This is a genomic window from Bacillus sp. FCW2, from assembly GCF_021228595.1.
In the GTDB taxonomy this organism is placed as follows: domain Bacteria; phylum Bacillota; class Bacilli; order Bacillales; family Bacillaceae; genus Bacillus; species Bacillus velezensis.
This window is the reverse complement of sequence record NZ_CP089436.1, coordinates 2,969,807-3,085,149: the sequence shown is the minus strand read 5'-3', so window position 1 is coordinate 3,085,149 and position 115,343 is coordinate 2,969,807. Positions and strand designations below refer to the sequence as shown.

The following is a 115,343-nucleotide window of genomic DNA, read 5'->3' as shown; positions in this document are numbered from 1 at the left end:
CCTTCTCACTGAGTCTGAACACCGCCGCTTTAAAGAGAATATCCTTCGCCAGATGAAAGCCCTGCTGCTGCACGCTGCGTTTATAACGTTCAATATATTCGGTTTGGCGCGCTTCATCTAATTGACTGATATCTTCATAGTGCACCTTCGTCTTCCGCTCCGCCAATACGACTTGGCGCGGTTTTTGAAGCTGCTGGTGCACGAATACCGTACGCAGGATGTCATATGTCCGGATCAGCTCATTGACGCTTTTTTCAAAAAGCTCCAGCTGAAAGCTTCCGTGGATCCTAAGCTCTAATTGTGTGAAGTAGGAGGAAGAATGCGGATCAAGCAGCGCATGATACAGCATTCCCTCCTGCATCGGTGTGAGTGCATACACCTTTTGAATCGATTTTTTGCTCATATGTCACCTCTGTCTTTTCTGTTAGAGAATTTCCATTAATTTATCAAGTTCATCAAGCGTCAGATCATCATCGCCAAGATCACTAGGCGTAAGCTCAGGTCCGTCTTGGGCCAGGCAGTGATCTATGATTTTCAAGAGGTGCCCTTTAAAGCTGTCACTGAACGATTGAATGGTTTTTTCATGAAATTCGAGAGAATGATAGGCAAACGTCATCGTCATCTGCCCGTTTTCTATAAATCCGACAATATCAAGCGCATTCGGCTTCTCTGTGTCAGGGCTCAGCGATTGTCCTGACGGCATCCCGGATCTTGTAAATAAGCCGGAATCCGACATCTCATTAAACTGGCCTAAGTAGTTAAAGCTGATATCCGGATCAATCTCAAATGAAAGATTCTCTTTATGCTCAGGCGCCGTTACATAACGCAGAATGCCGTAGCCGACTCCTTTGTTCGGGATGTGTCTGATGTCTTCTTTCATTTGTTTCAGCTGATATGAAAGATCGTCGGCGTGCTTCATCTCAAGGATCATCGGATACATGCTCGTAAACCATCCGACCGTCCGGGTGATATTCAGGCCGTCAAGAATATCTTCGCGCCCGTGGCCTTCCAAATGAACGCCGATCGTGTCTTCACCCGTCCACTCTTTCAGCGCCAATCCGAGCGCCGTGAGCAGGATGTCGTTCATTTCGGTGTGATAGGCTTCATGTACGTTTGTCGTCAGCTGTTCAGTTTGTTCAGGCGTCAGAGAGAAGCTGACCGTTCTCGTATGTTTCATGCGCTGATCACCAGACTGCCTGTCTTTCGGAAGCTGAGTGCACACCTCTTTTTCCTCAAGCTCTCTCCAGTAATCCGCTTCTTTCAGAAACGCCTTCGTATTTGCGTATTCTTTGATTCTTTCAGCAAATTCGGCGAATGAATGTGTTTTCGGCGGCAGCGCCGGTTCATTGCCTTGCTTCAGCTGCGTATAAACGGACGTAAAGTCCTCCAGTAAAATCCGCCAAGATACACCATCCACGACTAAGTGATGGATTGCGAGAAGAAGGTGGTCTCCATCTTCAGCCTGGAAGAGCCCGGCCTTCAGCAGATGTCCTATTTCCAGTGAAATACTGCTTTGAAGACGGTCTGCTTCCCTTTCGATACGGTCCTCATGGTCTTCAGCAGGTCCGTTCAGCTCAAAGACGTTCAGTTCAACAGACACATCCTCAAGCCCTCTGTAATACGGTTTTTGTTCACGATAAATCATCCGGAGCGCATCATGGTGCACCGTCAGGACATGTAATGTTTTTTCTGTTATCTCCGGATCAAAGCCGTCTTTCGCGTGAAGCATGACGGATTGATTCCAGTGGTGTTTGTCGGTGAAGTTTTTCTCAAAGAACCAGCGCTGGATCGGCGTTAACTCCGCTTCGCCTTCGACAGGTCCCTGGTCGGCCTGCTTGCCTTCCGTTCGCTCCACATAGGAGACGAGCTCTTCAATGGTCGGGTGCTGGAAGAGGTCTTTCATCTCCAGCTTGTAGCCGTGCTGGTTCAGACGGCTTGCCATTTGGATGCCTTTGATCGAGTCCCCGCCGAGCGTGAAGAAATTATCGCTTACGCCGATCTGGTCAAGACCGAGCACTTCCTGCCAAATGTCGGAAAGCAGCGTCTCCATCTCCGTTTCCGGCGCTTTGTACGCGGCACTTCCCGCTTCAATGTCAGGCGCCGGCAAGGCTTTTTTGTCAATCTTTCCGTTTGCGGTGACCGGAAGCTCGTCCATCTCCACCCAGAACGCCGGCACCATGTAGTCAGGCAGCGTGTCTTTCAGCGCGGCTTTGAGCGTTTCGATATCGTCCTGCTGAGGCGCGACATAGGCGCAAAGCGCGGTATTGCCCGCTTTGTCTTCCACTGTCGTCACCGCTGCGTCATGAACGTCCGCAAGCTGGGCGAGGCGGACTTCGATTTCTGATAGCTCGATCCGGTAGCCCCGCACTTTGACCTGCTGGTCGATACGCCCGATGTATTCGATGCCGCACTGCGCGTTCCATTTGACGAGGTCGCCGGTCCGGTACATGCGCTCGCCGGGCACGAACGGATCTGCGGTAAACCGCTTCGCCGTTTCTTCTTCACGGTTCAGGTATCCGCGCGCAAGTCCGCGGCCGGCCACGCACAATTCACCGGCAATGCCTTCCGGCTGCACCTGATCGCCGTCGCCGAGAATATAAACTCTCGTATTGGCAATCGCCCGTCCGATCGAAAGCGACCCTTCCTCCGGATTGATGACGCCGCTTGTCGCGACGACGGTGTTTTCCGTCGGGCCGTAGTTGTTGACGATCGTGTACGGCTGTTTCACCGCCCGCTTCAGCTTATCGCCGCCGACGAGAAGCATGCGGAGAGAAGTATTTTCCAGCTCCATAAATTGTTCGGCGAGCTGCGTAGGCAGGAAGGTGATGGTCACGCCGTGCTCTTCGAAATAGTGATTTAAGCGGGTGATATCCAGCCGGATCGCTTCGTCAATGACGTGAAGTTCCGCGCCGATGGTCCATGTCGGGAACATCTCCCAGATGGAGGCGTCAAAACCGAAGCCCGCGTATTTGGCGCTTTTATCATCCGCCGTCATGGCGAATGCGTCGTGATGCCAGAAGCACAGGTTCACCAGCGCATGGTGTTCGACCATGACACCTTTCGGCTGTCCGGTCGTTCCTGATGTGTAAATCATATAAGCGAGATGATCCGCCGTTGTTTCCGTCTGCGGGTTCGCTTCATCGTTTTCATCAAGCGGCAGGCTCAGAATGGAGCGGCTGCCGTCAAGCAGAATCGTTTCTCCGTTGTAGCTGTCCGGCACGTCCAGCGCTTCCTGTGTGAGAAGAAGCTTGGCGCCGCTGTCCTGCAGAATGTAGCTGATCCGCTCTTCCGGATAGTCCGGATCAATCGGCACAAATGCCGCGCCCGCTTTCAGGACGCCGAGTACGCCCGCGGCCATTTCCAAGGACGGTTTCGTCAGGATGCCGACACGCTCGTCAGCCGTGACGCCGCAGTCCATGAGAATGCGCGCGATCCGGTTCGCCCTTGCGTTCAGCTCGCCGTACGTCCATTTCGCGCCGTTATATGCCGCGGCCGGCCGGTTCGCGTGGCGAGCGGCTGTTTCTTCAAAGAGACGGTGAACCGTTTTGTCCCGCGGCACAGAGAGTGTTTTTCCTTTCCATGCATTAAGGAGGGCTTGTTTTTCTGTTTTATTCACCAATGAAAGCTCAGAAAGTTTCGCGGCCGGATTTTCCGCTGCGGCTTCTAACAGATGAAGCCAGTAATGCTTCCATGTCTCTGCCGTTTCCGGTTTAAACAGCGCGGTGTTATATTCAAGCACAAACGTTAAGCCTTCGTCTGTGTCCTCAGCCGTCATTGTCAGGTCAAACTTGGCTGTTTTTCTGTCAAACGGATGGTGCTTCAGCTCAATTCCTTCCATGACCAGATCTTCCGCATTTGCATTTTGCATTGAAAATACCGCATCAAACAGCGGATTTCTGCTCGTATCACGCTGCACCTCAACCTTTTGCAGAAGGTCTTCAAGCGGATAATCCTGCGCGTCAAATGCATGTAAAGCGGTTTGTTTCACTTCTTTAAGATAGTCCGTGAACGTTTTGTCCGCTTCCGGATACGTACGAAGCGCGAGTGTATTCACAAAAACACCGATGACGTTTGCGAGATCCGCATGTGACCGTCCCGCAACCGGCGAGCCGACAATGATGTCATGCTGTCCGCTCAGTTTTGAGAGAAAGGCGCTGTATGACGCCAGCAGCACCATGTACATGGTAGAATCCGTTTGTTTCGCAAGACTGCGAAGAGCCGACGTCTGTTCCTCAGTCAGAGAAAAGACCAGCTTGTCTCCTTCAAAGGTTTGCACGGCCGGACGGCTGTAATCAGCCGGCAGCGTCAATACCGGAAGCTCGCCGTCAAGCTCCCGAAGCCAATGCTCCTCCTGCTTGCGGTACTGCTCTGATTGAATAAATTTCTGCTGCCATACCGCATAGTCTTTATAATGAATCCGCAGCGGCTCAAGCGTTTCGCCGCCATATAAGCGGGACAGTTCATCTATCAGCACGCCGACTGAAGCGCCGTCCGAAATGATATGGTGCATATCAAACAGCAGCAGGTGGTCATGTTCAGCCAACTTGACCAGTCCCGTTCTGACGAGGGGAAGCTGATCCAGGCGGAACGGCCGGATAAAGCTCTGAATAATCCGTTCAGCATCTTCTTCAGAGGCTTCATAATATTCCAAGTCGATATCAGCTTCCGCCCATATGCGCTGAACCGTTTCTCCATCCTTTATGTCAAATGTCGTTCTGAAGGCTTCATGGCGTTCTGTCAGCTGTTTCATGACGGATTTCAGCTTTTCTGCATCAAGCTTTCCTTTTAAGCGGAGCACAGACGGCATGTTATAGCTTGTTTCAGCGCCCTCCAGCTGCTGAAGCACGAACATCCGCTTCTGCGGTGAAGAAACCGGATACGTTTCCTGCTCGGCCGCCGGTGTGATGCTCTCAGCCGCCTTCCGCTCAGCCCCTTCAATCAGATGCGCCAGCCCCGCAGCCGTCGGAGAAGTGAACAGATCCTTTAAGGTAAGCTGCACGCCGAATGTCTTCTGGATAAGGGCCAGCAGTTTCATCCCCGCTAACGAGTGGCCCCCGATCTCAAAGAACTGATCATGGACGCCGACACGTTCCATTTGCAGCACCTCAGCCCAAATATCCGCCAGTTTTTGTTCTGTTTCATTGCGCGGCGCCGTATATGCCACGGCATTCGCTGCGGTCACATCCGGCATCGGCAGCGCCCGTCTGTCGATTTTTCCGTTCCCTGTAAGAGGCAGTTCATCCAATTGAATAAAGACGGACGGAATCATATAAGCCGGAAGATCCTTCGCCGTATGCTCCCTCAGCTCCCGGGAAGAGATTTCTCGGAGGCCGACAACATACGCGCAAAGAAGTTTGTCACCCGCGCCCTGATCCACAGCGAGCACAATGCATTCCTGAATCTGGTCATGGCTTTGGAGCTGATGCTCAATTTCGCCAAGCTCAATCCGCTGACCGCGGATTTTCACCTGATGGTCGATACGTCCGATAAACTCGATATCGCCATTCGGCAGCCATCTGGCCAAGTCGCCCGTTTTATACATCCGTTCACCTTCCTTAAACGGATGCTTTACAAATTTTTCTTCCGTCAGTTCAGGACGGTTGTAGTACCCTTCGACGAGACCTTCCCCGCTGACGCACAGCTCTCCCGCGATACCCGCCGGCTGAATGCGTCCGGCTGAGTTCATGATAAAGACTTCCGTATTGCTGACCGGTTTCCCGATCGGAACGGAGAGCGTATCCTCTTCAATGACATCCACCGGATGGTATGTCGCAAACACCGTGCTTTCCGACGGGCCGTACATATGAAGCAGTCTTCCTTTTCCGACTGCCGCCAGCGCCTTTTTGACATGTTCTACAGACGCTCTTTCGCCCCCGAACATGATTTTCCGAAGCGTCGTCAGACAGGACGGCTCCATATCAACAAGCAGGTGGAACAGGGCCGTCGTAATCATCAAAATGCTTACATTCTCCCGTTTGATCACACGGGACAGACGTGACATATCCAGCACCGTATCTTTCGGGACGATCACAAGCTTTGCACCGTTTAACAGCGAACCGAACATATCAAACATAAAAGCGTCAAAGACGTAGTTTGACAGACCGAGCACTGTGTCCTCTTCAGAAACGGTCAAATAGTTCGTGTTCTTTACCGTCCGCAAAATGTTGGCATGTGTGACGATGTTTCCTTTCGGCGTTCCCGTCGTGCCTGATGTATAAGTGAGATTGGCAATCGTTTTGGAATCAAACGGCAATGCGGGATTGCGAGAGTCCTTTTCATAGCTCGCCTCATCATCAGCAAGCACAATGACGCCTTGAAAACCGGCCTTTTCCGCAAGCGGCTTGAGGCTTTGCTGAGTCAGGAGCACATTCGCCCCGCTGTCGCGGAAGAAATGCTGAATCCGCTGAACCGGATGCTCAGGATCAATCGGCACATAGGCGGACCCCGCTTTTAACACAGCCATAATGGAAACAATCATATCCATTGACCGTTCACACAGAACAGCCGCGGTCTTTCCGCCTCCTCCGACCGAAAGAATATGCCGCGCAAGTCTGTTGGCGCGTTCATTCAGATGCTGATACGACAGGGTTTCCCCTTCGAACTGAAGAGCCGTCCGGTCAGGGTTCTTTCGGGCTTGTTCTTCAAAGATCTGCACGATCGTTTGCTCTTTCGGGTATACCGTGCGTTCCGGGTTGAATTGCTGTAATTGAGTCAAAGCCTCCCGTTCAGAAAGCAGATCATATTCGCTGATTTTCGCATCCGGCTGAGCTGCCGCGCTCTCCAGCAGACGGACATAGTGCGCAAGCATGCGATCCGCAGTTGAGCGCTTAAACAGCTTCGTGCAATAATCCAAATCAAGCGCAATGCCTTCCGCTGTTTCCCGGGCCTGCATGGTCAGGTCGAATTTGGCGATGTTGAAGTTTGTTTCATGAAGAGACAGCGTCAGATTACCGATCTCCGGAATTCCGTCCGAAGCATTTTGCAGACTGAACATCGTGTCAAATATCGGATGCCTGCTCATGTCCCGGGGCACGTTCAGCTCCTCGGTCAGCCACTCAAACGGATAATCCTGGTGGGAAAACGCATCCAGCACCTGCTTGCGCACATGACCTAACAAGCCGGCAAATGTCTGATCCTGCTTCACGGAGCTTCGCAGCGCGAGCGTGTTGACAAACATCCCGATAAGCCCCTCGGTATCAGAGTGATTTCTTCCCGCTGACGGTGTTCCCACGATGATGTCTTCCTGTCCTGAATACTTAGAAAGCAGCGTATAGTATGCCGATAACAGCACCATGTAAAGGGTGGCTCCGTTTTTCTCGGCAAGCTTCTGCAGCCGTTCCCGCAGCATTTTCGGCAGCTTGGCGGACACGCGGTCACCTTCAAAGCTTTGCACCTGCGGCCGCGGATAATCAGGGAGCAGCTGAAGCACCGGCAGTTCGCCGCTGAAGACTTCTTTCCAGTACGCCCGCTCCTTCTTGTAGCCTTCTTTCGCCCGTTCCGCCTGCCATACGGCATAATCTTTATATTGAATGCGCAATTCAGGCAGCTGATTTCCGCCGTAGATGTCAGCCAGTTCCTTCAGCATGATGGAAATAGACACCCCGTCAGAAATCAGGTGATGCATATCAAACAGCAGCAGATGGCGATTGTGACCGAGCGTTTGCAGGCCGATTCTGAACAGCGGCGCCTCAGATAAATCAAAACGGCGCACAAAGTCCTTCATGACCTGTTCATTCGTTCTTCCGCGCGCTTCGATCATTTCAATATGAAACGGAACATGCTCGCCAATCACTTGTCTCGGCGTGCCGTCCTCTGATTGAAACGATGTTCTGAGCGCTTCATGCCTGCTGATTAAGGCAGAAAATGCACGCTCAAGCTTTTCACGGTCTAAAGCGCCCTCAATCATGGCCGCAGCCGGCATGTTATATCCGACTCCCGCGTCTTCAAATTGGCTTGCGATATAAGTCCGCTGCTGAGCGAGCGAAAGCGGATAGCTCGCCTGCTTCTCAGCCGGCTCAATTGCATTGAATGCCGGTCCTTCGTTTCGGTTTTCCGCATAATCGGCAAGCGCCGCAATCGTCGGATGCTCAAACAAGTATTGCAGCGGAATTTCAACGCCCATTTGCTTATGAATTTTCGTCAGAAGCGTCATTGCCTTTAATGAATGACCGCCTGACTCGAAGAAATGATCATAAATGCCCGCCTTGTCCATTCCGAGGACTTCCTGCCAGATGACGGTGAGCATTTCCTCCGTTTCATTTCTCGGCGCGGCATATTCGGATGAGCTGACAGCCTGCACATCAAGCGCAAACAGCTTTTTGCGGTCCGCCTTCCCGCTCGGCGTGAGCGGAATTTCGTCCGTTTTTGTAAAGTAAGCGGGCACCATGTAATCAGGAAGGTGCTTGGACACATACTCCCTGTACTCGGCAGGGTGAAACTCGGTTCCTTTTTCCTGAACGATATATGCGCAGACATCTAAGCTGCCCTGCTGATCCGGCCGTGCCAGCACGACGGCCTGCGCCGCGCCCGGAGCTTTTCTGAGCACCGTTTCAATTTCTCCCAGCTCAATACGGTAGCCGCGGACTTTCACCTGATCATCTTCACGGCCGATATATTCGATCGTCCCGTCCGGCAGCCAGCGCGCCATATCACCCGTGCGGTACATGCGGCCGCTTCCGTTAAACGGGTCCTGCAAAAACTTCTCTGCGGTCAAATCCGGAAGATTTAAATAGCCGCGGCCTACACCATCACCCGCGATATACAGCTCACCGGCCGTGCCGTCGGGCTGAAGCCGCTGGTGCTTATCCAATATATACAGACGGGCGTTGCCGAGCGGTTTTCCGATCGGAACGTACGCCGCCTGTTGATTCATTCCGTTATCGGCTGACATCTGATGCACGGACGCATCTACGCACGTTTCTGTCGGCCCGTAGACATTCGTCAGACGCGGCGTCCTGCCCGATTGATGAAAGAGCGTCATCAGCTGTTCAGCAACAGCCGCGGACAGGCCCTCTCCCCCAATGAGCATGTGGCTGAGTTCAATTCCGCTGACATCTCCCGCCGCAACCATCATCTGCAGATGCGCAGGCGTTCCGTCAGTGGCTTCAATCCGGTTTTGACGATAATAGTCCAGCAGTGCCGAGCCATTCGTCACAGTCGTTTTCGGCACGATATAAAGCGTCTGTCCCAAAAGAAGCGAAGCGAAAATCTGTTTGACGGACGCATCAAAATGAAACGGAGCCAAAAGCGCCATTCTTAACGTCTGCTCACCGCATTGATAAATCTCCTGCTGCAGTGATTGCACCAGATGATGAACTTGCCGGTGCTCAATCATCACGCCTTTCGGCCGCCCCGTTGTACCTGACGTGTAGATGATGTAAGCCAGCCGGTCTGATTGAATGCCGACACCGTCCGCAGCCGTCTCATACTGAACAGCCTCGTCAAAATCAATCCGTTCGGCATCCGCTGCAGGCGCCTGTATTCCGGCTTCCGTCAGAACAGCCTTCGCTCCGCTGTCCTCCAAAATGTACTGAATCCGATCCGCCGGAAAGTCAGGATCTATCGGCACATAGGCGCCGCCCGCTTTCAAAATTCCCAATATTGCCGCAATGAGACGCTCAGAACGGCCAAGCAGCACCGCGACAGGAGAATCGGCTGATATCCCGGCTTGAAGAAGGCGTCCGGCAATACGTCCTGACTGTTCATGCAATGTGCGATAGGACAATGTTCGGCCTTCATACACAGCCGCGGGTTTGTCAGACAGTGACTTCACTTTCTCTTCAAACAGCCCTGGAATCGTCATCTCCTTGCGGTAATTCACCGGATTGCCGGATGCCCGTTTCAGCAGCCGCTCTTTCTCGGATTCAGAAAGAAGAGTAAGTTCATCAATTATGCGATCAGGAGATGAAATCGCATCTTCAATCAGCGTGATCAAACGTTCAGAAACAGATTCAATCTCTTCCCCCTTGAAAATGTCGCTGCGATAGTCAAAATCAATTGTCAATTTCCCGGTGTCCCATCGTTCCTTCACATGAATTGAAATATCATTTGTACCGCTTCCGCTGAAAATAGGCTCTGTCAGGAAGGACAGATTCTCTTTTTTCTGCCACTGCATCACCTGGTACTCCAGAGCCACCGTAAACAATCTGCTCAGCGAACTTTTCGAAGCGCGCAAATCATTGACAAGCAGGTTATACGGATACTTTTGGTGGCGGAGAATTTTCATCAGATCCTTCATCCGGCCTTTAACGAATTCCAAGAACGACTGTCCTCCGTCAACGCTTGTCCGCACAGGCACCGTAGATACGAACATCCCGAGCATCTGCTTTTCTTTCGCATTCGTCCGGTTTCCCATAAACGTACCCGTGACAACGTCATCACGGCCGGTCACTTTGTAGAGATAAGTGATCAGAGCTGACTGGAACAGAGACAGTACGCTGACTTTATGCTCCTCGCAGAATGAATGAATGCGGCCATATAAGTCGTGAGGAATTTCTTGAGAAAACCGTTTCGCATTAAGACCCGCATCTGCCTGGCTCCGTTTCAGGGACACAAGCTCCGGCACGGTCTCAAACTGCCCGTTCCAAAAATCCCGATCCTTTTTAAACCGCTTCGACTGCACATATTCCTGCTCTGTCAGCACGTGCTCAATAAAAGAAGGAATCTCCGTCTGTTCCTCACTTGTCCCGCCTGAAAGCTCCAAATAAATATCAGTAATCGCATTGCCCAGAATCGTCATGGAAATCCCGTCTGAAATAATGTGATGCACATTAGCGTAAAACCAGACCTCATTTTCACTGATCGTGTGCACGGAAAAACGGAATAAATCCTGATCATATAACGCCAGAGGCTTGCCGGCTTCTTCACGCCCCCATTTGGACAGCTCGTCCGCAGAGCAGCCGGCTTGCCTGATATCCGTGTGCCCGATAGAGAGCGGACGGTATTCGCTCACATATTGAACGGGCTCCCCCTCATCATCAAGCCGCAGACGGATTCTCATCGACTCATACCGCCGGACGAATTCCTGTATCGCTTTCTCAACGTAATGAGCCTGTACGCCGTCTTCAGAAATGAGTTTCCCGAAGCCTGCTAGATTTGAAATGCTTGTGTTCGGATAGAATTTTTCTGTATACCAGATACGTTTTTGAGCATTTGTTAAAGGATAAAAAGTTATTTCCATATGTGTGCGCCTCCCCTTTTTAAGATAAAGTTGTCAATTCTCCCTTAGAAACAGCCTCCCTCTATGTCCCTAACTCATTCTCAAGCCAAAAGAACCACTTACCTCCAAAAACGATCCCGATTCAATCACCGCCGAAATCCGTCATCCGTTCACCCGCGCAGTCCGAAATGCGGCATCAAATTTATGAGAAATCAAGACAAAAAGCCATTGATTGTAAGCACGAAAGGTTTACCTATTTCTGCATGTATTTCTATATATCTACTTACGTTCACTTTATATGAAAATATTGTTTTTATCACCGAAAAATGGGTGAAAAGTTTCATGCGGCACACCGAAAAAAAATCCGACGAATCCAGAGGGTATTTTGCGGCATCCCGCAATTTATTTTCAAAAATATTATTTACGTAAAATTAAAAATCTTTAAACTATAATGAAAATCTGTCGAATATCCAGTTATGGCAGAATGAAAAAAATTTACGTACGTAAGCTGACCCGGAAAAAACAGCGCAAGAACCGAAACAGACGGCCCGAATGTTCGCAATATGATTTCATTAAACCGCAAAAAAAGCACTCTATTTTACATAGAGCACTTCAAAAAGATTCCTTTATTGCAGTTTTATCAATGTTGATTAATTCCATATAATCTTTTCCCCACTTATACATGGCGTCCAGAATCGGCATAAGGCTTTCTCCTTGCGCCGTTAAAGAATACTCCACTTTCGGAGGGACGACAGGGTAAACTTCCCTGTGAACGATCAGATCCTGCTCCAGCTCCCTGAGCTGATTCACAAGAATTTTGTGCGTAATATCCGGAATTAAAGCTTTCAGCTCATTAAACCGCTTCGTCCCTTCTTTTCCCAAGTGCCACATAATCAGCATTTTCCACTTCCCGCCTATCACGGCAAGCGTCAATTCCTTTTCGCAATTAAACGTTTTCTCATCCATTCGGCTCACGGACAATTCTCCTTCCTCTTACTTTTTGTACGGTCATCATCTATTCATACACGCTTACTTTTTCACACAACTTTCGTCAGTTTATACTACCACGCAGTTTTGCTGAAACAAAGCGCATTGCCTGCGGGGACAGTATCCTCAAAGTAACTATTAGACTTCAAAGTGCGTACTTCTCAACATGCGGGGCACTCTATAGAATGGAAATACATGAAAAAGAGGAGTGGATATAAAGTGGAATTACAGCTGGCATTAGACTTAGTAAATATCCCGGAAGCAATTGAACTTGTGAAAGAGGTCGAACCATATATAGATGTTGTAGAAATCGGCACTCCCGTTGTCATTAATGAAGGACTGAAAGCCGTGCAGGAAATGAAAACAGCCTTTCCTCACTTGAAAGTGCTTGCCGATCTTAAAATCATGGATGCAGGCGGTTACGAGATTATGAAAGCGGCAGAAGCGGGAGCCGACATCATCACCGTTTTAGGGGCGACAGACGACTCAACGATCAAAGGGGCGGTTGCCGAAGCAAAAAAACAGCAGAAAAAAATCCTCGTCGACATGATTAACGTAAAAAACCTTGAAACACGGGCAAAAGAAATTGACCAACTCGGTGTTGATTATATTTGTGTTCACACAGGTTATGATCTTCAAGCAGAAGGAAAAAATTCATTCGAGGAACTGACGGCGATTAAAAAAGCGGTCAAGAGCGCTAAAACCGCAATTGCCGGAGGCATTAAACTTGATACGCTTCCTGAAGCCATCAAACAAAACCCAGATTTAATCATTGTCGGCGGAGGCATTACGGGAGCTGACAATAAAGCGGATGCTGCTGCTAAAATGAAACAGCTGATCACACAAGGATCATGAAAACGACTGAATACTTACATGAAATACTAAATGAAATATCCCGCACCGCAGCATTAATAGCCGACAGTGAAGCTGACAAGCTTGCGGATCTGATTTTATCGGCAGATCAAATCTTCACGTCCGGAGCGGGCCGTTCCGGCTTTATGGCTAAAGCGTTCGCCATGAGGATGATGCACATCGGCCTGAACGCTTACATCGTCGGTGAGACGCTTACCCCTCCCCTCCAAGAAGGCGGTCTCGTCATCATCGGCTCAGGCTCAGGCGAAACAAAAAGTCTGCTTCATACGGCTGAAAAAGCCAAAAACCTTAACGGCATCATCACTGCATTAACGATTAACCCCGCTTCAAGTCTCGGCAAACTTGCGGATCTTACAATAACGATTCCCGGCTCTCCTAAGGAAGAGACCGGCGGAGACAGAAAGACGATTCAGCCGATGGGTTCTTTATTCGAACAAACTCTTCTGCTGTTCTACGATGCGGTTATTCTAAAAATCATGGAGAAAAAAGAATTGAATTCAGCAGACATGTTTACAAAGCATGCGAATCTGGAATGATTTGCTGACGGCCTTCTTATCAGATGGCCGTCTTTTTATCGTCCTGTTTCGCACGACACTCGCAGACGAAGATACCTCGCCGGTGAGCTTATCGCTATAATAAGTCAATTGACGATACACCCGCAACCATTCATTTCTGAATAGGGAAACGGCAAAAAACACTTTCTGATCGAATTTTTAATGAATAAAGTTGATTTGTGCGGATGGTTTTACAGATATTCAGCTGAATTGCGGCTGAGAAATATATTTTAACAGCTTTACAGCCGGCCGATTCTGCTTTATTCTTGGACCAGCTTAACAGCAATTTATAACTGGAGGTGATTGATACTCTTGAAAACATTAAAAGCACTGCTGCTTGTTCTTATCATCATTGCCGGAGCAGTCGCGGCCCTGATCAAGGGTGATCTTTTCTCCGATAACGAGCAGACCGTTCAGAAGAGTGATTACGACAAAGTAATCCTATTTCCGTCCGATCGATATCCGGAAACAGCAAAGCATATTAAGGACGCGATAAAAGAAGGGCATTCCAGCATATGCACCATTGACAGAGACGGAGTACATAAGCGGCGTGAGCAATCTCTTAAACATGTGCCTGTCAAAACGGGTTACGATAGGGATGAATGGCCGATGGCGGTTTGTAAACAGGGCGGAAATAACGCCTCCGTAGAATATATTTCTCCGGCAGACAACCGCGGAGCCGGCTCTTGGGTCGGACACCAGCTTACCAATGATCCCGACGGAACGAGAGTATTATTTAAAATTAAGTAAAAAACAGGAGGAACAGCGCATTGATTAAATCATGGAAACCGCAAGAACTGGCCATTTCTTATCATCAATTTACACTCTTTCAAAAAGATTCAGAACCGCCTGTTATCGATTGGACCGATGAAGCCATTGAAAAAGGATATGCGGAAGCTGACGGAGCTGTTTCATTTGAGGCAAGGAGAAATACGAGGGCATTTATCGTTCTCAGGCTTAACACAAGTGAACCGGTACCATCCTATGAGAAAAAAGCGACTGTTCCCTTTGAGGCTGTAAAAGATGGAATTGAGATTGAAAGCGTGATGTCAAAGCGGCTTTTCTTTCATATTCCGAAAGGCCGATACAGCCTTACCTGTTATTCAGTGCCTGCCGAAATATCCGATCTTCATGCGGATACGTATATTATTGATGCAGCCGCAATGTAAAAGAAAGCCCTGAGAGAATCATATTTCTCTCAGGGAACTTTTATAAACTTTTACCGTTTGTTTCAATTACATTCTGATACCAATAAAAACTTTTTTTCCTGATCCGTTTCAAATCTTTTTCATCTTCTTCATCTCGATTGATATAGACAAAACCGTAGCGTTTTTGATAGCCGTTCAGCCAGCTTAACAGATCCGTGAATGACCAGCTGCAGTAGCCGATGAGATGAACTCCATCACTAATGGCCTCTCTGCACTGTTCAAGATGGGAGCGTAAATAGTCAATTCTGTAGTCATCCTGAATTGAGCCGTCTTCTTCTATTTTATCGAATTCCCCCAGCCCGTTTTCTGTTATAAAAACCGGCAGCTCATAGCGGCTCGTTATACGCCGAAGGCCGATGCGCAGACCTATCGGGTCAATCGTCCAATCCCAATTACTCGTCACGAGGTTAGGATTCTTTTTCGTTTTAAACAGCCCCGGTATACCGGTATCCTGGTTTGTCCCTTTCTGACCAGTCGTGTTCATTTTCCCCTCCGATACACCATCAAGAGGATTTCTTTCGTACGTAATCGTCTGATAATAATTAACACCGATAAAATCCGGCTTGCCTTTCGCAAGCAATTCCATATCCCCGGCTTCAATGGCGGGCGCCCAGCCCTTTTCCTTTAAATAATTGAAAGGAATTTGCGGATAAGTCCCCCGGCAATACATATCAAGCCACCAATGGTTCATAAATTCCTCTGCGTTTTCAAATGCAGTTATGTCTTCAGGGTGACTTGTAAGCGGATAAGCCGGTGAATAAGCGAAGCTCGGGCCGATCAAACCGTCAGGAACATATTGTCTGAAGGATTCAATCGCTTTGGCATTAGCTAAAAATGCGATATGATTCGCTGCATAAAATCGTTTTCTGTCCTTTACGCCGGGCGGATGTGCAGCTGTTATAAACCCGTTATGAAAATTATAATTCTGCTCATTTAACGTGACCCAGTATTTCACCTTGCCGGCAAATCTTTTGTATAACGCAATGCAGTAATCATTGAAATCATCAATAATTTTTCTTGATTCAAAGCCGCCGTATTCATCCATCAGCGCCTGAGGCAAGTCCCAATGATAAAGAGTCAGCACCGGCTCAATATCGTTAGAAATCAATTCATCGATCAGGTCTTCGTAAAATGCGATCCCTGATTCGTTAATTTCCCCTCTGCCATTCGGAAAAATTCTCGGCCAGCTGACAGAAAATCGGTAAGCTTTCAAACCCATTTCTGCCATCAAGGCGATATCTTCTTTATAGCGCTCATAATGGCCGACTGCTGTATCGCCATTTGAGCCTTTAAACGTTTTACCCGGTATTTTCGTGAATAAGTCCCATACTGAAGGTCCTTTACCGTCTTTATTCCAGGCTCCTTCAACCTGATAGGCAGCCGAGGCTGACCCCCATAGAAATGTATCAGGGAACAGGCCCTGTTTTTTATGTATCATGTGTTTCATCCTCCTGATGCGTATGATATTGATATCATACGTTATGAAACGCGTTTCAGAGCAATCCCGATAAAAACAAAAAAGCATCCGGCTTGCCGGATGCTTAAGAATGATGATGCCGCTTTTCCAATTTATGAGGCGGAGGCTTCGGGACAAACCCATTTTGTTTCATCATGTTAAAGCGCCTGTCCATATGCTGTTTAATATGTTCTGCTTTTTCTTTCGGCAGGACCCCGTACTCAACATATTTGGATATGACATGTTTTCGTTTTTCGAGCACTTCTTTTTCAAGTGATTCAATTTCTTTTTTCTGCTGTTCCGTGAGTGACATTGTTGAAGGCATTTTTGTTCCGGCGGCGTGTGCCGGCATTGTGAAAACCATTGCTGTAATGAAAAACGCAGCTAAAGACAATGCAGCTTTTTTCATGACTCTTTCCTCCTTTAACGTTTGTTATATGTTGCTCCCCCATCCATTTTTTATGCAAAAAAAGAGCGAAATTATTCGCTCTTTTCAATCGATTCGTCCGGCAGCGCGTATGTGACATACGTTCCCGCTACAAAATCGTGGATTGACCGTCTGTCTTCTCTCATTCCGACCATGAATGCGCTCACGATCACACCGATTCCAAATGTCACGCCATATATCAGGCCGCCCACAAGCACTCTCAAAATCATAGTGAGAAAGCCTACCTGAGTTCCGTCTTTTTTGACGATGCGGATACCGCAGATCTTTTTGCCGATAACATAACCGTTCCAGTATACAGGGAGCAAAATACCATAAAGAGTCAAAATAATGCTGATCATTGCGCTCTCATTCGGATCTTTTCCTGTTGCCAGCATAAAAATAATCGCCAAAGGCACTGAAGTAATTAAATAGTCGAGTACCACGGCTCCCAATCTGATCCAAAATCCCGCCGGTCTGTAAATATTCATCGTGTTTCTCCTCGCTATGGCTTCAAAATCACTTTAATGTTGCCATCTTCTTTTTTGTCAAATATATCATATGCAGCAGGAGCTTCCGCAAGACTCATTTTGTGTGTAATGATATCCGTCGGATCAATTTCATTTTGTTCAATCATTTGATACAGCATCGGCATCAGATGAATAACGGGTGCCTGGCCCATTTTTAAAGAAACGTTGCGTGTAAAAAAATCGCCGAGCGGAAAGCCGTCCGCTTCAGAAATGTATGCGCCCGTGAGCTGCACGGTTCCGAACTTCTTAACGGCTTCTGATGCTGTAAGAATCGGACTGATCGTTCCGAACTGATTCGGTTTTTGCTCTGCTTTTTCTTTTGAAAGCGGCGTGCCGTCCATTCCGACACAATCAATCACTACATCCGCGCCCCCTGACGTTTGTTCATGCAGCAGTTTCCCGATCTCATCATGTTCTGAAAAATTGAAGGTCTCTGCTCCGTTTATGCGTCTCGCATGTTCAAGGCGGTGCGGGACTTGATCAACTGCGATAACCCGTTTAGCTCCTTTTTTCCACGCGAATTTTTGCGCCATTAAGCCGATCGGACCTGATCCCAGAATCACGACTGTATCTCCTTTTTTCACTCCGCTGTGCTGGACGCTCCAAAAGGCGGTCGGCATGACATCTGACAGAAGCAGCACCTGCTCATCTTCAAGCTCACTGTCTGCCGGAACCAGAAAAGAAGAGAAATCAGCATAAGGAACACGTAAATATTCAGCCTGCCCGCCGGGATAATTACCGTTAAACTCCGAAAAACCGAATAAGCCGCCGGCATCTGTATGAGGATTTGGATTAGATTCATCACACTGGCTTTCCATCTGGTGCTTGCAATAATGACATTCTCCGCAGCCTATATTAAAAGGAATCACGACCCGGTCGCCTTTTTTCAGCTTTTTGACTTGACTGCCCGTTTCTTCAACGATTCCCATCGGCTCATGCCCGACGATATAACCCGGATCGGCGGGTATTCCGTTTTTATATAAATGAAGGTCTGAACCGCATATCCCGGTTGCGGTGATTCGAACGATGACATCTCTCTCATCTTGAATGGCGGGTGCCGGGACTTCTTTCACTTCCATATGTTCTTTTCCTTGGTATGTCAGTGCTTTCACACTTGGTCAGCTCCTTTTTCATCACTCCTTCCCTTTTCACCTGCTTCTAAACTTGGCCGGTATGTTATTCGGCCCGCTGAATATCCCATTGAAAAGGATCTTCAAGCTGCGACCAATCGGAATCGAACTCAGACGGCGTGAGCAGGCACTGATCCAATTCCTTTGTAATGGCTGCTTCATCTAAATCTGTTCCGATAAACACCAGGTTCGTATGACGATCTCCGAATTGGTCGTCCCAATCTTCCAGAATCTCCGGTTCCTGCTGTTTGATCTGCTCCTGCTCAAGTTTCGGCATTGCCGCCACCCAATAAGAAACAGGCTCAATCGAAACCGCCGGACCCGCCTGAGACATCAGCAGCGCAAGGCTGTTGCGGGTTGCGCACCAAGCAATTCCTTTTGCGCGCACAATGTTGTCAGGGATTGATTGATGTAGCCAGCTGTCAAAACGAGCGGTATGAAACGGCAGACGCCGCGAGTACACAAACGAAGTGATGCCGTACTCTTCCGTTTCCGGAGTGTGCGCTTCATGACCTGCCGTCAGTTCCTTTATCCATCCTGCTGATGAACTCGCTTCCTCAAACTCAAATAAACCGGTATTCAATATGTATTCGGCGGGCACTTCTCCGCGGACGGACCGGATCAGTCTGGCACGGGGCTGTAATGCGCGAAGGACCGTTTCCAGCTGTTCAAGCTCTTTTTCGCCCACCATGTCGCATTTATTTAAAATGAGCACATCACAAAACTCGATTTGGTCAATTAATAAATCGGCAATCTCCCGTTCATCCTCTTCTCCCGCCGCTTCCTTCCGGTCAAGAAGGCTGTCACCGGACTGGAAATCATGCCAGAAGCGGTTTGCATCCACCACGGTCACCATTGTGTCCAGCCTGCAGAATGTTGTCAGATCAATACCCATTTCTTCATCTATATAAGAAAATGTCTGGGCAACGGGAATCGGTTCGCTGATCCCTGTTGATTCAATCACAATATAATCAAATCTGCCGTCTTTCGCGAGTTTCTCAACTTCGACTAATAGATCCTCACGCAGCGTGCAGCAGATACAGCCGTTGGATAATTCTACGAGTTTCTCATCCGTCCTTGACAAGCCGCCTCCCTGCTTCACCAATCCCGCGTCTATATTTACTTCGCTCATGTCATTGACGATGACGGCAATTTTTAAACCGTTGCGGTTTTGTAAAATATGATTCAAAACGGTCGTCTTTCCGGCACCAAGATAGCCGCTCAATACTGTAACCGGAGTTTTTTTCATATAAATAGCCTCCTGACAAAATAGAATGATTACGATTTATATCCCGCACCTGCCCCTTTTTCATCATGATGTACATTGTTACAAATCGTAACCGTTACTATTTATTCTGATATATTCTCCGTTTAAAATCAAGTGAAAAATAATCAATCATAAAAAAGACACGCTGTCATACGTGTCTTCCGCCCAAACTTAAACATCCGCAGGACTGTTTTCAGTGCCATAGCTTTTTCTCCAAAAATAGCCTGCGGCCAGAACAAGCACAAATGCGAGCAATGCGATACATGAAAAAGAGATAAAACCGATCGCATAAGTTCCCGTCATCTGCTTCAATGATCCTAAAATATTGGGAAGGAAAAAACCTCCTATGCCGCCGGCCGCTCCGACGATTCCCGTCACCATTCCGATTTCTTTTGCAAAGTGCTGAGGGACAAGCTGAAATACTGCTCCGTTGCCCATACCGAGCGCCATCATTCCGATAAACAACAGAACGATCACCGTTGAAAGCGGAGGCAGGCTGCTGACTCCCGCCATACACAGAGCCGCGATGACAAACAGTACAGCGAGAACTTTCGCACCTCCCGCACGGTCTGAAATCCAGCCTCCTGCAGGGCGAAAGAAACTGCCCGCTGCAACACATATTGTGACGAAATCACCGGCATGGATTTTTGACAATTGATATTGATCAACGAAAAAAATCGCCAAAAAACTTGATAATCCCACAAAACCTCCGAAAGTGACGCCGTACAAAAGACAGAAACACCATGTCTCCTTCTGCCTGAAAACGTGAAGATAGTTTTTAAGCGGCTGCGGTGCGGGCTGTGCAGGAGAGTCCTTCGCCATGACGATAAACAGTATAAAAACGATCATCAACGGAAGAAGCGCAATTCCCATTACACTGTGCCACCCAAACTGTTCTGCGAGGCGGGGACCGAACAATGTCGCAAACAAAGTGCCGCTGTTGCCGGCACCTGCTATCCCCATCGCAAGCCCCTGCAAGTGAGGCGGATACCACCGGCTCGCCATCGGAAGCGCGACAGCAAAACTTGCGCCCGCCACGCCCAGCAGAATGCCGATCGCATACAGCTCAGTCAAAGAACGGCCGCCGAATGCCCCCCAAAGCAGCGGGATCATTGTAATCAGCATCCCGATCACGGCTGTTTTCTTCGGACCGATCCTGTCCGTTAACACGCCTAAAATGATCCGAAACACAGATCCTGATAAGATCGGCAGAGCCACGACAAACCCTTTTTCAAAAGAAGATAACCCGAAATCCTGAGAAATATAAACGCCGAGCGCCCCCAGCATGACCCAAATCATAAAACTCACATCAAAATATAAGAAGGAACAGAGCAGAGTGAGCGGATGGCCGCTTGTTTTTAATTCCGACAGCTTCATAACATTCTCCTTTCTGGTCTTCTATCATTTCAAATTGCTGAATCAAGAATATATGACCGGCATTCACTGGAAAAGACATGTGTAAGATAATGCGACACATTTAATGCGTTAATCAGGCAATGTGCCATAATTTCTCATAGAGAAGCAAAACTTACAGGCAGCTGCAAAGGAGGTTTGGCGAATGAAGAAACAACGATTAATTGTTGCAGGGAACGGAATGGCCGGAATCCGCTGTATTGAACACATTTTAAAGATGAACCGTGACATGTTTGAGATTGTTATTTTCGGAACCGAACCTCATCCCAATTACAATCGCATTCTCTTATCCTCCGTTTTACAAGGTGAGGTTTCGCTTGATGACATTACGCTGAATAGCCGCGAATGGTACGAAAAAAACGGAATTACGCTTTACACGGGAGAAACGGTTGTACACATAGATACAGAACGGCAGGTTGTCACAACGGATCGGAAGCGCAGCATGACTTACGATCATTTCATCGCGGCAACTGGCTCCTCTCCTTATATTCTCCCCATACCCGGAGCAGAGAAAGAAGGCGTCTGCGGCTTTCGGACAATAGAAGACTGCCAATCCCTTATCAATGCGGCCGGCCGGCATCAAAAGGCGGCGGTCATCGGCGCCGGTTTATTAGGTCTTGAAGCGGCCGTCGGCTTACGGCAGCTCGGCATGGACGTCAGCGTCATTCACCACTCTTCCGCCATTATGCAAAAACAGCTTGATCAAACGGCATCCCATCTGCTGCAGAAAGAACTGGAGCGAAAAGGCTTAGTCTTTCTTTTAGAGAAAGACACGGCATCCATTACAGGAAACTCACGGGCGGAAGGCATCCGTTTCAAAGACGGTTCTTCCATAGAAGCAGACCTGATTGTCATGGCCGCCGGTGTGAGGCCCAATATCCGATTGGCTGCATCTGCCGGACTTTCAGTGAACCGAGGAATCATCGTCAATCAATTCATGCAGACGAACAAACCGAATGTGTATGCCGTCGGTGAATGCGCGGAGCATGACGGGATTGTACACGGATTGGCTGCACCGCTTTATGAACAGGGAAAAGTGCTCGCACAGCATCTATGCGGCGTTCCGTGTGAAGGGTTTCAAGGCTTTGCACAATCTGCGGCCTTAAAAATAGCCGGTATTGATGTATGGTCGGCAGGAAAGGTGCACGAGGATGAGCACACAGCCGGCATATTGTTCCATGATGAGCATGGAGGCATCTACAAAAAAGCGCTCTTTGAGGACGATAAACCGGCCGGCTTTATTTTATTCGGGGACACGCGCGGTAAACAGCGGCTTCTCGACAGTCTTGTGAAGCAAAGGGACATTTCCATCGTGAAAAAACAGCTCATGGAACCCGATCAAGGCGGTATATCCTTTGAATCCATGCCACCCCATGAAACCATTTGCCAATGCAGCTCAGTGACCAAGGGCTCCATTGAAGAAGCGGTGAACAAATATGGCTTAAAAACCGCGGAGGAAGTGAAGCACATGACAAAAGCGTCCGGGTCTTGCGGGGGATGCAGGCCGCTCGTCGAAGACTTGCTGAAGTATATGGTAAGCGATGATTACACAAAACCTTCCCGCCAGCCTTCGTTTTGCGGCTGCACCGATTTGACGGAAGAAGAAGTCATCGCCGAACTTCGGCGCCGTCCATTCACTGATACCGCCGAGGTGATGGAAGTGATCGGCTGGAAAACAGAAAACGGCTGCCGCATTTGTATTCCGGCGCTTCACTACTACCTGGAAAGGATGCGGCCTGATTTTATGCAGTTCAATGAAATATCGGCAGAAGAGACATGCACCCTGATTCCGCAAATGTACGGCGGACTGACAAGTGCGGGAGAGCTCAAAAACATCGCAAACGTCATTGAAACATACGGCATCCCCGGCGTTTCAATTACTGACAGTCACCGGCTGAAGCTTTCCGGAATCAGGCCAAATGACCTTGCAAGCATCAGAAAAGCACTGAACATGCCGGTTTTCTCCCCCCGGCACCGCTGGACGATTCAAATCAAAGCATGTACGTGCGGACAGCATCGCTCCTTTCAAGAGCTGGCAAGCAGGATTGAACGAGATACCGACACACTTGCCGTCCCCGCTTATGTATCCGTCAGCTTGTCATGTGAAAACAATTGCAGCGATGCTTACATTCAGGATATCGGCGTGCTTCAGACACAAACTTGCTGGGAAATTTATATCGGGGGCGTCCGCGGAAAACAAGCCCGCGCCGGCATCCTTTTTTGTGTGACGAATAACGAAGACAGTACCGCCGCTATGATGAAAGGCCTTATTCAATATTATCGCGAAACGGCTCACTACAACGAAGCGATTTATCAATGGGTTGACAGACTCGGCCTCGTCCATATCAGAGAAATGCTGTTTGAAGAAGATATGCGGACACAGCTTCTGAAAAATCTCCGTTCAGACATATCCCTGCTGCAAAACCTGTCTGCCGGGAAAACGCCATACGAAAGGATGAAGCTTTTTGACTGAACCGATGCTCCGTTATTTCCGTGACAAACTGCAAGATGTCCAATCGGAAAAAACATATGAGACGCAATGCCCGTTCTGCAGCATGCAATGCAAAATGCAGCTTACGGAACAAACCTTCGCGGCACGGAAGAAATACACTGCAATCGGCATTGATAATCCGACGACACATGGCCGTTTATGTACAAAAGGCATGAATGCCCATCAGCATGCCGTGCACTCTTCCCGCATTACACGCCCCCTGCTTAAAAAAAACGGTGAATTTGTGCCTGTCTCTTGGGCTGAAGCACTGAATCGCATAAAGGAACAAATCAATCTGATCCAAACCGAACACGGCAATGATGCGATGGCCGTCTATGGGAGCGCCTCAATTACAAATGAAGAAGCCTATCTGCTTGGAAAGTTCGCACGGGTCGGCTTACAGACGAAATACATCGATTACAACGGGCGGCTCTGTATGTCTGCCGCAGCAACGGCGGCCGGCCAGACATTCGGCGCGGACAGGGGCCTGACGAATCCATTATCGGACATTCCGCATACACGTGTCATCATCCTGGCAGGCACCAATATCGCGGAATGCCAGCCGACGATCATGCCGTATTTTGATAAAGCGAAAGAAAACGGGGCTTACATTATCGCCATTGATCCCCGGGAAACGGCGACGACCAAAATAGCCGATCTTCACCTGAAAATCAAGCCCGGCACAGACGCCGCCCTGGCAAACGGACTCGTCAAAATCTGCATTGACGAACAGCTTACAGACAAAGACTTTATCCGCACACGCACAAACGGATTCAATAAGCTCAAACGGCATACCGACGCTTTGGATCTGAAAGAGATTTCCGAGCAGACAAGTGTGCCTTTGGAGCATATGCGAAAGGCCGCCGTGAAGTTTGCCAAGGAAACATCCGGCATGCTGTTTACAGCGCGGGGGATCGAACAGCAGACTGACGGTACCGCGGCGGTGAAAGCTTTCTTAAATATGGTGCTGATCACCGGAAAAATCGGCAAGCCCTTCTCAGGTTACGGGGCGATTACCGGTCAAGGCAACGGACAAGGCGCGAGAGAACACGGCCAAAAAGCGGATCAGCTTCCGGGCTACCGTTCTATCGAAATTGAAGAACACCGGGCGCATATTGCGAAGGTGTGGGGGATTCATCAGGATGAGCTGCCGCGAAAAGGTGTCTCAGCCTATGAAATGATAGAAAAAATAGATAACGGCGACATCAAAGGACTGTTTCTCATGTGTTCCAATCCGGCTGTTTCCGGCCCAAATGCGAATTTCGTCAAGCAGGCAATCAAGAAACTGAGATTTTTTGTCGCAGTTGACTTATTTATTTCTGAGACCGCGGCATTCGCAGATGTGATTTTACCCGCCTCCTCTTATTTGGAAGACGAAGGCACGATGACAAATGCAGAAGGCCGCGTGACATTAAGAGAAGCGAGCCGGTCATGTCCCGGCGAAGCGAAGCATGATTGGCAGATCATTTGTGATCTCGCATCCGCTCTCGGCAAGGGCCGCTACTTTTCTTATACGTCAGCGGAGGATATTTTTAATGAATTGAGAGAAGCGAGCCGAGGCGGGATTGCCGATTATTCAGGCATCTCATACGACAGGCTCAGACGTGAAGGCGGCATTCATTGGCCGTGTCCGGAATCTGATCATCCCGGAACTGGGCGCTTGTTTACAGAATCATTTGCTCATCCGGATCAAAAAGCGGCATTAAGTGTGATTCCAAACGAACCACCTGTTCCAAAAGAGAAGCCGACAGCCGATTATCCGCTTTATTTAACGACGGGAAGGGTGATGTCTCACTACTTAACAGGCGTCCAAACAAGAAAAAGCGCCGCTCTTGCCGCGAGACATTTTGAATCGTTTATGGAAATCCACCCAAAAACGGCGGCCAACTATCATATCGAAGACCGTGTTCTCGTGAAGATAGAATCCCCCCGGGGCAGCATCACGGTCCGGAGCAGATGGTCGGAGAACGTACGAAAAGACACGTTGTTTGTCCCCATCCATTGGTCTGACACGCAAAACGTCAACGATTTAATTGGTGAAGCCTTGGACCCGGACTGTAAAATGCCCGGTTTTAAGATGTGCGCGGTACGAATCAGCCCTATATAATTTTTCATAAAATTTTTAGATTTTTTAGTATTTTTTGTTACATTTCATAACATGCATCTTAAATATTTGTTTTTGCTGTGCTACGCTAAAAAAAAACAAAGATAAGGAGCGGATCATCTGATGGGAAAAAAACAGCTAGTCCTTGTTGGAAATGGAATGGCCGGGGTAAGAGCGATTGAAGAAATACTGCGTGTTTCAAAAGACGAATTTGAGATTACAATATTCGGGGCCGAACCTCATCCCAACTATAACCGAATCCTTCTGTCAAAAGTGCTGCAAGGCGATACCGACATTCAAGACATTACGTTAAACGATTGGAACTGGTACAAAGAAAACAACATTCAGCTGTATACCGGTGAAACAGTCATCAAAGTCGACACGGAAAACAAAACCCTCATCACCGATGCAGACAGAATCCAGCCTTACGATGAACTCATCCTGGCGACAGGCTCTGTCCCTTTTATCCTTCCGATTCCGGGCGCAGACAAACAAGGCGTCACGGCATTCCGGGACATAAAAGATACAGACACGATGCTCGCCGCGTCAAAACAATATAAAAAAGCAGCCGTCATCGGCGGAGGACTGCTGGGTTTGGAAGCCGCACGCGGACTGCTGAATCTCGGAATGGACGTGTCTGTCATCCACCTCGCCCCATTCCTGATGGAGCGCCAGCTTGACGCAGCGGCGGGACGCCTGCTGCAAAACGAATTAGAAAAACAAGGCATGACCTTTTTCCTTGAAAAGCAAACCGAAGAAATTCTCGGTACTGACCGTGTCGAAGGGATACGCTTCAAAGACGGCACAAGCATCGAAGCTGATCTGGTCGTCATGGCGGTCGGCATCCGCCCGAATACACAGCTTGGCACAGAAAGCGGCATTCCGGTAAACCGCGGAATCATTGTCAACGACTATATGCAGACTGACATTCCGCACATTTACGCGGTCGGTGAATGTGCCGAGCACCGCGGAATCGCATACGGTCTTGTGGCGCCGCTCTATGAACAGGCAAAAGTGCTCGCAAAGCATATTTGCGGCATTGAAACAAAACCGTATGAAGGCTCCGTTCTCTCCACTCAATTAAAGGTATCAGGCGTCGAAGTCTTCTCTGCCGGTGACTTTAACGAATCAGAGGACAAAAAAGCGATTAAAGTGTTCGATGAGCAGGACGGCATTTATAAAAAAATCGTCCTGAGGGGCAATCAAATTGTCGGCGCTGTTTTGTTCGGAGACAGCAGCGAGGGCGGCCGCCTGTTTTCAATGATTCAAAAAGAAGCCGATATCTCTGAAACCTCCAAAATATCAATCTTACAGCCTCTTGATCAGGAAGCAGGCGCAAGCATGACCGCGGCGATGAGCGACGATGAAATCATCTGCGGATGCAACGGCGTTTCAAAAGGCGCGATTATTCAAGCCATTCAGGAAAAAGGTTGCACATCAACGGACGAAATCAAAGCATGCACCGGGGCATCCCGTTCCTGCGGAGGCTGTAAACCGCTCGTGGAAGACATTCTTCAATATACACTGGGCTCAGAATTTGACGCGTCCGCGCAAAAAGAAGCGATTTGCGGCTGCACCTCACTGTCGAGAGATGAAGTCGTAGAAGAAATCAGAGCCAAAGGGCTGTCCCATACAAGAGAAATCATGAACGTGCTCGGCTGGAAAACGCCGGAGGGCTGCTCCAAATGCCGTCCTGCCCTCAACTACTACTTAGGCATGATTAATCCGGCTACATACGAGGATGACAGAACATCCCGTTTTGTGAACGAACGGATGCACGCCAATATTCAAAAAGACGGAACATACTCAGTCGTTCCCCGGATGTACGGCGGCGTGACCAACTCTCAGGATCTCCGCAAGATCGCCGATGTCGTCGACAAATATGAGATCCCGCTCGTTAAAATGACCGGCGGCCAGCGAATTGATCTCATCGGCGTCAAAAAAGAAGACCTGCCGAAAGTATGGGCCGAGCTTGATATGCCGTCAGGCTACGCGTACGGAAAAACACTCCGCACGGTAAAAACGTGCGTAGGCGAACAATTCTGCCGCTTCGGCACGCAAGACTCCATGGCACTGGGCATTGCGCTTGAGAAAACATTCGAAGGGCTCAATACGCCTCATAAGGTTAAAATGGCCGTGTCCGCCTGCCCTCGGAACTGTGCGGAATCAGGCATTAAGGACCTTGGCGTTGTCGGCATCGACGGAGGCTGGGAGCTTTATGTCGGCGGAAACGGCGGAACCCATTTGCGCGCCGGTGATTTGCTGATGAAAGTAAAAACGAATGAAGAAGTCTTAGAATATGCGGGTGCTTACCTTCAGTACTACAGAGAAACGGCAAACTATCTGGAGCGGACATCCGCATGGCTTGAGCGCGTCGGTTTATCTCATGTCCAATCCGTATTAAACGATCCGGAAAAACGGCAGGAGCTCAACGACAGAATGAATGAAACACTCTCTGTCCACAAAGATCCGTGGCAATACTTCCTTAAAGATAAAAAAGCATCTAAAGATCTATTCGAAAATGTCGTCACGACTTCATAAAACAGTAAGGGGGAACGGACATGGTTAATAAAGATATGACAAAGGTTTGCATAGGCAAAGTAAACGAATTACCGGAGGAGTTAGGAAAAACCGTATATATAGAAGATAAAGAGCTTGCCGTATTTAAGCTTTCTGACGGGAGCGTCCGCGCCGTCGAAAACCGCTGTCCCCATAAAGGGGGCGTCCTGGCTGAAGGCATCGTCAGCGGAGAATACGTCTTCTGCCCGATGCATGACTGGAAAATCTCCTTAGAAGACGGAAAAGTCCAAGAGCCGGATCATGGCTGTGTCAAAACATACGAAACACTGATTGAAGGAGAGAATGTATACCTCCTGTATTGAGCAAAGACCGGATCACTTTTTCAAGTGGTCCTTCATTTTTTAAATTGCTGAAGGGATGACGCCATCATGAAAAACGGAATCGTATATTTTGTCGGTGCCGGCCCAGGAGACCCGGGGCTGATCACCGTAAAAGGAAAACAGGCTCTGGAGAAAGCGGATATTATTTTGTATGACCGGCTCGCAAACCCAAAGTTTCTTGAATATGCCTCACCGGACTGCCGGTTCATTTATTGCGGAAAGCTGCCCGACCGCCATTTTATGAAACAGTCTGAGATAAATGCCCTGCTGATTGAAAAAGCGGCGGAGGGCTGCACCGTCGTCCGCTTGAAAGGCGGAGACCCAAGTGTGTTCGGCAGAGTCGGCGAAGAAGCAGAGGCGCTTCATCAGCACGGCATCCGCTACGAAATGGTGCCCGGCATCACCTCGGGAATCGCAGCGCCGCTGTATGCGGGAGTCCCCGTCACCCATCGTGATTTCGCTTCGTCCTTCGCGATGATCACCGCTCATGATACATCATTGCAAGGCAGGCCGAATCTCGACTGGGAAGGGCTTGCCCGAAGCGTTCAAACGCTTGTGTTTTACATGGGCGTTAAAAATCTGTCATTTATATGCCGGCAGCTTACGGAGTACGGAAAATCCCCTTCCGTTCCCGTACTCGTCATTCAATGGGGGACGTGGGGGCGGCAGCGGAGCGTTAAAGGAACGCTTCAGGATATCCATGAAAAAGTTCAAAGCCAAAACATCACCAACCCTGCCATTATCGTCATCGGTGATATTGTCAATTTTCAAACACACAGCTGGTTTGAAAGCAAACCGTTCATCGGGCGGCATATCATGGTTGTCACTCATGGCGATGAAGAACATACATTGACAGACAAGCTGCGCGAGTATGGCGCCGATGTTATTGAATGGCCGAAGCGGATCGTTAAAAAAATGCCCGCAAACGAAAACATCCTGAAACAGATCAGCGCCTTTGAACAACTATTTTTCACATCGCGCCTTGCGGTATGCGAATTCTTTGACACACTGGCTTTCAAGCAGATCGACATCCGCCGGGTGACCGCAAGCCTGAATGCAGCAACTGAGGCCGCAAAGACGGAACTGACAAAACGGGGCTTTCTCCTATCCGAATGTCAAATTGATTCTCCGCATTCGCTCATTGTAGGAAGCCGTCAAGCAGCAGAAAACTTGTCAGACTCAAAATCATGCCCGCTTTATATCACCCATGAACATATCGCAGATGAGCGGTTCACTTCCATGATCGAACGCACGATCAGTGAGTCTCCTCTGCAAATGATTATCTGTACGGGCAAAGAATCCGCTCAGCATTTGATCAGCGCCGGAAAACAAATCGGCATATCACCGGATCCGTCGGCAAACCGCCCTCCCGTCATCTGCATGGGCGAAGACGTCCCCGCCGGCTGCGGGTTTACCGCTGTGAAAAACCAGGAGCAGTTATTTGCGTTTATACGAAATGAAATGAAAGACATGCTCGTTCACAGCTGATACGCCGGAATGCTTTTCTGACCCCCCAGACTCAACATCGGGGGTCAGCCCTTTTTTATTGTGTCACCAATTTTTTATGATGAGTCGAATACATCGCCATCTGATCCGCCTGCGGGTCCAAATAGGCTTTGGCGCTGTTCACGGCGGTCGGCCCCTCCGTGAAACCGCCTGCAATCAATCTGAGCTTGCTTTCATAATGGGCGGCGTCACCGGCGACAAACACGCCCGAAAGATTCGTCCGCATATGTCTATCAGCTTTAATCCTGCCTTCTTCTATCTCAAGCCCCCAGTCCTTCATCGGACCGAGATCAATTTTAAACCCGTGGTTGATAATGAGCTCATCAAGCTTGATGACTTCAGAAAGTCCGGACTCAGTTTGGCAAACGGTGACGCTCTCGATCAGTTCTCCGGTGCCGTTGAGATGCTTCAGACGATACGGCGCAAGCACCCGCACGGAAGACCGCTTCATTTTCGCCACGCTGCTTTCCAAACCGCCGAACTCCTCCCTGCGGTGCAAGACGGTAACAGACGCCGCAATCGGTTCCAGCTCATTCGCCCAGTCAACCGCGGTATCTCCTCCTCCGGAAATCACGACATGCTTCCCCTGAAACGCATCCAGCTTCTCCACCTTATAATGAAGGTTCTTTCCCGAATAACGGCTCGCATCCGCGCTGTCAAGTTCATTGACCTCAAGCGTCCCCATGCCGACGGCCAAAATCACCGTGCGTGTATAGTGCTTTTCCCCTTCGGAACTTTCCAGCACAATGGTTCCGTCCTCCAGCCGTTCAAATCCGGTCACCCGCTGATTCAACACGATATCCGGCTCAAATGTCGCCGCCTGCTCCTTCAGCTGCTTAATCAGCTGTTCTCCGGCAATCCCGGGTATTCCGCCGATATCACGGATGATTTTTTCAGGGAAAAACATAGACACTTTCCCTCCGAGCCGCGGCAAAAACTCGATCACTTTCGTTTTCAGCTCGCGCATCCCGCAATAAAAAGCCGCAAACAGGCCGATCGGGCCTCCGCCTATAATCGTGACGTCGTACACCTCATGATTTTCCGCCATCGTTGTGCCTCCCGTTTATATCTATACTTCATAAATTTTTAATTGAGAATCAATATCAATGAAAGTATAACACATATTGAGGATCAGTGTTTATTCATTTCTCATCTTGCGGGAAAGGAGTGATTCAGAAGTGAGGTTCTGAGATTGATAAGCGGGAAGGTATTAAAACTGAAACCAGTACGGCGACTGGTTTCTTTTTTATCTCTTTTTCATCAGCATGATATCGAGATACAGCTGGCACCTTGTCCTGAAGTCGTTTAAATTAATTGATGTCATGTCAAGAATCTGTTTGATACGGTAGTTCAATGTGTTTTGATGAATAAAAAGCTGTTCTGCGGCTGGTTTTGTTTTGCAGTTATTGAGGAGATAGATTTCTAACGTTTTCAGCAGTTCTGTACTGCTTTCTCTGTCTTTGGCTTTTAATAACGCTAAATCATTGTTTACATATTCCAGTGAGGCGTTTTTTTCTTCGATGCTTTCAAGATAGCGGTAAATCCCGAGCTTACTGTATTCGTACGGGATATTTTCCTGGTTTCCGGTAATTTCGGCGGCCTTTATGACTTCAAGGGCCTCTATATAACTTTTGCCGAGCTTCAGGATGCTGCTGTATTCATTGCCGATTCCGATATAGATGGGAGTGGGGATCTTCTGAAAGTGAAAATGAGTCAGCAGTTTGTGGATGAATTCAGATGCTGCCGAAGTGCCGGAGCTTTTTTGCGAGAAGCTTGCGACGACGATGACAATATTGGAATCAATGGTTAAGACGTGACTGACTTTATCCCGCAAATTCAAGTACGATTTGATATTTTCCTTCACATCTTCGACTGCCTCCCCATCCCCATTTGCGGCGTGCAGGACGACTACCGAAAAAACCGACGGCAGCACGGCGTTCATCTTTTCCGCTTCCCGCCTGAACTCCTTTTCAGAGGAGAATTGCTGAAAGATCGCCCGTTTCACCAGGTCTTCCGCTCTCTCTTCTTTTTCCTGTTTCAGCCGGTTCGTTTTATAGATGATTTTTCCGACATGGAATGAAGTTTCATATAAAAAATCGAGCTCCTCGTCCGTCAAGTTTCGGTCAAGCTCCTGAATCCAGATGTAGCCCATCACTTCCCCTTTATGTTTTGCGCTTACAACCACTCTCTGATTCAGTCCGATACTGTCTATTTTTTCGACACGGAACGGTTCAGGAACGGTTTTCAGCTTTTCGATCACCCCGTCTTTCAGAAACCTTTCAAAAATCTGCACGGGGCATTTTTTTGAAAATATCGTCTGCTGGTTGGCGGAGTCGAAGTGATTAATGTAATAAGAATTATAGGCAAGCAAAAAGAAATCCGCGCTTTCCAGAATAACGGGCTTCTGCAATTCATAACTGATGAAATCAATTAATTTATCAATGTCCGTAAATGAAAAAACTCTCTCTAAAAGCTCTTCCATACCTATTTCTCCTATGCTCTTTTTATCTTTATCATACTCTGCGGGGTGACTTTTTGTATAGAAAAAAATTCACATATTCCCAAAACGGCACGATCCGAAAGCCTGTATCGTGAAAAGAGGAAAAAGGGCGGTCCCTTCTTCCTCTCGTTCCTTGCTTTTATTGAGAAAGTGTATCACGGTACTCATGAAACTGATCTGTGACATCTTTTGACGGAGCCTGTGTCAATAAGCTGACGACAAATACAGCGGCAAGGCTTACAGCAAAGCCCGGAATGATTTCGTACAAAAAGTCTGAAAGACCGGCATTCGCCCAAATGATTACGGTAATCGCTCCCGCAATCATGCCGGCGAGTGCCCCCCATTTCGTCATCCGTTTCCAAAATAAACTGAGCAGTACGACCGGCCCGAATGAAGCGCCGAATCCCGCCCATGCATAGCTGACAAGACCAAGTATCGTGTTGTTTTTCTCCCAAGCGAGCACCAAAGCGATGATTGACACCGCAAGCACTGCCATTCTCCCCAGAAATACGAGTTCCTTATCAGAAGCCGAACGCCTGAACATGGACTTATACAAATCCTCTACTAAAGAACTGGACGTAACGAGCAGCTGAGACGAAATCGTACTCATAATGGCCGCTAAAATCGCAGAAATGAGAAATCCCGTAATAATCGGGTGGAACAGAATGTTGCCGAGCTGAATAAAAATGGTTTCCGGATCAGCCAGCTTCAGTCCGTGCTGATGGTAATACGCGATTCCCGCAAGACCCGTAAACAGCGCGCCTAGTGCAGACAAAATCATCCATCCCATTCCGATCCGTCTGGCGCGTTTGATTTCTTTCACAGATGTGATCGCCATAAAGCGCACAATAATATGCGGCTGCCCGAAATAGCCGAGCCCCCACGCAAATAAAGAAATAATGCCGAGGACGGTCGTCCCTTTGAACATGTTAAACAGTTCCGGGTTGACGGAACGGATATCGGCAACGGTTTCCCCCGGTCCGCCCGTATGAAAAATCGTCACAATCGGCACGAGAATAAGCGCCGCAAACATAATGATCCCTTGGACAAAGTCCGTCCAGCTTACCGCCAAAAAGCCCCCGAACAAGGTGTAGGCGACAACGACGCCTGTCACGACCCACAGTCCCGTGTGGTAATTCAACCCTAAAATGCTGTTGAATAAGACGCCTCCGGATACCATGCCGGATGATACGTAAAATGTGAAAAAGACGAGAATGACAAGACCCGAAAACAGTCTGAGAAGCTTCGTATGATCACCGAAACGGTTTTCAAGGAAACCCGGAATGGTGATGGAATTCCCCGCTTTTTCGGTATACGTTCTCAGTCTCGGCGCCACGAAAAGCCAGTTCGCCCACGCCCCGAGCACAAGCCCGAGCACAATCCAAGCGCCGCTTAATCCTGTCGAGAACATAGCGCCCGGAAGCCCCATCAAGAGCCATCCGCTCATATCCGCCGCTCCCGCGCTGAGCGCTGTGACGGCAGGGCCTAAAGAACGCCCCCCGAGCATGTAATCCGTCAGATTTGACGTCCGTCTGTAGGCGAAATAACCGATAAACAGCATGCCCGCCATATAAATACAAATGGAAATAATCAACTGAATGTTTGCTATGGCATTTCCTCCTCCGCTTTATATGTTTATGGTGAAATGGACACCCCCCGCGAGGAGGATGCCCATTCAGTCCCTCTTAAAACGTTTCACTGATTGTTTTCGCCTGCATGTGGAGGGCCAAATAATCCGGGCCGCCCGCTTTTGAATCAGTGCCGGACATTTTGAAGCCTCCGAACGGATGGTAGCCGACAATCGCTCCCGTACAATTGCGGTTGAAGTACAGGTTGCCGACATGGAATTCCTGTTTCGCCCGTTCAATATGTTTGCGGTTGTTTGTAATGACCGCGCCTGTCAGACCATATTCAGTATTATTTGCCACTTCTAAAGCTTCATCAAAGTTTGACACTTTAGAAAATGCCACGACAGGCCCGAAAATTTCTTCCTGCATGAGTCTGGCTTTCGGATCAAGGTCAGCGAAGATCGTCGGCTTAATAAAGTAGCCTTTTGAATCATCTCCGGTGCCGCCGCTTACTAAACGGCCTTCTTCTTTTCCGATTTCAATGTAGCTCATGATCTTGTCGTAAGAACCTTGGTCGATGACAGGTCCCATATACACGTCAGCGCTGTCAGGGCTTGCCGTCACTTTTGATTCAGTGATTTCGATGACGCGCTCTAATACTTGATCATACACTTTTTCATGGACAACTGCACGTGAACCTGCAGAACATTTTTGTCCCGCGAAGCCGAATGCTGATGTAAAGATGGATTGAGCCGCCAATTCAATGTCCGCATCTTCGTCAACGACAACCGTATCTTTACCGCCCATTTCTGCAATGACGCGTTTCAAATGCTGCTGTCCCGGCTGCACTTTCGCCGCGCGTTCGAAAATTCTCGTACCGACTTCACGTGATCCCGTAAACGTAATGATGCTTGTTTTCGGGTGATCGACGAGGTAGTCTCCCACTTCCGCTCCGCTTCCCGGCACAAAGTTGACAACGCCCTTCGGAAGACCTGATTCCTCAAGCACTTCTACGAATTTCGCCGCGATGACCGGTGTCGCGCTTGCCGGTTTAAGAACGACCGTGTTGCCCGTTACGATCGGTGCCACCGTCGTTCCCGCCATAATCGCAAAGAGGAAGTTCCATGGCGGAATGACGACCGTTACGCCGGTCGGTGTGTAGACATATTGGTTTTTCTCGCCTTCGCGGCTGTTGACCGGCTTGCCTTTTGCCAATTCAACCATTTGGCGCGCGTAGTATTCCATAAAGTCGATGGCTTCCGCCGTATCCGCATCAGCTTCGTTCCAAGGTTTTCCCGCTTCCTTGACGAGCAGGGCGGAGAATTCGTGCTTTCTGCGGCGGACTTTGGCAGCTGCGCGGAACAAAACGGCCGCTCTTTCTTCAGGGGAGGTGTATCTCCACTCTTCGAACGCTTTCGCAGCTGCTTCAATCGCTTGCTCAGCGTGCTCCTGGGACGCCTTTGACACTTTTCCGACGACTTCTTCTTTATCAGCCGGATTGATTGAAACGATTTTCGCTTCCGTCTCTACCTTTTCACCGTTGATGACAAGCGGATAATCTTTTCCCAGATACTCATTTACCGTCGCAAGCGCTTTCTTAAATTCTTCAACGTTCGATTGATCTTGGAAATTTGTGAATGGTTCGTGTTTATAAGGTGTAGTCATTGTCATCTCTCCCTTTTTTACTTCTTAGTCATCCCTTTAAAGGCGAATGCGATGTTTGAGGGGCGTTCGGCGAGCCGTCTCATGAAATAGCCGTACCAGTCATCCCCGTAAGGCAGGTAGACTCTCATGCGGTATCCTTCTTCCACCAAGCTGAGCTGGGTTTGCGAGCGCATGCCGTACAGCATCTGAAACTCAAAACGGTCGTTTGGAATGCCGTGCTCTTTGGCAAGCTGTTTTGTAAACTCGATCATTTTGTCATCATGCGTGGCAACTGCCGTATAATGTCCTTTTAAAAGCTGTTTGCGGATGAGTCTTTTATAATTTTCATCGACGTCGCTTTTTTCAGGATAGGCCACCTTTTCCGATTCTTTATAGGCCCCTTTGACAAGCCGCAGAAACGGATTCAGCGGGCTGAGGTCATCAAGATCCTTCTCCGTTCTGTACAGATAAGCCTGCACCACGGTGCTAACATATTCATACCGGCTCCGGAAGTCTTTAAAGATATCCAGCGTCTTCTGGCATCTCGTTTCATCTTCCATGTCAATCGTCACCATGACTTTATGTTTTTCAGCCGTCTGGAGGATTTTCGTCATATTTTCATAGACGAGATCGAGATCTATATCAAGACCTAAAGACGTCATTTTTAATGACACTTGGGAATTCAGCTGTTCATCAGCGATTAAGGCGATGGTCTGCATGCACTCCTCGGTGCGTTCTTTCGCGACATCACCGCTGTTGACAAATTCCCCCAAATGATCGACAGTAACTGACAGCCCCTGGCTGTTCAAATGTCGGATTGTCGGGATAGAACTGCGGAAATCCATTCCTCCGATGATTTTGCCGGCTGCCACACGGCTTCCCCAGCTTCGCGCCATCTTATTGAGAAAGCTGCTCTTGGATAAAAATAAGAAAAAATCTCTTGTAATCACTTCCAACCTTAACACCCCGCAATCTAAGAAGTATTTGTATGAGTCTATTGTAAATGGACAAAACATCCTCTCACAATATTCTAAAAATACAAAGATTCTGATAAATTTTTGTGGTTTTACCACAATCAGCTTCTTAGATAGCAGGCGGATTATGCCGAAAAAAGGCGGACGGAAATGACGGCAATCGTCAATTTCCGCCTTTTTCCTCCCACGCCTCTTCGACGGTCTGAATCAATAGCCGATTCAGTTCCTCCGTTATGTCAGGTTTCGGCGTTTTGATCGTTTTGACATAGTGCCCGATGCGTTCTATTTCTTCTTCTATAAATGCATGAATGATCGTATTTCTCGGTTCCGGAGCCAGCTCCTGACCGCTTTTTTTCCTTGTAAGCAGTGTATTGATTTCAGAAATGAGCGCTTCATCCGTCAATAAGGCATCGGCCAGTTCGGGAAATGACATCGGCGGTACGGAGCCGAATGTTTCAATCCATCTGCAGGCAAGGAGAGGACGCAGAACGTAAAAATACTTTTTAATCTTCACTTCACTGCCCCGCAGTTCCGTTTTTTCATTCCGTTTTGCCATATTGAGATAATGATAGATGCCGGCTTCAGGCGAAAAGGCGCGGATTTTCAGTTTTCGAAGCTTTTCAGCCGCTGAGAAAGCTTCATAATAGATCATCTCCGAAGAGAGCCATTCCAAAAGAGGCGGATTTGATTTTTTAAAAAGCCTAAGCGCTTTTCTCAGTTCCCAGCCGCTGATGTCAAGCATGTCATGAATCGGCTCTTCTATGACATCCCTATGCGGTTCGATCGAAAAGTACCATTCTTTTTTCGGCACATAGAGAAACCGTACATCGTAGTCGCTGTCGCTTGACGGAAATCCCCATGCGCGGCTCCCTGATTCTACGGCGTAAAGCACCTTGACGCCGTGCTGTTCTTCAATTCGTTTTAATTCTTCGATGATCCTTTGTTCCATCTGTATCCGTCCTTTTCCGTGATCATTCCTGAAAAAAGCCCAAGTACTTGGGCTTTTCGCTGTCGTCAGCCTTTCAGATGCGCTTTCAGAAAGGCCAGCTTTTCCGTATGGAAAGAAGGTATGTATTCATGTCCGAAATACCGGTAAACCTTCAATTCTTTTTCCGTTTCCAGATGATTGTAAGCGGCAAACACCGTCGACGGCGGAGTCACGCGGTCAATCAGCCCGATGGACATGAGCACCGGAACTTTTACGCGGTCCGCCAGATTCATGATATCAAAATAGGCCAGTGTATTCATCGCGGTCTTCTCCGTTTCAGGGCTGCCGTTCTTTCTGAAAAAGGAGTTAATCTCAAGATACGGCTCATCAAGAGCGACATCAATGGCCCGCTCAAAATTGCTTAAATAAGGATAATCGGCCGCAACCGCTCTCGGAATATCAGATAGTGCCGCCGCGGCGATTGAAAGGCCGCCTCCCTGGCTCCCGCCGATGACGGCGATCCTCGTTTCATCCACTTCATCAAAGCCGCTGATGACTTCCAAAGCCCGGACGGCGTCTAAGTACACGCCTCGGTAATAATATGTATCTTTATCTAAAATCCCTTTCGTCATCCAGCCGGGAACGTGTCCGTGCGGTGAGACGCTTGTATCTGTGCTGCTGTGCTGACCGCGGACAAGCATGCCGAACGCGGCATATCCGTGAAGCGCCCAATTTACGATGTCATGTATATCCCCGTCATAGCTCGCGTTATAGCCGTGATATTTCACGATGGCCGGATGCGGTCCTTGCCGGTCGGGAACGGCGTACCATCCCTCAATTTCCGCCTTGCCGAAGCTTCGGTATGTCAGCCGGAATACTTTCACGCCGTCAGCCGGGTAGCTTTCAGCCTTCAATTCAGGCTTTGCCTCTTCCTTTGCAAGCTCATGTAATGATGATGCCCAAAAATCCGAAAAGTCATGAGGAGCGGTTTTATTTGGTTTATAGGTTTGCAGTTGGTCGAGCGGCAAGTCGTATAATTGCATATCCGATTATTCTCCTTTGTTTTATAAGATTTAATTTTCTGACTCTATCTTAACACGATTTTACACTCATTTTCTAAACATTTTTGTGAATTTATCGGCGGACGCATTCACTTTTTAGCAAACGTTTGTTTAAGACTTTCCCGGCTCAGTTCCATAAAGGCCTGGGCTGTCAGACTGACATAGCGGTTCTTTAAAAAGACAAAGACGAGGGTTCGTGATGGCGCGGATTGAATCGATAAATAGATCACACCCGGATCTTTATCCCTTCTGACCATATTCGGCGCCATTGTCACACCTAATCCGTTAGCCACAAGGGATTGGGCGGTTTCAATATGGCTCGTCTTAAAGGCAGCATTCGGCTTAAAGCCGCTTTCCGCACAGAGGTCGAGAACTGTTCTGCGAAAGCCGAAGCCCTCTTTTAACAGAATAAATGGAACCTGCCTGACCATGTCAAGCGGCACGCACGGCTGGCGGCCCTCCTTGCCTTCCAGCGCTTTCTCAATCAGCGCGATCATTTCCGGCGGCATCCATCTTTGCTTTTCCTTCGGCACTGCGAGAACAATCGGTTCCGTGAGCAAGGGTGTAATGGAGAGCCGTTCATCTTCTATCGGCAAGGATAAAACAGAAAGGTCAACCTCTCCCTTTGCCGTCATTTCCTCTAATGAAACAGGATCTTTTTCAACAAGCTGAACCTTCACATGGGGATAGCGCGCCAAAAACTGCTTCAGCAGCGGGGGAAAGAGGTATCTCCCTGTTACAGCAGGAATCCCAATCGAAAGCTTTTGCTCCAGTCCTTGCGAGCGCTCCTGCATCTCCCGGAGCAAGTCATTTCTGGAACGAATGATGTCCTCGGCTTTTTCAATGAAACGCCTGCCGTGAGGTGTCAGTGTAACAGAGCCGCGGGATCTGTGAAAAAGAGTAAGCCCCAGCTCAGCCTCAAGCTTTTTGATTTGCTGGCTGAGAGACGGCTGAGCGATATGAAGATGCTCCGCCGCTTTTGTAAAGCTTTGGTGCCGGGCGATTTCCGCTGCGTATTCCATCACTTTAATATCCATTTCAGCCTCCATAGGTTGAACCTATTGTTTTTATCATTTTTATATCTTGGACGAATCATAACAGAGATTGCTAACATAATCCATATCATCATTTACAAAAAAAGGAGCTGGTTCACATGACAAATGAAACACCATTTTCTAAAAACGCCGAGATGTATCGAGATGAAAAGGTATTTGCCGAGGGGGGAGATTTGGGGTTGATGATCAAAACGGCGGAATGCCGGGCAGAGCATCGGGTGCTGGATATCGGAGCGGGTGCCGGCCATACGGCGCTGGCATTTTCTCCTTATGTACAGGAGTGCATCGGTATTGATGCGACGAAAGAGATGGTAGAGGTTGCGTCCTCCTTCGCGCAAGAAAAAGGAGCTGAAAACGTACGCTTTCAGCAAGGAACGGCAGAGTCACTTCCCTTCCCCGACGATTCATTTGATATCATCACCTGCCGATACGCAGCCCACCATTTTTCAGATGTCCGCAAAGCCGTCAGCGAGGCTGCACGCGTACTGAAACAGGACGGACAATTTCTTTTAGTTGATCATTACGCGCCTGAAGATCCCGTTCTTGATGAGTTTGTCAATCAGTTGAACCGGCTTCGAGACCCTTCCCATGTTCGAGAATGCTCATTATCAGAATGGCAGGCGATGTTCAGCGCCAACCAACTGGCCTATCAAGGCATCCAAAAGTGGAATTTACCGATTCAATATGACAGCTGGATCAAACGGGGCGGAACCTCCGCTGACCGGGAAAAACAAATCATTACCCATTTGAATCACGCATCAGACGAAGCACAAGACACATTCTGTATTACATTGAACCAAAACGGACAGCCCAACTCCTTTTGCTTAAAAGCCATATTGATACAAGGGATAAAACGATAATAAAAGCCGTGCGCTCACAGCGTCACGGCTTTTTTTACATCGGCTGATACAGGTCCCAGCCGATTTTTAACGTTTCTACGATATAATCGGCTATTTCTTCTGGTTCCAGATTATCCGTCGCCACTTTTGAATTATGTTTATCATAGATGCTTTGGCGCTCGTTAAAGAGCTGCTGCATTTCATCCATGGAACGGTTATGCAGAACGGGACGGCTTTCAATCAGCAGGTCAGCCCGCTGCTTCCAATTCTCCCATGATAAATCAAGATGGAGCACGAGACAGTTTTCAAGGCAGCACTGTCTGATTTCCTCTTGTTTAAACGAACCGCCCCCAAGCGACACGATTTTGAATTTCGTATTGCGGCAGATATCTAATATATAATCCTTTTCGGTCTGACGGAAAAAGGCTTCACCTTTTTTCTCAAACATTTCAGGGATGGACATATTGAAATCTTTCTCAATCTGCAGATCAATATCAATGAAGTCTCTGTATAATTTCTTAGCGACCAGCTGGCCGATTGTTGTCTTTCCGACACCCATGAATCCGATCAGTACGATATTTCTTTCTCTTACGGGAATGGCACGTTTTGCGTTCATCTTCGGCGAAATCCTCCTAAGAAATGAAAAAGTTATGTTTATTATATGATAACTCAATATTGAAATATAGAGATAATGCAATGAAAGAAAACCCATCCTTTATAAGAAGAGATGAGTTTTTCTTTCTATCGGAGCCTAATGCGTTCCACCTTTCCGACAATGAAAATATAAGAAAATGCCCCGATAAATGCGACAGCGCCGACAAACAGAATCGCTCCGTTATATGAACCGGTCGCAGAAACGATAAACCCGATGATAAGCGGGGTGATAATACCGGCCATATTGGCGAAAAAGTTAAACACGCCTCCTGCCAATCCGATTGTTTCGCTTGGCGCCACCTCACTCAGCATCGTCCAGGAAATATTGGACATGCCCTGCGCAAAAGAAGCAATGGATAAGATCGTCAAAACCGCAGGAGCAGAATCCGTAACATTCGCGAGCACGATGGAGCCTGTCAGCAGAAGACCGAGGATGACGGGCGTTTTCCGGGCAACGTTCACCGAGACGCCCCGTTTCATCATTCCGTCAGACCAATATCCGCCGAACAATACGCCGAAAAAGGCGGCGATATACGGAATTGATGCGGCGAAGCCGACTTTTAAGAAAGCCATGTGCTTTGCCTCCGCCAGATAAGTCGGAAACCATGTCAAAAAGAAGAACAGCGTGGAGGCTACGGCGAATTGGCCGATATACAAGCCGACAAGCTTGCGGTATTTAAGAAGCTGGACGAAATCCGGCCACGTGATCCTGCCGGCTGATTCTGACACCTCTGTCAGTCCGCCGCCTTCTCTAATATAATCAAGCTCTTCCCGGTTCACTTTCCGGCACCGATTCGGCTCGTGATACATTTTGAACCAGAAAATGGAGAAAACAAGCCCGAGCACCCCTGAGGAAATAAAGACGGCGCGCCAGTCAAATGCCGTTAACACCCAGAATAAAACCGGTGTGGCGAACGCCAGCCCCACATATTCTCCCGCCGTATAAGCACCCGTCGCAAAGGCGCGTTCCCGCCTTGGAAACCATGTCGTGACAATCCGGTTGTTTGCCGGAAACGCAGGCGATTCAGCCAGCCCGATAATCAGGCGGCAGCCGAATAAAAATCCGAAACTGGCCGCAAAAGCCTGCACTCCGGTGAAAACCGACCAGATCAATAAAGAAACGCCGTACGTCCGTTTTGACCCGAATTTGTCCAAAATGAGCCCGCCGGGAATCTGCATTCCCGTATAAGTCCAGCTGAATGCGGAAAAGACGACGCCCAAAAGCGCGGGGCTTATGTTCAGCGATGTCTGAATGGACGGGGCGGCGATGGATACACTGGCACGGTCTATATAATTAATCGCAGTGATAAAAAACAAAAGAATCAGTATCACATAACGAGCGCGAGTCGGTTTATTGCGGACGGGACTGAAGTCCGTCAGCTCCGTTTCATTTTTCAATGGCTTCTCCCCCCTTACTCGAATGAAATTAATTGTACAACACTTCGGTCAATTATTTAATACTTTGACGCAAAAAAGCGCTAAACAATTTGTGTGCCGCACTGAACTGATGCAGACACACCCCGCTTATAAAAGTGTCTGCCCTTTTCACCTGTTTATCCGTATCGCACCCGGGGAAAAAGTACACATATGATAGACAGTTACGGGAGGATTACCGATGAAACTGAGTTTTTGCACGACAGGATTTAAAAAAAAGCATATTTTCGACATCATTTCTTTCTCGAAGGAGCACTCCTTTGACGGAATCGAACTGTGGTACGGACACGCTAAACAATATATAGAGGAAATCGGCCCGCTCGACAGGCTTGATCAGCAGCTTCAGGAGGAAGGCATCGGGGTGCCTGCCGTCAGTTTGTACACTGACTTCGCCACTCAGGATGAAAAGCAGGCGTTAAAGGATGTTCAAAGGGCATTAAGCGCGGCACGACAGCTGCACAGTCCCTTGATCAGAGTCTTTGCCGGCAATCTTCCTTCGCATCGGACGTCACCGGAAAAGTGGCAACGTGCGGTTGATCAATTTCAGCAGGCGGCACGGCTCGCAGATGACTATGAAGTCGATATCGGGCTTGAGATTCATTACGATACGTACGCGGATACACCGGAGGCGGCGCTGGCATTTTTGGAGGATGTCGGACATCCGCGGGTCCGCACCATTTTTGACGGCTCCAACCTACACGTCAATCACGTTGACCAAATGCCCGCTTTAGAAAAACTGTATCATACCGTCAGCCACATTCATCTGAAAAACTATCACTGGAATTTTGACAACTGGTATCTCAGCAAGCCAACTCCGATTTTTCAAGGAGATCTCGATCAAAAAGCATTTTTAAAAGAGCTGATGAACAGACAATATGACGGTTTTGTTTCTCTTGAGTATTTTGGAGAACATGCCTTTACGCATATAAAGGAATCGCTCCGCGAATATACGTCTGTTTTTTCCCGCTGACTCTTCGATCGAAGGGTCTTTTTTGTATCATATAGAAAAAGGGGGATATCATGATGATCATTTGGATAAATGGGGCTTTCGGTTCCGGAAAAACACAAACAGCGTTTGAACTGCACAGAAGACTGAAACCGTCTTACGTATATGATCCTGAAAAGATGGGGTTTGCGATGCGTTCGATGATACCGCCGGATATCGCTGAAGATGACTTTCAAAGCTACCCTCTGTGGCGGGAATTCAATTACAGCATGCTTTCCTATTTGTCAGATACATATCAGGGCATCATCATTGTGCCCATGACCATTACGAACGATCAATACTTCCATGACATGATCAGCAGGCTGAGACAGGATGGCCGGACCATTCACCACTTTACCCTGCTGGCTTCAAAGGAAACATTGCTGAAACGCCTGCGTACCAGAGCGGAAGGAAAAAACTCCTGGGCCGCAAAACAAATCGACCGCTGCATCAACAGCCTGTCTCATAGCCTCTTCACAGAACATCTCCATACAGACCAAATGTCTATTCAGCAGGTCGCAGAAACGATCGCTGCCCAAGCAAATCTGCCTCTTGAGCCTGATTCGAGAGGCAGCCTTCGAAGATTCACCGACAGATTGATGGTGAAGCTGAATCATATCCGCATCAAATAAAAAAAACGTTTTGAAAACATGTCCCTGACCCATGCAAATGGATCAATAAATAAAAAGTCCCTCTGAAGGGATGTTTTTTCAAATGAAGAAAAAAATTTCAGAAACACAGAAGGGATTTTATGGATAATCATCTAATTATTAACACTGTAATACATTTCATTTGAAAAGGGAGTGTTCGAAATGAAATTCAAAAAAGTGTTAACCGGTTCTGCGCTGTCTCTTGCCTTACTGATGTCTGCCGCTCCTGCCTTTGCCGCATCACCAATAGCATCCGTGGAAAATAGCCCAATCTCAACGAAAGCAGATGCCGGCATTAATGCCATCAAACTCGTTCAAAGCCCTAACGGCAACTTCGCTGCTTCTTTCGTTTTAGATGGAACAAAGTGGATTTTCAAAAGCAAATACTATGACAGCAGCAAAGGGTATTGGGTAGGGATTTATGAAAGTGTAGATAAATAAAAATGAGATAAACAAAAAACCTCCCTTTCAAAAGGGAGGTTTTTTTCATTCTATTTCCACCAATCGTCAAACATTGATGCCGGCACCTGGCGCTTATGCTCCGTACTGAGGTAGCGTTTTTCCAGCGCCTCAATCACTTCGGAAGAAACGTCCTTGCCTTCTAAATAATCATCAATGTCATTGTATGTGATGCCCAGTTCGGTCTCATCAGTCTGCTGCGGTTTTTCATCAAGCAGATCGGCCGTCGGTAATTTCAAATACAGGCGTTCCGGCGCGCCGAGCTCTTCTAATAAACGTCTGCCCTGGCGTTTCGTTAATCCGGTCAGCGGCAGCAGATCAGCTCCGCCGTCACCGTATTTCGTGAAGAAACCGGTCACCGCCTCGGCTGCATGGTCGGTTCCGATGACAAGCAGCCCCTCTTGTCCGCCAATGGCATATTGAGCGATCATTCTCATTCTGGCCTTTACATTTCCTTTGTTAAAGTCAGACAGCTGATCGCCCGTGTCTTTTTTGTACTGATCAGCGAACGCGCTGACAGCGGACTTAATATCAAACGTCCAAGATTTATCAGGCTTAATGAATTTGAGCGCCATTTGGGCGTCATCCTCATCCTGCTGTGTGCCGTGCGGAAGGCGGACGGCGATAAATTCCGCGTTTCCGCCTTCTTCTCTGATGCTTTCAGCCGCCAATTGGGCGAGGCGTCCCGCAAGCGTGGAATCCTGCCCCCCGCTGATGCCGAGCACAAAGCCTTTGGCACCTGTTTTTTTCAAATATTGTTTCAGAAAGTTCACTCTGTCCTCAATTTCTTGTTTCGGATCAATTGAGGGCTTTACATGGAGATCATTCATAATTTGTTTCTGGATGCTCATCCCAATCACTCCTCCTGCATTGTTTCTTTATGATTCATTTCCCGTTCATGCTGAAAATGAATCATGCCACTATGTACGACTCTCTGTTAAATATAGCACAGGTGCGGATTTTAAGTGAATCAAATACACCGGGATCAGCTGATTTCCACCCGCAGCGCCGTGATGCTGTCTCCGTTGCATTTTCCTTTTTCGATCGGACAGGATGAAAACGCGACGAGGAGATCCATTTCCGCACGGAGCCGTACATAATCACCCGCGTCAGAAAGAGGCGTTTCGACTGATAAGTTCCCCTTCTCATCGAGCACCGTGTTCATAAAGATGGCAAATGGGTAATGCATATGCGGCCGCGGCACCCCGAACGGCTCAAGCGCCCCGCTCATATTGTCATAGCACGTATCCTGGAGCTCGTCTTTATGCTTTCCGTATAAAAGCCTGTTCATATCCGGACGGCAGGCGGGAAGCAGCAGGTCATGCTTGCCGACTGTATCCTCAATCAGCGTCAGCATCGGCTTGTATAAATTCGAATAAATATGATCACCCGTTTTTACATGAATGGACTGGTTGGCATCAATCGTCGCGCCCTGATCAAGATGTTCATAAAAGTCCTTGGCATGATACGCCGTGAAGTCAGCCACCTGCTGTCCTTCCACATCGACAACTTTTATAATCTGCCCTTTGTGAACCTTTAGACCAAGCCCTTTTTTCGGCGGTACGATAAATTGCTGTGTCATCAGACTGCTCCTTTTTTTCTTCTATTATGAACTCCGGCCGTTTGTTTCATGTAAAGCAATTTATTGGATGTATATTCCCCTTCTGACGGCTGCAATCTAAGCTTTGATAAAGGGGTTGAACTTCATGAGTAAATCACAGGACCAGCCTAAAGGAAATCTCGCTTGGTGGCAGCTCTCCTTAATCGGCGTCGGCTGCACAATCGGGACGGGCTTTTTTCTCGGGTCCAGCATCGCTATTGTCAAAAGCGGATATTCCGCGCTGATCTCATTTCTTATTGCCGGGCTTGGCACCTATTTTGTCTTTGAGCAGCTCGCCAAGCTTTCGGCTAAACAGCCCGAAAAGGGGTCTTTTTGCGCTTATGCGAGAAAGGCTTTCGGCACTTGGGCCGGTTTCAGCAACGGATGGGTGTACTGGTCGTCCGAGATGCTGATCACGGGAAGCCAGCTGACAGCGATCTCGCTGTTTACGAAGCATTGGTTTCCGAATGTGCCGCTTTGGATTTTCGCCTCCATCTATGCGGTGCTCGGTCTTTTGATTATATTTACGGGGCTGTCCGTTTTTCAAAAAACGGAAAATGTGCTCGCTGTTGTCAAGACGGCGGCGATTTTTATGTTTATCGTCATCGCCATATTGGCGCTGTGCGGTATATTTTCTCATAAACCGGATGTGCAGGTGCCGAACGAATCAAAGGATTTGTTCCCGCACGGAGCGATGGGGTTATGGACGGGACTGATTTATGCGTTTTACGCCTTCGGAGGAATTGAAGTCTTGGGGCTGATGACCGTACACTTGAAAAAACCGGAGGAAGCCTCAAAATCAGGCCGGCTGATGCTTGCCGTACTTGCGGTCATTTACGTCATTTCTCTCGGCCTGGCGCTGCTGTTAGTGCCGCTGGGCAAATTCACCGAACAGGACAGCCCGTTTATTACATCGCTGAAGGGTTTTCATTTAGATATCATTCTTGATATTTTTAACGGGATTTTTATTATTGCGGGATTTTCCACGCTCGTCGCCTCGCTGTTTGCCGTGACGACATTGCTTTGTACAATGGCCGATGACGGGGATGCGCCGAAATGCTTCAGGTTAAAGGAAAACAAAAAAATCTGCTGGCCTGCGCTCGGATTGACGTTTGCCGGACTCATCGTCTCCATCATCCTGTCACTGGTGCTGCCGAAAAACATATATGAACACATGACAACCGCGGCGGGCCTCATGCTTCTTTATACGTGGCTGTTCATTTTGTTCTCGGGCAAGAAACTGCTCGAAACGACAAAGATGGGAACCGCACAGATTGTTATCGCCCTTGTGCTGATTGTCGCGGCCGTCTCCGGGACGCTGTTTGAGAAATCGAGCCGGCCCGGTTTTCTGGTCAGCCTTTGTTTTCTCGCCGTCATTGCGATCGTGACATGGATCGTACAAAAAAAGCAGGGACACAGCCCTGCCGGATCATAGCTTATTTCGTCGGTTTAAACAGTCTTTTCAAATAAGAAAAGGGACACTTTGACACTTGTGTTTCATCATCACGGAGGAAATATTGCTTCCATTCTAAATTGTCTTTTCCTCCGTACCACCCCAATCGGGGATGAAGAGGGGCTTCATCATACGCCTCTAAGCGTTTTCTGATCAGCCGGCTCATGTTTCGTCCGAACGCGGTTGAATCATTTAATCCTTCGAAAATCCATCTCGGCTGAAACGCCAGCATAAAAAACGGGAAGCTTCTGCTTTGTCTCGCTTCATGCGCAGGCGTCGCGCACAGAATAAAATACGACTCGCCGGCAAAGCAGAACTCCCATTTATAATGTTCAGGGTCTTCCGGCATATCTTCCGGCCAGTCATTCGGGTCGCAGCCGCTCAGCCGGTTTAAAAAAGACCAGAACAGCTCTTCATACGCCTCAATGGAATAATGCTCAGCTAAATCCTCAGGCGTATCAAAAATCACAAGCAGCGACGCGTATCTTCCGGTATCCCTTGAGATCTTTCCGTACTCTGACAGCAACATCCCCACTTCCTCCGGGGTTCCCTCTTCGCGGGGATCACCCGCAAAGGATATCCGGAGCTGATCTGTCAAAAATCCCTGACGTCCGGGAATGCACGGAAACGTATCCGCTTTATCGCCTACTTTTTCTGATAGAAGCTCAAAAGCGATTCTCTGCCAATTTGGCAGATCCAATAACTTTTCCTCAAGGCAACTTTTTGTGTACAGCCCGCTTGCCATCGGCCCACCTCCAGTATCGTCATGATACGTTATGACGGAGATAGGCGATGGGTGACTCTTCTATTTATGAGATGAGCATTTGAATCCCCTGCCATCCGAAATAAAACCCGAAAACGATTAAAGACACACCCGCCGCTCCCGTCAGCCAGCGGAGCGCTTTTTCATGAAGGAGATTTCTGAAAGTGCTCGCGGCAACCGCCATGCAGAAATCCCAGATCAAAATGCCGAGAAGAATGCCGGAGCTGTAAATCAAAAGCTGATTTGCATCGAAGGATTCAGCGGTTTTGGCGAGAATGCTCCCGTATATGCCGAGCCAGAATAAAATGCTCAGCGGATTGGAAAGAGAAATAAAAAATCCCGCGCCGAATGTTTTGTAAAAAGCCGGTTTTCCTTTTCCGCTTCTGACATTCATGGCTTCCCTGATATTTTTTAACGTTTCGACTCCCGTATAGGTCAGCACGAAAAAACCGAAGAGCCACAAAAACGTTTTTACAAAAGGAGCGGTCAAAAATTGAGACAGCCCGAAATAGATCAGAATCATATACAGCCCGTCCGCGGCCATGGCGCCAAGACCGAAAATCCATGCATGCCAAAAGCCGTTTTTGATGCCTTTGTCAATTTGCGCCGCATTGACCGGGCCGACAGGTGCTGACAATGACAGCCCGAGAACGATATAGCTTAAAAAGATGTTCATTGGCTTCCCCCTCATTCATGCAACTTGTACAAGTTATTCATGAATGGGCCGTGCTATGATACATTATTTTAATTTCTCAAGCTCGTCTTCCATCATGTCCGTCGCTTTTCCTAAAAAATCGAATATCAGCTGCAGTTCTTCTTCTTTATATTGCCGGCAAAGGCTGATCGTAGACTGGGATAAGGAGCTGAACAATTGTTTCACATTCGCTTTTCCTGCTGTCAGCGGCACGATGATCACCCGCCGTTTATCTTCGGGGTCTTTTTTCCTCATGACATATCCCGCTTTTTCGAGCCGGTCAATGAGCGCCGTTACCGAACCTGTGCTGAGGCCGGTTTTTTTCCCAAGCTCGCCTGCGGTCATCGGGCCTGCTTCATTTAAGATATCAGCTGATTTCAAATCGGTCGGAAACAGACCGAGAGATTGAGCGGCCGCCTGATGAAAAAGGATCGTCCTTGTGGCCATCTTCCGGAATAACTGTATGGCGGTTTCCTCCGTCTCGCTTCTGGTATTTCTTGTTGACAACTGACAGGCCTCCCTATAAAATCAATTTATCTTGACGATCAAGATAATTTTCGGCAAATCTAATATGATCATAGCAAATTTAATGATCAAAAGTAAGTATGGGAGGAAAAAGCATGGAACAAACAGCCGCGAAGGACGCCTCGACGAAGTTTGTCGTCATCGGTCTTTTGCTGGGCATTTTAATGTCGGCTATGGATAATACAATCGTTGCCACTGCGATGGGAAATATCGTGGCGGACCTCGGAAGTTTCGATAAGTTCGCGTGGGTGACGGCATCATACATGGTAGCCGTTATGGCCGGTATGCCGATTTACGGAAAACTGTCCGATATGTACGGACGCAAGCGTTTCTTTTTATTCGGTCTTATTCTTTTCTTAATCGGATCTGCATTATGCGGAATCGCCCAAACAATGGATCAGCTCATTATTTACCGCGTCATTCAGGGAATCGGGGGAGGCGCGCTGATGCCGATCGCCTTCACGATCATTTTTGATTTATTTCCGCCGGAAAAACGCGGAAAAATGTCGGGCATGTTCGGTGCCGTTTTCGGCCTGTCCAGCGTTCTCGGGCCGCTTTTAGGCGCGCTCATTACCGACTCCATCAACTGGCACTGGGTGTTTTACATCAACGTGCCGATCGGTATTTTATCATTGTTTTTCATTCTGCGTTATTATAAAGAGTCCCTTGAACACAAGAAACAGAAAATCGACTGGGCCGGCGCAATCACGCTGGTGGTTTCCATTGTCGGTCTGATGTTCGCTCTTGAGCTCGGCGGAAAAACGTATGATTGGAACTCCGTGCAGATCATCGGTCTGTTCGCTGTATTCGCCGTGTTCTTTATCGCCTTTTTTATTGTGGAAAGAAAAGCGGAAGAACCGATTATCTCATTTTGGATGTTTAAAAACCGTTTATTTGCTACGGCACAGATTCTGGCGTTCCTTTACGGAGCCACGTTCGTCATTTTAGCGGTGTTTATCCCGATCTTCGTTCAGGCTGTGTACGGAAGCACCGCGACAAGCGCGGGCTTTATTTTGACGCCGATGATGATCGGTTCTGTTATCGGAAGTATGATCGGCGGAATTTTCCAGACGAAAGTGCGGTTCCGCAATTTAATGCTGATTTCCGTGGTCGCTTTCTTTATCGGAATGCTGCTGCTTTCCAATATGACACCGGATACGGCGCGTACGATGCTGACGGTATTCATGCTGATCTCCGGATTCGGCGTCGGCTTTAACTTCTCACTGCTGCCGGCTGCGTCCATGAACGATCTGGAGCCGCGTTACCGCGGAAGCGCCAACTCAACAAACTCGTTTTTGAGATCATTCGGCATGACGCTCGGTGTGACGATTTTCGGAACCATCCAGACGAATGTGTTTACCAATAAGCTCACAGATTCATTCAGCGGCATGAAAGGAGCGGGCGGCGCGATGCAGAACATCGGAAATCCGCAGGAGATTTTCCAGGCCGGCACGCGCGCTCATATTCCGCCGTACATTCTGGATCGCATTATTGACGCCATGTCGCAAAGCATCACATATGTATTTACGCTTGCGCTGGCGCCGATCGTCATTGCGGCCGTTACCATTTTGTTTATGGGAAAAGCGAGAGTAAAAACCTCTCAGGAAATGGCGAAAAAAGCGAATTAAAAAAAGCAGTACATGGCGTTTGTCATGTACTGCTTTTTTGTTTACTCTGCGAAATGCGGAGCGAGAATATCTTTCAGCACGTTTGCGCTGCGGCTGAATTGAGCCTGTTCTGTTTCATTCAGCTCAAGTTCCGTCACACCTGCGATGCCGTTCCGATTGACGACGGCCGGAACGCCGATAAAGACGTCGTTTACACCGTATTGGCCGTCCAGATATGTGCTGACGGTTAAAATGCTGTTTTCATTACGCAAAATCGCTTTTGTGATGCGGGCGAGGCTCATCGCCACTCCGTAATATGTCGCGCCTTTTTTCTCGATAATATGGTAGGCCGCGTTTTTCACATCGTCCACGATCTGATCCAGCTCGTCCTGTTTGTAAGCTGCATTTTTCTCCAGCAATTGCTGCACCGGCACTCCGCCGATATTGGCGTGACTCCATACAGGAAGCTCGGTATCGCCGTGCTCGCCGATAATGTGGGCGTGTACGTTTTGCGGAGCGGCGCCGAAGTATTCACTCAGCATATAACGGAATCGCGCAGAATCCAGTGTCGTGCCGCTGCCGATGACGCGTTCTTTCGGAAGGCCGCTGAATGCCCATGTCGCATAAGTGAGAATGTCGACCGGGTTTGTGGCAACGAGAAAGATGCCGTCAAATCCGCTTGCCATTACTTCACCGACAATGCTTTTAAAAATGGCGAGATTTTTTTCGACCAGCTCAAGTCTCGTTTCGCCCGGTTTTTGATTGGCCCCTGCACAGATGCACACGATATCGGCATCCTTGCAATCCTCATATGTGCCGTAAGACGTTTTGACCGGATGAGGCGCAAATGCCTTTCCGTGATTTAAATCCATGACATCTCCCATGGCTTTTTCTCTATTTACATCAATGATCACAAGCTCATCTGTGATCCCTTGGTTAATTAACGCAAATGCATAACTGCTTCCAACAAAACCTGCTCCGATTAATGCTACTTTGTTCACTCGTTCGTTCATCATGTATGCTCATCCTCCAGTGTTTCGTGGTGTCTGTTTTTATCTTGTGAAGTATTTCACATTTATATTGTGCAACACTTCACAAACTTTTGCAAGAGAAAAGTTTGATTTTTGGACAAAAAAATACCGGTGATAGTTTCCAGATTGTTGACAACATCCTAAAACGGAACCGTTTTAGGATGTTGTCATCTTTTCAGCGTGATTGATTTCCTAACAGAAGCAAGGGTTTGATGTGATGATGGCCCTATCCATTAATGCGGAAGATAACCATTCAAACCAGAGTTGTTATACAAACCATTCTGCACATAATCAAAGCCGGGATGGTTCTGTCCGGGCACTTGGGCGCTGCCATTGTTAAAAATCACTTTAGCGTTGGCCGTATCCGCATTCGCAGGCAGCGTCAGCGTGTAAATTCCATCTGCATTCTTAGTCATGGCTTTCCCCGGCCACGATCCGGTTAATTCTATGGCCCCGCCTCCATCATGTTTATAGATATAAGCATTTACCTGGCCCCAATGATCCGGATTTTGATAGCCAATGATGTTGGTTTGGGACGGGTCTTTTTTGACAAACGTGTATTCTTGGGTTCTCGATGCACCCTCGCCGTTCGTTCCGGTTAACTTGACGTTGTATGTCGTGCCGATTGGATCTTCTTTCCCGATCGTTAATCGGTCTCCATCCTTAAATGCTGTCTCCTGCCCATTATTGATTTGGTAAACGGCTTTTGTTGTTTTCGCATTTGCACGCAGGGTGACCGTCAGCTGATCATTGAAAGAATGGACTGCCTCTGTTTGGTAATTCTCAAGAAAGACATGAGGCGCATTTCCAATATCATCAGGATAAAGAACAGCCGCGGATCTGGCATTGATCGTACCTGTCAGTTTGCCGTTCGCTACTTGAAATGAACCGGCGCCGGCCCTATTATCATACCTGCCGTCAGGTAATTTCGTTGAAGTATTGATGGTGACAGAAGATGATCCTGCATTTGCCAGCACAACGCCTTTTGAGCCGCGCTGATTCATAAATATTTGATTGTTCCCATTCGGATTTGAGAGTTCCTCAGGCTGCCCGGCCATTTCATTGTGAAATTGATTGACCGCAGTGATCGCCTGATCTTTAAATAAGGCGCTCCCGCGATCTCCTATTTGACTTTTTCCGGGAAATCTTACACCATTTCCTCCGCCCTCAGGCCTGGAAAAGAAAAGAGGCGTGCTTCCTGAGCGCGAACCAATCACTGCCCAGCCTAAACGAATATCGTCATCACTCATCCATGTAGACTCTTCATCATCATTGGCATACGTATCATGTGATTCCACCCATGTGACTAACTTGTCCGCAGACACGTCAGATGCATAATGGGAGATATTCGACACACTCAGATTACGATTCTTTAAAGCGGATCTGATGGAATGCCCATAGTTAGAAGCCGTCACATTCATATAATTCGCATAAGCAGTATCTCTGGACGCGCTGTCTTGCAGGATTTCTCCGTATTGGAACTCCGCCGATGTATTTGTGATATTCGGCCAAAATTGGCTGCCGTAATTCCCATCATCCGGAAGCTCTATATGCTTGGCGGCATCATAGCGGAACCCGTCTGCTCCGTCATTCAATGCTCTTTCCAAGAAACCTTTCAGGTAGGCTTGCACCTCAGTATTCTGAGTATTCCAATCATACAGCCCAAGCAATGCATTTTGAGTGATGTCCCATCGGTCCGACCAATTTTTAATTTGTGTGTTTCCATGGGTCCAGTTTGGAATACGCTTAATCTCATCAGAAATCGCGCCATAATCGCTGGTGGTATGATTGACAACCGCATCGACAATGACTTTTACGCCATACTTTTCCGCGGCTGCACACATGTCCTTAAATTCTTGTTCAGTGCCTAAGTAACGGTTGCCGATTTGGTACGATGTCGGCTGATAGAGCCAGTACCAGTTCGACATGCTTTTATCTCCTTGGTTCCCTTCCTTTACTTGGTTAATCGGAGACGTCTGAATGGCTGCATAACCCGCATCACGAATCTCTTTCATATTTTGTGTTAACGTATTGAATGACCAATTCCATGCATGAAGGATGGTCCCGTTTTTGACCGATGAATCGGTCACCTCATTCGATTTGTTTGCAGTTTCAGCGTTTGCACCCGCCGGGCCTGACAAAACCAAATGAAACAGCAATAAAAATCCGGCGAATAACGGCAGTAAAGAGGTTTTGAATCGTTTTTTAAACATTTTTGACACTCCTTATTTGATTTTTGAAGACTGACTGCGGAGTCAAAAATTCCTCTTACTCTTTCTTCAGCTTCCTCCTTTCAATTGTTGTGAAGACTGGATAATTCTGTTAACGCTTACATTTGAACTTACCACACACTCTCTATCAAAGCAACGCGGCAGAGTGAATTCAAATCTATATTCCTATCAAATTAAAAGACTTTTCTCTTATAAACAAAAAAAGAAACCACCATCAAGATGATTTCTTTTTTATTTCTTTTATCGCTCTTCTGTAAGACAGCTTCACAATGACATACCGAAGCAGAAACAGAATGCCTCCGCAGACGATAAAAAGAAAGATCATTTTCAGCCAAGCAAAGAATGTATGGGGAAACCCCCTGTCGTACATCGTAAGCGCCGCTGCCGCAAAAGTGACCGCAATTGAATCTATCCGCTGCTGCTTCACCCGCTTTTGCAGTTCTTCTTTGGTGTCTATTCTCGGCATGAGCATTCCCGACGCTCCCGCCCTGATGCAATAATAAACAATTATAATGAAGAAAACCGCCAAGCTTCCGGCCCATTCCCTAAACGGACAGTTCAGAACAAGTCCGCGTACGATGATGTCAAGCAAAGACAGTGTGCCCACAAGCATTCCGACTTCTGACCAAATCATTCGTTCTTTCTCTTTCACACTCTCACTCTTTCCATTCACGTTTGAAAGTCCGTTCCGACGCTGATTCATGACTTCCTCCCGTACTATTAAGAATGGCTTACAACTCCCATTATATCTTGCCGATTCATAATGATAAACCGAAATATCATTGACAAAAATATTAATAAGGACCCCAATTGATCAGGACGCCTATGCAAATAAACACGAGGCCGATGACAAACCAAATCAGCGCCAGCGGAATCATGAAGCGAAGCCACTTTACGTACGGAATGCCGCTGGCAGCCAGTACGGCCATCAGCACGCCGGAAGTCGGATTGACACAGTTTACGACGCCTTCTCCGAGCATGACCGCTTCAACCGCGACCTGTCTCGTGATGCCCATCAGATCGGCAAGCGGCGCCAAGATCGGAATAAATACGACCGCCTCCCCTGAGCCCGATGAAATCAGAAAATGAAGCAGGGCGCTGGAAATATACATCCCGATTGCGCCTGCCATCGGGCTGAAACCGTGCAGCAGTGACGCAAGTCCATTGACTACCGTATCAAGCAGCTTTCCATGTTCCAGGATAACGGAAATGCTTCTCGCCATTCCGACGATCAGCGCGCCGTAAACGAGCCCCTGACAGCCTGTAATAAATGTTTTTGCGACATCATTTGCCGCCATTCCCGCAATCAGGCCGGACACGATTGAGATAAAAATGAACACGGCGGCCATCTCTGAATCAGACCAGCCAAGAGTAAGCGCACCGTATAAAAAGCCGGCAAGCGACAAAGCCGCAACAGCCAGAATCAGTTTATGGCGGACAGTAAACGGGACATGCTTGTCCTCCGGCTCAGAAACCTGCGGGAGTGAACCTGCCGCCGGAAACCAATCGTTCCCCAGCAGACTGGCTTCCTTTGCTTTTCTGAGTTTTCTCGTATACCGATAAATATATAAAATAGATGATAGCAGAAAACAAATGTAGACGGCAATCCGCAGGCCGATGCCGGAAAACAGCGGCAGCTCCGCGATGCTTTGTGATAACCCGAGCGGTGAAGGTGATAAAATCGTCGCGTTAAACCCGGCATAACAGCCGATATAAATGACTGCCGCTCCGGCCACGGCGTCCCATTTCAGCGAACGGGCGACAATCAGGCCGATCGGAATAAAGCCGATCACGGAATTAACGACGATGCCGGTTGTACCGAGGATCGAAAATAGAGATCCGACAATCGCAATAAACAGCAGCTGTTTTGTGCGGAACGTACTGATGACATTATTGATCAATCCATTGATGGCGCCCGTTTTCTCCAAAATCGCAATGGTGCCGCCTGTAAACAGGATTAAAAAAATAATCGGCGCGGAACTTGTCATCCCTTCCTGAATCGCGGTAAAAAAAGCGATCGGGCTGACCGGAGACTGGTTCAAAGAATGATAGCTTCCCGGGACGGCGGACGTCACACTGCCCTTTGTCACCCTGTCAAATTCCCCCGCGGGAACGATGTACGACGCTATCGCGCATAGTAAAGCGGCAATGAACAGCAGCACATAAGCATCAGGCATCACAAACAATTTCTTCTTTTTCAATACAGGTTCGGCCTTGGGAACAGCCATACCATCACCATCCCGCTTTAAATTTATAAACTATTCAGAAAATACAGATATGTGTGCTATATTATATACAGACCGATTGCCTGTTTTCAATATCAAAAATAAAAAACAGACAGCTTTTGAAGGAGGACTTACGGCATGAACAGACTCACAGAGCATGAGAAGCAAGTCATTATGGATATTTTTGACCACCTGCACGCCAATCCCGAAGTAAGCTGGAAAGAATATCAAACAACTGAATATCTGACTGAAAAACTGAAAGAGGCCGGCTGCCGGACCCGCACGTTTGATGATTGTACCGGTGTTGTCGGCGAAATCGGAGAAGGCTCGCCCGTTGTGGCTGTCCGGGCGGATATTGACGCGCTGTGGCAGGAAGTGGACGGTGTCTTTCAGGCGAACCATTCATGCGGACATGATTCACATATGACGATGGCGCTCGGCACGATGATGCTTTTAAAGAGTCAGCCGAAACTTCCGAAGGGCACCATCCGCTTTATTTTTCAGCCGGCGGAAGAAAAAGGCGGCGGAGCGCTGAAAATGATTGAAAAAGGCGTACTGGATGATGTTGACTTCTTATACGGCGTGCACGTGCGCCCCGTACAGGAAACGGCAAACGGCCGATGCGCACCGTCCATTCTGCATGGCTCAAGCCAGCATATAGAAGGCCTGATTATCGGAGAAGAAGCCCACGGCGCGAGACCGCATCTCGGCCTTAACAGTATCGAAATCGCCGCTCTTCTCGTCCAAAAACTCAGCTTCATTCATCTTGATCCCGGCATCCCGCATTCCGTGAAGATGACAAAGCTTCAGGCAGGCGGAGAGAGTTCCAATATCATTCCGGGAAAAGCATCGTTCAGCCTTGATCTCCGCGCACAAACCAATGCCGCCATGGAGAAATTAACCGCCGAAACCGAAAGAGCCTGTGAGGCGGCTGCTGCCGCATTCGGCGCAAAGATCGAACTGCAAAAAGAACACAGCCTCCCGGCAGCCGAGCGAAACAAGGAGGCGGAAGCCATCATGGCATCTGCGATCAGCAGCATTCTCGGAGAAGAACATGTGGATGAGCCTCTTGTGACAACCGGAGGAGAGGATTTTCACTTTTACGGGTTAAAGGTGCCGAACTTGAAAACGACGATGCTCGGCCTGGGATGCGGTCTGGAGCCGGGACTTCACCATCCCCAAATGACATTTGACCGAAGCGCCATCTTTACTGGCGTTGAGATATTAAGGGCCGCTGTCCTCAAATCGTTTGAAGCGTAAAAAAAGCAGCCCGTTACAGGGCTGCTTTTCTTCATTACTTCTTCAGATCTTCAATTGAATTGACGTTTTTCATATACTGAGGAACGACCAGACCCATCTTGACGCCTGTCAGACTCGTTCCTACATCTTCATATTTGCCTTTATATTTAGACGCATATGCCTTATGGGTATTCGGAAGCCAAGCAGACAATGACGCATCCGCGCTGCCTGTCGCAATCGCAGTCCACATCGGTCCTGCCTCCACTTGCGTCAGCTTCACGTCATAGCCGAGGTCTTGAAATACTTTTCCGACCACGTTCGTACTTGCGATTTCACTGTCCCACGCCACATAAGCCAGGTTGATTTTATCACCTTTTACTTTATGAGCGCCTTTTGTCCATTGAGCTACTTGATCTTTGTGTTTTTTCACATATTCAGCAGCGGCTTTGGCCGGCTTTTCGCCTTCCTCAACGGCAATCATGACTTCTCCCATATCGTCCTGCGTCCATTTGAACTGGCTGAGAACTTTGGCCGCGTTAGGCTGTTCCTTACTGAAGCCGGTTCTTGTAATTGTATGAATCTGCTCGGCAGTTCCGTACGTTTTTTTCGGATCATCAAGGAACTTCAGCTTGTATCTGGAGAACATCCAGTGCGGCGTCCAGCCCGTTACGATGATCGGCTTTTTCCGGTCATATGATTTCTTCAATGTCGCCGTCATGGCAGCACTTGACGCCGTGACGACATTCCAGTCTTTCAATCCGTAATCGTTCACGGCCTCATCCGTCAGGGCCATGATCCCCGATCCCGGATCAATACCGATAATGGTTTTGTTCACCTGGTCCGCAGCCGTTGCCTTACCATCAGTCTGCGAACCGCAGGCAGCCAAAGAAAGAGCCAGCGCAGCGGTAACGCCGACACCGATGATTTTCTTAAGCATCAGGCATTCCCCCTGCTCTTCTTCTTCACTTTAATGTTTTGCGTGATACGGTCGAGTGTAATCGCTACGATGACGATCGCGATACCCGCTTCCACTCCGACACCGGTTTTCAACTGTGTCACGGCGCTGTATACTTCAGAACCGAGGCCCGGCGCACCGACCATGGCCGCGATAACGACCATTGACAAAGCAAGCATGATGCTTTGGTTAATACCGGCAAGAATCGTTTTTGTGGCAAGCGGAAGCTGCACCTTGAACAGACGCTGAGACGTCGTTGAACCGAATGCTTCCGTCGCTTCGATCAAATCAGCCGGAACTTGTTTAATACCGAGAACCGTCATGCGGATCGTCGGAGGCATCGCGAAAATAACAGATGCCACGACGCCTGGCACAACCCCGATATTAAAGAAGAAAATTGCAGGCAGCAGATATACGAAAGCCGGCATGGTCTGCATTAAATCCAGAATCGGTGTGACAATGCGGCGGACCGTTTCTTTCTGAGACGCCCATATGCCGATCGGAACCCCGATAATAATGGAAATCAAAACAGATGTGACGACAAGCGCCAACGTTTGCAGCATCGGCGACCAATAACCCAAATAATCAATAACAAGGAATCCGATTAACGTAAAGAGTGCAATTCCTCTCGTACTGATCCACCAAGCGAGAGCTGCAAAAATAACAGTCAATAAAATAGACGGGATGAAACCCAAACCGCTCACAATCGCGTTTACGAAAGCGGCCAAACCGTTTGAGATTCCGTCAAAGAAACCTCCGAACGTCATGGTAAGCCAGTCAACAAACCGGTCAACGATATCTGCTAACGGAATTCTAGGCAATCTGTCCATTTACTTCACCCCCTGAACAGAAGAATCCTGAGCTTGTTCAGCAGAATCTTCAACATTTATATAATCGTTATTTCCTGAAAGCGCGCCGATTAATGCGCCTTTCACGACAATGCCTTTCATGCGGTCCTTATCGTCCGTGACGGCGATCGGAATATTCGCATCAGACACGACATCGAAAATTTCCGTCAAGTACGTGCTTTCGTGCACAGTCGTAAATTCAGTATTTAAAATATCCTGAAGCGATAAGTCGGATTCCACCGCTTTTTTCGCATCCGCCGCGTGAATGACGCCGAGAAGCTGTTTCTGTTTATCAACGGCGTAAATAGAAGAAATACCGAGATTCTTCATGAGCTGCAGCGCTACACGAGGCCCTTTGTCAATCCGCACGCTTTCAGCGCGCTTCATGATGTGGCCCGCTGTCAGAACTTTGGATAAATCAACGTCCTCAACGAATTTCTCAACGTATTCATTGGACGGGCTCATCAGAATTTCTTCAGGCGTCCCGATCTGAACGATGTTACCGTCTTTCATCAGCACGATTCTGTCGCCGATGCGCAATGCTTCATCAAGATCATGCGTGATGAAGATGATCGTCTTGCCGACAGAGTCATGAAGATCTAAAAGCTCATCCTGCATGTCTTTGCGGATCAGCGGATCAAGCGCACTGAAAGCTTCATCCATCAGAAGAATGTCAGGATCATTCGTCAATGCGCGGGCAAGTCCGACACGCTGCTGCATTCCTCCGCTGAGCTGATCAGGAAATTGGTGTTCAAAGCCTTCAAGACCGACAAGTTTAAGCGAATCAAGCGCTTTTTGCTCACGCTCTTTTTTGTCGACGCCTTGAAGCTCCAGGCCGTATTCCGTATTTTCAAGAATTGTTCTGTGCGGAAACAGCGCAAATTTTTGAAAGACCATGCTGATTTTTTTCCGGCGCACTTCCCGGAGCTGGTCTTTTGACATATTTGTTATCATGTCACCATCAATATAAATATTCCCGGCAGTCGGTTCAATAAGCCGGTTTAACAGCCGAACTAAAGTTGATTTACCGCTCCCCGATAGACCCATGATGACAAATATCTCCCCATCATATACATCAAAGTTTGCTTGATTGACACCAACGGTAGATCCGGTCGCTTTCAGGATCTCTTTTTTGTTTTTTCCGCTGGACAGCATCTGAATGGCTTTTTTTGTCTGTTTTCCGAAAACCTTAGATACATTTTCGACTTTTATCTTAATTGGTTTCTCATCCAAATTCATATTTTCCCTCCATAATAAGCAATCTTTAATACCGTAACACGTTTGTAATAAGTCAAACAAACATCATAATCCCTTTTATTTTGTATCATTACTTTAAAAACATCCCTGTGTCTTATTTTCCTCTGGTATGCTTCTAAATACTCTCTAATCCTCCTTATTGAGGATAAATTATAAAGGAAACCGGGCTTTTATCAGGCTTGAGAACGTTTCCATCGAATGTGCTGCAAACTGATTTCCTATCCTTTTTTTACAAATACAAGAATTTTTTTGCGACATTGTCCCGAAAAAAGAAGTTTTCCCCTCCTAAAAATAAGGAATATTAAGGAAAAATATAGGTCTGTCAACAGACAGCTCACTAAAAAAAGCACCCCAAAAGGGTGCTCATTGCGCAAGCTCTGTCTGTTTCGTTTCTTTTCCGAGAATAATAATGGTGATGACGGCAATCAGGATGGCCGCACAAAAGACGGCGAAAATCACTGTAAACGAAACGTTCCGGGCTGCAAGCGATCCGACGAGAAGCGGACCGAAAATGCCGCCGATTCTGCCGACGGCCGCCGTTGTGCCGGAACCGGTCGCACGGATCGCCGCAGGGTACTGCTCCGGTGTATAGGCGTAAAGCACGCCCCATGCGCCGAGATTGAAGAAGGACAGCAGCATGCCCGCTGTGAGCAGCATGGCCAATGAATCCGCGGCACCGAAGAAATAAGCGCTGCCCGCCGTTCCGAGCAAATAGAAGACTAAGATGGTCTTCCGCCCCGCTTTTTCGATCAGCCACGCCGCAGAGAAATATCCGGGAAGCTGGGCAAGTGTCATCAGAAGGACGTATTCGAAGCTCTCAATCATGCTGTAGCCTTTCATCAGCATCACGCTCGGCAGCCATAAAAACATGCCGTAATAAGAAAAGACGACGCAGAACCAAACGACAGACAGCAGCACCGTCGGCCGGATATACGGTTTCGTCCAGACACTTCCCGCCTGCCCGCGTATGCTTTTTTTCTGCGGCAATGCCTGATGCGCCGGTGATTCCGGAAGGCTTTTCCGCAAGTACAGCGCATAAAATGCGGCCAGCGCCGTTAAGAGCAGCGCGGCCTGCCAGCCGAATGACGGTATGACAAAGTAGGAAATCACCGCCGCAAGAAGCCAGCCCGCGGCCCAAAAGCTCTCAAGCAGCACGATGATCCGTCCCCGCTTTTCGGGAGGGGACGCTTCTGACACGAGCGTCGAGGCGACAGGCAGTTCCCCGCCAAGCCCCATTCCGATCAGAAAACGCAATATGAGAAAAACCGTCAATCCCGTTGCGAAAGCGGATATGCCGCTTCCGACAGAAAAGAATAACAGCGTGATCATAAACACTTTTTTCCGGCCGATCCTGTCGGCCAGCATTCCGAATACAAAGGCGCCCGCTGCCATACCGATGGAATTGACGCTTCCGATCCATTTCATTTGATCAGGTGTTAAATTCCAATCAGTGTGAAGCGCGGCGATAATAAACGATAAAATTCCGACATCCATCGCATCAAACAGCCAGCCCATTCCGGCAATCGCCAGAAGTTTTCGCGGAGTGACGGCAGGTTGTTTGTTCATAAGCAGCACCTCAAATCGAAAATGATTACCGTATAAGTTTACACCTGTCTTTACACATTGTCATTATCTTTTTTCGCAAAAAAATCCCGCTTGCCGTAAGCAAGCGGGGTGTGTGTTAATTCTTTAAGACTGCGTTTTTAATATTATCCTGAAGCTGTTGAATCCGTTTCGCGCCGTCTTCTCTGATACGTCTGTTCTCTTCTTCGATCTGTTTCGTTTCCTGCATACCGCTGACAATCGTATTCCAAGACGTTTCAATCGTCTCAATGTCAATGCTCGGACGGCCTGCCATACGGGCAATCTCCACGCTTTGGTTTGAAATATTTTCAGCGTTTCGCTTCAGCATTTCATTCGTGCGGCGGTCCAGCTCGCTCATTGAATCAGCCACAAGCTTTTGCCGTTTGACTGTGACAGCCTGAATGATGCCGTTTTTGAAAATCGGAATCGTAATGACGAAAGCGGAATTGATTTTCCCGATGAGCTTCGTATTTCCGCGCTGAAGGAGGCGGATCTGCGGCGCCGTTTGCAGCGCCACCATCCGCGCCATATCTAAATCATAGACACGTTCCTCAAGCGCCTGAAGCCCGTCACGAAGCGTATCGAGCTGCATTTGCGCAAGCTGGTTTCCGCCGGCCGCTTTTTCTTCATAAGAAGGAATGAGCGCCTGCATTTCCTCAAGCTTCATCTGCCCGGCAACGACATATTTTTCAAGCTCCATGTAGTAGTTAATGTTGTTTTCATACATCTCTTCTAGCGTATGGTTCGTCTTTGCCATTTCATCTTTGTATTTTGAAATTTCGACGTGGATTTTTTCAATTTCTCCGCCCAGGGTGCGGTACTTTTGAAAAATCTTTTCAATCATGCTGTTGCCGCGTTTGAACATTTTAGCGAGAAATCCTTTTGGTTCATCGAAATCATTTTTGTCGAAACGGTCCATGATTTTTCCGAGCTGCGTCAGCATTGTGCCTGAATCCGTGACACTTGTTGTTTTCATCATATTTAAGATGCGGTCTGAGAACTTCGAGATTTCAACTGCCGGTTCTTTTCCGTACTCAAGCAGCTCCATTTGGTTTTTCACGTCAATCTGCTGCGAAATGCGCTGCACCTCAGGGTCTTGGCGCAGCTGCACCCTGATGTCATCTGCTTTTTGTTCAGAAATCTCTTCATTTTTATCAAGAACAAGCGGATTTTGATTTTCTGTCATGTTTATTTACTCTCCCTGCTTTTGCGTAATGGTTCTAAACAGCTTTCTTACGAGTGACGGCTCCTTATATTCCTGCCGAAACACCATGTCCTCCAGCCAATGGACATCAAATTGGCTTTCTTCAATATAATGCTCAATATCTTGATGCCCCGGCGGATTATACAAGATGATATCGACGCCGAATTTATTTAAAAACAACAGAGCGGCGGCGTCAGAACGTGTGAGTTCGCCATTTTGTTCCGTATGATATAAAACGAGTTTCGGAACGGTTTGGGCGTAATCAAACGTCTGAATCAATTGCAGCAGCGAAGCGGGCAGGTTCGTCGCCTGGCGGAACAAATAGATTGCGGCATCCCTTGCCTGCTCGCCGGGCAAAGCCTTCAGCCCGGGGTTTCTGCACATGTCAGAAATCACATTGGCGATGGCGCTCTGCACACCTGAAGGCAGATGCTTGTACTGCCAGATGTTGCTTCTTTTCAGCCTGTCCGCGTCAATCGCTCCTTCTTCGTTCAAAACCTGACTGTAGTGATACTGGTAGTTGGCTTTCAGCTCTTCCGTAAACGGAAAACTGCGGATCATGTGTGTCTCCTGATAGTCTGCGGCGGTATGGAGTCTGTTCCAATATTCTTTCGTATCTTTGGAAACCCCCATCACTTTCGCAAAAAGGTTCGGAACGGCCACCCGCTCCCTGTCCGCTTTAAATTGCGGCCGGATAAACGCCCGCTCCTTCGCAATGAGAAATAACTCATCATACGTCGTTTTTAATGTCACGGACTGCGGGGTATGATCCCTGAACTGCCAAGGCTTATACATCATAGATTCCTCATGATTCAGCACATGCTCAATTTCTTTCGTTGACCGGTAGGCCGTCGTGGACGTTCTGTCCGGCTTTTCTTTCGGGAATGGCTCAAGGCCGCCTGTTGCGGGGAGCTTTATCACAAAGCTGAGTTCCTCATCCGGATCAATCAAGCTGAACGGATCTTCCGCAGCCGGATGAAACAATAGGACGTCACAGCCGATCAGCATTATATAATAGAGAAAATAGAGCTGGCTTTTGGTAGCGTCTCCATACCACACCACCTTCGGCATCTCACGCTCTATATCGGCTTGTTCAAGCCATGGATTCAGGTGGTTCAGCGAAAACTTTGACACATCCAAGAGCACACGCCGGAAATCGGGATGATTCAGCCCGTTTTCATGCCGGTCCGCAAAGGTTTCCAAAAGCGTCATAAACGCGGTTCTCAGCCGGCGGTGCATAAGCGGATCAGCGTGTTTGGCAAGCAGCCTGCCTCCATCGAGAAACGCGACAAACCTGGAAACCGAAAGCCCTTTCTCCTTTTGATTGACGGAATGAATGTGCTGGAGCGCCTGAAACGTTTCAGGCGCGATAGTCTTATCCAGCGTCTCGCTTAACACATGGATGTTTTCATGAGAAGACAGCTCGAAAAGCTTATTGTAATACTCCGTCTCATCATAAGGAGTGCCCAAAATCCGGACGGCAAGCCGGGTAAACGCCAGCCCGTTTTCCCGCTCATAACCGGGACGTTCCGGCAGCGGCCGCATCAGAAACGTTTCCCAGTCACCGTTTTCCGGCTCGGCCTTTCGGATCACCAATTCTTCCTGCCTCATCATTTTCCTCCTTTCTCTTCATGATTATCGGTACAAAAAAGGAAGGAAATGAAACTCTCCCTCCTTTTTTGTTTTATTCTTCTTTAGATGCAGCCGTTTGCTCCTGAACCTGCTTTTGTTTGTTGAAATAGTGGATAATAAACGTTACCACAAACGCAGCGATGATGATTCCGAAGAACACCACGTGCGGCATTTCATAATCAAAGGCGCTCGCCGCCATTTTCACGGCGATAATCCCGATCAGCACGAAAGCCGTGTTTTCAAGCTCAGGGATTTTATCAATTAAAACAAGGAATACTTTTGCGACTGTACGCATCATGAGAATGCCGAGCATACCGCCGATCAAGAGCACCCACACTTTTTCCGATACCGCAAACGCGGCCAGAATGCTGTCAACAGAGAAGGCCAGATCCATTAACTCAACTGAAACGACAGTGGCCCAGAAAATTCCGAACGTACGGACCATCCATGAATTTTTCTTCATGCCTTCTGTATCGTCATCACCTTCTCCGATCCAGAAATGCTTAATGACGAGCCAAGCCAGGTACAGCGCGCCAAGCACTTTGATCCACCAGAACTTAATGAGCAGCATTCCGATCCCGATAAAGATAAAACGGAAAATATATGCCCCGAACAATCCGTATGTTAATGCTTTCTTCCGCTGTTTTTCAGGCAGATGCCTTACCATCACCGCAAGCACTAACGCATTGTCGGCCGACAGCAGCCCTTCCAGCAGAACCAAGGAACCGATCAGCCCCCATGATACAGGGTCAGTCAGCACCTCACCCCACATTTTCCAATCAAAAAAGGAAGCGTAGGTCGACATAATATGATGTAGAAAATCCAAGTTTTTTCCTCCTATTTAGTAAAACGGTAATTTCCTGCTTACACCTGCAAGCCGTAATTCCGGCAAAGTGATGCCAGACCGCCGGAAAACCCGCTGCCGATGGCGTTAAACTTCCACTCAGCCCCATGGCGGTAAAGCTCACAAACGACAACCGCCGTTTCAATCGAGAAGTCTTCCCCTAAATCGAAACGAAGCAGTTCATTCTGGCTGTTTTCATCGACGACGCGCACGAACGCGTTAGACACTTGTCCGAAATTTTGGCCGCGCGCTTCCGCATCATGAATCGTGACGGTGATGCCGATCTTTTCAATATTTGCGGGTATTTTTGAGAAGTCGACGATAATTTGTTCATCGTCTCCCTCGCCCTCGCCCGTCCGGTTGTCTCCCGTATGGATGACGCCCCCGCTCGGGTGTTCCAGGTTATTGTAGAAAACAAAATCAAGATCATTTACACAGTTGTCATGGGCATCGACAAGAAAAGCCGACGCGTCAAGGTCAAAGTCATGCCCTCCGGAGTACTTGTTCGTATCCCAGCCTAAACCGATCACCGCTTTTGTAAGACCGGGGTTCGTTTTTGTCAGATCAACACGCTGTCCTTTCGCCAATTGAATAGCCATGTGCTGTCTCTCCCTTCTGTGTTTGATATGGTTCAGCCGATTTGCAGGCCGTAATCTGTCGCAATACGGGCCAGTCCGCCTTGGTAGCCTGAGCCGATCGCGGAAAATTTCCATTCGCCGTTATGTCTGTAAAGCTCCCCTGCGATAATGGCTGTTTCAATTGAGAAATCTTCAGCCAGATCATAACGGATCAGCTCTTCATTTGTTTCTTCATTGACAATGCGCACGAACGCGTTGGAAACTTGTCCGAAGTTTTGGCCGCGCGCTTCCGCTTCATGAATCGTGATGACGAATGAAATTTTGTCAATAGCGGCAGGCACCGCGCTCAGGTTGACCCTTACGCTTTCGTCATCGCCTTCGCCCTGGCCTGTCAGGTTGTCGCCTGAATGTGCGACAGAGCCGTTTCCGCCTTCAAGCTGATTATAGAAAATGAAATCATCGGGCGACGCGCATCTTCCTGCTTCATTTAATAGAAAGACGCTGGAATCTAAATCAAAGTCATGTCCGCCGTCGTATTTGTTTGTATCCCAGCCAAGACCGACAACGACTTTAGAAAGACCCGGATTTGTTTTAGTCAAATCTACTTTTTGTCCTTTTGCCAATGAAATTGCCATGAGTACACTCTCCTTTTTATCGTTTAGGCGTATCGGTTAACGATATCGCCGATTTTTGTATCGTTTGTGCCTTCTCCTACTGCGGCGAATTTCCACTCGCCGTCCTGGCGGTAGATTTCAGCCGCGATCAGGCTCGTTCTGCCTGAATAGTTATCTCTTAAATTGTAAGTCACCAGTTCTTCGCGATTAGCCTGATCAACAACGCGGATGAACGCGTTTTGAATCATGCCGAAGTCCTGTTTTCGTCTGACGCAGTCGTAAATATTGACGACAAACACAAGTTTATTAATCTGAGCGGGCACTTTCGCTAAATCGATGAGAATTTGTTCATCATCGCCGTCGCCTTCACCCGTCAGGTTGTCACCCGTATGTACGACACCGCCGCACCGGCTTTTCAGATTGCCGAAATAGATGACGTTTTTGCTGTCTGTCATTTTATCATTTTCAAGCATCAGTACGGAAGCGTCACAGTCGATATTGGCACCGCCTCCGCCGAACAGCTTTCCGAAAAAGCCCCCGGATGATACAGGGTCCCAGCCGAGTCCGACCAGCAGTTTTGACAGGCCGGCTTTTCCTTTTGTTAAATCAATCCGCTGTCCTTTTTGTAAAGAGATCGCCATATGATTCACTCCTATTCTGTAAGGGTGCCGCTAAGCACGCCGCAAGTGCGCATTTTTACTAAATTCCGGGACAAGAATCCCGGTGTTTATTAAGATATACGTCTTTTATTATATCAAAGTTTCATAAAACATAAGAATTTTTGGCGAAAAACGGCGAAAAATTACTTCCTATATTCTCCTTCGTTCCGGAGAGAATAGAGAAAACAAAGAAATTGACGGGGACTGAACATTTTTCCTATCCTTGTAACAATACATGTCAGGAAAGGGGCAGACGAGTGATTGATTTAAGCATACTTGATCAGGCGCCCGTATCCAAAGGAAACGGGCCGCACGAGACGCTCCGCCGTTCAGCGGAGCTCGCCCGCCTCAGTGAAGGGTGGGGCTATAAGCGGTACTGGTTTGCCGAGCATCACGGCACAAGAGGGCTCGCAAGCGTTTCGCCGGAAATTATGATCGCTCATACCGCCGCAGCCACAACGTCCATCCGTGTCGGATCAGGCGGCGTGCTGCTGCCGCAGTACAGCCCCTATAAAGTCGCGGAAACTTTCCGTCAGCTTGAGGCGCTGCATCCGAACCGGATTGACCTCGGGGTCGGACGCTCACCGGGCGGCACAACGAAAATCCGGCTCGCCCTCACAGACGGGGTAAAGAAAAGCATGACCGAGTTTAACAGGCAGCTTGAGGATTTATCATCCTTTCTGACAGATTCGATTCCCTCGGACCACGCTTATGCAGGAATAAAAACAGCGCCTTTGATTGAAACAGCCCCGCAGCTTTGGGTGCTCGGCCTCGGGGAAAACAGCGCCAGACGCGCCGCTCTTCAAGGTGCGGGCTATATCTTCGGCCATTTCATTAATCCGGAACGCGGGGAAAAAGCTTTTCAGATCTATCGGGACCATTTCCGGGCCTCCGCCCATTTTTCCGCTCCCGCCTCGCTCTGTGCCATTTTCGTCATATGCGCGGCTACGGATGAGAAAGCGGAAGAACTCGCGTTAAGCCAGGATTTATGGCTTCTTCGTGTCGGAAAAGGCGCCGACAGCCGCGTGCCGAGTGTGGAAGAAGCGAAGGCTTATCCGTATTCGCCGGAGGACCGTAAACAGATAGAAGAAAACAGGAAGCGGATGGTGATCGGCTCTCCTGCCGCAGTGAAACGCCGTCTGCTTGAACATTCCGAGCGGTATCAGACAAAAGAGATGATGGTGCTGTGCAACGTCTTTGATTTCGAAGCAAAAAAAGAGTCATATGAGCGTCTTGCTGATATATTTCTGTAAAAAAAAGCCGTCAAACGGAGCAGCAGATGAGACTGCTGCACCGCTTAACGGCGATTTTTTCGTTCTTTTCCTTTTTTAAACGCATTCCAAATCCCCTGCAGCGTAAACCCGAGCAGAAGCAGAATGATTAACAGTAAAGTGATTGACGGCCCAGGAGGCGTTCCGAGCTGGTACGAAGACGTCAGCCCCATGAACACACTGAAAAGAGAAATAATAATGGCCGCCGCAAACACCCATTTAAACCCTTTGGCAATACGGATTGCAAAAGCCGCGGGCAGTACGAGGAGCGCGGAAACGAGCAGCACGCCGATAATCGGAATAATGACCGAAATCGCCAGCCCCGTCACGATGCTGAATGACATTGACAGGAGGTTTGTGTTAATGCCTGATGTCTTCGCCGTCGCCTCGTCAAAGGTAAGCAGGTAGAGCGGTCTGTTTAGTATAATAAAATAAAGCAGAATCAGCAGGGTAATGCCTCCGATAATATAGACCTGCTGCTGGCTGACCGTGACAAGCGATCCAAATAAATATTGATCGATGCTCATCGACGCGCCGCCTTTTGACAGGCTGATCAGAAACATCGCAAACGACAGCCCGGCTGCCATTAAGATTGCGATAGATACCTCTGAATATGTACGGTACGCCCGCCGCATGTATTCAATGCCGATCGCTCCGATCGTGACGACAACAATGCTCGCCGCCGTAATATTGGTACTGAGAAAAAAACCGATGGCCACGCCCGACAATGAAATATGAGACAGCGTATCCGCCATCAGCGCCTGTCTTCTCAGCACGAGATATACGCCTAATATCGGCGCCATAATTCCGATCATGCTTCCCGCTAGAAAAGCTCGTCGCATGAATTCCAAGTCAAACATTTCCATCCGCCTTTTTCCCCCCTCTCAAGCCGTATAACTTTATCCAGATACTGCTGTACTTCGTTTTGTTCGTGTGTCACCATGACGACGGTGCGGTTGTGATTTTTCACCTGATGGTGCATAAATTCGTAAAAACCCTGTCTGCTTTCATAATCAACCGCTGTTGTCGGCTCATCAAGCATCAGCAGATCCGGATTGCTCGCAAGCATTCTCGCAATGCAGATTTTCTGTTTCTGTCCGCCGGATAAATCGCCGATTTTCCGGTGGCGGAAATCCCACATTTCCACCATCTTCAGCGCGTTTTCCACCTCGTGGTGATCCGTTTCGTTCAATCGTTTAAACCATTTTCCTTTCGTATAACGGCCTGATTGCACAAGCTCCAGAACCGTGCTTGGGAATCCTGCGTTAAATGAAGAAATCTGCTGCGGAACATAGCCGATTGTCAGGCGTTTTCCGGCTGCGTTTTTTTTACTGATCTCGGCCGTTCCTTCCCAAGGTCTGAGCATGCCGAGCATGACTTTCATCAGCGTCGATTTTGACGCGCCGTTCGGTCCTGTAATGCCGACGAATTCGCCGCTTTTGATTTCCAGCGACACGCCGTCAAGCACGGGTGTATGCGAATAACCAAAAACGATATCTTGTAATGTAACGAGATTCATGCTGACCTTCCTTTCCCGCATAGAAATAGTGTGCACCCCGCGGCGCACACTATGTTATTTAACCAATAGCGAATCTTTCAGTGCATCAAGGTTTTTCTCCATAATGTCGATATAACCGATGCCTTTATCCCGTTCTTTTTGGCTTAAACCTTCCAGTGTATTGAGCACTTCCGTTTTCGCGCCGATTTCACCGGCAAGTGTATCTGCAACTTTAGGCGATGCAACTTCTTCAAAGTAGATGATCTTCACATCATGCTTTTTGGCAAACGTTTTGAGATCCGCCAGTTTGGCCGCACTCGGCTCTTCTTCAGGAGAAAGGCCTGCAATCGCGACTTGTTTTAAGCCGTATTCTTTGGCGAGATAGCTGAATGCCGCGTGCTGTGTGATCAATTCTTTTTTCGCCGCTTTATTTAATGTTGTACGGTATAGTTTATCAAGATCCTGCAGTTTTGCAATATATTCTTTACTATTTTTCTCATAGTATGCTTTATTCTTCGGGTCCTGTTTTACGATCTGCGCCGTAATGGTTTTGACCTCTTTTTGCGCAAGAACCGGGCTGAGCCACACGTGAGGGTCCATGCTGTGGCTGTGGTCATGACCGCCGTGTCCATGTTCCTCTTCCTCTTCATCCGAACCTTCGAGTAAGTCAATTCCTTTTGACGCCTTTACAAACTTCGCATGATCAGAGCTCATGCTTTTTTCCGCTGAAGGAACCCATGTCTCCATATATTCGCTGTTGTATACGAAAAGATCAGCGTTTTGAATGCCGGCGATATCCTTCGGCGTCGGCTCCCAATCATGGGGTTCGACCGAAGACGGGATGAGAATGTCTACATCGCCTTTGTCTTTGACAATTTGTTTCGTGAATTCGTACATAGGATAAAAGGTCGTCACGACGTGCAGTTTGCCGCTTTTCGAAGAACCTGACGAACCTTTTGAAGATGAATTGCCGCAGCCCGCCGCGATTAAAAAGCATGCCGCAATGACAATGATTCCGCTCCATTTTTTAAACAAGCCGTTTCCCCCTGTTCTGTAAATCAGAATGATGACGATTTCCAAAGCGTACTTTCTCTTTCATTTGTTACCTATACCATAATAAAACGAAGTAATTACGTTTTGCAAGATATTTTTTTCTAAATTGATATCCGATTTACCTAAAAAGCCCCCGCCATGTATGGACGGGGGCGTCGTATCACATATCAGGCAAGCAGATAAACTCTTGTTTCATAAGGGCGGAATGTGATGCGGGATTCCGTGCCGCCGTCATTTTCATAGTTGCTGAGAAGCAGCTCGGCCCTTTCAGGTTCGGAGCCGTCCGGCCAATAAAAGGCGGCTTCTTCTTTCGATACGTTGCTGATGGACATGAGTTTTTGTCCGTTTGCCTGTCTTTCATACACAAACAGCTGCGGGTCATCAGGAAGCAGCAGAGTGTAGCTGCCTTTTATGATATCAGCATACTGTTTTCTCAGGCGGATCAGTTTTTTGTAAAAGTTCAATATAGAATCGGGATCATCCTGAGCCTCGGCCGCATTGACGGTTTTGTAATCGGGATTGACCTTCAGCCACGGTTCGCCCTCCGTAAATCCGGCATTCTTGCTGCCGTCCCACTGCATCGGTGTACGGGCATGATCCCGGCTTTTCGCCATAATGGACGCCATGACTTCTTCTCTGTTGCGGCCCATTTCAAATACCCTTTTGTGATACATATTGACGGTCTGAATATCTTGATAATCCTCTATTCTGTCAAACGGAGCGTTTGTCATGCCGATTTCTTCCCCCTGGTAAATGTACGGCGTGCCTTTCATGAAATAAAGCAGGGCGGCAAGCATTTTGGCGGATGCTTTGCGGTATGTGCCTTCGTCTCCGAAACGGGATACGATCCGGGGCTGGTCATGATTGCACCAATACAGCGTATTCCAGCCTTGATGTTCCAGTTTTTCCTGCCAGTCTGTGAGCACTTTCTTTAAATCGGACAGCTCAAGCGGTTTTACATCCCAATGCTCTTGGCCCGGCTTTTGATCAAGCTCCATATGCTGAAAATGAAAAATCATATTCAGTTCATGCTCATCGGTTCCCGTGTAGACGAGCCCTTCCTCAGGCGTCACTGATCCGGCCTCGCCGACTGACATCACGTCATATTTGGAAAATACCTCTTTCGTCATTTCTTTTAAGTAATCATGTATCCGTGCCCCGTTTGGCCGGAAAGGCTTCGGATCGGCCCGGCGGGCGATGTAATCTTCATATGGCGGCAAATATTCTTTTTTTGACAGAAGATGAAGCTGGTCTATTCGCAATCCGTCCACGCCTTTATCGAGCCAAAATCTCATCATCTCGTATACTGATTGCCGAACCTCGGGATTTTCCCAATTCAGATCGGCTTGTTTGACGGCGTTCATATGCAGATAATATTCGCCCGTATGTTCTTCGTACTGCCAGACGGATTGTCCGTAATCCGACACCCAATCGGTCGGCGGGCCGTCCGCGGTACCCGGCCGCCAAATATAATAATCGCGGTATTTGCTGTCCGGATTCATTTCCGCCTCTTTGAACCAAGGATGCTCCGTGGATGTATGATTTAAGACGAAATCCATCACAAGCTTTAATCCGCGGCTGCGGCATTCTGTAAGCAGATCGTGAAAATCCTCCATCGTTCCGTAGGATTCCATAACCGCTTGATGATCCGTCACATCGTAGCCGTTATCAACGTTTGGCGACGGGTAAATCGGGCAGATCCATATCACATCAGCGCCAAGTTCTTTTATATAATCGAGACGCGCGATAATCCCCCGCAGGTCGCCTATGCCGTCGCCGTTCGTATCTTGAAAGCTTCGCGGATAGATTTGATAGACAACGGCGTCTTTCCACCAGTCATTCGCCATCTTGCGGCCCTCCTGTTTTTTAGAGAACCATTTCCTTTATGATCCTTCCCTAAACAAAAAAGAGAAGGTTTCCCGCCTCTTTTATCTGTCCAGCTGAGACGGATAAAGCGTCATGCCTCCGTCGACGAAAAGTGTCGTTCCGGTCACGTAACTCGCTTCTTCCGACACCATCCATGCGGCGGCCGCGGCGACTTCTTCCGGTTTGCCGAAGGCGTTCATCGGAATTTTTTTCAGCTGGGCCTGTTTATGTGTTTCATCTTCCAGATCCTTATTGGACTCCGTGGCGATCGTGCCGGGAGCGATGGCATTCACCCGGATGCCTTTGTCTGCGTAATTGAGCGCCATCGTTTCCGTCATCATTTTGATTCCGCCTTTGGATGCCGAGTACTGCACGTTTTCAGGGCGGGGTATTTGCTGATGAACGCTCGATATGTTTAAGACCGTTCCTTTTTTGCCGCGCTCGAGCATATGTTTCAGTGCCGCTTTCGCCCCCAAAAAGGTGCCGGTCACGTTGACGTCGATGACCCTTTGCCAATCCTCCAGGCTCATTTCATGGGGCATCGCTTCAGCTCCGTTAAAGCCGGAATTGTTGACCATCACGTCCACGCCCCCGAAATGCTCCTGCGCGGCATGAAACAGCGCCTGAATCCCTTCTTCTGAGGATACATCGGCTTTTACGGTGACGGCTCGGCCTCCCGCTTTCTCAATGATGTCCGCCGCTTCTTCCGCTCCGGCGGAATCACCGAGGTAGTTCACAACCACATTCATCCGCTCCTTGCCGAAGCGTTCAGCAATGGCCTTTCCGATTCCTTTCGAAGAACCTGTTACGATTGCTGTTTTTCCCTGTAAATCCTGATACATTGTCTCTTTTCCTCCCTGATGTTAATACAGAGCATGTACCCGGTTTTGATCGGCTGAAAACAAAAGGGATCATAAAAAGAACGATGAAACCGAAGCTCCCTCGTTCTTTTTTTTCATTATGCGTAGTTGTTCATTTGCAGCCTTTTTTGCACGCCGACAAGCCTGCTGAAAAAATAAGATGCCGCTTTGTAGTTCTCCCGTTGATGAAAGAAATGAGCCGCGTCCTGAAGCAGTTCCTCTGTGTCAGCCAACAGCTCTTTTGATTCCAGAATGTCAAAATACTCTTTGAGCGAATCCTGTCCGCCTTCCCCCTGATAAAGCTCTTTAATCAGACGGAATTTCGTCAGATAGATCTCATCTTCCCATTCCGCCGCGCTTCTCATGCCCCGCGCGCAGCTGGCGGCGGCTTCACTGTATTTTTCCGTTTTAAAGTAGATATGCGTGAGTGAAAAAACAGCCTGGATGACCTGCCGGAAGCTGTGTGCTTCAAATCCGGCGGCCGCCCGTTCAAAATCCTCCGCCGCCTTGCAAAAGTCACCCAGACTGTACATACAGTGCCCGATATTATAATAGGCCGCAGCAATCATATATTGATCATCAAGCCGCTCCGCGTGCTCCAAGGCGCATTCGAGGTATTCCAGCGCTTTTTTATGCTGCTGGGCGTCCATCAGATTTCCGGCAATGATAAATTTGCACTGCACCCTTCTCATTCCGTATAATTCATATTTCTTGTAAATATCAAGCGCCTGTCCTGCGTAATTCATCGAAAAGAAAGTCTGCTTGATATGATAGTACACCTCAGAAATTTTATACAAAAACTCGGCTTTCTCTATGTCATCTTCCACATATTCAAGTTTTTCCTCAGCCCGCTTATAATGAGAAATCGCTGAGATGAAGTTTTTCTGCTTAAATTCATACATTCCCCTGAAATAGTAAAAATAATATTCCAGTAAGCCGGTCAGCTTTTGCTGGTTCATCTCAATCTCAGTGAGCATTTCAGAGAACGGAGGCTGGCAGTCGCCGTCTTTCATGGGTTTTAATTTATCCAGCATGATGCGGTGCCGAAATTCCATCAATGAAAAATACAACAATAAATCCTGGTTCTCTTCCATATCTTCGAGTTCAAATTGAATCTCCCGCTTCAGCGCTTCAGCTTTATCGGCTTCAAACGCGCGGATCAGCTTATACCATTCATTCATCTTTACGGCCACTTCTTCAGATGGAATCTTGGATTTCATAGATTTGCCTCCTTCCTCCGGCTACTAATTATGTTATATTTTATCATAGCAAATTTATGGCAGTGAGCAAACAAAGATTTTAACCAATTAAAGAAAGAGAGAATTCACCATGAAACTATCAGTCAGAATTGCGCTGCTTTTGATCCTCTTCTTTTCCGCAGACCTATGTTTTTCCTATGTGCAGAAAGAATTGAGGCCGCAGACGGCATTACAAGACAGAGCCATTCCAAACGCTCTTCATCCGCTCGTGAAACAGAATGCGGAGCTATTGCAGACGGCCGCTCTGAAAAAAGGCATCACCGTCGTTATCACAGAGGGTTTCAGATCAATTGAGGAACAAAACGAATTGTACCGTCAAGGACGTTCAAAAAAAGGAAATATCGTCACCTACGCAAAAGGCGGGGAATCTTACCACAATTACGGCCTTGCGATCGACTTCGCCCTGCAAAAAAAGGATGGAAGCCTGATTTGGGATATGACGTACGACGGAAACCGAAACGGCACGCCCGATTGGCTTGAGGTCGTATCGATTGCCAAAACGCTCGGTTTTGATTGGGGAGGCGATTGGAGAGGCTTTAAAGATTATCCTCATTTACAAATGATCCCTGGCTAATAAAACCTTTTCTTTTTTCGCTTTTGCGCATCAATGTACGGAGGATAGACAGGCCTGTACACAAGCTTATATCCTTCATTGCCGGACGGCGTAAAATCGCGCTGCCACTCCAGCCGCAGATGGAAATCGGATAAAAAAGCGGCCTTTGCTTCTTCGGGAGTAACGGCCGGCACCGGATTGATCTTCTCCAGCTGCTCCGGGTCAATGTCAGGCGCCATGTAAGCTTCCACAAGCCCCGTTACGGGACTGACAAGTATTCTCGCAGCGCCGAACCGCAGCGGAATATCCTGATGCCATATGGAAAAATGGAAGCGGAACCTGCCCCTTCCGTCCGTTTTCACCGGGTTCATTTTAAAAAACTCGTCCGCTCTCGGATAAAGCTTGTATAAAAATTGAAGCGCGACGGCCTCACACTCTTCCGCAGAATAAAAGGCCGGGCCCTGATGCTCAATAAAAGATTTAAAGGCTGTCATTTTCCCTGTCTTTTTGTCCGTTTTCATCTTCATTGTATTTTTGTTGCTGCTTTCAAAATAGCTTTCGATACTCAAATCTTTCCGTTCCGGAACCGACCCTTTCCGCCATGTCGTTCCGATCTCATCCCCGAGATCGCGCCGGCGCGTTTGAACCATATCCGCGGTAAACCCCATTAATTCATCCAGGCTGATTTCCCGTTTATGGTCAAACGCGGGAAGCGGTTTTGCCGGCTCATTCCTGTCTTCGCAAAGCTGCTGATCCGGCACGATATCATCTTCACCGGCCGGATAGCTGTAAGCCGGCAGAATCGGTTCATAGACGAGACGCGGTATTTTCTCAAAATTGACCACATCATAGACGAGACTGAATGTCAGCACACTCATATAATGCGAGACGACTTTTTCCCGATCGACGAATGTTTCCGGAACGGGCGCTTCACCCTTATCCCCGTAATAGATAAACTGCACGACGAAGCCGCTCCTGGTTACATCAACGAAAAAACCTGAATCGGGAAGCGGCCGGCCGAGCACTTTTTTTGTATAGATAAATCGGATGCACCCATTGCGTTCTTCCTTCGCCTGAAAGATGAAATTCATAAAAGTAAGCGGACGGTGTCTCGCCGCAAACCGAAGAGCCGTCAGCTTTAATTCGGCGTCTGACAGCTGCATGTCTGAACCCGGACAGTCGTTGCGTGAATAAGTAAGCAAAGATCCGTCGTCGCCCAGCTCAATCGTGACCGTTTTATCCGGCTGGTTACGATCTTTCCATATATAATAGGCTTTCGTTTTTTGTTTTTCATCATAATCTTCTATTTCAAGCTCATAGTCCGGCGGTATGTTCCCGATTTCCAGCGCTTTTTTTCTCAGATGTTCTTTCAGCAATGGGGTCATCCTTTCAGAAGAGTGTATAAAAAAGAACTGTTTTTTATTATATAAAAACGTCCTTATCCTTTTAAAGGGAAGAAAGTGCCTTTTATGTGTCTATTTTTAGCAAAGAGGGAAAAGAGCCGTATTCAGAGCGGCTCTTTTTCATACAAATGTCACATTCCCCGTGAAAGCCCCGGGACGAACGCCTATGACCTTCAGCCTATTAAACTCATGATCGCTTCTCCCGTATGAGCCTCAATAAACCGCGGGAAAACCGGCTTGTATACGAGCCTGTACACTTTTCCGCATCTGTCGTCATCGTAACAACGGTCCCAAGCGAGCTCTGCTTTGATGGCCCGGCGGATCGCATCCTTCGCCTCTTCCATTGTCAATGAAGGAACGGGATCGATTTCCTCCAGCTCTTTCGGATCAATTTCCGGCGGCATATATACAGTGACAAGACCCGTCTTTTTGCTGACACAGATTCTCCCCTCTCCGAATCGCAAATCAACGCCGCCCGAACAAGCCTTATATGTAAGTCCCACGTTTTCTCCTTCATCATCCGGCTCATCATATTGAACCCGGAAATACTGATCCGCTTCCGGAAACATGGCGAATAAAAAGCGGATGGCCATGTGATGGCATTCTTCCTCGGAAAACACCGGTTCGCCTTCAACTTTTATAAATGACATCACCCCGGTGAGCCGGCCCGATTCTTTATTATGCATTGTTTTCAATACGTGTTCACTCCGCTCTTTGAACAGACTTTCTAAGCTTTTATCTTCCCGTACGGATTTTGTTTTTTCAGGACGCCAGGCAATGCCGATGCGGCCGTCTCCAAGATCAGTTTCCCTCTCTTTATAAAAACCGTCATGCAGCCCGATCATGTCATTGATGCTCATCTTTTCCGCTTCAGGTGCAGGGCGTGAAATCGGGACATACGGCAGCGTGTCGTCTTCCAGCTCTTCATATTCGTCTATTTCTGCATTCTCTTCCTTCAGGTCGGCCGATATCGGCCGCGTCGGAGACACGATTTCATAGACGAGATGGGGCTTGTCATCCCCCTGCACATAGACGGACTGATGCAGTACGGTGAACAACAGCTCTGCTTCAATATGTTTGGCAAAGTGAGCCAATGCTTCCCGCTTGTCCGCAATTGTCCCGGGCCTTACAAGATCATCGGCCTTCCCTTGGTAAGAAAAGCCGGTTACTTCCCCTGTCACAGCCAGGTCGATGTAAAACCCGGTCAGCGGAAGCGGCAGACCGTCAGCCATCTGAACATAGGAATATCTCACATCGCCATCATTGGCGGAGCCGCTGTTTTCCAATTCGAACTCAGCCAATGCCCCAGGACGATGGGTTTCTAAAAACGCCCGCATCCGTTCTTCTATGTCCGATTCCGAAAGAGCCGGCAGATCAGTCCGGAAAGCCGGACGGGATAAGTATTTCAGTTTTCCGTCCCGGTCTAATTCGACCATGATGCCGGCTTCCGGATCATTCTTATCTTCCCACCAAAACAGAACCTCATCTTCCTGGTATTCTTCCACATTACTCTCATAGCGGGCAGGTACGTTACCGATCCGGAGAGCGAGCTGTTTTAATTCTTCTTTTTTCATCATAACACTTCCTTTTCTTCCAAAAAGATTGATGATTACCAAGACTCTTTTATACAAAACTAGTATAATTAACCTGTCCATCTTCATGACTATCGAATTAATAACAACAGGGGGTAAACCAGATGTCCATCAAAAAAATGAGCGCCGTGTTTTTCATTCTGCTTCTCACGGCATTTACCGCCGCATGCAGCAGCGAAACGAGCGGCGGCCAGGAAAGCAGCACGGCGAAAGTGAAAATAAAAGATACGGCATGGGCCGCTTCCGACGATACTGAGCATTCGGCCGCGCTGAAAGTAACGGTCACCGTCAAAAATACGGGCAAAGACCCGCTTACCGTCAAAAGCAGCGACTTCTCGCTTTATCAGGATGACGCGAAAACAGCCAAGGCCGATAAGGAAGACTTGTTGCAGAGCGGCACGCTTCATGCGGGTAAGACAGTGACGGGCAATCTGTACTTCACGGCTGACGAAGGCAAATCCTATGAATTGGTATATCAGCCGCAGGCAAAAGACGCGAAGCCTTTATCTTATAAACTGAAAGTCAAAGGCACAGCCTCAAACGCAAAACCTGACCCGGCGGACGCATTATCCGCATACATTGATGTGATGCTGTACGGCAAGCACAATAAAGATTTCACCCGCCTGACCGGTGTAAATGAAAAAATGACGGCCGCCGCATATCAGGAATCGGCGAAAGCCAGCTTTATCACCTCAGCAGGCATTTCACAAGAACAGGCGGATTCAAAGGCCATTACCGCTATTATTGACGCCATGTCATCAGCGCTTCGGGATAACACAGAGCTCAAGGTGCATACCAAATCCATGTCAGGCAAAAAAGCCGTCCTTGAAGCAAAAGTGACGCCGCTTGATATGTCTCCGCTTGCGGGCCAGCTGCAAGACCGCGTGCAAGACTATGCCGGAAAGCACCCCGATGCGGATGAAAACGAAATTGTCAGCCACCTGCTTTCTGTCTATCCGGAAGAGTTTATGCGCCTGAAACCGGCTTCTTCTTCCGTTACAAGAGAAATCGAGATGAAGAAAAACGCCCGCGGCCAGTGGTATCTGGATACAGACGCCGATCTGGAAGGATTGACAGAAGCGTTTTTGAAAACGTCCTGACAACAAGAAAGGAAATAGCGCAGGCTATTTCCTTTCTTTTATTTTCACTTAAAGATGTCACTGATAAATTGAACCTCATCCTCGGTTAACTGCACATGAAGCGCGTCCAGATTGTGTTTCAGCTGGTCGGGGCGCTTGGCTCCGGGAATGATCGCATCCACCGCCGGCTGCGACAGAAGCCACGCGAGTGCGATATGCGCTGTCTGCACCCCTTTTTCTTCCGCAACGGCCCGAAGCTTATCCACTCGCTCCAGGTTTTGGTGAAAAGCTTCACCCTGAAACGGCGGCCTGTTCTTTCGGCTGTCCTCAAAGACTGTGTCTTTTGTAAACTTTCCCGTCAGCAAGCCGGAAGCAAGCGGAAAATAAGGAATAAAGGAAATGCCGTTCTTTTCACAATAAGGCAGCAGATCGTGCTCCGCCTCACGCTGAATCAGTGAATATTCCGATTGAAAAACCTCTAAATAGCCGTCGGCGTTAAACTCCTGCAATTGCCGGAAGCTGAGATTGGACGCGCCGATTGCTCTGATTTTCCCTTCGTCCTTCAGTTCTTTTAACGTGCCCGCCACTTCGGAGAGCGGTGTTTTGCCGTCAGGGAAGTGGACGTAATACAAATCAATCACGTCTGTTTTCAGCCGCTTCAGGCTGTTTTCCGCCTCACTCCGGAGAAATTCACGGCTGTTGTCCAGCTCGATCTGTCCGTTGACCTCTTTGTGCGCGCCTTTTGACGCAATCACGAGGCTGTCCCGCACGCCGCGCTCTGCGACAACTTCACCGATTAACTCTTCGGAACGCCCCAAACCGTATATAAACGCCGTATCAATAAAATTGACGCCGCCGTCCAGCGCTGTGCGGATGAGTTCTTTTCCCGTTTCATCATTAAGATTCGGAAACAGATTATGTCCTCCGACCGCATTAGCGCCAAAGCCGATACGCTTTACCCGTAAATCCGTCCTGCCCAGCGTACGTGTCTCATCCATGGCTCAGGCTCCCTTCCTTTTATCGCTCTGTTTAGTATTAGATAACCGGTAAGAATTATCCTGCCTGAGAGCCTATCTATAGAAAAAACCTTGAAAAGCGTTTGCCCTTCAAGGTTTTTTGCTGTGTATTAAGATGTCAGAGTTGCGGCGAAGCGTTCGGCTTCATCCGTGAGAGCACCCTCGATTTCCTTATAGCGGCTGGAAATCGTTGAGGCGCTGACGCCGTACTTCTTCGCCAGCTTGGCTTGAGAAACGGACGCGCCGTTCAGAGAAATGCTGTTCACGTAATATTCGACCGCCGCTGCGAAAGCTTCAGGCTTTCTGATCGTCGGTGTTTTTTTGACACAGAACGTTTTCCACAGATCAATCACGGCCGGAACCAGCTCAGCCGGGTATTCATCCCCGCTCAGGCCTTTTTCAATGGCGTCTGCCGTTTCCTTCTCCATGTCGTTGGCCCACTCTGTCTGTTTTTCTTCAGCAGCCTGCTCAGACTCTTCCGCAGTTGTTAAAAGAGCGGCCAGCACAGTGTCGAAGTTTTCCTGCATAAAGCGCTCAGGCGATTTTCCTTCCGCAAGGGCCGGGGCCGCCGCCTTTTTCACTTTGCTGATTAGAGCTTCGGTCCGCTTCACAGGGAAGATCGTAAATTGCATGAAGAACTCCGCTTTTTCCGCTTCGTGGATCGGATAGCCGAGAATCAGGCTTCCCGCCGGCGGAAGATCCTGCTGGCTGACGTCCATTTCCACTTTGAATTGTTTTTTCGTCATCACATCTTCAAAGTGAATCATTCCTTCTTTCACATCTTCAAGCACCATAACGGCAGGTGTCATGCTTGTCCATGATTCAACGATTTCCCGTGTTTTCGGGCGGTTGATGCCGCCGGCTTTTTTCTGAAGATATTCTTCAAAAATCGTCTTGCCGCCTGCCAGCGGACGGAAGAAAATTCCCCAGATGCCGAGGTTGAAGACTCCGATGTCTTTTGTCTGCCTGTCCAGCTCCGTAATGAACGCGTGCTGGTTAATAAATGATGATATGCCGTCTCTATGTGCTGTAAAGGCGTACTCCATTAGGCTTTCCTGAATCTGTTTCGCTTCTTTTGCCGCGATGTCTGCCGGAATGGCAGCTTCTTTGCTTCCGCAGCATTTTTTATATTTCTTCCCGCTGCCGCATGGGCAAGGGGCATTTCTTTTCACTTTTCCCACAATAAACCCTCCGAATTCTGATATAACTTTATTATTTTAACAAAAATAACTTCAGAGGGCTTGGTTTACGGCGAAAAAAGAATATGGAAGAAAAAAAAGACCCCGGGATATTCTCATTCTCCGGGGCTTTGAAACTGTTAATTTGTATTTTGTCCGCCGCCGTTCAGACCTTCTTTAATCAGCCCGTTTACTTGGCTGTTCATCAAAAGTCCGATGTGTCCGACACCGTGAATCTGCACGTTTTTCCCGCCGATCAGCCGTGACAGCGGGTTCATGACGATTAAGTCCGCTGAGCTGTAAATCGATGTATATAAAATCTTTTGGTTCGGATCAGTCCCCGGAAGCGCCCGGTTGGTCACAAGGCCGTTCGCTCCGCCGAGTGTGACGACGTTTGCGATTTTGTCTCCGCCGTCAAGATTTTTAATGTAATAGAGCGTGTTGGCGCCCCCCATGCTGTGCGCGACGATATCGACTTTACTCGCACCTGTTTCGCTGAGCACTTTTTTCACGTAATTGGACAGTCTCGGCGCATTGTGTCTGTTGTTTCCGGTTTTGTCTAAGAAATCAATGGCGTACATCTCTTTTCTTGACCAGCCTTGGGATGCCAAGTATGTTTTGATTCCCGCGAAGTTAAATGACGCCCCGCCGATTCCGTGGACCATGACAACAGGGTTATGCCCTGAGGAGGCTTTCGATACGGTCGGCTGGAAGGCAAATACGGAAATGACGGACAGCATACAAACTGTAAGGATGACTAGGATTTTGCTTTTTATATGTTTCATGAACTTTCCTCCTGCTATGTAATATTTTTGCAGTTTTCATTCTATTAGAGGAGAAAAGGAAAAAATAGTGTATTTTTTACTGTTTTCAACAATTAAAAAAAGAGCGGAAAAATGAGAAAGACGCCCCTTTCCCGAAAGCACGCTTATGCTTTAATACGGCATACCAACAAAGGAGAGAACACCCGGTTCTCTACTCCTAGTACTCATTGAAATAGGTTTGAATCCGCTTAGGGTCATGCGTTTTTGTCAGCGAAAGCATCAGAAGAATCCGCGCTTTTTGAGGATTGAGAGAGTTTGAAGCTGTCAAATGGTCTTTTTCATACTCTCGATTAGGTGTTACCGTTCCGTTTCCCGTCCTTGTGGAGCGGACGACCGCCAGTCCGCTTTTGACCGACTTTACGGCGCCTTTTTGGGCCTCATCAGACATTGAGCCGTTTCCCGGGCCTGCAAAAATAATGCCTTGCGCTCCTGATTTTACGGCGGCTTCAAAGAGATAGCTTCCGTCATTTTGATAGCCGTATATAATATCGACCTGCGGCAGTTTATCAAGTTTATCTATCTTGAAATCTGTATCCTTCGTATGCTTTCGGGTCATGATGTTATTAAAATAGACGTCATCAGCAATTGTTCCAATATAACCCATTTCTTCCGATTTGAATGTGTCGGCCGCGGTTGTATTGGTTTTTGTCACATAGCGCGCCGAAGCGATTCTGTCATTTAATACGACAAGCGTCCCCTTGCCTTTCGCATCAGGCGCAGCCGCTGTTTTTACAGCGTTATATAAGTTGGACGGCCCGTCCGCTCCGAGCGCCGTGGACGGCCTCATTGACCCGGCGACAACAACGGGCTTGTCACTTTTGACCGTCAGATTGAGAAAGTAGGCGGTTTCCTCAAGTGTGTCTGTTCCATGTGTAATGACAATGCCGTCTGTATCATCAGACTTGAGCAGCTTGTTTACCCGTTTTGCAAGTTTCAGCAGTGTCTCGTTATTCATATTCTGGCTGCCGATATTCACAACCTGTTCTCCGCTCACATGCGCGACCTCTTTTATCTCCGGAACGGCCTGAATCAGGGCATCAACTCCGATTGCTCCCGCCGTGTACTCCGTAGCGGACGTCTTTGAAGGAGCAGCGCCTGCAATTGTGCCGCCGGCGGCAAGAATTTTAATATTCGGAAGTCCGTCTTTTTTCGCTGGGGTTGCGGCTGCCATCCGGGGCGGTGTTTCTTTCGCTTGAGGAGATTGGGAGCAGCCGGCCGCGATGAAGAGCAGAGCCGTGATAAATGTAATGAAGGGCATGAATTGTTTTTTCATTCTTTTCTCTCCTTTTCTTTATTTATGAAGTTTTTCCTCTCACCGGTCAACGCGCTTGTCAGGCATTCTTCCGAAGAAAATAACCGTTAAAAAACCTTGACACCGTCATGCGAAATCAAGATAATAGACCAGTCACTATATTTTAAATTTGTCAAAAATCAGTAAGGTGGGAACATTATGAGCTATGGAGATTCTCGTGAAAAAATCCTCGCCGCGGCAACCAGGCTGTTTCAGCTTCAGGGGTATTACGGCACGGGGCTGAATCAGATTATTAAAGAAAGCGGTGCGCCGAAAGGTTCTCTTTACTATCATTTTCCGGACGGCAAAGAGCAGCTCGCCATTGAGGCTGTCAATGAAATGAGCCATTATATCCGTATGAAAATAAAAGAAAGCCTTGATGCCCATCCTGATCCTGCGGAAAGCATTCAAGCGTTTTTACAGGACTTATCAAGCCAATTCACATGTCCGGAGAACTTTGAAGGGTTTCCTGTCGGTTTACTGGCTGCCGAGACGGCTTTAAAGAGCGAAAAGCTCCGGCAGGCCTGTCAATGCGCTTATCAGGAATGGGAGAATCTGTTCGCGGGCAAATTGAGATCAGCCGGTTTTTCTGATGAGAAAGCGGCGGAAATCAGCACTGTTTTAAATGCCATGATAGAAGGCGGCATCATTGTGTCCTTAGCCAAAAAAGACAAAATGCCGATCCTCCATATTTCTAAACAAATCCCGAACCTGCTGAAGACATAAAATACGAGAGACATGTACGTATAGAAAGAGAGGAGAATGATTTTGGAAAACGCTCAGCCTTCCAAACAATATAAAGTCATGCCGATCATGATTTCTTTGCTGACGGCAGGGTTTATCGGCATGTTCAGTGAAACGGCGCTGAATATCGCCCTGACTGACCTGATGAAGGAGTTACATATCACTCCTGCGACCGTCCAGTGGCTGACGACGGGCTATCTGCTCGTTCTCGGTATTCTTGTCCCGGTATCGGGTCTGCTTTTGCAATGGTTTACAACGAGACAGCTGTTTATCGTTTCACTCGCTTTTTCCATTATCGGCACGCTGATTGCAGCGCTTGCGCCGAGCTTTCCGTTTCTTTTGGCGGCAAGAATCGTGCAGGCTTTAGGAACCGGGCTGCTGCTGCCGCTGATGTTTAATACAATCCTCGTCATCTTCCCGCCGCATAAGCGCGGAGCGGCGATGGGGACGATCGGGCTTGTCATCATGTTCGCTCCTGCGATCGGTCCGACATTTTCAGGGCTTGTGTTAGAGCATTTGAACTGGCATTGGATTTTCTGGATTTCCCTGCCGTTTCTTGTGTTGGCTCTTTTATTCGGCATCGCCTACATGCAGAACGTGTCTGACATTACAAAACCGAAAATTGACGTGCTTTCCATTATTCTGTCTACGATCGGGTTTGGCGGCATCGTATTCGGATTCAGCAATGCGGGCGAAGGATCAGACGGCTGGTCAAGCCCGACGGTTATCGGTTCACTCACTGTCGGTGCGATCGCGCTCATCTTATTTTCCATCAGGCAGCTGACAATGAAGCAGCCGATGATGAATCTGCGCGCTTTCCGCTATCCGATGTTTGTTCTCGGTGTCGTGATTGTGTTTATCTGTATGATGGTTATCTTATCGACAATGCTTCTATTGCCTATGTATTTACAAAGCGGACTGATGCTGACGGCGTTTACGTCCGGGCTCATCCTGCTGCCGGGCGGTATTTTAAACGGCTTTATGTCTCCGGTGACGGGGCGCCTGTTTGATAAATACGGGCCGAAGTGGCTTGTCATTCCCGGATTTGTCATCACGGCAACTGTGCTTTCGTTTTTCTCAAACATTAACGGCGCTTCAACGGCGCTTCTGATTGTCGCGCTTCATACATGCCTGATGATCGGCATTTCCATGATCATGATGCCGGCGCAAACGAATGGCTTAAACCAGCTGCCGCCGGAATTTTATCCGGACGGAACGGCCATTATGAATACGCTCCAGCAGATGGCCGGCGCAATCGGCACTGCGGTGGCGGTCAGCATCATGGCTGCCGGCCAGAAGAATTATATGAGCACCGCGAAAAACCCGAATGATCCTTCCGCATACTCTCACGCGCTGATTGCGGGCGTCCAGCACGCCTTTATCTTCGCGATGATTGTCGCTGTTATCGGCTTGATCAGCGCCTTCTTTATGAAACGGGTCAAAGTGAATCACTCATAAGAAAACAGCAGACTCCCCGTGAGTCTGCTGTTTTTTATATACCGCGCGCTTCAGCCAGTTCATCAATCGCATAGATCAGATCATCGGCCGTGTTATAGAAATGAGGCGCCAGCCGGATGATTTGTCCGCTGGGTGCGCATACGATGTTTTTCCGCCTCAACAGCGCAGCCGTTTCCGCCGCTTTTTCATCCCGTATGGAAATCATGCCGGGTCTGTCATCGGCAGACGGCGGCCCTGTGAGATTCAGTCCTTTTTCAGAAGCGTATTCATACGCAAATGCGCTGAGTTTTTTTACTTCTTGGTGAATGCGGTCTGTGCCGGCATCGTTTACTAGAGATAAAGCCGCCTGTGCCGCATATATGCTGATAAATGCCGGGGTTCCGGTCTCAAAGCGTTTGGCTCCGTCCGCATAAGAAAAACGGGTTAAATCCAGCATTGACGCCCGCTGCTGCCCGAACCATCCGGTGACTTTCGGCTTCAGCCGTTCGGCAAGTTCCTTTCTGACATAAAGAAACGCCGTTCCCGGTATGCCGAGCATATACTTTCTCGCACCCGCGGCCAGCATATCAACTCCCCATTCTTTTACATCAATCGGGATGTGCCCCGCCGATTGATAAGCATCGACAAAAAGAAGCGATCCCTTCTTTGCGGATATCTCGGCAATGCGCTTCATATCCTGGACAAAACCGGACGTATATGACACATGGGGCACACAGGTGAAAAGCGTCTGTTCCGATATGTACGTCTCATACCGCTCTAACGGGATCATTCCATCTTCAGACGGCACGACTGAAAGCTCCATCTCAGTCTGCGCCTTCAAAATGTGGGCGATCGCCGGAAAATCCAATTCCGTATACACCGCCTGTTTCTTTCGGCAATCCGGTAAAGCAGAAACGACGGCCGAGACAGCAGCCGTTACTGAAGGTAAAACGGCGATTTCTTCAGGATGGGCGCCGATCAATTTCGCAAATTCACACCTTGCCTGCTCCGTTCGTCCAATGGCTTCTTCCCAGTTTCCGCCATGCTGAAGCAGGCTTTCCTGGTAGTCATTGATCGCTTTTGAAACCGGCAGGGCAAGAGCGCTTTGAGAGCAGCTGGCGAGCATCGTATGTGTGCGGAGCGCCGGAAATAAAGATCGGTATTGCACCAGAGGCGAATTCAAGACATGTTTCCCCCTTCGGCAGGAATATATGTCCATTATAGAGTATGGTAAAAAGAAAAGGAGGGTTTTATATGGAGAAAAAAGTATTGCTGACAGGCTTTGACCCCTTCGGCGGGGAAACGGTCAATCCTTCATGGGAAGCGGTCAAACGGCTGAACGGTGCCGCTGAGGGCCCCGCCTCTATCGTATCTGAACAAGTACCGACCGTTTTTTATAAGTCCCTTGCCGTGCTGCGCGAGGCGATCAAAAAGCATCAGCCTGACATTATCATCTGTGTCGGACAGGCAGGCGGCAGAATGCAGATCACGCCGGAACGGGTCGCGATCAATCTCAATGAGGCGCGCATACCGGATAACGAAGGAAACCAGCCTGTCGGGGAAAACATTTCTCAAGACGGTCCCGCGGCCTATTGGACCGGCCTTCCGATCAAACGGATCGTTGAGGAAATCAAAAAGGAAGGCATTCCCGCGGCTGTATCCTACACGGCGGGGACGTTTGTATGCAATCACCTCTTTTACGGCCTGATGGATGAAATCGCCTGCCATCATCCCCACATCCGCGGCGGGTTTATACACATCCCGTACATTCCGGAGCAAACTTTGCAGAAGTCTGCGCCGAGCCTCAGCCTGGATCTCGTGACAAAAGCGCTCAAAATCGCCGCGGTGACCGCCGCGGCGCATGAGGACGATATTGAGACCGGCGGAGGCGAACTTCACTAAGCTGCAGACGGCGCCTCGGCCCATTTCTTCCGGTAAACGATGCGGGACAGCGTCACACTGATTTCATAGAGGACGAGCAGCGGAATCATGACGAGAAAGTCAGACATAAAATCCGGAGGCGTAATCAGCACAGAGACGACGATCAGCACAAAATACGAAAGCTTCCGCGCCTTTGCCAGCCGGGTTGGATTCACGATTCCGAGCCGTGTCAGAAACATGACGGCCAGAGGCATTTCAAATAAAAATCCGAACGGCAATGTAAGATTCAGCATAAAGGTAAAATACTTGTCCGCCGTAAATACCATGTCAAAATGGCCGGCGGACAATTGTGTTAAAAATCCGAGCACAATCGGAAACAGCACAAAATACCCGAAGGAAATTCCGATGATAAACAAAACCGAAAGCCCCGGAATGTAAAGCAAAGCGGCGCGGCGTTCAAACGGGGTCAAAGCCGGCGCCGTAAAACGCCAGAGCTGAAAGGCCGCAACCGGAATCGTTGCCGTAAGGGCGCATATTCCCGCAATCATCATATACACCCATAAAATCTCGCTCGGCCCTAAAACGGCCAGCCTGCCATCCAAATCCTTGATCAGCCAGTCATAAATATCCTGCACAAACCAGCAGGCGCCGATAAAACACACGAGAAAGGCGATAACGGTTTTAATGAGACGCTGCCGGACTTCCTCTAAATGCCCGATCAAGTGGGTTTCTTTTTTATCCAATCGTACATCCTCCTTATAGAGAAAGAGGCAGAAGCGGATTCGTCTGCCCCCATGTCAGGATTCAGCCTGCCGTTTTGTCTTTCTCAGCCGTCTGCTTGTCCGGCTCTTCATTTGAGACCAGTGTTTTTGCGGCGCTTTTAAATTCAAGCAGCGTGCGGCCGGCTGCACGGCCGATTTCCGGAAGCTTTGAAGGTCCGAAAATGATGAGAGCGATGACGAAAATCAGGATCAACCCGGGAATGCCGATATTTGAAAACATGAGTGTGCCTCCTTATTGTGAGATTTTGGCCCGTTTCTTTCTCATTTGCTTTTCATGCGCATTGTTATGGGCGAAGAAACGATCCTCTTCCACCTCGTTCGACTGCTTTAAACCGCCTGCAACCGCAGCTTGAGAGACCTTCCGAATCCCCGTCTGGTCTTTCTGATAAATGAATGAAGCCCGCGTGGATACCTCAGCCCCCGGCTCCGTCACGTACGGCACCACTCTGTAATCCGCTCTCCATTGGGCAGGGGTCACCGTACAGCGGACATAGCCGCGGTAATCGTTGAAAAACTTAATATGCGGGTTTTGTTTTAAGATCTGATCCGTATCGGCCCGTTTATCCGCCCCGTTTCCTCCAGATGTAATGGAAGTCCCGACGAATTCGGCTCCGAAAATCTTTGAATTCGTTTGGTTAAAATCGGTATGCAGGTTTGACGCCCAGCTTGCGTGAACATCACCTGTCAGCACGATGACATTGTTCAGATTTTTGCTTTTTATAAAATTGATGACCCGCTCCCGCTGAGCCGGGTAGCCGTCCCATGAATCCATGCTGTATATCGGATTGGCGGTTGTTCCGAAATTCCATTGCGCGAAAAAGATTTGCTGCGCCAGCACATTCCACTTCGCTTTTGAGGCGGCTAAATTTCCGAAGAGCCATTGCTCCTGTTCTGTCCCCATCAATGTACGCTTCGGGTCTCTCCACTCATCAGAAGGCGGCTTATTCCCGTCGCCGTTGGCCTGATCATCTCTATACTGTCTTGTATCAAGCACATTGAACGATGCCAAATTGCCATAAGAAAATTGCCTGTACAGCCGCATATCAGGACCGTTCGGCAATGACATGCGCCTGAGCGGCATGTGTTCATAATAAGCCTGATAAGCTGCGGCCCTCCTGAGCACAAACGCTTCAACGGATTGGCCTTTTTCAGGGATAACATTGGCATAATTGTTTTCCACCTCATGATCGTCCCACGTCACGACCCACGGAAATGCGGCGTGGGCGGCTTTCAGATTGGCATCAGAGCGGTATTGGGCATGACGGTTGCGGTAATCTGACAGTGTATACACTTCAGCGCTGCTGTGCGTCCTGACATTTCCCGTTTTTGACACATATTCGTTCGGTCCGTATTCATAAATGTAATCTCCGAGATGGAACACGAGATCAAGCTTTTCCTTCGCCATATGTTTATACGCCGTATAATAGCCGTGTTCATACTGCTGGCATGAGGCAAACGCAAACGTCATGGCGGATACGTCAGCGCCGGGAGCGGGCAGCGTTTTCGTCCGGCCGACGGGACTGAGCTCATGCCCGCTTTTAAACCGGTAATAGTACACTTTATTGGGCTTGAGCCCGTCCGCCTCGACATGGACGGAGTGTCCGAGATTCGGCTTGGCCATTTCCGTTCCGCGTTTGACGATGTGACGGAAATGTTCATCAGTAGCGATTTCCCATTTTACCGGCACGGCCTGCTTCGGCATGCCGCCCCCATTCAGCGGGTCCGGGGCAAGACGCGTCCAGAGAATGACGCTGTCAGACAGCGGGTCGCCGGAGGCTACGCCGAGGGTGAACGGATAGTTTGAAAATTTCGGAGCGGCATTCACTTCAAACGCGCCGATGGATTGCGCGATCGCTAACCCGAGGGAAAGACCGGCGATTTTCCCGGCGCCTTGTATAAATGCGCGGCGGTCAAACGTATTGTTCTGAAAGCTTTTGTTCTCCAATTCCTTGATCCATTCATCTAAACGGCCGTCATGTGTCATGTCAGTTCCCCTTTCGTCTCATTGATCGCCCTTATTATAAAAAAGAAATGTTAAACCGCTATGAAGAAGTGTGAAGGGTTTGTAAGGCTGAAAAATGGACGGCGGGAGACATTTTTCACATTGTTTCGACAAACCTTGCCCCGCCGGGAGAAAACCCCCTCTGTTTCTTTTTGGCTTGTCATCCGTCAAGCGCACTTTTTTCCTATTTTTCTTCACAAAAAATTAAAAAAACACCGTTCATTCTAAGAACGGTGCGCCCGGGATTAAAATGTATTGTACACGTTTTCGCACGTCTCACCTGTCGGCTGATAGAAACAGTGGGATCTGAATCTGGCGACAAACGGCTGGCCATACCAAGTCTGCGGGCAGTTGCCCGGCGGCTTAAAATACCACAGGCTGAATTTAGCCGGCCAAAACCGTTCTCCATTAATGTTCCTGCGGGCAAGCCTCCGCTCGGATTCACGCGGTCTCTGGTAAAAGTATCCGTGAGTCACCGCTTCAAACGCGTGCGGCTGAAACACCATCTGCCTGATGGTGCGCAGGCCTTTAAAATCAGAACAATTCGCCCGCACCCTATTGATTCCCACATTGCCGACCAAAAGCATTCCCTGCTTCCCTTCGCCTTCCGCTTCCGCCCTGAGCAGCCTTGCCATTAGATCGACATCGGCGCTCGACGCTTTTACGACTGCCATCATGACACCTCCCGTATTTTCTCCTTTCATCATATTCAGCAGCGGCCCAGTGATGACAGCCAAAAGCCAGAAAACAAATGTTCACGAAAAAAGGGTTTATATTTCACGTTATGAGGAAACATACTAACATGATTTCCATAAGGAGGAATTCGCATGGAACACATTAAAGCGCTTGCCATTAAAGGCATTATGACCATCATTATTCTGTATCTGATACTCGGCTTAGGTTTTCGCTTTACATTCGGCGACGTGCTGCTGATGACCATTGTGCTGGGAGCCGTTTCCTACTTTACGGGCGACCTGTACGTGCTTCCGAGGTGGAATAATATCACGGCGGCGTCCGCTGATTTCGGAATCGCGTTTCTTGTTGTCTGGCTGATGGGAATGCCGCTGTCCATGGGCATTTCCGGAGGAAGACTGGCGTTTGCCGCTCTTATTTCCGCCGTCATCATCGCCGTCGGAGAATATTTTTTCCATATCTATCTGATGAGAAAAGACTTGGGCGGGTCCCGTTTTTTAGAACCCCGGTCCGAATAACGTAAAAAAGGCCGGATAACGGCCTTTTTCGTTTGATTTCACTGATCAATATGCTTTCTGATAAAATGCAGCAGCGTATTTCCTTGAGCGGTCAATATGACGCCCTTCGCGCCGCACTTCGGACAGGGCGTCCCTTCCTGCTCCTGGCCGGTTCCTTCACAATGCGGACACGTGAGCTCGAGATCGTCGGTTGCGATCACCATGAATATCCCTCCTTTTTTGATTGTCTGTCCGTCTCCAGTCACTTTCCATGGCCATCACCTCCTTAACAACACAAAAAAACCCCGTCCATCAAAGGACGAGGTTTTCGCGGTGCCACCTTTATTAACGGCTGAAAAGCCATTCTCTCAAAAAGTACAGAAACAAACGGTTTCAATACTCCTTTCTTGATAACGGGGAAAGAATCCCGGCACCGCCTACTGTCATTTCAGCGCAGCAATTCAGAAGCCCATTCGGCACCGGACGGGGATCGGTTCACAGCGGCCACCGACTCTCTGAACCCCGCGCGCTGATGCGTACTTACTCTTCCTCAGCATTGTTCATCCGTTCTTTTATTTTAAAATGTATCATACGCTGTCATCCGGCGGAAGTCAATAACCTTTCGGATCGGACAGGCCGAGCATGTCCCGCGCCATTTGCATATGCTCCTCTTGCCCCGTCTGAAGCGCGAACTTCGCCGTTTCCACGGGATAAGCGGCCTGCCATTCTGTCACATGCTCCTGCATTTTCGGCCAGACGCGCCCGCCTTCAGCTTCGTAGCTCTTCATCAGCCGTTTTGTTTCTTTTTCTCCTAATATCACTTGATAAAGGACAAAATCCTTGGCCGGATCGGCAACCTTTGCCTCCGTCCAATCGAGGAGACCCGTCACACGCTGATTTTCGCCGATCAAAATATGCGGAGGATGCAAGTCGCCATGGATCAGCGCGGAAAAATCAGGCCAGTACGAACTGTCATTTATCCACGTTTGCCATCTTTTCCAAAGCGGCTCTGAGACCCCGATTTCTTTTTTTATATGATCCATTGATTCCGCCGCCCTTTGCCTGACGTCATCCGGTTTTATGATTTCAATTCCGGATCTGAAGGCCGCATCCGGGTCTGCCCCGTGCAGCTCGGCTAATGCCGCGGCAAGCGAGCCGACAAAACCGTCTGAAGGCGGCTCGTGTTCCATATTCCAGACATACTGTTTCTTATCCAGATCAATTGCGGCAGCTGGTATTCCGTCCAGTTTCGGATAAGCGATCAGTTCCGGTGTATGAATCCGCCAATCGGGCACTGCTACCGCGGCATGGCTGCGGAGAAACGCGAGAACGCCGCTTTCTGCAGCCGCTCTTTCGATAACATCGGGACGGCGCGGCTTTCGGAGCACCCATGTCATGCCGCTGTCATCTTCAGCAAATACGACTTGGAAGTCCATACCCGTTTCATTTATGTCCGCCCCTTCATATTTTAACCGTAAGCCATTTTCCTTTGCGATGTTCAGAACGGTTTCTATTTCCCTTTGTTTTGTCACTTCGTTTCCCCATTTCCCTTATTTACTGACACAGAGCTTCGCCTGAGGCGGAGGAGAAAGAGATATGTGAAGACGCCAAAAAGAGGGCGGCATAATCGCCGCCCCCTCACTATTACTTCAGGTTCCTTTATTCAGGCAGACAATCCCGGTTTCCTCCGCGCTCAAGGCAGAGACATTGACACTATTTTATTAGTGCGAAAACCGGATTTTGACTTGCCATCAGGACCCCTCCGTTCTTTCTTAGTTAACATTATTTTACACAAAAACCTTATATACGTAAACCCTATTTATCAGCTTACCGGCTGCCTCCGCTGACAAATTTTGATCCTTCGCGTAAATCTTTCGCCTCCAAAAAGAAGACGTGAATGAATTTTTTCATATTCACTTTAACCGGAGAAAGCGGCACGGTTTCCTTAGCCTGCATTTCTTTCATTCTCTTGCTGACAGCGGGGAAATCAAAGAATTTCGAGGCGTAATATTCAAATTTGGGGTTTGAAAAATCAGTTGTGCCCAATGAAGCGAAGTGGTTTAACGAATGAATGACGGCCCTTCTGATCCGCTGTTCCGAGGCTTTGATTTCTCTGTTAACCTCGGCTTGTGCCGCCGCAGGCCCCAGCTTCCGGATGGCGACGTTTGTAAACATCTGCTTTAAAGACGGGATGTTTCTTTCCGCCTGTTCATCCTCAAATAAATAGTGAAGGACGGCCATGAGGTCATGCGCCCCGCTTTCTCCCACGATGCCTAATTCCGATAAAAGAAATTTTCCTGTTTCTTTGATTGATTTCTCGTGCATCCCCCCCGGCCCGCTTTTTTTCGGCTCATTCCGCTGAATAAGACGGCTTAACGAGTGTTGGATATCGCCGATCGAGGTTTCCAGTTCAATCCGCTCTTTTACTTTTCGCAAAACGGTGACGATCTCGATTTTGTTGATCGGTTTGTGGATAAAGTATTCGATGCCGAGAGAATAAGCTTCTCCCACCATTTCCTTTGCCTCCACCTGCGATATCATCACCGCTTTTCCGTTGTACGATCCCTGAAGATGCCGGATCGTCTCAATCCCGTCCCGACCCGGCATCAGCAGATCAATTAATAAAATATCGACTTGTTTAAAATGGAGATAATGCCCTTCAATCTGGCTTCCGTCCTCTGCCTCACCGACGACTTCGCCTAAGTCCTCATCCTCGATCATCTGTTTTAAAATGGAACGGATCGCCCGGTCATCATCAGCTATAAAAAAACGCATATTATGAGTTCATCCTTTCTGCAATCAAATGCTTCACCGGCAGTTTAATCGTAAATATGACGCCTTTTGGCTTGTTATGAAAGGAAATGTCTCCGTCAAGTTCAGTTACGATTTCCTTCACGTAAGTAAGCCCGATGCCCGTTGAAGGTGTGCCGAATTCATCGTATTTGGACGTAAATCCGGGATCATAAACGACCTCTCCGATTTTTTCCGGAATGCCGGGACCGTCATCTTCCGCCTCAAATTCGGCCATCTCCCTCTCCGCCCTGCGCAGCGCGAGGCGGATCTCACCCCTGTCACCCATGGCTTCGACGGCATTGGCGGTCAGATTATTTAAGATCGACAAGACGGTAAAGACGTGATAATCGGGATGCTCTCCTTCAATCACGCTCCGGAATTGAATGTCCTTGCCTAAAGATTCGGCGTATTTTTCATTGATTCGGATGACGATGCCGACCAGAGCGGCGGCATTCATGTAATCCCGGAATCTCTCATTGGAAATCAGCTTCGACAGGCCGGCGAATATTCGCTGATTGTCTTTTTTCACTTCATGAATTTCTCCCGCAAGGCGCAGCATTCGGCTCCCGAGCTCCCGGTCGTTCCCGCTCATTTCCCGATATAGCTGATAGGATTCTTTCGTCACATGCTCCGTCGTTTTCAGCGTTTTTTTCAAATGAATCGTTTCTTCATATAAGTTAGACACAATCATCAGCATGTGCTCATGCTGCTTTCTCGTTTGTTTTTCCCTGACCTGAGATTCGTGCAGCTTCATCACGTTGAAAAAACTCAGCACAATAAATGTGTGAGAAACAGCGATAACCGCAATATCCGCCAGCTTGTCCGGCATCATAATCTGCCGGCCGCCGGAAAACTGAACCGTCATTTCAACGGCATCGGACGCAATTTCAATGAGAAAACCGAGAAACCCGATCATCAGCGGCCGATCCCAAAAAAGCCTGACCTTCAGCACATAAAACAAGCAGGCATATGTAAAGTAAAAAAAGAAACTGGGATATTGGCTGAAAAAAGCCTCCGTAAAGCCGGCATGCTCTCCTCCCCAGCACGCCAGGCCGATCCGGAATGCCACAACGGCTGCACCTGTCAACAGCCCTGACAATACTGCCGGCACATGCCGAAGCAGCAGCAGAAAAAAGAAAAAAGCCGGGGCGCCGAAGCTGATCCGGTATACCTCATTCAGGGGGTAAAATTTCAGTTCCCCCGCCAGCGGCACGGTGATCAGCATAAGGGCGAAAAGATAGCCGTCTTTTTTCAGTAAATAGTCGAGCCTGATCATAATCACTTCCTTCTTCTGTCTATTTTGAACAAGACCGATACAGTCCGCAAATTTCTTTAGACCCGAATGGCGGGACACTCCGGCTGATTTATAAATCTATCGGCTTATTTTAAGAATGATTTTGTCGTATTTTGTATGATTCTGTAGATGTCATTATACATTAACATGGAACACGCTATTTTTGAAAACGTTTTCCAAGACCGGTTTCCGCTTCGGACAGGCTTGCAATAGAGGAGGAATGTTATGAAAGATATGGTCAGAGAGCGCCTTGAAAAAGAGGAACTGGCTTCACTTTTACAAGATTGGGTCGAGCATTACCGACCGTTTTCCGTCAATGGAAAAAGCGCAAATTATATACCCGCCCTCGGAGAAATCAACGACTCTCAGCTGGGCATTTGCATATTAGAGCCGGATGGCTCAATGATTCATGCCGGTGAATGGAATGTCCCGTTCACATTGCAGAGCATCTCAAAAGTCATCAGCTTTATTGCCGCCTGCATGAACAGAGGCATTTCTTACGTGCTGGATCGTGTGGACGTGGAACCGACGGGTGATGCGTTTAATTCTATCATCCGGCTTGAAATCCATAAACCCGGGAAGCCCTTCAACCCGATGATCAATGCCGGCGCCATTACCGTCGCCTCGCTGCTTCCGGGTGAAACGGCGCATGATAAATTAGAATATCTCTTTTCCGTTTTTGAAAAATTAATAGGAAAACGGCCTCACGTTCACGAGGAGGTCTTCCGTTCTGAATGGCAGACCGCGCATCGGAACAGAGCGCTCGCCTACTATTTAAAAGAAACGAACTTTCTCGAGGCGGATGTGGAAGAAACGCTTGAAGTGTATTTAAAGCAGTGCGCCATGGAGGGTACAACCGAGGACATCGCTTTAATCGGATTGATACTTGCGCATGACGGCTACCATCCGATCCGACGGGAACAGGTCATTCCGAAAGATGTCGCGAAACTCGCCAAAGCCCTGATGCTGACGTGCGGGATGTACAATGCGTCAGGCAAATATGCGGCTTTCGTCGGCGTCCCCGCCAAAAGCGGGGTATCCGGCGGCATTATGGCATTGGTTCCCCCAAGCGCCAGAAGAGAACAGCCTTTTCATAACGGGTGCGGCATCGGCATTTACGGTCCGGCCATTGATGAATACGGCAACAGCCTGACCGGCGGCATGCTGCTGAAACATATCGCACAGGAGTGGGAGCTCAGTATTTTTTAATCAAACGAACCAAGAGGTGATTGGATGCAGGAATTCCTTGAAAATGTAATCGGCTCGGCAAATGATTTTTTATGGTCAAAACTGTTAATCGTACTGCTTCTTTCTCTGGGACTGTTTTTTACGTTCAGATCAAAGGGTCTGCAAGTCCGCATGCTGAAGGAAATGATCCGGGTTTTGAAGGAAGGCGCGGCCGCCCGGACAAAAAACAGCATTTCCCCGTTTCAGGCATTTTGCATCAGTATGGCGGCGCGTGTCGGAACCGGGAATATTACCGGAATCGCCATTGCGATCGCACTCGGCGGTCCGGGCGCTATTTTCTGGATGTGGATTATCGCAGTCATCGGTTCGGCTTCAAGCTTTGTTGAAAGCACGCTGGCCCAAATTTATAAAGTGAAAGATCAAAACGGATTCCGCGGGGGCCCGGCCTATTACATGGAAAAGGGCCTGAAGAAACGCTGGATGGGCGCGCTGTTCGCCGTATTAATCACACTGTCATTCGGGGTTGTTTTTAATTCCGTTCAATCCAATACGATCAGCGTCGCCTTTCAAAACGCATTCGGCACCAGCCGGCTTACATTGGGCATTATGTTAATCTTGGTTTTCGGCGGCGTAATCTTCGGCGGCGTCAAACGAATTGCGAAAATGGCGGAATACATCGTAGTCGTCTTGGCCGTTTTATATATCGGTGTCGCTTTCTTTGTCATTCTGACGAACATCACCCAATTGCCCGGCGTTCTGTCCCTAATCGTAAAAAATGCGTTCGGCATTGATCAGGCAGCGGGCGGCGCTTTAGGTGCGGCCTTGATGCAAGGTGTAAGACGCGGGATTTTCTCAAATGAAGCAGGTATGGGAAGCGCTCCGAACGCGGCGGCGACAGCTACGACGAGCCACCCGGTGAAACAGGGGCTCATTCAGGCATTCGGCGTCCTGACGGATACGCTCGTCATTTGTACAAGCACGGCGCTTATCATTTTATTTTCAGACGCTTATCACCAGCCGGGACTGAGCGGCATCGCGCTTTCTCAGGCCGCCTTGAGCGACCATGTCGGCGCGTGGGCGTCAGGTTTCCTTGCCGTCTTAATGCTTTTGTTCGGCTTCAGCGCTCTGATGGGCAACTATTATTACGGAGAAACCAATATCGGATTTTTAAGCCAGAACAAAAAATGGCTGTTCATTTACCGCATCTGCGTGCTCGGAATGGTACTGTTCGGCTGTATTTCCAAAGTCCAGCTTGTGTGGGATATGGCTGACTTGTTCATGGGCTTAATGGTGGTCGTGAACTTAATCGCGATTTTCCTTCTGTCGAAAAAAGCGTTTGCCGCTTTGAGCGATTATGTCCGGCAAAAGAAAGCCGGAAAGGACCCCGTCTTTTACAGAGATGTGCTCCCTGATGATGACGGGATCGAATGCTGGGAGTATTCAGACATCGCGAAAAGTGCGAAAGGCAAACACATTTCCTAAACAAAAGGTGTTCGGGCAGCGTCCTGAACACCTTTTTTCTGCCGGTTCATTGACAAAGAGAAAAGCGTCCATTACCCTTTTTATATATTTTCAGTAAAGTCAGAAAGGAAGGCCTATGAATCCCATTACACAAATATTAAATGAATACCCGGTGATGATCATAGACGGCGCGATGGCAACCGAGCTTGAGCGGATGGGCTGTGATTTACATGACGATCTGTGGTCGGCCAAAATTCTTTTGGAGAGACCAGAACTGATCAAACAGGTGCATGCAGAATATTTTGCCGCCGGCGCTGATTGCGCGATCACCGCCAGTTATCAATCGACAATCGAAGGATTTGCAGCGCGCGGCATCCCGGAAACCGATGCGATACGTCTCATTCAGACATCTGTTGAACTTGCCGCACAAGCACGCGATGAATTTTGGGCGCATGAAGAAAACCGTTTACACCGGCCCAAACCTTTGGTCGCCGCTTCTATCGGACCTTACGGCGCGAGCCTCGCTGACGGCTCAGAATATCGCGGGCATTACGGACTGACGGAGGATGAGCTGATCAGCTTTCACCGCCCCCGGATGAAAGCCCTCATAGAATCCGGTGCCGATCTTTTGGCCTGCGAGACCATTCCGTGCCTGTCAGAAGCAAAAGCGATCACAAGGCTGCTGGAGGAATTCCCCGGCACTTATGCATGGATCAGCTTCAGCGCCAAAGACGGACGGCATATCAGCGAAGGCACGCCTATTTCCGAATGCGCGGCCCTGCTTGACTCCTGCAGCCAAATCGCAGCGATCGGCATCAACTGCACACCGATTGAACATATTCCGCCGCTGATAGAAGAAATCAAACGGTCAGCATCCAAACCGATTATCGCCTATCCGAACTCCGGCGAACAATATGACCCAGTGACAAAAACCTGGAAAGGCGCAGCGTGCGAAAACCATTTCGGAAAAAGCGCGCAAAGCTGGTACGAAAACGGCGTGAGCCTGATCGGAGGCTGCTGCCGGACGAAACCTGCGGACATTCAGGCCATTGCCGATTGGGCCAAGACCTTAAAAACAACTTGACTAATCGGAATAGTTTGTATATTCTATTCAAAAAGCCGGTTCGCCGGAATCTCGTGCCGTTCGCCGGCATGAGATTTTTTATTAGAACGGCCCTCGCAGAAAGTTGGAAAACAATGAACAACAAGAACGAGACGAATTTTCAGAGAAGTATGAAAAGCAGACACCTCTTTATGCTATCACTCGGAGGTGTGATCGGAACGGGGCTGTTTTTAAGCTCTGGGTATACCATTCATCAGGCGGGTCCGGCGGGCACCATTTTCGCTTACCTTTTGGGCGCGGGCATCGTCTATCTTGTCATGCTTTGCCTTGGTGAACTGTCAGTAGCTATGCCCGTGACGGGCGCATTCCATACTTATGCGAAAACCTATATTGGGCCGGCGACGGGCTTTACGGTCGCATGGCTGTACTGGCTGACGTGGGCGGTGGCGCTGGGCTCTGAATTCACGGCGGCCGGGCTTTTCATGCAGCGCTGGTTCCCGCATACTTCAGTTTGGATGTGGAGTGCGGTATTCGCTCTTCTCATCTTTTTATTAAACGCCTTCTCCGTGAAATTTTTTGCTGAATCGGAGTTTTGGTTCTCAAGCATTAAAGTCTTAGCCATCTTACTGTTTATTTTATTGGGCGGAGCGGCGATGTTCGGCATCGTCCCGATGAAAAGCGGTGAGGCCGCACCTATGCTGTCGAACTTTACGGATGGCGGCAGCCTTTTTCCAAATGGCTTTTTCCCGATACTGATGACAATGCTTTCAGTAAACTTCGCTTTTTCAGGGACGGAATTGATCGGAATCGCCGCAGGGGAAAGCGCCGATCCGGAAAAAACCGTTCCGCGCGCCATTAAAACCACAGTCTGGCGGCTGGCGCTTTTCTTTATCGGAACGATTTTTGTGCTGTCAGGGATGATCTCCATCAAGGAAGCCGGTGTGATTGAAAGCCCGTTCGTCACGGTATTTGACAGAGTCGGCGTGCCTTATGCGGCCGATCTGATGAATTTCGTCATTTTAACAGCGCTTCTGTCTGCGGCCAATTCAGGGCTGTACGCGTCATCACGTATGCTGTGGTCCCTGTCTAAAGAAGGGGAGCTTCATCCCGCCTTTGCCAGGCTGACTTCTAGAGGCATTCCTTTTAACGCTCTGATCTTCAGTATGATCGGCGGCATTCTGTCGTTGTTGTCAAGCGTGGTTGCAGCGGATACAGTCTATCTTGTTCTCGTCTCCGTCTCAGGATTTGCGGTAGTGGCTGTGTGGATGAGCATCGCCGCATCGCAATTTTTGTTCAGAAGACGGTTTCTTACAGAAGGGCACCAGCTTTCAGACTTGAAATACAGGACGCCGGGATATCCGGCCGTACCGATAGCGGCCTTTCTCCTGTGCCTCGCCTCCTGTATCGGCATCGCTTTTGATCCGAACCAGGCCATCGCCCTTTATTGCGGAATTGCATTTATGGCCGTTTGCTACAGCGCTTATTACTTGAAAAACCGGAAAAGCAGAGCCCGCGTGCAAGCCGTAAAATCCCAATAACCGAAAAAAGAACCCTGCAGCGCAAGGGTTCTTTTTTCATTTATACTTCAACCACCCATCTGAACGAATCCCGCACCTTCCCGACTTGGATGCCGGCAATCGTTTCATAGAGCCTTTCTGACACTTCACCGATCAAACCGTTATTCAGCTCAATCGTTTCTCCGTGAATGTGCAGCGCGCCGACCGGCGAGATGACGGCCGCGGTTCCCGTACCGAATACCTCTGACACCTCGCCTCTCATCGCAGCCTCATAGATGTCATCAATGGCGACCTGTTCTTCCCTGACGCGGATGCCCCAGCTTTTTAACAGCTCTATCACAGATGCGCGGGTGATGCCCCCGAGAATGCTTCCGTTTAATGACGGCGTTACGGCCTCTCCGTTTATGATGAAAAAGATATTCATACTTCCTACCTCTTCGGCATATTTCTTTTCCACCCCGTCGAGCCAAAGCACCTGATCATACCCCAGTTCTTCGGCTTTCCGCTGAGCCTGTAAGCTGGCCGCATAATTTCCGGACGTTTTGACGTCGCCCACTCCGCCGGTGACGGCACGCACATACTCATCCTCCACATAAATACGGATCGGTTTCAGCTGATCGCCGTAGTACGAACCGACAGGCGTCAGAACAACCATGAACTTGTAACGCTTTGAAGGCCGGACGCCTAAAGAAGGCTCAGTCGCAATCACAAACGGACGGATATATAAAGAGGTTCCTTTTTCTATCGGTATCCATTCCTGCTCCAGCTCCACCAATTGTATCAATGCTTCCAGCGCCAGCTTCTCGTCAAGAGGCGGCATGCTCATCCGCCGTAACGATTTATTCAGCCGTTTTATATTTTGGTCAGGACGGAACATCAACACCCGGCCGTCTTCTGATCTGTAAGCCTTCAGCCCTTCAAATACGGCCTGCCCGTAATGAAAAACCGATGCGGAAGGGTCAAGGCGGACCGGTTCATAAGGTGTGATTCTCGGATCATGCCAGCCTCTCTCCTCTTCGTAATCCATGACAAACATGTAATCAGTGAAGTACTTGCCAAATCCCAATGAAGCGGAATCCGGTTTTTCTTTTCTTGCTGTGACCTTACGTCTTTCAATCAGTTGATTCAACAAAAGCACACCTTTCTTGTAATTGTTTAAATTTTCAGTCTTTTATAAACTGCCTGTTTTCTCTGTCCGAATCTTGTATGCACAGATATATGAGAATGCAGTTGACCGTATCATATCAAATATACCACTTATAAGAGGATAATTATCACAATTTTTGATATTTTCAAGCGAAAATCTAACTTTATTTTATTCTCCTTCATTTTTTCCAATGAGGACTTTCTGTCATATTAAATGATTGCGCTTACATAATGTAAAGCAATCCTTTCTTTCGCACAGTCAATAATGTGACAAATTTATGGCGGATAGGAAGGTGGTTGCCGCCTGCTTCACGAATTACGTATGAAATGCGCAAGTAAAAGGGGGATTCGCTTGAAAAAATTTATCGCATTCCAGATTTTGATCGCTTTAGCCATCGGAGCATTGATCGGCCATTTCTTCCCGGATTTCGGGATGGCGCTGCGGCCCGTCGGAGACGGATTTATCCGCCTGATTAAAATGATTGTCGTGCCGATCGTGTTTTCAACCATTGTCATCGGAGCCGCCGGCAGCGGCAGTATGAAAAAAATGGGCAGTCTCGGCATCAAAACGATTATTTGGTTCGAAGTGATTACGACGCTTGTTCTGGCGCTCGGTCTGTTATTGGCGAACGTGCTGAAGCCGGGAGTCGGACTTAACCTCTCTCATCTTGCTAAAAAAGATATTCACGAGCTTTCCGGCTATACGGAAAAAGTAGTCGACCTGAAACAAATGCTTCTTGATATTATCCCCGTTAACATCATTGACGTCATGGCGAAAAACGATCTTCTCGCCGTCATTTTTTTCGCGATTTTATTCGGTGTTGCCGCAGCCGGCATCGGCAAAGCCTCCGCACCTGTCATGAGTTTCTTCGAATCCACGGCAAATATTATGTTCAAACTCACGCAGATGGTGATGGTCACCGCTCCGATCGGCGTTCTCGCCCTGATGGCCGCCTCCGTCGGGCAATTCGGAATCGCGCTTTTGCTTCCGATGCTGAAGCTGATCGGCACTGTGTTCCTCGGGCTGTTCCTGATACTCTTCGTTCTGTTTCCGATCGTGGGGCTTATCTTTAAAATCAAGTACTTTGAAGTGCTGAAAATGATTTGGGATCTGTTTTTGATCGCTTTCTCCACGACAAGCACAGAAACCATTCTGCCTCAGCTGATGGATCGGATGGAAAAATACGGCTGTCCGAAGCGGGTCGTCTCCTTTGTGGTTCCGTCAGGTTTATCGCTGAACTGTGACGGCTCAAGCCTCTATTTATCGGTGTCCTGTATTTTCCTGGCGCAGGCGTTTCATGTGGAGATGCCGCTTTCTCAGCAGCTTCTGATGATGCTTGTCCTCGTGATGACAAGCAAAGGCATTGCCGCCGTCCCGTCAGGCTCACTCGTCGTGCTTCTGGCGACAGCGAATGCCGTTGGTCTCCCCGCGGAAGGTGTCGCCATCATTGCCGGTGTCGACCGCGTCATGGACATGGCGCGGACCGGCGTCAACGTGCCCGGCCATGCGGTCGCCTGCATCGTCGTGTCCAAGTGGGAAAAAGCATTCAAATATAAAGGACCCGTCACGGCAGACCAGACCGCCCGGACAGAAAGTATGTAAACACAAAAAAGACCACCTCATTGGTGGTCTTTTTTATTAATCAATCGCCGCATGATCCTCTTTTTCAATCAAAGCAAGGCGTTCATTGATTTCTTCCTGAGTCATTTCGTGCTCTTTCACATACATGTTGCGTTCGTTCGTACGGCATTCGTGACTGCAGCTGCGCATGTATTTGTATTCATTCTCAGGTGTGCAGATCATTTTTTTATTACATGCCGGATTTGCGCAGTTCACATAACGCTCGCACGGCTCGCCCGTGAAATAATCTTTTCCGATGATGACGTGCTCTACGCGGTTGACCGGTACGCTGATTCTTTCGTCAAACACGTAGCACTGTCCGTCCCACAGCTGCCCTTTCACTTCAGGATCTTTACCGTAAGTGACGATACCGCCGTCAAGCTGGGACACGTCTTCAAAGCCCTTCTTCAGCAGCCAGCCGGAAAATTTCTCACAGCGTACGCCGCCTGTGCAGTACGTGAGGATTTTTTTGCCTTCAAGCATGTCTTTGTGTTCTTCAATCCAGTCCGGCAGCTCACGGAACGCCTCAATATCAGGTCTGACCGCTCCGCGGAAATGACCGAGATCATACTCATAGTCGTTTCTGGCGTCGATCACGATCGTGTCAGGGTCCTGCATTTGCTCATAAAAATCTTTCGGTTTCAAATGCTTGCCCGTCGTGACATTCGGATCAACATCATCTTCGAGACGAAGCGTCACCAATTCTTTTTTATGGCGCACAAACATTTTGCGGAATGCATGTCCGTCAGCCTCGTCAATTTTGATCGGCATGTCGGCAAAGCGCGGATCAGCTTTCAGCGCATTCATGTATTGATCCGTCTGTTCAACCGTTCCGGACACCGTACCGTTAATGCCTTCCTCAGAAATCAAAATACGGCCTAACAGACCGAGCTCCTTACAAAACTTCAAATGCTGAGCCGTGAACTCCTCAGGCTCATCAATCTTTACATATTTATAATAAAGTAAAACTCTATATTGTTTTTCCATGATTTATACACCCTGTTCAATTATATTAATGATCGCACACTCTACTATATCATACAGGAAAACGGGCGAAAGATGAACATTTCCGTCCGTACTCTTTCTTCCAGTCACGCTTCGCCTTTTAAAACCTGCTGAAAATAAAACCGATACGTATTGCGCAAAAAGGTCTCAATCGAAAGGCCGGCCGCGGTCTGATACTTGCCGATAATAAACGGAAAACGTTCACGGCCTTTTGTCCGCAGAAGATCGGCGCTGTCTTCAGCCAGTTCTGAGATGAGCGCCTCAATGACAGGCCGGCATGCGTCCCGCACGGCTTCAAGAATTTGCTGATCGCCTGTATGCCGGTACTGTTCTATCAGCTTTGCCAAATCCTTTTCTTCCATAATGTTCACTTCCTTACACCATATAAAAAAGAGGAGCAGCTTTTATAAAGCGGACGCCTCCTCCTGTGACTCCGCATAACCGATGATCTGGCCGACCTGTAATTCACGGCCTTCAGTCAGGTTATCCGAAGGGGTAAACATATCTTTCTCGAATACTAAAATAACGGTCGATCCAAATGAAAAATAGCCCAGCTCTTCCCCCGTCTCAAGCCTGTTTCCGGTGTTTGTCTGAACGATCGAGTTAATATTCATCGCACCTACCGGAATCATGAGCATCTGCTGATCAGCACGGGTCAGCTCGTACACATAACGGTAATTTTTTGAGAGCACATCTTTCCCGTACTTTAACCCCATCGTATTAACGGGATAGGAGCGTTTCCCCAGCTCGGCCAGCTTCTGATACGTGCAGCTGACGGGAGAATGGAAGCGGTGGTAATGTCTCGGGCTAAGGTAAAGCACGGCAAAACACCCGCCGTTATACTTGTGATCGGCGCTTTTAAACCCCGTCAGTTCAGCGAACGAATAATCCTTCCCTTTTACCATGAAAGTTTGATTGGGATTAATCATGCCCACCGTCTGAACGACGCCGTCCACCGGGCTGACGATGGCGTTCTTCTCTTTTGCCACGGGGCGGAGATTCAAATTAATATCACGAATAAAAAATGACGCCAGTGAATCAAAGTCAGAAGCCGTACGTTCCGTTTCATTCCAGTTGATACGATAGTGTTTGGAAAACAGCGGAATCATCGGCTTGCTCAGTTTCGATTCACAGAAGTTTTTAATGAGATAAGACGTCAATCGATTATTAGTCAGTTCAATCAATGAACGGTAAAGAACTTTAGCGGCAGTATTAAACATTGATTACTCCTATGAATTTTCCTATAGTAATAAAAATAAAACACCATAAAAACGCTCCGATGGCGGCGAAGCATAAGTAGGTTTTGAATTCCATTCTGCCGATTCCGGAAAAGTAGCAGGTCACGTGTCTGATGCCGGGGATGAAATAACCTAAAATAATGGTGTACGGCCCGTACTTCTTCATCCACCTGTCTACTTTCTCCATCCTCTTTTCCTTCAGGCCGACCCATTTTCCGAACTTATTAATAAACGGCCGGCCGGCTTTTCTGCCGATGAAGTAGCTGATAATCATCCCAAGGAGCGCTCCGATAAAGCTGATCAGAATGGAGAGCCCGTAATTCAGCACGTTTAAATGAGCGAAGTAGCCCACAAGCGTCATCATGACTTCATCCGGAATAGGCAATCCGATAATACCGAGTGTCAGCATAAGAAAAATCGCGATATATCCGTAATCGGATATTAATTGCTGAACTAATTCCATCTTCTGCTCTCCAGGTTTTCAGGCGCCTGTTTTTTAAAGTGCGGAAATTTAATGTTGCTGACCATTAAATAACCGAGCGCGATCGTTCCCGCCCCCAGAAGAAAAGCGTTATTGATAAAGCTCAAAATGACAAGACACATACCCGCAAACGGAATCGGCATCCCGATAAACGTCGGCAGCTTGCTTTGTTCAATATTAAATCTGGAAAGACGGATCATCCCGCAGATGCTGTAGGAAAGCGCGATTAAAATTCCGATGAACGGAATCGTATATAGTGAAACACTGTAAGCGAGCATGGACGGCGCTACGCCGAACGTCACGAGATCAGCAAAGGAGTCAAGCTCTCTTCCCATCTCCGATACCGCGTTCAGCTTACGGGCGGCCAAACCGTCAAAGAAATCAAGAAACATCCCGGTGAAAATAAAGATCACCGCAGAGTGTATATTATGATACAAAAGGGAATGAATCGATAAGAGCCCGCAAATAAAATTTCCAATTGTAATCATACTAGGTATATAATTCACAGTTTACACAAACCTCCAATTAAAACCATATCAAATCGGACTGCGTATGCATAAAGACTCCATTTTACGGAAACATAAAATGGAATTCTTTCAATGCTATCATTCAAATTCTTTTATTATACAGCATTTGGTGTTATTTGAACAATCTAATCTGGTGATTTTTGTTTTTTCGCCGTTCATATTAAGGTAAGCAATCATGGTTTCCCCTATTCCGGATTACCCTGCTTAAATATTCCATGCCGCGATCCGGATTGTCCGTTCTTGATGAATGAAAAGCCGTATGATGTATTGTTATTTCCTTCTCAGTGAAATGAGAACATTACATATAACGATTGCGGACATAAAAAGTTTCAAGAGTTGAAAAGTCTGACTGATACAAAGCGGCCCATACATTATCTCACAACCCCGTTTTCCAGTATATAGTCTGTCCAAACAAAAAAGGCGCCTTACCATTACGGTAAAAACGCCTTTTAAGATCATTTTATGTAATTGATAAATGACTGAGTGCTTCGGCCGCTCTTTCTCTGGCCTCTTCAACGGTCTCGGCTGCAGAAAGCGCAACAGCCATACGGCGTCCTACTTTCGTGACGGGTTTACCGAATACGCGGACCTGAGTGCTTTTTACCGCCAAAGCCTTCTCCAAACCTTCAACCGCATAATCAGCAAGCTCTTTTGGCGCCTTCAGCGGACGGCTTGCCCCCGGCGACAGCTGAGTGATTTCCGGAATCGGGAATCCCAATACCGCGCGGACATGCAGCGCAAACTCCGACAAATTTTGCGTCACAAGCGTAACGAGCCCCGTATCATGCGGACGGGGAGACACCTCGCTGAAATATACTTTATCTTCAGTAAGGAAAAGCTCCACCCCGAACAAACCGTATCCGCCGAGCTCGTCCGTTATGCTTTTCGCAATATGTTTCGCCTCTTTGATCTGCTGCTCCGTCATATGATGAGGCTGCCATGATTCAATATAGTCACCGTCTTTTTGTTCATGTCCGATCGGCGCGCAAAAGGACGTACCGTTCGCCGCGCGCACTGTCAGAAGAGTGATTTCTGATTCAAACGGAATGAATTCCTCAACGATGACCCGGCCGTTTTTCACCCGGCCGCCTTCCATCGCCATGTCCCAGCAGCTTTTCAGCCCGGAAGCCGAGCGGCACACGCTTTGCCCTTTTCCGGAAGAGCTCATCAGCGGTTTTACCACGCACGGAAAGCCGATTGTTTCCGCCGCTTCTTTAAATTCTTCATATGTATTCGCGAATTCATAGCCGGCAGTCGGAAGATGAAGCGTCTCTGCCGCAAGCCGTCTGATGCCTTCACGATCCATCGTCAGCTTTGCCGCACGCGCATTCGGAATGACGTGAAACCCTTCTTCCTCAAGCTTCAGCAGCTCATCCGTCGCAATGGCTTCCACTTCCGGCACAATCAAGTCCGGTTTTTCTTTCTCAATGACTTCTCTGACCTGCGCTTTATCAAGCATATCAATCACATAGCTTTTGTGCGCGGCCTGCATGGCGGGAGCATGCTCATAGCTGTCAACGGCTACAGTGACAACCCCGAGCCGCTGCGCTTCAATGACGACTTCTTTCCCCAGCTCGCCTGATCCTAATAACAACATCTTCTTCGCCTGATACATGTCCTTTGGCCCCTCCCTTTCTATACCCCACTCATTATAACGGAAATATTCAAAAAATAAAGACAAGATAGATGACAAGCTCTATCCTGTCTTTTGCGCTGATTCGAGCGATTCAATCGCAGCTGACACGTCCTTCTCGCGATATTGCCCCATTAAACATAACGATTCTTCCGCCCGGCAGGCGTGAGAAGCAATACGGCGCTTGGCTTCCTCATGGTTGTCAAGGATGCCGAGATCACAGAGGCTGACAGGGAAACCGAGCCGGCGGTAAAACGGAAGCAGCTCCTCAATCTCAGGTCTCCGATTCTCGAGCGCGAGCTGCACCAATATGCCGTAAGCAACCTTCTGGCCATACAGCACCTGATGTGTCTCCTGGAGAAAACTGAGTCCGTTGTGGACCGCATGCGCCCCTGCCATCCTGCACAAACGGCCGCCATACCCGCCGACCGTTCCCGCAAGCATAATGATCGTTTCCGCCGTATGGATGAACGGCACGGACAGCTCGCCTTTCTCCATGCTTCCGACGGCCGCTTCACTGTAACGCAATAACAGATTACGGATATATTCCGCCTGTCTCAGCCCCGCCTGCGCCATCAGCGGCGCCGCCTCCTCCGTATTTCTGATGACCGCCTCAGCCTCATACCATTTCGCCAGCGTATCACCGATCCCGCTTTTCATATATTCAATGGGAGAGGAAAGTAAAAACAGCGGATCAACAAGCGTCAAATAGCTTGAACGCTTATGATAATCCACTCTGATAAAATTGCCGCTCTCATCATACATGACACTTAACGGCGTACTTGCCGCACACGTCCCCGCAATGGAAGGAACCATCACAGCCTCTATATCAAGCCGGTCTGCCGCCGCTTTTGCCAAATCCAAAATCGTGCCGCCTCCGATACCGATGATCACATCCGCGTCTTCCGCCTGCTCACAGACCTTACGCACCGCCTCAGGTGAACAGTATCCTTTATGCTGAATCACATCCCAGGAAGAACCGCCGCTGTAATCGGAGAACGCCTGATAGGATTTGATTCCGGCCACAATAACGGGTTTTCTGAATGTCTCCAGCAGCCCCGGAAGTTCTTTTGCGATTCCTTCCTTGCATATGTACTGATTCGGGCCGCTTCGGACGATATCTTCAGGCTTCATTCGAATCTCTCCTTTGGCTGGAATTTATATATATTTTCCCACTTGTCAGAAAATACATCAACCGGAGGTGCTCAGCGCTTCGCTTCTTCCGCCTCCAAAAACAGCTCATCAAGCCGTTCTAAAGCCTCTGCCTTTTCAAAACTGCTGAACCACAGATCATCATAGGAATCAAGGATGCGGTAATGGTGGGAAATCAAATGCTGCTGCAAGCGGAACTCGCCTTTTTTCTCGATGGCTTTCCACCACACCTTGCCGCCCATCGTCTTCCCCTTCGGCCTGTCAATTGTGCGGTGAGCAACCGTTTCAATGACCTCCAGCGGATCATCTCCTAATACGGATTGCAGTGTTTCACTTGATCTGAAAAGCGCGCAAACCGCCACAACGTGCGGCCATTCCGCAAGCGCCCGCCCTTTCTCAATCTGCACCAGCGACTTTTTAGAAAGGCCGATCACATCCGCCATTTTCTCCTGTGTGTAGCCTCTCTCCGACCGGATTTTCTTCAGCTGGACTGAGACAAGCTCAGTCATATAATCTTGATCCATCTCAACCTCCATATTTATCAATATAGCCATTTTACACCGCGGCACGCCTTTTTTATATCAGAACATTTTCAAACGAATCAAAAGAACCCGGGATTTGGCTTATCATTGAAGCGATGTACCTTTCCGCATAATCCAGAATGATGCGGTGAATACAAACGTACGCCCGAAGAGACAGGTGCGGGCTCCCTGGCGGTTGAGCTCCGGAGAAAATAAAAAGCTGCCGCAGCTGCAGCAGCTAAAACTTTATAGACCGGAAAATCGGCATTATGAAGCGAATACAATCCATCTTGCACTATAATTGACACGTTTTTTCGAACCCTGATTGACCATTTTAAATCTGTATGAATCCCCTTTTTTTAACGAAGGTGTTTCAAAATAAGTCGTTCCATTTTTCTTTGCATTGGCGGTTTTGATTGTTTTCCAGGCACCTTTGCCGTTGACTTGCTTTTGGACGTATATTTTATACGTACCCTTCCCTTTACTGTTGGATTTAAAAGTCACGGCTCTCAAGCTGTACTTTTTTGTCGTTTTAGTGAATTTAGGGTGATATGTATTGATCACATAGTTAGTGAAATACCCGCTTTTATAAGTATGAAGCCAGTCTTTAGCCTCTGCTTTTTGCGGAGAAGAAAAAGCCATAAAACCAATTCCGCTGATTAAAAGAGTAAAAATAATGATGAGCGACTTAAAAATCTTTTTGCTTTTCATCGAGAAAATCCTTCCTTCCTGTAACTATTTACCCTATTTATGTTAATGACAATATAGCCAATCATAAATCCGTCCAACTAACCATTTTGACCGCAGGAAGAGATGTGAACAGTCCTTAAAATGACTATATGACTACTACTTATGATTCTTGTTATTTTTGATTAAGTGATAAAGTTACTTTAAACCGCTATTCATTTTGTTGTTTTTGTATCAATTGTCATAGCGAGGTCTTTTCCTATCAATGCCTCTTTCGGCGTTTGTGCTGCGGCTGTATGATGGGGCTGTCCCTGCTTGAACAAACTCATAAACCCATGACAAGCTGTCATACGTTTGCCACCTATGAATGAACGCACACTACACGTAATGGAGGGATTGCAATGGACGAAATGGTCCTGGAAACACAACAATGGCTGAATGAGACGTACAAAGGCAGACACGGGTACAACAAGGTGCCGGAAAATGGAAAAACGGGCTGGGATACCATTTACGGTCTGACACGGGCGCTTCAAATTGAGCTTGGTATTTCAGAACCTGCCGATAACTTCGGACCGACGACACAAAGATTGTTTAAACCGTTGAAAAAGCAGGCTCCCGATTCTAAGCCGACAAACATGAATTACATTCTGCAAGGGGCGCTGTGGTGTAAAGGTTTTAACCCCGGCGGATTTTCAGGCGTTTTCTATGAAAATACCGAAAGCGCTGTAAAAGAGTTTCAAAAAGCGGCCGGGCTCACTAAGCAAGACGGCATCGTCACGGCACTCATTATGAAAGCCTTGCTGGATATGAGCGCTTTTCGGTTAGTAGAGGGAGGCGACAAAAGAATCCGCCAAATCCAGCAGAACCTGAACCGGGATTACAATGACTACATCGGCTTGATGCCTTGTGACGGCTTATATGCCCGCGGTACAAACAAGGCTCTCATTTATGCTCTGCAAAAAGAAGAAGGCATGAGCACAAGCGTCGCCAATGGATTTTTCGGAAACGGAACGACCAGCTTATGCCCTACCTTGACTCCCGGCGATTCACGGACAGGCTTTGTTTTGATTGTTCAATACGCGCTTTACTGTAATGGGGAAGCGTTTGATCCCGGTGAATTCGACGGGAAATACGGCGTCGGAGTTGTATCGGCAGTGAAAGCTTTCCAAAAGTTTATGTGCCTGCCGCAGACTGGTTATGCGGACATGCCGACGATTAAAGCTTTATTATCAAGCTCAGGCGACACAACCCGTGCTGCTTCAGCTTGTGACACCGCTGCCATTTTGACGGCAGATACGGCTAAAACTTTGCGTGAGAATGGCTATAAGATCGTGGGAAGATATCTGACCGGGAATGTGCGGACAAGCAGCGGACTGACATCGAAAGCGTTAACGAAAAAAGAACTTTCCACGATTTTCAATGCCGGCTTAAGCGTGTTTCCGATTTATCAGGACGGCGGCTATGAATCTTCTTATTTTGTAAAAGACCAAGGAACGAGAGATGCGTACAGCGCTGCATCAGCCGCCCGAAGATTAGGCTTTCCGTCAGGAACGACCATTTACTTTGCCGTCGATTTCGATGCGTATGATTATGAAGTCACAGATAAAATCATCCCTTACTTTCAAGAAATCAAGTCAGCTTTTATGAAAATGCAGGCTTTCTCAACTGCGCCGAAATATGAAATCGGGGTATACGGACCGAGAAACATTTGTATCCGGACGTCAGAAGCAGGTCTGACCAAATATAGCTTTACGGCTAACATGTCGACCGGTTTCAGCGGCAACCTCGGGTACCCGATGCCGAAAAACTGGGCTTTTGATCAATTTTATGAAGGAACGATCGGAAGCGGAGCGGGAAAAGTCGCCATTGACAAAGACGGATACTCCGGAAAAGACTCGGGTGCAAGCAGCGTCCATCCGCCTTCTGATCCTGTGTATGATGCAAGATTAAACACATTAACCAATATCCTGTCAACAATTCCAGATTTAGAGAATGCATCCGGTCTTGCCAATATGATGTTCGAATTCGGTACAACCGAAACCATTTTAGCCTCTCCAACTTTAGATATCTTATTGTCTACTTCAATTCTGTATACGATCCCAAGTGAGGGGTCTGCTAATACAATGACAATAACGAATGGAAAGCCCGGCGCTTATGTTACTGGTTTACTGGGAGATACACAAACAATACTTACGGCTTCAGACATCCGTTCTTATCAAAATTTATTAGACAATCTGAGCCTATCTGTAAGAAACGGTTATCTGGAAATGGCAGTGACCCCATCTGCTCAATCATTAGATGTTTCAATTAAAATCTATACACCTGACATTCCAGTTGCCGATGGGTCCACAACTGGACTTACGACCATGTTTACGTTTAGAATTAAAACGTATAAAGGTGTACCGGTTTCAGCTGCAGAAAGTGAATTAGCGAAGGACTGGGATCTTCTCCCTTCAGGCCTCGTTATTGTTGCAGGGGTGTCTGCTTTCTATTTCTCCTCTAAGATCCTTACTGTTGAAAAACCGACCGAGAATAAAACAGTAGAAGCGGTAACTGAATTCGCCGCAGTTTTACTAGCCCTTTACGCTTATATGACTGATCTCTACTAATCAAAGAAAAACTGCATGAATATCTTATTCATGCAGTTTTATTCCTATTATTTTTTTGGAGGTTTCACTCATTGAATGAAAATCAATCCGCATTTAACACAGCAAAGCAAACCGCACAAAGATTGTTAAAATGTAAGAATGAACAAGAAATGATGGACTTTTTAGCTGAACAGGATGTACATACGCTCAGTCTTTTAAAGTACTATTACTCTGCTCCGGCTCTTCCTTTTCAAATGCTCATGAAGATTGCTTTTTGCTGTATAGTGATAGCGTTGATCTTCACTTCATTCTTGTTTATTCAAGTCAAAACACTCATACCTATTCCCATTTTAT

General features: G+C 48.3%; 98 protein-coding genes, 1 pseudogene and 1 other annotated feature (1 of these 100 cut by a window edge). Of the genes and pseudogenes, 29 read left to right on the top strand and 70 right to left on the bottom strand.

Annotated elements, in window-relative coordinates:
* The 3 genes and pseudogenes from srfAB to K3G25_RS15470 all read right to left on the bottom strand — a co-directional run.
* Window positions 1-403 (bottom strand): annotated as a pseudogene (srfAB, locus tag K3G25_RS15480) (surfactin non-ribosomal peptide synthetase SrfAB); its annotated part reaches 2,690 nt to the left of the window's first position; the annotation flags it as partial.
* 21 nt (window positions 404-424) lie between these two features.
* The gene (srfAA, locus tag K3G25_RS15475; protein ID WP_232489387.1) at window positions 425-11,179 is read right to left on the bottom strand and encodes a surfactin non-ribosomal peptide synthetase SrfAA; all 10,755 of its coding nucleotides are present in this window, start codon (window positions 11,177-11,179) and stop codon (window positions 425-427) included.
* Window positions 11,180-11,770: 591 nt separating this feature from the next.
* A complete protein-coding gene (locus K3G25_RS15470) occupies window positions 11,771-12,133 on the bottom strand; it encodes a transcriptional activator HxlR (protein WP_007409352.1) in 363 nt (120 codons plus the stop codon).
* A gap of 231 nt (window positions 12,134-12,364) precedes the next feature.
* Between K3G25_RS15470 and hxlA the strand changes: the two genes are divergently transcribed.
* From hxlA to K3G25_RS15450, 4 genes are all read left to right on the top strand, one after another.
* The gene (gene hxlA, locus K3G25_RS15465; RefSeq protein ID WP_015239130.1) at window positions 12,365-13,000 is read left to right on the top strand and encodes a 3-hexulose-6-phosphate synthase; all 636 of its coding nucleotides are present in this window, start codon (window positions 12,365-12,367) and stop codon (window positions 12,998-13,000) included.
* Window positions 12,997-13,554, top strand: a complete 558-nt coding sequence (hxlB, locus tag K3G25_RS15460) for a 6-phospho-3-hexuloisomerase (protein ID WP_014416874.1) — start codon at window positions 12,997-12,999, stop codon at window positions 13,552-13,554. The genes hxlA and hxlB overlap by 4 nt, the downstream gene beginning before the upstream one ends.
* A 330-nt stretch (window positions 13,555-13,884) precedes the next feature.
* On the top strand, window positions 13,885-14,322 hold the full coding sequence (locus tag K3G25_RS15455; protein WP_003156588.1) for a NucA/NucB deoxyribonuclease domain-containing protein: 438 nt from the start codon (window positions 13,885-13,887) through the stop codon (window positions 14,320-14,322).
* 20 nt (window positions 14,323-14,342) lie between these two features.
* Window positions 14,343-14,741, top strand: a complete 399-nt coding sequence (locus tag K3G25_RS15450; RefSeq protein WP_100261594.1) for a competence protein ComJ — start codon at window positions 14,343-14,345, stop codon at window positions 14,739-14,741.
* Between the two features lie 40 nt (window positions 14,742-14,781).
* Here the strand turns inward: K3G25_RS15450 and K3G25_RS15445 are convergent, their stop codons facing one another.
* From K3G25_RS15445 to K3G25_RS15420, 6 genes are all read right to left on the bottom strand, one after another.
* On the bottom strand, window positions 14,782-16,218 hold the full coding sequence (locus K3G25_RS15445; RefSeq protein ID WP_014416872.1) for a glycoside hydrolase family 1 protein: 1,437 nt from the start codon (window positions 16,216-16,218) through the stop codon (window positions 14,782-14,784).
* Window positions 16,219-16,321: 103 nt separating this feature from the next.
* On the bottom strand, window positions 16,322-16,600 hold the full coding sequence (locus K3G25_RS15440) for a YckD family protein (RefSeq protein WP_263612330.1): 279 nt from the start codon (window positions 16,598-16,600) through the stop codon (window positions 16,322-16,324).
* Window positions 16,601-16,716: 116 nt separating this feature from the next.
* Window positions 16,717-17,151 carry an RDD family protein gene (locus tag K3G25_RS15435; protein ID WP_014416871.1) on the bottom strand — a complete coding sequence of 145 codons (435 nt, stop codon included), beginning with the start codon at window positions 17,149-17,151 and terminating at the stop codon, window positions 16,717-16,719.
* 14 nt (window positions 17,152-17,165) lie between these two features.
* The gene (locus K3G25_RS15430) at window positions 17,166-18,302 is read right to left on the bottom strand and encodes a zinc-dependent alcohol dehydrogenase (protein ID WP_052827030.1); all 1,137 of its coding nucleotides are present in this window, start codon (window positions 18,300-18,302) and stop codon (window positions 17,166-17,168) included.
* Window positions 18,303-18,366: 64 nt separating this feature from the next.
* Window positions 18,367-19,569 carry a GTP-binding protein gene (locus tag K3G25_RS15425; RefSeq protein WP_232489386.1) on the bottom strand — a complete coding sequence of 401 codons (1,203 nt, stop codon included), beginning with the start codon at window positions 19,567-19,569 and terminating at the stop codon, window positions 18,367-18,369.
* 189 nt (window positions 19,570-19,758) lie between these two features.
* Complete coding sequence (locus K3G25_RS15420) at window positions 19,759-20,964, bottom strand: MFS transporter (protein WP_014416869.1); 1,206 nt, start codon at window positions 20,962-20,964, stop codon at window positions 19,759-19,761.
* A gap of 181 nt (window positions 20,965-21,145) precedes the next feature.
* Here K3G25_RS15420 and nirB point away from each other — a divergent pair, with 181 nt between their 5' ends.
* The 5 genes from nirB (at window position 21,146) to cobA (ending at window position 29,983) form a co-directional block, all read left to right on the top strand.
* A complete protein-coding gene (nirB, locus tag K3G25_RS15415; protein ID WP_017419378.1) occupies window positions 21,146-23,473 on the top strand; it encodes a nitrite reductase large subunit NirB in 2,328 nt (775 codons plus the stop codon).
* Window positions 23,466-25,598 carry an assimilatory nitrate reductase catalytic subunit NasC gene (locus K3G25_RS15410; RefSeq protein ID WP_022552564.1) on the top strand — a complete coding sequence of 711 codons (2,133 nt, stop codon included), beginning with the start codon at window positions 23,466-23,468 and terminating at the stop codon, window positions 25,596-25,598. The genes nirB and K3G25_RS15410 overlap by 8 nt, the downstream gene beginning before the upstream one ends.
* Window positions 25,599-25,718: 120 nt before the next feature.
* Window positions 25,719-28,136, top strand: a complete 2,418-nt coding sequence (gene nasD / locus K3G25_RS15405) for an NADPH-nitrite reductase (RefSeq protein WP_232489385.1) — start codon at window positions 25,719-25,721, stop codon at window positions 28,134-28,136.
* Window positions 28,137-28,156: 20 nt separating this feature from the next.
* Window positions 28,157-28,477, top strand: coding sequence for a nitrite reductase small subunit NirD (gene nirD / locus K3G25_RS15400; protein WP_007409365.1), 321 nt, complete (start codon window positions 28,157-28,159; stop codon window positions 28,475-28,477).
* Window positions 28,478-28,543: 66 nt separating this feature from the next.
* Window positions 28,544-29,983, top strand: a complete 1,440-nt coding sequence (gene cobA, locus K3G25_RS15395; RefSeq protein WP_191389441.1) for a uroporphyrinogen-III C-methyltransferase — start codon at window positions 28,544-28,546, stop codon at window positions 29,981-29,983.
* A gap of 55 nt (window positions 29,984-30,038) precedes the next feature.
* On the opposite strand, the gene K3G25_RS15390 is transcribed toward cobA, so the two are convergent.
* The 8 genes from K3G25_RS15390 to K3G25_RS15355 form a co-directional block, all read right to left on the bottom strand.
* The gene (locus K3G25_RS15390) at window positions 30,039-31,049 is read right to left on the bottom strand and encodes an NAD(P)/FAD-dependent oxidoreductase (protein ID WP_232489384.1); all 1,011 of its coding nucleotides are present in this window, start codon (window positions 31,047-31,049) and stop codon (window positions 30,039-30,041) included.
* 198 nt (window positions 31,050-31,247) lie between these two features.
* Window positions 31,248-32,483, bottom strand: a complete 1,236-nt coding sequence (locus K3G25_RS15385) for a proline utilization transcriptional regulator PutR (protein WP_021494194.1) — start codon at window positions 32,481-32,483, stop codon at window positions 31,248-31,250.
* Between the two features lie 157 nt (window positions 32,484-32,640).
* Window positions 32,641-34,095 (bottom strand): sodium/proline symporter PutP, encoded by a 1,455-nt coding sequence (gene putP, locus K3G25_RS15380; RefSeq protein WP_023356697.1) that lies wholly within the window; start codon window positions 34,093-34,095, stop codon window positions 32,641-32,643.
* Between the two features lie 91 nt (window positions 34,096-34,186).
* Window positions 34,187-35,734, bottom strand: a complete 1,548-nt coding sequence (pruA, locus tag K3G25_RS15375) for an L-glutamate gamma-semialdehyde dehydrogenase (protein WP_021494193.1) — start codon at window positions 35,732-35,734, stop codon at window positions 34,187-34,189.
* Window positions 35,735-35,751: 17 nt separating this feature from the next.
* Complete coding sequence (locus K3G25_RS15370) at window positions 35,752-36,663, bottom strand: proline dehydrogenase family protein (RefSeq protein ID WP_087920787.1); 912 nt, start codon at window positions 36,661-36,663, stop codon at window positions 35,752-35,754.
* A gap of 187 nt (window positions 36,664-36,850) precedes the next feature.
* Window positions 36,851-37,636: a nucleotidyltransferase domain-containing protein gene (locus K3G25_RS15365; RefSeq protein ID WP_232489383.1), complete on the bottom strand. Its 786-nt coding sequence runs from the start codon at window positions 37,634-37,636 to the stop codon at window positions 36,851-36,853.
* A 65-nt stretch (window positions 37,637-37,701) separates the two neighbouring features.
* Window positions 37,702-38,658 carry a cephalosporin C deacetylase gene (gene cah / locus K3G25_RS15360; RefSeq protein WP_022552557.1) on the bottom strand — a complete coding sequence of 319 codons (957 nt, stop codon included), beginning with the start codon at window positions 38,656-38,658 and terminating at the stop codon, window positions 37,702-37,704.
* Window positions 38,659-38,765: 107 nt separating this feature from the next.
* A complete protein-coding gene (locus K3G25_RS15355) occupies window positions 38,766-39,713 on the bottom strand; it encodes a LysR family transcriptional regulator (RefSeq protein WP_022552556.1) in 948 nt (315 codons plus the stop codon).
* A 116-nt stretch (window positions 39,714-39,829) separates the two neighbouring features.
* Here K3G25_RS15355 and K3G25_RS15350 point away from each other — a divergent pair, with 116 nt between their 5' ends.
* The gene (locus tag K3G25_RS15350; RefSeq protein WP_022552555.1) at window positions 39,830-40,591 is read left to right on the top strand and encodes a class I SAM-dependent methyltransferase; all 762 of its coding nucleotides are present in this window, start codon (window positions 39,830-39,832) and stop codon (window positions 40,589-40,591) included.
* Between the two features lie 34 nt (window positions 40,592-40,625).
* On the opposite strand, the gene K3G25_RS15345 is transcribed toward K3G25_RS15350, so the two are convergent.
* Both K3G25_RS15345 and K3G25_RS15340 read right to left on the bottom strand, forming a co-directional pair.
* Window positions 40,626-41,186, bottom strand: a complete 561-nt coding sequence (locus tag K3G25_RS15345) for a shikimate kinase (RefSeq protein ID WP_003156609.1) — start codon at window positions 41,184-41,186, stop codon at window positions 40,626-40,628.
* A gap of 125 nt (window positions 41,187-41,311) precedes the next feature.
* Entirely contained in the window at window positions 41,312-42,622 is a 1,311-nt protein-coding gene (locus K3G25_RS15340) for an MFS transporter (RefSeq protein ID WP_061861827.1), read from the bottom strand.
* A gap of 217 nt (window positions 42,623-42,839) precedes the next feature.
* Between K3G25_RS15340 and K3G25_RS15335 the strand changes: the two genes are divergently transcribed.
* The 3 genes from K3G25_RS15335 (at window position 42,840) to K3G25_RS15325 (ending at window position 44,734) form a co-directional block, all read left to right on the top strand.
* Window positions 42,840-43,628, top strand: coding sequence for a sugar phosphate isomerase/epimerase family protein (locus tag K3G25_RS15335; protein ID WP_017419368.1), 789 nt, complete (start codon window positions 42,840-42,842; stop codon window positions 43,626-43,628).
* A 53-nt stretch (window positions 43,629-43,681) separates the two neighbouring features.
* Window positions 43,682-44,275: a tunicamycin resistance ATP-binding TmrB gene (gene tmrB, locus K3G25_RS15330; protein ID WP_061861825.1), complete on the top strand. Its 594-nt coding sequence runs from the start codon at window positions 43,682-43,684 to the stop codon at window positions 44,273-44,275.
* 180 nt (window positions 44,276-44,455) lie between these two features.
* Window positions 44,456-44,734: an antimicrobial peptide LCI gene (locus tag K3G25_RS15325; protein WP_232489382.1), complete on the top strand. Its 279-nt coding sequence runs from the start codon at window positions 44,456-44,458 to the stop codon at window positions 44,732-44,734.
* Between the two features lie 50 nt (window positions 44,735-44,784).
* Here K3G25_RS15325 and nadE read toward each other — a convergent pair whose 3' ends face one another.
* Together nadE and K3G25_RS15315 are read right to left on the bottom strand one after the other, a co-directional pair.
* Window positions 44,785-45,603: an NAD(+) synthase gene (gene nadE / locus K3G25_RS15320; protein WP_014416856.1), complete on the bottom strand. Its 819-nt coding sequence runs from the start codon at window positions 45,601-45,603 to the stop codon at window positions 44,785-44,787.
* Window positions 45,604-45,737: 134 nt separating this feature from the next.
* Window positions 45,738-46,334 (bottom strand): DUF1989 domain-containing protein, encoded by a 597-nt coding sequence (locus K3G25_RS15315; protein ID WP_014416855.1) that lies wholly within the window; start codon window positions 46,332-46,334, stop codon window positions 45,738-45,740.
* A 124-nt stretch (window positions 46,335-46,458) separates the two neighbouring features.
* Here K3G25_RS15315 and K3G25_RS15310 point away from each other — a divergent pair, with 124 nt between their 5' ends.
* Window positions 46,459-47,787, top strand: coding sequence for an amino acid permease (locus tag K3G25_RS15310; RefSeq protein ID WP_014416854.1), 1,329 nt, complete (start codon window positions 46,459-46,461; stop codon window positions 47,785-47,787).
* Window position 47,788: 1 nt separating this feature from the next.
* Here K3G25_RS15310 and K3G25_RS15305 read toward each other — a convergent pair whose 3' ends face one another.
* The 3 genes from K3G25_RS15305 to K3G25_RS15295 all read right to left on the bottom strand — a co-directional run bounded on the left by K3G25_RS15305 (window position 47,789) and on the right by K3G25_RS15295 (window position 49,769).
* Window positions 47,789-48,550: a YqcI/YcgG family protein gene (locus tag K3G25_RS15305; RefSeq protein ID WP_100261586.1), complete on the bottom strand. Its 762-nt coding sequence runs from the start codon at window positions 48,548-48,550 to the stop codon at window positions 47,789-47,791.
* A gap of 64 nt (window positions 48,551-48,614) precedes the next feature.
* Window positions 48,615-49,244, bottom strand: coding sequence for a LysE family translocator (locus K3G25_RS15300; protein ID WP_007409057.1), 630 nt, complete (start codon window positions 49,242-49,244; stop codon window positions 48,615-48,617).
* Window positions 49,245-49,307: 63 nt separating this feature from the next.
* Window positions 49,308-49,769, bottom strand: a complete 462-nt coding sequence (locus K3G25_RS15295) for a MarR family transcriptional regulator (RefSeq protein ID WP_032872770.1) — start codon at window positions 49,767-49,769, stop codon at window positions 49,308-49,310.
* Between the two features lie 113 nt (window positions 49,770-49,882).
* On the opposite strand from K3G25_RS15295, the gene K3G25_RS15290 reads away from it, so the two are divergent.
* Window positions 49,883-51,415 (top strand): MDR family MFS transporter, encoded by a 1,533-nt coding sequence (locus tag K3G25_RS15290; RefSeq protein WP_095273265.1) that lies wholly within the window; start codon window positions 49,883-49,885, stop codon window positions 51,413-51,415.
* A 41-nt stretch (window positions 51,416-51,456) separates the two neighbouring features.
* On the opposite strand, the gene K3G25_RS15285 is transcribed toward K3G25_RS15290, so the two are convergent.
* From K3G25_RS15285 to K3G25_RS15270, 4 genes are all read right to left on the bottom strand, one after another.
* A complete protein-coding gene (locus K3G25_RS15285) occupies window positions 51,457-52,410 on the bottom strand; it encodes an L-lactate dehydrogenase (RefSeq protein WP_021495277.1) in 954 nt (317 codons plus the stop codon).
* Between the two features lie 248 nt (window positions 52,411-52,658).
* Window positions 52,659-54,638 (bottom strand): alpha-amylase, encoded by a 1,980-nt coding sequence (locus K3G25_RS15280; RefSeq protein ID WP_154817988.1) that lies wholly within the window; start codon window positions 54,636-54,638, stop codon window positions 52,659-52,661.
* A gap of 232 nt (window positions 54,639-54,870) precedes the next feature.
* Complete coding sequence (locus K3G25_RS15275) at window positions 54,871-55,359, bottom strand: DUF6773 family protein (protein ID WP_029973922.1); 489 nt, start codon at window positions 55,357-55,359, stop codon at window positions 54,871-54,873.
* Window positions 55,360-55,450: 91 nt separating this feature from the next.
* On the bottom strand, window positions 55,451-56,884 hold the full coding sequence (locus K3G25_RS15270) for a YfcC family protein (RefSeq protein ID WP_232489381.1): 1,434 nt from the start codon (window positions 56,882-56,884) through the stop codon (window positions 55,451-55,453).
* Window positions 56,885-57,019: 135 nt separating this feature from the next.
* Here K3G25_RS15270 and K3G25_RS15265 point away from each other — a divergent pair, with 135 nt between their 5' ends.
* On the top strand, window positions 57,020-58,141 hold the full coding sequence (locus K3G25_RS15265) for a M20 peptidase aminoacylase family protein (RefSeq protein WP_232489380.1): 1,122 nt from the start codon (window positions 57,020-57,022) through the stop codon (window positions 58,139-58,141).
* 34 nt (window positions 58,142-58,175) lie between these two features.
* Here the strand turns inward: K3G25_RS15265 and K3G25_RS15260 are convergent, their stop codons facing one another.
* From K3G25_RS15260 to K3G25_RS15215, 10 genes are all read right to left on the bottom strand, one after another.
* The gene (locus K3G25_RS15260) at window positions 58,176-59,057 is read right to left on the bottom strand and encodes a glycine betaine ABC transporter substrate-binding protein (RefSeq protein WP_014416846.1); all 882 of its coding nucleotides are present in this window, start codon (window positions 59,055-59,057) and stop codon (window positions 58,176-58,178) included.
* A complete protein-coding gene (gene opuAB, locus K3G25_RS15255; protein ID WP_003156639.1) occupies window positions 59,057-59,905 on the bottom strand; it encodes a glycine/proline betaine ABC transporter permease subunit OpuAB in 849 nt (282 codons plus the stop codon). The genes K3G25_RS15260 and opuAB overlap by 1 nt, the downstream gene beginning before the upstream one ends.
* Entirely contained in the window at window positions 59,906-61,162 is a 1,257-nt protein-coding gene (gene opuAA / locus K3G25_RS15250; protein ID WP_029973926.1) for a glycine/proline betaine ABC transporter ATP-binding protein OpuAA, read from the bottom strand.
* Window positions 61,163-61,543: 381 nt separating this feature from the next.
* Window positions 61,544-62,746 (bottom strand): MFS transporter, encoded by a 1,203-nt coding sequence (locus K3G25_RS15245; RefSeq protein WP_015416755.1) that lies wholly within the window; start codon window positions 62,744-62,746, stop codon window positions 61,544-61,546.
* A 115-nt stretch (window positions 62,747-62,861) separates the two neighbouring features.
* A complete protein-coding gene (locus K3G25_RS15240; RefSeq protein WP_007609246.1) occupies window positions 62,862-63,950 on the bottom strand; it encodes a toxic anion resistance protein in 1,089 nt (362 codons plus the stop codon).
* A gap of 6 nt (window positions 63,951-63,956) precedes the next feature.
* Complete coding sequence (locus K3G25_RS15235) at window positions 63,957-65,579, bottom strand: YceG family protein (protein WP_095273271.1); 1,623 nt, start codon at window positions 65,577-65,579, stop codon at window positions 63,957-63,959.
* Between the two features lie 73 nt (window positions 65,580-65,652).
* Window positions 65,653-66,426 (bottom strand): TerC family protein, encoded by a 774-nt coding sequence (locus K3G25_RS15230; protein ID WP_003156644.1) that lies wholly within the window; start codon window positions 66,424-66,426, stop codon window positions 65,653-65,655.
* A gap of 38 nt (window positions 66,427-66,464) precedes the next feature.
* Window positions 66,465-67,043 (bottom strand): TerD family protein, encoded by a 579-nt coding sequence (locus K3G25_RS15225; RefSeq protein ID WP_003156645.1) that lies wholly within the window; start codon window positions 67,041-67,043, stop codon window positions 66,465-66,467.
* Window positions 67,044-67,075: 32 nt separating this feature from the next.
* Window positions 67,076-67,657 (bottom strand): TerD family protein, encoded by a 582-nt coding sequence (locus tag K3G25_RS15220; RefSeq protein ID WP_003156648.1) that lies wholly within the window; start codon window positions 67,655-67,657, stop codon window positions 67,076-67,078.
* Between the two features lie 23 nt (window positions 67,658-67,680).
* Complete coding sequence (locus K3G25_RS15215) at window positions 67,681-68,277, bottom strand: TerD family protein (protein WP_015239102.1); 597 nt, start codon at window positions 68,275-68,277, stop codon at window positions 67,681-67,683.
* A gap of 275 nt (window positions 68,278-68,552) precedes the next feature.
* On the opposite strand from K3G25_RS15215, the gene K3G25_RS15210 reads away from it, so the two are divergent.
* The gene (locus K3G25_RS15210) at window positions 68,553-69,548 is read left to right on the top strand and encodes an LLM class flavin-dependent oxidoreductase (RefSeq protein ID WP_232489379.1); all 996 of its coding nucleotides are present in this window, start codon (window positions 68,553-68,555) and stop codon (window positions 69,546-69,548) included.
* Window positions 69,549-69,592: 44 nt separating this feature from the next.
* Here K3G25_RS15210 and K3G25_RS15205 read toward each other — a convergent pair whose 3' ends face one another.
* From K3G25_RS15205 to K3G25_RS15180, 6 genes are all read right to left on the bottom strand, one after another.
* The gene (locus K3G25_RS15205) at window positions 69,593-70,432 is read right to left on the bottom strand and encodes a metal ABC transporter permease (protein WP_007409044.1); all 840 of its coding nucleotides are present in this window, start codon (window positions 70,430-70,432) and stop codon (window positions 69,593-69,595) included.
* Window positions 70,390-71,085, bottom strand: coding sequence for a metal ABC transporter ATP-binding protein (locus tag K3G25_RS15200; RefSeq protein WP_003156655.1), 696 nt, complete (start codon window positions 71,083-71,085; stop codon window positions 70,390-70,392). The genes K3G25_RS15205 and K3G25_RS15200 overlap by 43 nt, the downstream gene beginning before the upstream one ends.
* Before the next feature lie 54 nt (window positions 71,086-71,139).
* Window positions 71,140-72,099 (bottom strand): metal ABC transporter substrate-binding protein, encoded by a 960-nt coding sequence (locus K3G25_RS15195; RefSeq protein ID WP_029973931.1) that lies wholly within the window; start codon window positions 72,097-72,099, stop codon window positions 71,140-71,142.
* Window positions 72,100-72,284: 185 nt separating this feature from the next.
* Window positions 72,285-73,964 (bottom strand): glycoside hydrolase family 13 protein, encoded by a 1,680-nt coding sequence (locus tag K3G25_RS15190; RefSeq protein ID WP_232489378.1) that lies wholly within the window; start codon window positions 73,962-73,964, stop codon window positions 72,285-72,287.
* An 81-nt stretch (window positions 73,965-74,045) separates the two neighbouring features.
* Window positions 74,046-74,825 carry a glucose 1-dehydrogenase gene (locus K3G25_RS15185; RefSeq protein WP_021495285.1) on the bottom strand — a complete coding sequence of 260 codons (780 nt, stop codon included), beginning with the start codon at window positions 74,823-74,825 and terminating at the stop codon, window positions 74,046-74,048.
* A gap of 116 nt (window positions 74,826-74,941) precedes the next feature.
* Window positions 74,942-76,063, bottom strand: a complete 1,122-nt coding sequence (locus tag K3G25_RS15180) for a response regulator aspartate phosphatase (RefSeq protein WP_014416837.1) — start codon at window positions 76,061-76,063, stop codon at window positions 74,942-74,944.
* A 109-nt stretch (window positions 76,064-76,172) separates the two neighbouring features.
* Here K3G25_RS15180 and K3G25_RS15175 point away from each other — a divergent pair, with 109 nt between their 5' ends.
* A complete protein-coding gene (locus tag K3G25_RS15175; protein WP_021495286.1) occupies window positions 76,173-76,676 on the top strand; it encodes a peptidoglycan L-alanyl-D-glutamate endopeptidase CwlK in 504 nt (167 codons plus the stop codon).
* Here K3G25_RS15175 and K3G25_RS15170 read toward each other — a convergent pair.
* Both K3G25_RS15170 and K3G25_RS15165 read right to left on the bottom strand, forming a co-directional pair.
* Window positions 76,673-78,031, bottom strand: a complete 1,359-nt coding sequence (locus K3G25_RS15170) for a YcdB/YcdC domain-containing protein (RefSeq protein WP_232489377.1) — start codon at window positions 78,029-78,031, stop codon at window positions 76,673-76,675. The two genes, K3G25_RS15175 and K3G25_RS15170, sit on opposite strands and share 4 nt — an antisense overlap.
* A 200-nt stretch (window positions 78,032-78,231) precedes the next feature.
* A complete protein-coding gene (locus tag K3G25_RS15165) occupies window positions 78,232-79,632 on the bottom strand; it encodes a YcdB/YcdC domain-containing protein (RefSeq protein ID WP_232489751.1) in 1,401 nt (466 codons plus the stop codon).
* A gap of 122 nt (window positions 79,633-79,754) precedes the next feature.
* Here K3G25_RS15165 and K3G25_RS15160 point away from each other — a divergent pair, with 122 nt between their 5' ends.
* The gene (locus K3G25_RS15160; RefSeq protein ID WP_160216709.1) at window positions 79,755-80,750 is read left to right on the top strand and encodes a DUF5105 domain-containing protein; all 996 of its coding nucleotides are present in this window, start codon (window positions 79,755-79,757) and stop codon (window positions 80,748-80,750) included.
* A gap of 44 nt (window positions 80,751-80,794) precedes the next feature.
* On the opposite strand, the gene K3G25_RS15155 is transcribed toward K3G25_RS15160, so the two are convergent.
* The 4 genes from K3G25_RS15155 to K3G25_RS15140 form a co-directional block, all read right to left on the bottom strand.
* Complete coding sequence (locus tag K3G25_RS15155; protein WP_022552538.1) at window positions 80,795-81,727, bottom strand: aldo/keto reductase; 933 nt, start codon at window positions 81,725-81,727, stop codon at window positions 80,795-80,797.
* A 128-nt stretch (window positions 81,728-81,855) separates the two neighbouring features.
* Entirely contained in the window at window positions 81,856-82,926 is a 1,071-nt protein-coding gene (locus tag K3G25_RS15150; protein ID WP_053285444.1) for a helix-turn-helix domain-containing protein, read from the bottom strand.
* A 137-nt stretch (window positions 82,927-83,063) separates the two neighbouring features.
* A complete protein-coding gene (locus K3G25_RS15145) occupies window positions 83,064-83,708 on the bottom strand; it encodes a lipase EstA (protein WP_017419343.1) in 645 nt (214 codons plus the stop codon).
* 196 nt (window positions 83,709-83,904) lie between these two features.
* Window positions 83,905-85,020 (bottom strand): type II asparaginase, encoded by a 1,116-nt coding sequence (locus K3G25_RS15140; protein ID WP_232489376.1) that lies wholly within the window; start codon window positions 85,018-85,020, stop codon window positions 83,905-83,907.
* Between the two features lie 177 nt (window positions 85,021-85,197).
* Between K3G25_RS15140 and K3G25_RS15135 the strand changes: the two genes are divergently transcribed.
* Together K3G25_RS15135 and lmr(B) are read left to right on the top strand one after the other, a co-directional pair.
* Complete coding sequence (locus tag K3G25_RS15135) at window positions 85,198-85,764, top strand: transcriptional regulator LmrA (RefSeq protein ID WP_014416828.1); 567 nt, start codon at window positions 85,198-85,200, stop codon at window positions 85,762-85,764.
* Between the two features lie 36 nt (window positions 85,765-85,800).
* Complete coding sequence (gene lmr(B) / locus K3G25_RS15130) at window positions 85,801-87,240, top strand: lincomycin efflux MFS transporter Lmr(B) (protein WP_007609218.1); 1,440 nt, start codon at window positions 85,801-85,803, stop codon at window positions 87,238-87,240.
* A gap of 34 nt (window positions 87,241-87,274) precedes the next feature.
* Here lmr(B) and K3G25_RS15125 read toward each other — a convergent pair whose 3' ends face one another.
* Window positions 87,275-88,402 carry an aminotransferase class V-fold PLP-dependent enzyme gene (locus K3G25_RS15125; RefSeq protein ID WP_094032895.1) on the bottom strand — a complete coding sequence of 376 codons (1,128 nt, stop codon included), beginning with the start codon at window positions 88,400-88,402 and terminating at the stop codon, window positions 87,275-87,277.
* A gap of 71 nt (window positions 88,403-88,473) precedes the next feature.
* Here K3G25_RS15125 and pcp point away from each other — a divergent pair, with 71 nt between their 5' ends.
* Window positions 88,474-89,121 (top strand): pyroglutamyl-peptidase I, encoded by a 648-nt coding sequence (pcp, locus tag K3G25_RS15120; protein WP_022552532.1) that lies wholly within the window; start codon window positions 88,474-88,476, stop codon window positions 89,119-89,121.
* On the opposite strand, the gene tatC is transcribed toward pcp, so the two are convergent.
* From tatC to K3G25_RS15100, 4 genes are all read right to left on the bottom strand, one after another.
* A complete protein-coding gene (tatC, locus tag K3G25_RS15115; protein ID WP_021495296.1) occupies window positions 89,118-89,843 on the bottom strand; it encodes a twin-arginine translocase subunit TatC in 726 nt (241 codons plus the stop codon). The genes pcp and tatC overlap by 4 nt on opposite strands.
* Window positions 89,844-89,904: 61 nt before the next feature.
* The gene (locus tag K3G25_RS15110; RefSeq protein WP_003156681.1) at window positions 89,905-90,102 is read right to left on the bottom strand and encodes a twin-arginine translocase TatA/TatE family subunit; all 198 of its coding nucleotides are present in this window, start codon (window positions 90,100-90,102) and stop codon (window positions 89,905-89,907) included.
* A gap of 12 nt (window positions 90,103-90,114) precedes the next feature.
* Entirely contained in the window at window positions 90,115-91,866 is a 1,752-nt protein-coding gene (locus K3G25_RS15105) for an alkaline phosphatase D family protein (protein WP_014416824.1), read from the bottom strand.
* A gap of 263 nt (window positions 91,867-92,129) precedes the next feature.
* A complete protein-coding gene (locus tag K3G25_RS15100; RefSeq protein WP_003156683.1) occupies window positions 92,130-92,558 on the bottom strand; it encodes a cell wall hydrolase in 429 nt (142 codons plus the stop codon).
* A 153-nt stretch (window positions 92,559-92,711) separates the two neighbouring features.
* On the opposite strand from K3G25_RS15100, the gene K3G25_RS15095 reads away from it, so the two are divergent.
* On the top strand, window positions 92,712-93,095 hold the full coding sequence (locus K3G25_RS15095; protein WP_003156684.1) for a DUF2512 family protein: 384 nt from the start codon (window positions 92,712-92,714) through the stop codon (window positions 93,093-93,095).
* Between the two features lie 38 nt (window positions 93,096-93,133).
* On the opposite strand, the gene K3G25_RS15090 is transcribed toward K3G25_RS15095, so the two are convergent.
* The 4 genes from K3G25_RS15090 to K3G25_RS15075 form a co-directional block, all read right to left on the bottom strand.
* Complete coding sequence (locus tag K3G25_RS15090; protein ID WP_021495300.1) at window positions 93,134-93,298, bottom strand: anti-TRAP protein; 165 nt, start codon at window positions 93,296-93,298, stop codon at window positions 93,134-93,136.
* Window positions 93,299-93,386: 88 nt separating this feature from the next.
* Window positions 93,387-93,637, bottom strand: a binding site (T-box leader).
* A 48-nt stretch (window positions 93,638-93,685) separates the two neighbouring features.
* Entirely contained in the window at window positions 93,686-94,606 is a 921-nt protein-coding gene (locus K3G25_RS15085) for a macrolide 2'-phosphotransferase (RefSeq protein ID WP_053285447.1), read from the bottom strand.
* Between the two features lie 295 nt (window positions 94,607-94,901).
* On the bottom strand, window positions 94,902-95,849 hold the full coding sequence (locus K3G25_RS15080) for a glutamine utilization two-component system response regulator GlnL (RefSeq protein ID WP_007409014.1): 948 nt from the start codon (window positions 95,847-95,849) through the stop codon (window positions 94,902-94,904).
* Between the two features lies 1 nt (window position 95,850).
* A complete protein-coding gene (locus K3G25_RS15075; RefSeq protein WP_022552528.1) occupies window positions 95,851-97,143 on the bottom strand; it encodes a two-component system sensor histidine kinase GlnK in 1,293 nt (430 codons plus the stop codon).
* Between the two features lie 243 nt (window positions 97,144-97,386).
* Between K3G25_RS15075 and K3G25_RS15070 the strand changes: the two genes are divergently transcribed.
* From K3G25_RS15070 to K3G25_RS15055, 4 genes are all read left to right on the top strand, one after another.
* Window positions 97,387-98,370 (top strand): glutaminase, encoded by a 984-nt coding sequence (locus K3G25_RS15070; RefSeq protein ID WP_014416818.1) that lies wholly within the window; start codon window positions 97,387-97,389, stop codon window positions 98,368-98,370.
* A 24-nt stretch (window positions 98,371-98,394) separates the two neighbouring features.
* Window positions 98,395-99,831 (top strand): alanine/glycine:cation symporter family protein, encoded by a 1,437-nt coding sequence (locus tag K3G25_RS15065; RefSeq protein WP_022552527.1) that lies wholly within the window; start codon window positions 98,395-98,397, stop codon window positions 99,829-99,831.
* Window positions 99,832-99,946: 115 nt separating this feature from the next.
* The gene (gene mmuM, locus K3G25_RS15060; RefSeq protein ID WP_061861121.1) at window positions 99,947-100,894 is read left to right on the top strand and encodes a homocysteine S-methyltransferase; all 948 of its coding nucleotides are present in this window, start codon (window positions 99,947-99,949) and stop codon (window positions 100,892-100,894) included.
* A gap of 113 nt (window positions 100,895-101,007) precedes the next feature.
* Window positions 101,008-102,411: an amino acid permease gene (locus tag K3G25_RS15055; RefSeq protein WP_161512148.1), complete on the top strand. Its 1,404-nt coding sequence runs from the start codon at window positions 101,008-101,010 to the stop codon at window positions 102,409-102,411.
* Between the two features lie 40 nt (window positions 102,412-102,451).
* Here K3G25_RS15055 and K3G25_RS15050 read toward each other — a convergent pair whose 3' ends face one another.
* The gene (locus K3G25_RS15050; RefSeq protein WP_015239080.1) at window positions 102,452-103,519 is read right to left on the bottom strand and encodes a branched-chain amino acid aminotransferase; all 1,068 of its coding nucleotides are present in this window, start codon (window positions 103,517-103,519) and stop codon (window positions 102,452-102,454) included.
* A 369-nt stretch (window positions 103,520-103,888) separates the two neighbouring features.
* Between K3G25_RS15050 and gltP the strand changes: the two genes are divergently transcribed.
* Window positions 103,889-105,139, top strand: a complete 1,251-nt coding sequence (gene gltP / locus K3G25_RS15045; RefSeq protein ID WP_007409006.1) for a glutamate-aspartate/proton symporter GltP — start codon at window positions 103,889-103,891, stop codon at window positions 105,137-105,139.
* A 36-nt stretch (window positions 105,140-105,175) separates the two neighbouring features.
* Here the strand turns inward: gltP and K3G25_RS15040 are convergent, their stop codons facing one another.
* The 10 genes from K3G25_RS15040 to K3G25_RS20770 form a co-directional block, all read right to left on the bottom strand.
* Window positions 105,176-106,144 carry an oxygen-dependent tRNA uridine(34) hydroxylase TrhO gene (locus K3G25_RS15040; protein ID WP_031378711.1) on the bottom strand — a complete coding sequence of 323 codons (969 nt, stop codon included), beginning with the start codon at window positions 106,142-106,144 and terminating at the stop codon, window positions 105,176-105,178.
* Between the two features lie 104 nt (window positions 106,145-106,248).
* Window positions 106,249-106,524 (bottom strand): hypothetical protein, encoded by a 276-nt coding sequence (locus K3G25_RS15035; RefSeq protein WP_232489375.1) that lies wholly within the window; start codon window positions 106,522-106,524, stop codon window positions 106,249-106,251.
* 42 nt (window positions 106,525-106,566) lie between these two features.
* On the bottom strand, window positions 106,567-107,382 hold the full coding sequence (locus K3G25_RS15030; RefSeq protein WP_015239079.1) for a phosphatidylserine decarboxylase: 816 nt from the start codon (window positions 107,380-107,382) through the stop codon (window positions 106,567-106,569).
* Entirely contained in the window at window positions 107,375-107,863 is a 489-nt protein-coding gene (locus K3G25_RS15025; RefSeq protein WP_003156711.1) for a DedA family protein, read from the bottom strand. Before K3G25_RS15025 ends, K3G25_RS15030 begins: the two co-directional genes overlap by 8 nt.
* Window positions 107,854-108,387, bottom strand: a complete 534-nt coding sequence (pssA, locus tag K3G25_RS15020) for a CDP-diacylglycerol--serine O-phosphatidyltransferase (RefSeq protein WP_007409002.1) — start codon at window positions 108,385-108,387, stop codon at window positions 107,854-107,856. The genes K3G25_RS15025 and pssA overlap by 10 nt, the downstream gene beginning before the upstream one ends.
* A 481-nt stretch (window positions 108,388-108,868) precedes the next feature.
* On the bottom strand, window positions 108,869-110,023 hold the full coding sequence (gene purT, locus K3G25_RS15015) for a phosphoribosylglycinamide formyltransferase 2 (RefSeq protein ID WP_011996252.1): 1,155 nt from the start codon (window positions 110,021-110,023) through the stop codon (window positions 108,869-108,871).
* A gap of 81 nt (window positions 110,024-110,104) precedes the next feature.
* On the bottom strand, window positions 110,105-111,175 hold the full coding sequence (locus K3G25_RS15010; protein WP_232489374.1) for an iron-containing alcohol dehydrogenase family protein: 1,071 nt from the start codon (window positions 111,173-111,175) through the stop codon (window positions 110,105-110,107).
* A 71-nt stretch (window positions 111,176-111,246) separates the two neighbouring features.
* Window positions 111,247-111,717 (bottom strand): helix-turn-helix transcriptional regulator, encoded by a 471-nt coding sequence (locus tag K3G25_RS15005; protein WP_003156718.1) that lies wholly within the window; start codon window positions 111,715-111,717, stop codon window positions 111,247-111,249.
* A gap of 264 nt (window positions 111,718-111,981) precedes the next feature.
* A complete protein-coding gene (locus K3G25_RS15000; RefSeq protein ID WP_061861119.1) occupies window positions 111,982-112,425 on the bottom strand; it encodes a Ser-Thr-rich GPI-anchored membrane family protein in 444 nt (147 codons plus the stop codon).
* Window positions 112,426-112,616: 191 nt separating this feature from the next.
* Window positions 112,617-112,751, bottom strand: a complete 135-nt coding sequence (locus K3G25_RS20770) for a hypothetical protein (protein WP_021495310.1) — start codon at window positions 112,749-112,751, stop codon at window positions 112,617-112,619.
* Window positions 112,752-112,802: 51 nt separating this feature from the next.
* Here K3G25_RS20770 and K3G25_RS14995 point away from each other — a divergent pair, with 51 nt between their 5' ends.
* On the top strand, window positions 112,803-115,010 hold the full coding sequence (locus K3G25_RS14995; protein ID WP_022552521.1) for a glycoside hydrolase domain-containing protein: 2,208 nt from the start codon (window positions 112,803-112,805) through the stop codon (window positions 115,008-115,010).
* Window positions 115,011-115,343 lie beyond the last annotated feature (333 nt).

What these genes read in the sequence shown, in the direction of transcription:
- K3G25_RS15300 (WP_007409057.1), bottom strand. Translation starts at nt 49,244, where the DNA reads ATGAACATCTTTTTAAGCTATATCGTTCTCGGGCTGTCATTGTCAGCA.
- K3G25_RS15025 (WP_003156711.1), bottom strand. Translation starts at nt 107,863, where the DNA reads ATGGAATTAGTTCAGCAATTAATATCCGATTACGGATATATCGCGATT.
- K3G25_RS15030 (WP_015239079.1), bottom strand. Translation starts at nt 107,382, where the DNA reads ATGTTTAATACTGCCGCTAAAGTTCTTTACCGTTCATTGATTGAACTG.
- K3G25_RS15225 (WP_003156645.1), bottom strand. Translation starts at nt 67,043, where the DNA reads ATGGCTATTCAATTGGCGAAAGGACAGCGTGTTGATCTGACAAAAACG.
- pruA (WP_021494193.1), bottom strand. Translation starts at nt 35,734, where the DNA reads ATGACTACACCTTATAAACACGAACCATTCACAAATTTCCAAGATCAA.
- K3G25_RS15385 (WP_021494194.1), bottom strand. Translation starts at nt 32,483, where the DNA reads ATGGAAGAGCTTTTAGAGAGAGTTTTTTCATTTACGGACATTGATAAA.
- K3G25_RS15055 (WP_161512148.1), top strand. Translation starts at nt 101,008, where the DNA reads ATGAACAACAAGAACGAGACGAATTTTCAGAGAAGTATGAAAAGCAGA.
- K3G25_RS15140 (WP_232489376.1), bottom strand. Translation starts at nt 85,020, where the DNA reads ATGAAAAAACAATTCATGCCCTTCATTACATTTATCACGGCTCTGCTC.
- K3G25_RS15270 (WP_232489381.1), bottom strand. Translation starts at nt 56,884, where the DNA reads ATGGCTGTTCCCAAGGCCGAACCTGTATTGAAAAAGAAGAAATTGTTT.
- K3G25_RS15010 (WP_232489374.1), bottom strand. Translation starts at nt 111,175, where the DNA reads ATGAAGCCTGAAGATATCGTCCGAAGCGGCCCGAATCAGTACATATGC.
- K3G25_RS15390 (WP_232489384.1), bottom strand. Translation starts at nt 31,049, where the DNA reads ATGGCGGAAAATCATGAGGTGTACGACGTCACGATTATAGGCGGAGGC.
- K3G25_RS15040 (WP_031378711.1), bottom strand. Translation starts at nt 106,144, where the DNA reads ATGGAAAAACAATATAGAGTTTTACTTTATTATAAATATGTAAAGATT.
- tmrB (WP_061861825.1), top strand. Translation starts at nt 43,682, where the DNA reads ATGATCATTTGGATAAATGGGGCTTTCGGTTCCGGAAAAACACAAACA.
- K3G25_RS15260 (WP_014416846.1), bottom strand. Translation starts at nt 59,057, where the DNA reads ATGCTTAAGAAAATCATCGGTGTCGGCGTTACCGCTGCGCTGGCTCTT.
- K3G25_RS15035 (WP_232489375.1), bottom strand. Translation starts at nt 106,524, where the DNA reads ATGGAAGAAAAGGATTTGGCAAAGCTGATAGAACAGTACCGGCATACA.
- K3G25_RS15315 (WP_014416855.1), bottom strand. Translation starts at nt 46,334, where the DNA reads ATGACACAGCAATTTATCGTACCGCCGAAAAAAGGGCTTGGTCTAAAG.
- K3G25_RS15355 (WP_022552556.1), bottom strand. Translation starts at nt 39,713, where the DNA reads ATGGATATTAAAGTGATGGAATACGCAGCGGAAATCGCCCGGCACCAA.
- K3G25_RS15265 (WP_232489380.1), top strand. Translation starts at nt 57,020, where the DNA reads ATGAACAGACTCACAGAGCATGAGAAGCAAGTCATTATGGATATTTTT.
- K3G25_RS15065 (WP_022552527.1), top strand. Translation starts at nt 98,395, where the DNA reads ATGCAGGAATTCCTTGAAAATGTAATCGGCTCGGCAAATGATTTTTTA.
- K3G25_RS15425 (WP_232489386.1), bottom strand. Translation starts at nt 19,569, where the DNA reads ATGAAAAAAACTCCGGTTACAGTATTGAGCGGCTATCTTGGTGCCGGA.
- K3G25_RS15445 (WP_014416872.1), bottom strand. Translation starts at nt 16,218, where the DNA reads ATGATACATAAAAAACAGGGCCTGTTCCCTGATACATTTCTATGGGGG.
- K3G25_RS15245 (WP_015416755.1), bottom strand. Translation starts at nt 62,746, where the DNA reads ATGAACAAACAACCTGCCGTCACTCCGCGAAAACTTCTGGCGATTGCC.
- cah (WP_022552557.1), bottom strand. Translation starts at nt 38,658, where the DNA reads ATGCAATTATACGACTTGCCGCTCGACCAACTGCAAACCTATAAACCA.
- K3G25_RS15075 (WP_022552528.1), bottom strand. Translation starts at nt 97,143, where the DNA reads ATGATCAGGCTCGACTATTTACTGAAAAAAGACGGCTATCTTTTCGCC.
- K3G25_RS15155 (WP_022552538.1), bottom strand. Translation starts at nt 81,727, where the DNA reads ATGGATGAGACACGTACGCTGGGCAGGACGGATTTACGGGTAAAGCGT.
- K3G25_RS15275 (WP_029973922.1), bottom strand. Translation starts at nt 55,359, where the DNA reads ATGAATCAGCGTCGGAACGGACTTTCAAACGTGAATGGAAAGAGTGAG.
- nirD (WP_007409365.1), top strand. Translation starts at nt 28,157, where the DNA reads ATGGTTAATAAAGATATGACAAAGGTTTGCATAGGCAAAGTAAACGAA.
- K3G25_RS15305 (WP_100261586.1), bottom strand. Translation starts at nt 48,550, where the DNA reads ATGGCAAGCGGGCTGTACACAAAAAGTTGCCTTGAGGAAAAGTTATTG.
- K3G25_RS15240 (WP_007609246.1), bottom strand. Translation starts at nt 63,950, where the DNA reads ATGACAGAAAATCAAAATCCGCTTGTTCTTGATAAAAATGAAGAGATT.
- K3G25_RS15215 (WP_015239102.1), bottom strand. Translation starts at nt 68,277, where the DNA reads ATGGCGATCTCTTTACAAAAAGGACAGCGGATTGATTTAACAAAAGGA.
- K3G25_RS15310 (WP_014416854.1), top strand. Translation starts at nt 46,459, where the DNA reads ATGAGTAAATCACAGGACCAGCCTAAAGGAAATCTCGCTTGGTGGCAG.
- K3G25_RS15000 (WP_061861119.1), bottom strand. Translation starts at nt 112,425, where the DNA reads ATGAAAAGCAAAAAGATTTTTAAGTCGCTCATCATTATTTTTACTCTT.
- K3G25_RS14995 (WP_022552521.1), top strand. Translation starts at nt 112,803, where the DNA reads ATGGACGAAATGGTCCTGGAAACACAACAATGGCTGAATGAGACGTAC.
- K3G25_RS20770 (WP_021495310.1), bottom strand. Translation starts at nt 112,751, where the DNA reads ATGACAGCTTGTCATGGGTTTATGAGTTTGTTCAAGCAGGGACAGCCC.
- nadE (WP_014416856.1), bottom strand. Translation starts at nt 45,603, where the DNA reads ATGAGCATCCAGAAACAAATTATGAATGATCTCCATGTAAAGCCCTCA.
- K3G25_RS15335 (WP_017419368.1), top strand. Translation starts at nt 42,840, where the DNA reads ATGAAACTGAGTTTTTGCACGACAGGATTTAAAAAAAAGCATATTTTC.
- K3G25_RS15090 (WP_021495300.1), bottom strand. Translation starts at nt 93,298, where the DNA reads ATGGTGATCGCAACCGACGATCTCGAGCTCACGTGTCCGCATTGTGAA.
- K3G25_RS15185 (WP_021495285.1), bottom strand. Translation starts at nt 74,825, where the DNA reads ATGTATCAGGATTTACAGGGAAAAACAGCAATCGTAACAGGTTCTTCG.
- K3G25_RS15290 (WP_095273265.1), top strand. Translation starts at nt 49,883, where the DNA reads ATGGAACAAACAGCCGCGAAGGACGCCTCGACGAAGTTTGTCGTCATC.
- K3G25_RS15100 (WP_003156683.1), bottom strand. Translation starts at nt 92,558, where the DNA reads ATGGCAGTCGTAAAAGCGTCGAGCGCCGATGTCGATCTAATGGCAAGG.
- K3G25_RS15280 (WP_154817988.1), bottom strand. Translation starts at nt 54,638, where the DNA reads ATGTTTAAAAAACGATTCAAAACCTCTTTACTGCCGTTATTCGCCGGA.
- K3G25_RS15080 (WP_007409014.1), bottom strand. Translation starts at nt 95,849, where the DNA reads ATGCGTTTTTTTATAGCTGATGATGACCGGGCGATCCGTTCCATTTTA.
- K3G25_RS15220 (WP_003156648.1), bottom strand. Translation starts at nt 67,657, where the DNA reads ATGGCAATTTCATTGGCAAAAGGACAAAAAGTAGATTTGACTAAAACA.
- K3G25_RS15440 (WP_263612330.1), bottom strand. Translation starts at nt 16,600, where the DNA reads ATGGTTTTCACAATGCCGGCACACGCCGCCGGAACAAAAATGCCTTCA.
- nirB (WP_017419378.1), top strand. Translation starts at nt 21,146, where the DNA reads ATGAAGAAACAACGATTAATTGTTGCAGGGAACGGAATGGCCGGAATC.
- opuAA (WP_029973926.1), bottom strand. Translation starts at nt 61,162, where the DNA reads ATGAATTTGGATGAGAAACCAATTAAGATAAAAGTCGAAAATGTATCT.
- K3G25_RS15205 (WP_007409044.1), bottom strand. Translation starts at nt 70,432, where the DNA reads ATGGAAATGTTTGACTTGGAATTCATGCGACGAGCTTTTCTAGCGGGA.
- K3G25_RS15135 (WP_014416828.1), top strand. Translation starts at nt 85,198, where the DNA reads ATGAGCTATGGAGATTCTCGTGAAAAAATCCTCGCCGCGGCAACCAGG.
- K3G25_RS15070 (WP_014416818.1), top strand. Translation starts at nt 97,387, where the DNA reads ATGAAAGATATGGTCAGAGAGCGCCTTGAAAAAGAGGAACTGGCTTCA.
- nasD (WP_232489385.1), top strand. Translation starts at nt 25,719, where the DNA reads ATGGGAAAAAAACAGCTAGTCCTTGTTGGAAATGGAATGGCCGGGGTA.
- K3G25_RS15365 (WP_232489383.1), bottom strand. Translation starts at nt 37,636, where the DNA reads ATGGAACAAAGGATCATCGAAGAATTAAAACGAATTGAAGAACAGCAC.
- K3G25_RS15145 (WP_017419343.1), bottom strand. Translation starts at nt 83,708, where the DNA reads ATGAAACATATAAAAAGCAAAATCCTAGTCATCCTTACAGTTTGTATG.
- pcp (WP_022552532.1), top strand. Translation starts at nt 88,474, where the DNA reads ATGGAGAAAAAAGTATTGCTGACAGGCTTTGACCCCTTCGGCGGGGAA.
- K3G25_RS15235 (WP_095273271.1), bottom strand. Translation starts at nt 65,579, where the DNA reads ATGAGGCAGGAAGAATTGGTGATCCGAAAGGCCGAGCCGGAAAACGGT.
- K3G25_RS15165 (WP_232489751.1), bottom strand. Translation starts at nt 79,632, where the DNA reads ATGAAAAAAGAAGAATTAAAACAGCTCGCTCTCCGGATCGGTAACGTA.
- K3G25_RS15160 (WP_160216709.1), top strand. Translation starts at nt 79,755, where the DNA reads ATGTCCATCAAAAAAATGAGCGCCGTGTTTTTCATTCTGCTTCTCACG.
- K3G25_RS15345 (WP_003156609.1), bottom strand. Translation starts at nt 41,186, where the DNA reads ATGAACGCAAAACGTGCCATTCCCGTAAGAGAAAGAAATATCGTACTG.
- K3G25_RS15435 (WP_014416871.1), bottom strand. Translation starts at nt 17,151, where the DNA reads ATGAATATTTACAGACCGGCGGGATTTTGGATCAGATTGGGAGCCGTG.
- K3G25_RS15420 (WP_014416869.1), bottom strand. Translation starts at nt 20,964, where the DNA reads ATGAAGCTGTCGGAATTAAAAACAAGCGGCCATCCGCTCACTCTGCTC.
- purT (WP_011996252.1), bottom strand. Translation starts at nt 110,023, where the DNA reads ATGTATCAGGCGAAGAAGATGTTGTTATTAGGATCAGGCGAGCTGGGG.
- K3G25_RS15180 (WP_014416837.1), bottom strand. Translation starts at nt 76,063, where the DNA reads ATGAAATCCAAGATTCCATCTGAAGAAGTGGCCGTAAAGATGAATGAA.
- K3G25_RS15200 (WP_003156655.1), bottom strand. Translation starts at nt 71,085, where the DNA reads ATGAATCTCGTTACATTACAAGATATCGTTTTTGGTTATTCGCATACA.
- hxlB (WP_014416874.1), top strand. Translation starts at nt 12,997, where the DNA reads ATGAAAACGACTGAATACTTACATGAAATACTAAATGAAATATCCCGC.
- K3G25_RS15190 (WP_232489378.1), bottom strand. Translation starts at nt 73,964, where the DNA reads ATGGCGAATGACTGGTGGAAAGACGCCGTTGTCTATCAAATCTATCCG.
- K3G25_RS15285 (WP_021495277.1), bottom strand. Translation starts at nt 52,410, where the DNA reads ATGATGAACGAACGAGTGAACAAAGTAGCATTAATCGGAGCAGGTTTT.
- K3G25_RS15105 (WP_014416824.1), bottom strand. Translation starts at nt 91,866, where the DNA reads ATGACACATGACGGCCGTTTAGATGAATGGATCAAGGAATTGGAGAAC.
- K3G25_RS15110 (WP_003156681.1), bottom strand. Translation starts at nt 90,102, where the DNA reads ATGTTTTCAAATATCGGCATTCCCGGGTTGATCCTGATTTTCGTCATC.
- cobA (WP_191389441.1), top strand. Translation starts at nt 28,544, where the DNA reads ATGAAAAACGGAATCGTATATTTTGTCGGTGCCGGCCCAGGAGACCCG.
- srfAA (WP_232489387.1), bottom strand. Translation starts at nt 11,179, where the DNA reads ATGGAAATAACTTTTTATCCTTTAACAAATGCTCAAAAACGTATCTGG.
- opuAB (WP_003156639.1), bottom strand. Translation starts at nt 59,905, where the DNA reads ATGGACAGATTGCCTAGAATTCCGTTAGCAGATATCGTTGACCGGTTT.
- K3G25_RS15350 (WP_022552555.1), top strand. Translation starts at nt 39,830, where the DNA reads ATGACAAATGAAACACCATTTTCTAAAAACGCCGAGATGTATCGAGAT.
- mmuM (WP_061861121.1), top strand. Translation starts at nt 99,947, where the DNA reads ATGAATCCCATTACACAAATATTAAATGAATACCCGGTGATGATCATA.
- K3G25_RS15175 (WP_021495286.1), top strand. Translation starts at nt 76,173, where the DNA reads ATGAAACTATCAGTCAGAATTGCGCTGCTTTTGATCCTCTTCTTTTCC.
- K3G25_RS15325 (WP_232489382.1), top strand. Translation starts at nt 44,456, where the DNA reads ATGAAATTCAAAAAAGTGTTAACCGGTTCTGCGCTGTCTCTTGCCTTA.
- K3G25_RS15005 (WP_003156718.1), bottom strand. Translation starts at nt 111,717, where the DNA reads ATGGATCAAGATTATATGACTGAGCTTGTCTCAGTCCAGCTGAAGAAA.
- K3G25_RS15095 (WP_003156684.1), top strand. Translation starts at nt 92,712, where the DNA reads ATGGAACACATTAAAGCGCTTGCCATTAAAGGCATTATGACCATCATT.